We start from the raw sequence: 112,029 nt of genomic DNA on the forward strand, positions 1-112,029 counted from the left end.
CCGCGGTGGACGGATTTGGGGCGGCTTCGCCACCCAGCGCGGGGCAAGCCCGCTCACTACAGAGGCGGTGCTGCTCCTGTCATCTCTTAACTGACTGGCATTAGGGCAAGCCCCCTCCCACATTTAGATTTGTGTTGGTTTTAGAAGGTGTACTCGGCGCCAGCACCGGCGTACCACGAGCGGCCGGGGGCGGCTTCGTAGTAGCGGTTGTTGCTGTCGCCGACGATCACCGAACCTACGTACTGGCGGTCCAGCAGGTTATCCAGGCGCAGGGTCTGGTGGAAGGTCCAGTGCTCGACTTTTTGCTCAAAGCGCGCGCGCCAGTTGAACACGCTGTAGGCCGGGGCAGCACGCTCGTTGTTGGTGTCTTCGACGTAGACCTTGCTGCGGTACATGCCTTCCAGGGCGGTGCTGACCCAGTCGCGGGGTTTCCAGTTGAGTTCGGCGAAGAGCGTGGTTTGCGGGACGCCGGGGAGGTAGTTGCCCTTCTCGATAGCCTTTCCGCTGTTGTTGAAGTCACTGTCGTAAGTGGCTTGCAGACGGGTGTAGGCGAGGTTGGTGCTCCACTGCTCGCTGAGTTGGCTTTCGATGCCCAGTTCGAAACCGCGACGCAGGGTGCGGCCGGCGTTTTGATAGCTGGTACGGCCTTGAAGCGATTGGCTAACCACCAGCTCATCTTCGGTGGTGATCTGGAACACCGCCGCGTTGATTCGCGTGTTGTTCACCTGCGCCTTCAAGCCCATTTCATATTGAGTGCTTTCAGACGGTTTCAGGCTGAAGTTGAAACCTTCGACACTCCCAGGCGCGTAGGCCAGCTCGGCTTGGGTGGGTGTCTCAAAGCCTTTTCCTGCGCTGACGTAACCGTGTAGTTGGGGCGTGAAGGCGTACATCACACTCATTGACGGGGTGTTTTTCTGATAGGTCTTGCTGCCGCTGGAGTCGCCGTTGCTCAAATATTGATCGTCAACGTCCAGCTCCATGGTGCTATGTCGCACACCTGCTTGGAGGGTCCAATTGCCTAAGGCCCAGTTGGCCTGGATATATGGGTCAAGGCTACGAGCGGTGTCGATCTCATCGCGGCGCAGCTCACCCTTCACGCCCAGGGTGGTGCCGCTGTAGTTCTGATAACCATGGCGGCTGTCTTCGCTTTGGTCGAAGTCCAGGCCTGTGATGATCATCAGCTCGCCCGGCGCGCTCTCGACAGGTTGCATCCAGTGCACGCTACCGCCGTAGAACTTTCGGTCGAATTGCACAACACCGCCGCCGCGCTCGTTGGATGGTGTTCCTTTGGGAATCGACAAATACTGAATCACACTCCGCCGCCCCGTATACGCATTCACCTGCAACGTCGCATCGCCGAAATACCGCTCGTAATTGGTCCCCAATTGCTGATGATCGATGCTTTTGCGCGTGTTGTACGTCAGCGCGCCGGGAGCCACCGAGCGTGGGTCGGCTTTATAGGCTTCCCACGTTTGCCCCAGCGGATCCTGCGTGCCGTTCTGCTCCAGGCTGCTGTAGATCAGCGCCAGTTTGCTGTCGTCATCCGGCTGGAAGTTGAGCTTGGCGAAGGTCTGGTCGCGGCGCGCGCTGCTGTGGTCGCGGTAGCCGTCGGTGTCCATGCGTGAGGCGTCGAGCACAAAACCCGCGCCATTGGCCGCGCCTTCGGCGGTCAGGTGGTTCTTGCTCATGCCATCGCTGCCCACCAGGGTTTCGGCGCCGATGCGCGGTGGGCCTTCGCCGTCGCGGGAGAACATCTGGATCACCCCGCCGGCGTTGCTGCCGTACAGGGTGGCCGCCGGGCCGCGCAGCACTTCAATGCGCTCGGCGGTGTCGAGGTTGAACGTGGCCGCCTGGCCCTGGCCGTCAGGGGTGCTGGCGGGGATGCCGTCGGCGATCAGCTTGAGGCCGCGCACGCCAAACGCCGAGCGGGCGCCAAAGCCACGGGAGGAAATTTGCAAATCCTGAGCGTAGTTCTGGCGGTTCTGCACCACCAGGCCGGGCACGCGGGACAAGGCTTCGGAGGCATTGATACCCAGTTGGCCGTCGCTGATCTGCTCGCGGCTGATGCTGTCGACCGAGTAGGGCAGGTCGAACGTTGGGCTGGCGCTGCGCGAGCCGGTGACCACACTCGGGTCGAGCACCAGTGCAGTGTCGTCAGCCAGCGCCGAGTTGCCCAGCGTGAGCAGGCCGGGCAGCAACAAGGTGAAGCGGGAGAGGGTATTCATCAGTCAGCCGAAATCCGTGGCGCGCCTAAGAGGTAAACGCGCAAATGAGCGCGAGTTTAGTGGCTCGGGCGATTTTTATCATTTCGGAATCGTCCTACGCGACGAGTCGGTGTTGTCACGAAGGGGCGCCAACCCTTGCGATGGTAGCGTGGACAGCCCCGACAATAACAATGGCCGATGGGTCATGGAGAGTGATTCATGAAGACTACGTCGAAAGTCATGTGGGGCGTGGCAATGACTTGTTGTCTCGCCGGTTGCGGAACCATTACGACGGTCTTCCGTCCGGACGCGGTAGCCAGCCAAAACCTCAAGGACTCGCGCAGTCACTGTGAAAACGTCCCGCGAATCTACAGTGGCGTGGTCTACGGCTTCTGTGCACTGAATGGCGAGCCCGCACCCGATAAAAGCCTGGAGAGCAATAGCCTGATCAGCCATGGCGGCGGCGCGCTGCCCATCGTGGCTGTCGAATTCGTGGCCTCAGGCGTGCTGGACACCCTGTTATTGCCCTATACCATTTACCTTCAGCACCAGGACGGCAGCATCGAAATCTTCCGCTGATGCCTCTTGCCGCTTGCGGCTAACAGCTCCCCACCGCTTTTACGCTATAATCCCGCCCTTTAGCTGTTTCCGGCCCAGGCGGGAAGCACACTTTTTTCAGGCGCACCCCGCCTGCATGCAGACTAAAAGAGGCTAGACCCCAGTGGCATTGACGATTCTTGGCCTGTCCGGCGCCCTTAGCCATGATCCTTCCGCAGCCTTGTACATCGACGGCAAGCTGATCGCGGCCGCCGAAGAAGAGCGCTTCGTCCGCGACAAACATGCAAAGAACCGCATGCCCTACGAATCGGCGAAGTTCTGCCTGGAGCAGGCCGGCATCAAGCCTTCCGACGTTGACGTAGTGGCGATCCCCTTCGCCCCGATCAGCTTGTTCGGCGAGGCGCGCTGGCACTACGCCAAGCGTTACTGGTACGCCCCGGACCGCGCCCTTGATGCGATCCTGATGGGCAACCGTCGTTACAAGCGCTATCGCAACAAGATCGTCTGGTGCCTGGAACAACTGGGCTTCGATCCGAAGAAAATCAAGATCGAACCGGTTGAACACCACCTGGCCCACGCTTCCAGCGCCTACCACTGCTCCGGCTTCCAGGAGAAAACCGCGATCCTCGGCATCGACGGTAAAGGTGAGTACGCCACCACGTTCTTCGGCTACGGCGAGAACGGCAAGATCCACAAGATCAAGGAATTCTACGACCCGGACTCCCTCGGCGGCCTGTATGGCGCGATCACCGAGTTCCTCGGTTTCGAGATGCTCGACGGTGAGTTCAAGGTCATGGGCATGGCGCCGTACGGCGACGCCAGCAAATACGACTTCTCGCGCCTGGCCTCGTTTGAGAACGGCGAGTTGGTGATCAACACCGACTACGCCAACGTCATCGGCCTGCGTCGTTATAAAGAGAAGGGCAAGGGTTTCTACTTCTCTCCAAAACTGATCGAGTGGCTGGGTCCGAAGCGCGAAGGCGACATTGCCGACGAGCCGTACATCCACTACGCCGCCAGCATGCAGGCGCTGTTCGAGAAGCTGGCCCTGCAGATGATCGACCATTACCTGGGCGACATCCTCAAGGACACCGGCAAGCTGGCCTTCGCCGGCGGCTGTGCGCTGAACGTCAAGTTGAACCAGAAGATCATTGCCCGCAGCGATGTGAAAGAGCTGTTCGTGCAGCCAGCGTCCGGCGATGCCGGCACCGCGGTGGGTGCGGCGGCCTACGTGTCCCACGCCCGTGGTGTACCGGTGGAGAAGATGGAACACGTCTACCTCGGCCCGTCCTACAGCAACGAAGACGTGATTGCCGCGTGCGCCAAGCACGAGAGCAAGCCGAACTGGCGCAAGATCGAAAACATGCCCCAGCGCATCGCCAAGATCATGGTCGACGGCAACCCGGTGGCCTGGTTCCAGGGCCGCATGGAGTTTGGCCCGCGTGCCTTGGGCGGTCGTTCGATCATCGGTTGCCCAAGCGCTACCGGCGTGGCTGACCGTATCAACCACCAGATCAAGTTCCGCGAGCGCTGGAGGCCTTTCTGCCCGTCGATGCTCGACACCGTGGCGCCGCAGATGATCAAGGTCGACCACCCGGCGCCGTTCATGACCTTCACTTTTGAAGTGGCCGAAGAGTGGAAAACCCGTGTGCCGGAGGTGGTCCATGAAGATGGCACCTCCCGCGCCCAGGTGCTCAAGCGCGAATACAACCCGCGCTACTACGACATGATGAAAGAGCTGGAAGTGTTGACCGGCAACGGCGTGTCGCTGAATACCTCGCTCAACCGTCGTGGCGAAGCGATGATCTGTTCGCCGACCGACGCGCTGAACATGTTCTTCGGCTCCGACCTGCAATACCTGATCATGGAAGACATCCTGGTCGTCAAAGACGGCGTGGACCCTTATGACGCGCTCGGCTGACCGACACGTCCTGCAGTTCTGCCACGGCTATGACGGGCCGTTCCTCGACTGCGCGCGGCAGTACGCCAGCCTGTTCGCAGGCTCGGGCTACAAGGTGACCACGGTGTTTCTCACCGGGGTCGCCGACCCCGAGGTGGCCGCCGGGTGTGCCAGCGATGAAGTGTTGTTCATGGAATTCAGCTCCAAGGCCATTCGTGGCCTGAAGCTGGGTGCGATCCGTGAGCTGCGCAAGGTTGCGGCGTCACGCAATTTCAGTTTCTGCATTGCCCACCGCTTCAAGCCGATTTATATCGCCTTGTTGGGCACGCGTTTGCCGGTGATCGGCGTACATCACGCCTTTGGCGACTATCAGCGCCGCAGCCGCAAGCTGTTTGCCGGGATTTTCCGCAAGCGCTTGAGCTTGCTGGGCGTGTCCGACGCGGTGCGCGATGACATGCGCCGTTGCTTGCCGAGTTGGCCGGCGCAGCGTATCCAGACCCTGTACAACCGCATCGACGTCGACGCCTTGCGCGCGACCCAAGTGCCGTTCGACGAAGCGCGGGATGCCCTGGGCCTGTCGCCGGACGAATGGGTGGTCGGCAACGTCGGCCGCCTGCACCCGGACAAGGACCAGGCCACGTTGCTAAAGGGCTTCGCCCTGGCGCTGCCCCATCTGCCGGAGCAAAGTCGCCTGGCGATTCTCGGCACTGGGCGTCTGGAGCAGAACCTCAAGAACCAGGCCCGTGAGCTGGGGATTGCCGACAAGGTGCTGTTCCTCGGCCAGGTGCCGGATGCGCGCCGGTACTTCCGGGCGTTCGATGTGTTTGCGCTGAGCTCCGACCACGAGCCCTTCGGCATGGTGCTGCTGGAAGCCATGGCCGCCGGCGTGCCGTTGCTGGCCACGGCCTGTGGCGGTGCGAAGGAAGTGGTTGAAGGTGTGGGGATCCTGTTCCCGTTCGGCGACGCCGAGCACCTTGGCCAGGGTTTGCAGCACTTGGCCGGGATGGATCAGCAGCAGCGGCGCCAGTGTGCCGAGCTGATGCTCGAGCGCCTGCACGCACGTTTCTCGGATCAGGCGGTACGCACGACCTTCTGGCAACTGCCGCACGTTATTGAACTGACCGCGGGGGCTTGATGCTCAATCGATTCCAAGGCTGGCGCGAGCGTGGCTGGTCCGTCGTCGACGCCCCCGTCTACAGCGATGCCTGGCAGCGTTATGGCGGCAGCGTCGCCACCCATCCCCAGATTATTCAACGCTTGGCCGGGCTGGCCGACATCCCGGTGCGTTACCTTGCCTGGGAGAAAGAGGGTGAGGTGCAAGCGTGCATTGCGACCTGGGGCCGGGATTTGGCGTTGTCCAAGGACGTGCTCAAACAGCGCGGCAAGAAGGGCCTGTTCGATCTGGGCAATGCCGAACTGATCCTGCCGGCCGCTGCGGATGTGCAGGCGCCTTTGCGCCATCGCGCGCGTTACCTGTCGACCTTGAACGAAGGCCGTTTCAGCGGCCTCAAGCCCCAGGCCGAGCAATTGGCCATGGCGCGCACCCCGGAAGAACTGTCGAAGAAGTTTCGCTACAACCAGCGCCGTGAGTTGCGTTTGCTGGAAGAGGCGGGCGGCGTGGTACGGCCGGTGAGCGACTTTACCAGCCAGGAACTGGCCGCGATCTACTGCGACCTGTTCCTGCGCCGCTGGGGGTTTGTCGCCACGGGCGCCGAGCGCATGGCCGAGGTGATCGAGTTGCTGCGTGGATGGCTGATCGGCTCGGTGATCTTCCTCAATGACGCGCCGATTGCCATCCAGCTGGTATACCGGGTCGAATCCCCCGAGTGGATCAGCGTGGAATACGTCAACGGCGGCGTCGACCCGGAAACCCGCGCGTTCAGTCCCGGCAGTGTGTTGAGTTTCCTGAATACGCAAAGTGCCTGGGAACAGGCGCGTGAAGTCGGCAAGCCGCTGCGCTTTTCCTTTGGGCGAGCGGACCGCGAGTACAAGGAGCGTTGGTGTAACCCTGTGCAGGTGTTGACGGTATGAGTGAGTCCACGAACCGCAAGCAAGCGCTGCTCAAGCGCCATCGCCGCAACAAGCGTATTGGCCTGCTGGTCAGTCTGCTGGTGTTGGTTGGCGTGGGTATGCTGGTGGCGTGGTGGCTGCCGCTGGTGCTGGCGGTGCTGGCATGGGTAGCCCATGAGGCCTGGTTTGCTGATCACCTGTTTTACTCGCCCAAGGATGACTACCAGTATCAGTTTCCTGCGGATACCGAACAGCCCAAGGTGGTCTTGGACAAGGCGCGGATCGTCTTGGGCCAACCCCTTGAGCTGTCCGGCGATGAGACGTTGATTCTCGCCGTGCGCATAAAAAGCAGCGTGTTAGGGCGTTTTATCGACCCCTATATCCCATTGCCGAATGGTGATCGCCAAGTGTTCGAGCGCGGCGTCAACGGCTTGCGTTACTTGAATCTCACGGGGCACGGCCAGGCACTGGTCGATGGGCAGTTGCAGTTACAGGGCCGGTTTTGCCAGCTTCACGGAGCGCCGGTGCTGTCGGTCTTCCGCCAGCCCGATGTGCGCCAGCAGCGGGTGATGGTCATTGCGCCCCATGCCGACGATGCCGAGTTGGCCGCCTTCGGGCTTTACAGCCAAGCGGCGCAACCCTGGATCGTGACGCTGACGGCGGGCGAGATTGAAGCCGAGCACTATCAACAAATGGGCTTGGGCAAGCCGGAAGCCGCCCGACTCAAGGGGCGCCTGCGTGCCTGGGACAGCATTGCCGTGCCGAGATGGGCGGGGGTGCCGCCAGAGCACTCGGTTCAACTGGGGTATTTCTGCTTGCAGTTGGCGGCGATGAAGGCCGAGCCTGAGCGCGCCGTGGCGTCCCGCGAGGCCGAGCTGAGCGATATCCGCGTGTTTCGCCAGTTCAACACCTTCCCGTTGCCTGCCGACACCGATGGGCAGCCGACCTGGAACAACCTGCTGGCTGACCTGCGGGCCGTGCTGTTGAAGGCGCGCCCGGAGGTGATCGTATTGCCTCATCCGGTCCTCGACCCGCATCCCGATCACGTCTGCGCACAGCAGGCGGTGTTGGAAGCCTTGCAGGGCCTGGAATGGCAACCGACCACACTGCTCGGCTACGCCAACCACCTGCATGACAATGACCGCTGGCCGATGGGGGATTCGGGCAATGGTATCTCTTTGCCACCATCGTTTGATTCCACGTACACTTTGCGACCTTATTGCCTGCCGCTATCCGAAGAACGGCAGTGTGACAAGGCGATGTCGCTTGGCATGATGCATGACCTGCAACCGCGGATGCCGTTCAAACGGCGGGTGCGGCGTGTCATACAGCGCCTGTTGGCTGGACGGCGCGTTTCGCCCTGGGGTGAGAACGAGTTCTTCCGCAAGGCCGTGCGGCGTCATGAACTCTTTTGGTTCATCAAGCACAAGTGATGCAACGCAACGTGGTGGAGCGTAGCGCGCTCCAGTAAAAATGACAGTGAGTCTCCCTTGAACAGCCAGTGCCCCCGTATTCTTTTCCTCATCCCTTACTTTGGCTGCTGGCCGTTCTGGATGCCGTTTTTTCTCGAAAGTTGCCGACACAATGCGGATATCGACTGGTTGCTGTTCAGCGACTGCCCGATACCGGACAACGTACCGGGTAACGTCAGGATTGAACCTATTTCGTTTACCGATTACTGCGCACTGGTTTCACAGCGGTTGAATCTCAAGTTTGCGCCTCAGGCTGCGTATAAGTTGTGCGACATCAAGCCTGCACTCGGTTATATCCATGCTGACCGCCTCACTGGCTATGACTTCTGGGCGTTCGGTGACCTGGACCTGATCTACGGCAACCTGCGCCGGTATTTCACTGCCGAACGGTTGGCGGGCTATGACTTGTTTTCGACCCATGAGCGACGGGTTGCCGGGCATCTGTGCCTGATGCGCAATACCGCAAAAAAGCGCCAAGTGTTTATGCAGATCAAAGATTGGGAGGCGCGCTTCACTGATCAAGCGCATCATGCGCTGGATGAAGGTGCTTTCAGCCGAATCTTTTTGTGGCGTAAGAACTTTCCCAAGCCATTGTTCGACCTGGTGGGCAAGTTCAACCCATGGCGCCGTCGCAGTGAATTCACCGAGGCGTTCAGCACGCCGGGTGGCGTGATCAAATGGCATGACGGCACTGATCGTTTTCCGCACCAGTGGTTCTGGAATGACGGTCACCTGACCAACGACAGGGATGGCGACCGGGAATTTCCGTATTTTCATTTTGTCTGCTGGAAACGTAATCAGTGGCCGTTGATGCCGCAACCCAGTGTGGAGTACATCGAGACATTGGCCGCCGAGTCGTCCTGGGTTGTTGATGCCACCGGTTTCCATCGAGGAGAGTTATGAGTCGGCGCTTCAAGGTCCTGCAATTGCAGCCGGACTACAATGTTAAATCCCATGATTTCGCCGACTTGGCCGAACAGATCGTTAAGGCATTGCCTGCGGACCGCTATGAAGTCACCGCCGCGTTTTTGCGCGGGCGGCCAGGGCCTGGCGAGCCGGTCAGTCGTGCGTCCAAGTCGGTCTACTTCGAGTTCTCTGACAAGTCACTCAAGGGCTTGCGCCTGCGTGCCATGTGGCAGCTGTATCAGTTCTGCCGCAAGAACCAGTTTGATGTGGTGGTGTGCAACCGCTTCAAGCCGGTCAATATGATGTTGCAACTGAACCGCTGGTTGAAGATTCCGCTCTGCATCGGAATCTCCCACGGCTTCGGCGAGTATGACCGCCTCTACCGCCGCAAGCAGGCGCAGCGTTGGATCGATGAACACTGGCGTTTTGTCGGCGTCTCCCCGGCGGTCAAGCAGTACCTGCTGGACTGCCAGTGCGGGTTTACCGATCACAACACCTACGCGATTACCAACGCCATCGACATCGAGCAGGCCGAAGCCTTGCAGCACCCGCGTGAGCGCGCGCGGGAATTGCTGGGCATCGACCCTTCGGTTCGTTTGATTGGCGCCTTGGGGCGGCTGGTGCCGGTCAAAGGCCACACCTATTTATTGCAGGCATTTGCCGCACTCAAGGACAAATACCCCACGGCCCAGCTTGCCATCATTGGCGCGGGGCGCGAGGAGTCCAACCTGGCGGCGCAAATCCACAGCCTTGGCCTGGAAGGACGCGTGCATTTGTTGGGCTTCAAGGAAAATGCACTGCAATACGTACGGGCCTTTGATATCTGGGCGATGCCTTCGTTGGCCGAAGGCCTGGGATTGGCGTTGCTGGAAGGCATGAGCGGTCGCTTGCCGGTGATTGCCTCCAGCGTGCCAGCCATGCTGCCGCTGATTCAAGGCGCGGGCGGCCTGGCCGTGGAGCCGGCCAACGTTGCCGAGCTGACCCAGGCACTCGACACCTACCTGGCCCTCTCCGATGAGGCGCTTGCACAGAAGGGCGAGCAGGCCTACCAGTATCTTCAGGCAGAACACGATATTGAGGTGTTCCGCCAGGAATACCTGGAATTGATTGAATCAGGGCTGGCCCAGGCATGCAGGAACAACGTATGAATCAGAATCAGCCCTTGGTCACCGTGATCATTGCGTCTTATAACCATGCTCCGTACATCGAACAGAGCATCCTCAGCGTATTGAACCAGACGTATCCCAATATCGAGCTGTTGGTGATTGACGACGGGTCGACGGATGACAGTGTCGAACGCATTCGTCAGTTGCAGGAAAGCCATGGCTTCGACTTTCGTGTCCAGCAGAACCAAGGCCTGACCAATACGCTCAATGGCGCGGTTGCACGGTCGCAAGGCCCGTTGATCGTGCCGTTCGGCTCGGATGACATCATGCTGCCGGAGCGCATTGCGACCCAGGTGGAATACATGGATGGCAAGCCGGAAGTCGGGATCTGCGCGGGGAATATCGAGCTGATCGACGCGCAGGGTGAGCTGTTCCCTGAAAAGTACCAGCGCCGCGACGTCCCTTTCCGTCGCCTGGACTTCGACGATATGTTCATGGAGCGCAAGCCTTATCCGCCGGCGCCCACCCTGATGATCCGGCGCGAGGCGCTGGAAAAGGTCGGCGGGTTCGATCCCGAGATCCGTCTTGAAGACTTGTTGATCGAGTTGAAGATCACCCGCGCCGGGTACTTCATCGATGGCCTGAACGTGCTGATGGCCCGCTACCGCAAGCACGCCACCAACTCGTACAAGAATCATCGATTCATGATCGACAATATTCTGCGGTCCTACGCGTTGTTCAGTGACCACCCGCAGTATGACGCGGTGCGCTACAAGTTCCTCAGCTCCATGTTCCTCAAGACGTCCAACCGCAACCGTGCGTTGGCGCGGGAGCTGCTGGCGCAGATCCCGTTCAAGGCGTGGAACAAGAAAACCTGGCGTGGTCTGGCGAGGTTGTATCTTTCGCCGCTGGAACGCGACTGAGACTGCGCGGGTGCGCCCTGGTTGAGGGCGCACCCAATTGGCCCGTCAGTTGGCGGGACGGGGAAGGGCCTGGACGTGTTCCTGGATCTTCGTCGTGGCTTGCGCTGATGCAACCGACGCATACCCCTTGAGCAGCTGTTCGAAGTGAGCTTCGAACAGCCAGTTGCGATCCTGCGGGTAGCGTTGCATGTGCTTCAAGTTGCGCTGGCGCAACGTGCTGCGCAGTGCCGATGGGTAAATACGCATGTCGGCCACGTCGATCAGGCCGAACTGGCCGTCGTCCAGGATCAACACATTGCCCAGGTGCAGGGAGCGGAAGTAAACGCCGTTCTCGTGCAGTTGGGCGATAAATCGGCCAAACCGCTCGATCAACGACTCACGCAGGCTGCTGTCCAGGCCTTGCAGGGCCTGGCGCAAGGTCCGGCCCGGGAGCGGCTGATAGCGCACGGCGCTGCTGCCATCCTGCAAGCTATACAGGTCAAGGATGTGCGGCGCGGGAATATCCAGCTGTCGCAGTTGTTCACAGTTGCTGGCGAAGCGTTCCGAGTAAGGGGTGAACGCGCCGGAGGTGTACCAGCGACGAGCCCGGAACAGCTTCAGGAACGTGCCGTCTTCAAGGCGCAGGACTTTCGGTCCAAGACCATCTTCCTCAATCACCTCGGCACCGTTGCTCAAGGCTTCGAAAGCCTGCGGCTTGGGTGTCTGCACCGGCATGCGCAGCAGGCTGCGACGGCGTTGGGCGATGCTCAGCCCGGCGAGCAGTGCCAGGGGAATCCACAGCAGGAACCAGTGCTCCTTGGGACGCGACAGAATGCCACCGCCTTCGGTCAGGCCGGCGCCGATGCCGTAGGCCAGCAAGGCGGAGGCCAGGATAAACAGGGGCTGTGCACGTTGCTTGAAGCCCTTGTACAGCCCGAAGCCCAGCATGAAGACCCATGGGATAAAGCCGATGATGCCCACGTAATAGAGCACACCGAGGGCGAAGCTATGGGGTTCGCTTAATGTCCATTCTGTAGGGTTCAAGGCCAGTGTGGAGTTAAAGCTGTGGCCAATCAGGGGGTGGTCGGCAATCAGATGCAGCGTCATGCTCCACAACTGCAGGCGGTACGAACTGCCGCGTTCGGTGATCGCTTCGGGATAGAACAGAAGCAGCGCAGCGGCGCTGATCACCAGGGTGGCGATCATCAGTGCGCTACGGCGATTGCGGCTGACAAACGCTATCCACACGGCGGCCAGTACCAGCGCAACCAGCGGTGTGCGAGAGCCGGTGGCCAGGACGGCGAGTGTCATGATCGCCAGCGCAGGAACGCTGAACCACAGCACCTGCAGGCGCTGGGTCGTGGTGCACACATAGAGCCAGTAGATACAAAAGAAGCCAAAGAGATGGGAGCTGAGCAGCGGGTTATCCAGCGCGCCAAGGCCACCGATCATGCGCATACCCGGCTCAAAGCCTTTGGCGAATGCCACCAGGTTGCACGCGCACACCACGAGGGCAATCACCGCAGCACTGAAGAAGATCGGTTTGATCAGCTCGTTGCGGTAGTGCAGCAACAGCCCGCAGCCGGCGAACAGCATGAAGGTGTGCAGCGGCCGTTTGAACAGGTCGGAATCGGTGGTGGATTCCGGGCTCCACAACAGGCTGAGCAGCGCCCAGGCGCAGAACGCCAAGAGTCCCAGTATCAGGGGTTCACGCAGCAGGTTCTTGAGTTCCCGCGGGCGCAGGCACAGCAGCACCAGGGTGGGTGCGCTGAACAGGACGTAATAGAACTTGTGCAGCACGTTGCGGTTGCCGGCGAAGAACAGCGCACTCAGGAGCAACAGCAAGCCAATGGGCAAAACCCAAAGGACCAGAAAGTCAAAAACGCGATTCGAGCCATAGGTAAGGCGCTTGGAGTGCATACAGTAAAGCCATTCCGGTATAGAGAAAGCCGACCATCTTAAAGTAGTGGCTTTATAATGTCGTTGGTTGGATCCACATGGGCGCGGGTCACGCCGGGTGCAAGTACAACAGAGAAGCTGTGCTAAAGTCAGCCTCCTTTTTTAAAACGCCGCGTGATATGACCGACTCCAGTCCGAGCGCAAGCCCTTCGAGCTTGAAAATATACTTCCGCCTGCTCAGCTACGTTAAGCCCTACGCCGGCTTGTTCATGCTGAGTATCGTCGGATTTCTGATTTTCGCGTCGACCCAGCCAATGCTGGGGTACATCCTCAAGTACTTCGTCGATGGCCTATCCAACCCCGAAGCAGTGCTGTTCCCCAGCGTACCGTTCCTGCGTGACCTGCAATTGCTGCAAGCCGTGCCCCTGCTGATCATTCTGATCGCGGCCTGGCAAGGCCTGGGCTCGTTCCTGGGTAACTACCTGTTGGCCAAGGTGTCCCTGGGCCTGGTCCACGACCTGCGCGTGCAACTGTTCAACAACCTGCTGACGCTGCCCAACCGCTACTTCGACAACCACAACTCCGGGCACCTGATCTCGCGCATCACCTTCAACGTGACCATGGTGACGGGCGCGGCGACCGATGCGATCAAGGTGGTGATCCGCGAAGGCATGACGGTGATTTTCCTGTTTGCCTCGCTGTTGTTCATGAACTGGCGCCTGACGCTGGTGATGATCGCCATCCTGCCGCTGATTGCAGTGATGGTCAGCACGGCCAGCAAGAAATTCCGCAAGCAGAGCAAGAAGATCCAGGTGGCCATGGGGGATGTGACCCACGTCGCCTCCGAAACCATTCAGGGCTATCGCGTGGTGCGCAGCTTCGGGGGTGAAGTCTATGAAGAAAAACGCTTCCTCAAGGCCAGTCTGAGCAACACCGACAAACAACTGCGCATGACCCGCACCGGGGCGATCTACACCCCGGCGCTGCAACTGGTGATCTACACCGCCATGGCCGTGCTGATGTTCCTGGTGCTTTACCTTCGTGGTGATGCCTCGGCGGGCGACATGGTGGCCTACATCACCCTGGCCGGCCTGTTGCCCAAGCCGATCCGCCAACTGTCGGAAGTCAGCTCGACCATCCAGAAGGGTGTGGCCGGTGCGGAAAGCATTTTCGAGCAGTTGGATGAAGAAAAAGAAATCGACCGTGGCACTGTCGAGCGCGACAAGGTCAGTGGCCGCCTGGAAGTGCGCAACCTGAACTTCACCTATCCGGGCACCGAGCGCAAAGTGCTCAAGGACATCAACTTTACCGCCGAACCCGGCCAGATGATCGCCCTGGTGGGCCGCTCCGGCAGCGGCAAGTCGACCCTGGCCAGCCTGATTCCACGTTTCTACCACCATGAAAGCGGTGAGATCCTGCTCGATGGTGTCGAAATCGAAGACTACAAACTGCTCAACCTGCGCAAGCACATCGCCCAGGTGACCCAGCATGTCACGCTGTTCAGCGACACCGTGACCAACAACATCGCCTACGGCGACCTGGCCGGTGCACCACGGGCTGATGTCGAGGCGGCGGCGGCAGACGCCTATGCCAAGGACTTTATCGACCAGTTGCCAAAAGGCTTCGATACCCCGGTCGGTGAAAACGGTGTGCTGTTGTCCGGCGGTCAACGCCAACGCCTGGCCATTGCCCGAGCCCTGCTGAAGAACGCGCCATTGCTGATCCTCGACGAGGCCACCTCGGCCCTCGACACCGAGTCCGAGCGGCATATTCAAGGGGCCCTGGACAAAGTCATGCAGGGCCGCACCACCCTGGTGATCGCGCACCGCTTGTCCACCATCGAGAAAGCCGACCTGATTCTGGTGATGGACGACGGACGGATTGTCGAGCGTGGTACACACGCCGAGCTGCTGGCACAGAACGGCTATTACGCCCGCCTGCACGCCATGGGCCTGGACGAACCCGTAGCGGCCAGCATCACCTGATGAGCCTGGGGCGTGCAATGCGCCCCGGTTTTTGTGTCGAGAACCCTACAGTCTTGACCAACGTTAAATAGTTCGCTGCCTATCGTTTGTTATGTTGGCCCCCTCGATTCGAATGACGAACGAGAGGGCTAACCTTCTTGCGTAGGGAATGAAATGTTTCAACGTCTGTTCTGGAAACTCCTTCCCAAACCCCAGAGGGAATTTCTGCTGGGACGTTTGTCGGTGGTGGACCGACAGGCGGTAAACAAATCCCTGTCTTCGGTGATCACGCTGCCTGCCTCCTTCGAGCGGCACCAGTGTGTGTTTATCCATGTGCCCAAGTGCGCCGGCAGCAGTGTGTGTGCCGCGTTGCTCGACGGGCGCAGGCCGGGGCATTTGCCGTACTACTGGTATCAGCAACAATTCCCCGAGCACTGCGCGCGCAGTTTCAAGTTTGCCTTCGTGCGTGACCCCCTGGAGCGCGCCTACTCGGCCTATACCTTCCTGCGCGGCAACGGGGTGGGCGGCCGCGACGTTCAAGCCCGGCAACTGGTCTCGAGCTTTCGCGGTTTCGATAGCTTCGTTGCTGGCTGGCTGCATTCGGATAACGTGCGCCGCCAAATACACTTCGCCCCCCAGACCGATTTCCTGGTCGACCACATGGGCCGCATGGCCATGGATTTCCTCGGGCGCCAGGAATCGTTGCAACACGACTTCCAGCACTTGTGCGAACGCCTTGGCGTGGACGCCTCCCTGCCCCATTTAAATGTCTCCCTTGAACGGCGCAGTGAGCCGGTGAGGGATTTTTGCACCGCCCGCACCCGCCGCCTGATCAGACGAGCCTACCAACGTGACTACGAGGTCCTGGGTTATGAATAGCCAGTCGCTTTCCAGTGGTACTACGTCCATCCGCCCTTTTGCCTTGTCGTTGCCCGTGGCGGCGAGGGCGGCGCTCAAGCACCAGCAACCTTGCTGCCTGTGGCTGACGGGGTTGTCGGGGTCCGGCAAGTCGACCCTGGCCAATGCGTTGGAAATCCAGCTCAACGAGCAAGGCCGCCACACCTACGTGCTCGACGGCGATAACCTGCGCACCGGTTTGTGCAATGACCTGGGCATGACCGATGCGGCGCGCAAGGAAAATATCCGGCGCATCGGCGAAGTGGCGCGGTTGATGGTGGATGCGGGATTGATTGTGATTGTTTCGGCGATCTCGCCGTTCAGTGTTGATCGGGCGACCGCCAAGGCGCTGTTCGGGCCGGGGCAGTTCTTCGAGGTCTACATCAGCACACCGTTCGACGTGTGCGCACGGCGCGACCCCAAAGGCTTGTATCGCCTGGCGTTGGAAGGGCGCATCAAAGCGTTCACAGGCCTGGACAGTCCCTATGAAGCGCCGCTCAGCGCGGACTGCGAGATCAACACCGACGAGGTCGAGTTGGCGGATGCCGTGGACCATATCCTGGCGGCCTTGTTTAAAAATTGATCAGTTATGCAACCCGATGTCTTACAGATAAAGCTCTCGAACTAGGCAGCGCTCACCCTGTGCTAATATCGCGCCCCTGTTCATTTTGTATGTGGGTTGCTCCATGAAGTTGTCCATGCCGCGATTCGATCAAGCCCCTGTCTTGGTGGTCGGCGATGTCATGCTCGACCGTTACTGGCATGGCGGAACCTCACGGATTTCCCCTGAGGCGCCGGTACCGGTAGTCAAGGTCGAGCAAATCGAAGACCGTCCAGGTGGCGCTGCCAACGTTGCCCTAAACATTGCCGCCCTCGGCGCCCCGGCCTCCCTGGTCGGTGTGACCGGCGACGACGAAGCCGCCGAGAGCCTGGCCAACAGCCTGCGCGGTGCCGGTGTGCGTGCGCTGTTCCAGCGCATCCCCCATCAGCCGACCATCGTCAAGCTGCGGGTGATGAGCCGTCACCAGCAATTGCTGCGTATTGATTTCGAAGAACCCTTCGCCACCGACGCCCTGGCCCTCAGCGGTCAGGTCGACGAATTGCTCGAAGGCATCAAGGTGCTGGTGCTGTCCGATTACGGCAAAGGCGCCTTGAAGAACCATCAGGAATTGATCCAGGCCGCCAAGGCCAAGGGCATTCCGGTGCTGGCCGATCCCAAGGGCCGTGACTTCTCGATTTATCGCGGAGCCAGCCTGATCACGCCAAACCTCAGCGAGTTCGAAGCCATCGTCGGCGGTTGCGCCGATGAGCACGATCTGGTGACCAAGGGCGCGGCGCTGATGGCCGATCTCGACCTGGGCGCCTTGCTGGTGACCCGTGGCGAGCACGGCATGACTTTGCTGCGTCCGGGCCACCCGGCGATGCACTTGCCGGCACGTGCCCGTGAAGTGTTCGACGTCACCGGCGCCGGCGACACCGTGATCTCGACCCTGGCCGCCTCGATTGCAGCCGGTGAGGAACTGCCCCACGCCGTGGCCCTGGCCAACCTGGCGGCGGGCATCGTGGTCGGCAAGTTGGGCACCGCTGCCATCAGCGCGCCTGAATTGCGCCGTGCGATCCAGCGCTCCGAAGGCTCCGAGCGCGGCGTGCTGAGCATCGAGCAATTGCTGCTGGCGATTGACGACGCGCGTGCCCATAACGAAAGCATTGTGTTCACCAACGGCTGTTTCGACATCCTGCACGCCGGTCACGTGACTTATCTGGAGCAGGCACGCGCCCAAGGTGATCGCCTGATCGTAGCGGTAAATGACGACGCGTCAGTCAGTCGCCTCAAAGGCCCGGGCCGTCCGATCAACAGTGTTGATCGTCGCATGGCGGTGCTGGCAGGTCTCGGCGCGGTGGATTGGGTGATCAGCTTCCCGGAAGCGACCCCGGAAAACCTGCTGGCCCAGGTCAAGCCAGATGTGCTGGTCAAGGGCGGCGACTACTCGGTCGACCAGGTGGTCGGTGCCGATATCGTCAACGCCTATGGCGGCAAGGTCAAAGTGCTGGGGCTGGTTGAAAACAGCTCGACCACAGCGATTGTCGAGAAAATCCGCAGCAATGACTAAGCGAGTCTTGATCACCGGTGGTGCGGGCTTTATCGGCTCGCACCTCGTGGATGCGTTGCTCGCCACGGGTTATGACGTGCGGGTGTTGGATAACCTGTCCACCGGCAAGCGCAGCAACCTGCCGCTGGACAACCCTCGTGTCGAACTGCTTGAAGGTGATGTGGCCGATGCCGAGCTGGTTGGCAGGGCTGCGGTCGGTGTTTCGGCGGTGGTGCACTTGGCCGCAGTGGCCTCGGTGCAGGCGTCGGTGGACGATCCGGTCAGCACGCATCAAAGCAACTTCATCGGCACCTTGAACCTCTGTGAAGCGATGCGCAAAGCCGGGGTCAAGCGGGTGGTGTATGCCTCCAGCGCGGCGGTGTATGGCAACAACGGCGAAGGGGCGTCGATTGACGAAGAGACCGCCAAGGCGCCGTTGACGCCCTATGCGTCCGACAAGTTGGCGGGCGAGCATTACTTCGATTTCTACCGCCGCCAGCATGGCCTGGAGCCGGTGATTTTCCGCTTCTTCAATATCTTCGGCCCGCGCCAGGACCCGTCATCGCCGTATTCCGGCGTGATCAGTATCTTCAGCGAGCGTGCCCAGCAAGGCCTGCCGATCAGCGTATTCGGTGACGGCGAGCAGACGCGTGACTTCATGTACGTGGAAGACTTGGTGAAGGTGTTGGTGCAGTCCATCGAAGTGGCCGATGCACCCTTGGGTGCGATTAACGTGGGCTGGAACCGCACGACCACCCTCAAGCAGGTGTTGCAGGCGTTGGAAGAAGCGGTCGGCAGCTTGCCCGCCGTGACTTACGGGCCGGCGCGTTCGGGGGATATCAAGCATTCTCGGGCGAATAACCAGCGGTTGCTGGCGAGCTTTACATTGCCCGAGCCGACACCGCTAAAGGTCGGACTGGAGCGCTTGCTCAAGGGCTGATTGTTCGTCTTTAGGTGCGGTTCTCATGTGGCGAGGGAGCTTGCTCCCGCTGGAGTGCGCAGCGCTCCCAAGCCATTCACCGAGATACAACGGATGTATTTCGGTTGTCCAAATTGGGGCCGCTTCGCAGCCCAGCGGGAGCAAGCTCCCTCGCCACAGAAGTCCGCTCAGGTGACTCGCTTCTTCTTCGGCACAATCTTGCGCAGCACCCGCTGCGCCAGGCGCTTCAATTTCGATTCTTTCTCCGGCTCCGCCAACCCTTGCTGGCGCAGCCAATCCTTCCAGCGAATCCGCTCATCACGCACCAGCCAGCCTTCCTGCTGGGCGAAGCTTTCCGCCAGGTACAAGCCCCGCGTGCTGGCCGGGTACAGTTGGTCTTTCTTGACGGTGTACAACTCGGCCAGGGGCTGGCCGTCTTTCAAGGGCATCAGGTACAGGTCAGGGCGTTTGCGGTCCAAACGCGCGACCAACTGGTCGCCTTCCAAGCGCTCATCCACATGGAACAGGCTCAAAGACTTGGCTTCCTTGGGCACTTCCAGGCGCAGGTCGTAGATCAATTGCAGCGACGCGGTGGGCAGGTGCACATAGGCCCGTGGGCGTTCGATCAGTTGCGTGGTGGCGCAGCGCACCGGGCGTGCGGCGCCGGACAGCGGGCTCAGGCGAAACGGCAGGGCTTCGCGGTAATGCAGCGCGGCGGAGTAGGGCGCGGGTAGCCAGGTGTCGTTGAAGCGCCCGCCGAGCCAACCTTCTGGCGTTTCCAGCAGGCATTCTTCGGCGATTTCCTGGATGGCGGTGTGCAGCGGCAGGTTCAATTCATGGGCGGGGACGTAGCCGGAGATCAGCTTGAGCACCACGTCGCCACGGTCCTGGCGGCGTTGGCGCACCAGCACCCAGTAATCCTTGTTTTGCCAATGCAGGGTCAGGCGCACCGACACGCCGAGGTTCGCCAGCTCCAGGGCGAAACGCTCGGCGTCTGGCACTTCGACCGGCTTGCGCCGTTGCAGGGTCTGCGCGAAGTTGAGCGGCATGCCGACGCTCTGGTAGCTCAGGCCTTCGGGGGTGGCTTCGACGTGCAGCGGCAGTGTCTTGAAGTTGCTGGGGTTCTTTCTTATAAGCGTTCGCGGCATGTCGGCTCCTTCTTGCGACGGGGTCGGCCGCGTCGGCGGCATCAGAGTTGACGAATGACCTTGGCAGCAGTCGCCACGTTATGGGCCAGGTGCAGCGGATTAATGGTCCCGACAATAGCACTGGCAACGCCCGTTTGCGCAAACAACAACATGAAACTGGCGTGAATTGGATCCATTCCAGGCTCCAGGCAAACGTGGCCGCTGGCCAGGGCTTTTTTCACCAGGATGCCCTTGCCATGGGCCGTCGCATAATCAATGACGGCTTTCTCCGCCTGTTCGTTCAGATTGTAGGTGACCATGGCGCAATCACCCTGTTCCAGAGCCTTCACGCCGCCTTCGACGGTTTTTCCGGAAAAGCCGAAACCCCGAATCTTGCCTTCCTGTTTCAGCGCCGCCAGGGTCTGGTAGACCTCGCAGTCGCTGAGGATGTGCAAGTCGTTGCCGTCGGAATGCACCAGCACCAGGTCGATAAAATCAGTTTCAAGTCGTTTCAAGCTGCGCTCAATCGACAGTCGAGTGTGGGCCGCGCTGAAATCGTGGCGGGACACGCCATTTTCAAACTCTTCGCCCACCTTGCTGACAATCACCCAATCCTTGCGCTGGCCGCGCAGCAGTGGTCCCAAGCGTTCTTCGCTCATGCCATAGGCGGGCGCGGTGTCGATCAGGTTGATACCCAGTTCGCGTGCCTGGCGCAACAGCATGCGTGCGGCGTCATCATCCGGTATCTGGAAACCGTTGGGGTATTTCACCCCCTGGTCACGGCCCAGCTTGACGGTGCCCAGGCCCAGTGGCGACACCAGCAGGCCGGTGCTGCCCAGAGGGCGATGCAAGTCGTGCAGGGTCGGCAGGCTCATGGCAACAGTTGCTCCCAGGCGGGTACGCCGAGCGCCGGTTTTGGCAATTCGGGCAATGGTTCGGTCGCGATTGGACGGATGCCGTCACGTTCCAGGCTGTTGATCACACGATCGGCGAAATCCGGCGCCAAGGCCAATTTGGTCGGCCAGCCCACCATCAGGCGGCCTTCTTCGAAGACGAAGGCGTTGTCGGGGCGGGTCAGCCCCGATTGCAACGGCTCGGCGCGGTCGACGCGCAGGGTGGCCCATTGGGTCTGGCTCATGTCGATCCACGGCAGCAGCTGTGCCAACTCTTTTTGCGCAGTCGCGATCTGTTCATCTGGCGTGCGTGCCACGCCATCCGCCTCGGCAATGTCGCCGCCCATGTACCACACCCAGTTGCCATCGGCGGCCGGGTGAGTGGTGACGGTGATGCGCGGCTTGGTGCCGCCGCCCAGGCAGTGGGCGTACAACGGCTTGAGGCTCGGGCCCTTGGCGATGATCATGTGCAGCGGGCGCTTTTGCATGGCCGGCTTGCTCAGGCCCAGGTCGGTCAACAGGGCGGCAGTGCCGCCACCGGCGCTCAGCACAATGCGCTGGGCGCGGATCTCGCGGCCATCCACTCTCAAGCCCACCAGCTTGTTGCCTTCCAGCAGGGGCTCGATGTGTTGACCGGCGAGCAAGCCGTCGCCGCCCAGTTCAGCGAGGCGTTCGATCACGCTGGGTACGTCCACCACCAGTTCGGCCAGGCGATAGACCTTGCCCTTGAAACGACGGTCTTGCAGGGCCGGGGGCAGGTCGTCGCCCTTGACCTGATCCACACGGCCACGCACAGCCTTGCTCGCAAAAAAACTGGTGAGGTTGCCGGCGAGGGTGCCGGGGGACCACAAGTAATGGGCTTCGGACAATACGCGAACGCCGCTCAGGTCCAGCTCGCCGCTGCCTGCCAGGGCTTCACGCCAGCGGCGCGGCATATCGGCGATGGCTTCCGAGGCGCCGGTCAGGGCGCCGTGCAGGGCGTATTTCGCACCGCCGTGAATGATCCCCTGGGACTTCACGCTTTGCCCGCCGCCCAAGGTGGCGTTTTCCACCAGCACCGTGGAAAACCCCTGGCGACGCAAGCGTGCGTTCAGCCAGAGGCCGGCAACTCCGGCGCCGACAATCAGGACGTCGGTGGAAATAACGGATGGCATGGGCGACCTCAGTGTTCAAGACAAGAGGCGCAGTATACAGGCTGTTGCGTGACGGTCAGTGCCCGGCGGTTTTCGAGAACAGTTGGATTACCACCACGCCCAGCACGATCAGGCCCATGCCCAGCATCGCCGGCAGGTCGAGTTTCTGTCCGTAGATAAACAACGCTGCGATGCTCACCATCACGATGCCCATCCCGGCCCATACCGCATAGGCCACGCCCACTGGCACCGTGCGCACCACCAGGGTGAGCATCCAGAACGCCACGCCATAGCCGACGATCACCAGCAGCAACGGGATGGGCGTGCTCCACCCCTTGATGGCTTTCATGGAAACGGTGGCGATCACTTCCGAGCAGATGGCGATGGCCAGGTAGTAGTAGGCGGGGTTCATGGGGTCATCCTCGGTGCGGAGCGCGTTTGATAAGGTCGGCATTTTAGAGCTTCACCAGATGGGGTAAAGTCATTACCTATCTGATTTGAAGATGGGTTGAGCCATGAGCGTGCAATGGAACCTGGAACAGATGCGCCTGTTTGTCAGCGTCGCCGAGCAATGCTCGTTTTCGGCGGTGGCGCGTGAGCAGCGCAAGGCGCAGTCGGCGGTCAGCAGTGGCATTGCCCTGCTGGAAGCTGATCTGGGTGTCAGCCTGTTCGAGCGTAGCAGCGGTCGCCAACCGCGCCTGACCGAAGCCGGCGCGGTGTTGCTGGAGGAAGCCAGAGAAGTGTTGCGCCAATGCGAACGCCTCAACGGCCGGGCGATGTCATTGATGCGCGGCGAAGAGGCCTGCCTACGATTGGCCCAGGATGAGGCCATGCTCTATCAGCCGGTACTCGATAGCCTCGATGCCTTGGCCGGGCAGTTTCCCAACCTGGAGGTGCAGATTTCCAGCGCTGCCCAGGGCGATGTCGCACGCAAGCTGGTGGAGCGCCGGGCTGACCTGGGCATGTTGTTCTATCACGATCAGATCCCCGAAGCCCTGGAACGCCGGGTGGTCGGCAGTGTGGAAATGGTCACGGTGTGTGGACGCAATCATCCGCTGGCTCGGCAAAAAAGCGTCGACTGCCAGGGCTTGGCGCAGTATCGGCAATTGCTGATGTCGACCCAGACCAGCGTCTACCCCGGCAGCGAGGCCGCCAGCCCCCAAGTGTGGCGGGCCGACAGTTTCTACGTGCTGGCCGAATGGCTGACCCGTGGCCTGGGCTGGGCCTGGTTGCCCCGGCATGTGGTGCAATATCCCACCTACCAGGGCCAGATGGTCGAATTGGACAGCGAATGGACCCCGCCGGCGCTGGTGGTGGAGCTGGTCTGGCGCCGTGACGAGCCCCTCGGCCCGGCCGCGCGCTTTCTGGCGGAACGTTTTGCTGAGTGCCTGCGGGCGATTGACTGAAAAAGCCGATAAACTCCGCCGCCATGAATAGAACTCTCTACAGCTGTCTGTTTTACCTGGCGCTGCCGTTGGTGGCTTTACGTCTATGGCTGCGGGCGCGCAAGGCCCCGGCCTACGCCCAGCGCGTCGGCGAGCGGTTCTCCTACGGCTTGCCGGTATTGCAGCCGGGCGGGATCTGGGTACACGCCGTGTCGGTGGGCGAAAGCATCGCCGCCGCGCCGATGGTGCGGGCATTGCTGGAGCGTTATCCACAGCTGCCGATCACCGTCACCTGCATGACGCCTACCGGGTCCGAGCGCATCCAGGCGTTGTTCGCCAATGAACCGCGCATTCAGCACTGCTACTTGCCGTATGACTTGCCGTGCGCCGCCAAGCGCTTTCTTGATCGTGTGCAGCCGAAACTGGCGGTGATCATGGAGACCGAGCTGTGGCCCAACCATATCCACGCCTGCGCCCAGCGTGGGATTCCCGTGGCCTTGGCCAATGGGCGATTGTCGGCACGTTCGGCCAAGGGCTACGGGCGTTTCGCCAAGCTCACCGCGCCGATGCTGGCCGAGATGAACTTGTTGGCCGTGCAGACGCACACCGAAGCCCAGCGCTTCCTCAGCCTGGGCGCGCGCCCGCAAGCCGTGGACGTGACCGGCTCGATCAAGTTCGACCTGACCATCGACCCTCAATTGTCCGTGCGTGCTGCTGCGTTGCGCGAGCAGTGGGGCGCCAGCCAGCGCCCGGTGTGGATCGCGGCCAGTACCCATGAGGGCGAAGATGAAGTGGTATTGGCCGCTCATCGCCGTTTGCTCGAGAACTATCCCAACGCCTTGCTGATTTTGGTGCCGCGTCATCAGGAGCGTTTCGGCCCGATGTTCGAGCTGAGTGAGCGCGAAGGTTTTGCCACCGTACGCCGTTCCACGGGTGACCCGGTGACCGCGCAAACCTCGGTATTGCTTGGCGATACCATGGGCGAATTGCTGTTTCTCTATGCCTTGGCCGACAGCGCTTTTGTCGGCGGCAGCCTGGTGCCGACCGGGGGGCATAACCCGCTGGAACCGGCAGCATTGGCCTTGCCGGTGATCATGGGTCCCCACGTGTTCAACTTCCTCGAAATCACCGCGATGATGCGTGATGCCGGGGCGTTGCGTGAGGTGGATGATGCCGAGGGGTTGGCGGAGGCCGTGCGCCAATTGTTCGAATTGCCGCAGGATGCACGCAGGATGGGGCAGGCGGGGCTTGGGGTGATGCAGGCTAATCAGGGCGCATTGAAGCGCTTGCTGGATGGCTTGGACAGACTCCTGGCCCACTGACAACACAAGTCAAATGTGGGAGGGGGCTTGCCCCCGATAGCGGTGGATCAGCCAGCCTATGCAGTGCCTGACATTCTGCTATCGGGGGCAAGCCCCCTCCCACATTGGTTTTGCGGTGGTTTCAATATCCAGGGCGGGCCTTGAGTTGCTCAGCAGCAGCCTTGGCCAAATCCGGCGGCAAGAAATCCCTATCCGGGTTGTAGTCCGCCTTCAGATACCGCGCCAGATCCTGCAAGTCCCCCGGGTTCAGCGTCCCCGCTGCCTGCTTCAAGCGCAGGTTGTCCAGGATGTAGTCATAGCGGCTGTTGTTGTAGTTGCGCACCGACGCGTACAGCTGGCGCTGTGAATCCAGCACGTCGACGATATTGCGCGTGCCCACCTGGTAACCGATTTCCGTGGCTTCCACGGCGCTCTGGTTGGAGATGATCGACTGGCGGCGCGCTTGCACCTGTTCCACATCGGTGTTCACCGCACGGTGCAGGTTGCGCGTGTTCTCCACCACTTGGCGGCGCAGGCCTTCGCGCTGCTGCTCGGTCTGGCCCAGGCGCGAGTAGGATTCACGCACCTGCGAGCTGGTCAGGCCGCCGCTGTAGATCGGGATATTCAAGCGCAGGCCGATGGTGCGTTGCTCCACATCACCGCGATATGGCGTGCCAAAGGCATTCGGGTTGCTGAAACCGAGGGCGTCGTTGTCACCTTTTTCATACTGCGCCACGGCGTCGAGGGTCGGCGCGTGGCCGGCCTTGCGTTGCTTGAGGGTTTCTTCGGCGGCGGTGACCGCGTAATTGCTGGCCAGCAAGTTGAGGTTCTGGCGGCCGGCGGTTTCGACCCAGGATTTGGCGTCGTTGGGCAGCGGCGGTAGCACCGGCAGGGTATGGACGACGCCCTGGATCGAGTTGTACTGACGGTTGGTCAGGGTGATCAGCGCTTCGAAGGCGTCGTCCACCTGGCGTTGCGCGACGATGCGATTGGCGCGGGCGGTGTCGTAGCTGGCCTGGGATTGCAGGACGTCGGTCTTGTCCGACAGGCCCACGTCGAAGCGTTCATTGGACTGGTCCAGCTGGCGCTTGAACGCATTCTCTTCGGCCTTGGTGGAGGCCAGGTTGTCCTGGGCGCGCAGCACGGCGAAGTAATTTTCCGCGCTTTGCAGGATCAGGTTCTGTTCGGTGGCCGACAGTTGCAGCGCCGCCTGTTCGTTGGTGGCTTCGGCGGCTTGCAGTTGGAACCAGCGATCGGCGCGGAACAGTGGCTGGCTCAAGGTGGCGCGCCAGGAATGGGCATCGCGGTTGGCGGTAGCGGCCGGCGTGTCGATCTGGGTACGCACATTGTTGATATCGGCGCCGCCCGACAGGTTGGGCAGCAACCCGGCGCGAGCCTGGGGCACCACTTCTTTTTGTGCGCCGTATTGGGCGCGGGCGGCCGCCAGGTCGGCGTTGTTGTTCACCGCCTCCTGGTAGACGCTGACCAAATCAGTATTGGCGGACAAGGGCGCTTCTGCTGCCCAGACCAGTCCGTTGGTCGCACAAGACACGGCGAGAGCCAGTGAAAGTTTGCGCAGCATGAGGCGATCCCTAGTGTGAATATTACGGCTGTAATTTAGCGCCCAAGGCTACGGCTGGCCAATCCTGGCGTCAAGCCTTGAGGCAGTCCCCGAGTGTAGTGGCGCGATCACGGCACAACAATCCCGCAATCACGCCATTCATCACGCTGAATGCACCGCCATTGGCAATTTGCCCACGGCATGGTCTAGACTGGCCGCGTTCTTGTCGGGGTGCCTTGTTGGAAGGCTGAGATCGGTAAATACCGGATCCCGTTGAACCTGATCAGGTTAGCGCCTGCGTAGGGAACAAGATTTCTCGTCCACCCGGCGAGTCCTCTTGTGCTTCGTCCGGGTTGTTGTTCGTTTATTGAACAGCTCTCGTGCGCCAAGCACAGCACTGGTTTCAGTGCGTCCATCCGTCACAGGTTCGCTCCGACAAAAATCCACCGCCTGGATAAGTTGGAGAGCCCGTGATGAGTACAAAACCAAAAAATACCGTGCACCTGAGTGAATCGGCCAAAGTTGATTCCGGCTCCGTGCAGCCGTTTACCCGCTCGCAAAAAGTCTACGTGCAAGGCACTCGCCCGGACATTCGCGTGCCGATGCGTGAAATCAGCCTGGACGTGACCCCCACCGATTTTGGCGGTGAAATCAACGCGCCGGTCACCGTGTACGACACCTCCGGCCCGTACACCGACCCCAATGTGATCATCGACGTGCGCAAAGGCCTGGCCGACGTGCGCTCGCCGTGGATCGAAGTGCGCAACGACACCGAGCGCCTGCCGGGTCTCAGCTCGCACTTCGGTCAACAACGCTTGAGCGATGCCGAGCTGACCGCGCTGCGCTTCGCCCACGTGAAGAACCCGCGCCGTGCCAAGGCCGGCGCCAACGTCACGCAGATGCACTACGCACGCAAGGGCATCATCACCGCCGAGATGGAATACGTCGCCATCCGCGAAAACATGAAGCTCGAAGAAGCCCGCGCCACCGGCCTGCTGGACCAGCAACACGCCGGCCACAGCTTCGGCGCCAGCGTGCCGAAGATCATCACGCCGGAATTCGTGCGCGAAGAAATCGCCCGTGGCCGTGCGATCATCCCGGCCAACATCAACCACACCGAACTGGAACCGATGATCATCGGCCGTAACTTCCTGGTGAAGATCAACGGCAATATCGGCAACAGTGCGCTGGGTTCGTCCATCGAAGAAGAAGTGGCGAAACTGACCTGGGGCATTCGCTGGGGCTCGGACACCGTGATGGACCTGTCCACCGGCAAGCACATCCACGAAACCCGCGAGTGGATCATCCGCAACTCGCCGGTGCCGATTGGTACGGTGCCGATCTACCAGGCCCTGGAAAAAGTCGGTGGCGCCGCCGAAGACCTGACCTGGGAGCTGTTCCGCGACACCCTGATCGAACAGGCCGAGCAGGGCGTCGACTACTTCACCATCCACGCCGGCGTGCTGCTGCGCTACGTGCCGCTGACCGCCAAGCGCGTGACCGGGATCGTGTCCCGTGGCGGCTCGATCATGGCCAAGTGGTGCCTGGCGCACCACAAAGAGAACTTCACCTACACGCATTTCGACGAAATCTGCGAAATCATGAAGGCCTACGATGTCAGCTTCTCCCTCGGCGACGGCCTGCGCCCAGGCTCGATTGCCGACGCCAACGACGCAGCGCAATTCGGCGAGCTGGAAACCCTTGGCGAGTTGACCAAGACCGCGTGGAAACACGACGTACAAACCATGATCGAAGGCCCCGGCCATGTGCCGATGCAGCTGATCAAGGAGAACATGGACAAGCAGTTGGAGTGCTGCGACGAAGCACCGTTCTACACCCTCGGCCCGCTGACTACAGACATTGCGCCGGGCTACGACCACATCACCTCCGGTATCGGTGCGGCGATGATCGGCTGGTTTGGCTGCGCCATGCTCTGCTACGTCACGCCCAAGGAACACCTGGGCTTGCCGAACAAGGATGACGTGAAGACCGGGATCATCACCTACAAGATCGCGGCGCATGCGGCGGATTTGGCCAAGGGGCATCCCGGCGCGCAGATTCGCGATAACGCCTTGAGCAAGGCGCGTTTCGAGTTCCGCTGGGAAGACCAGTTCAACCTAGGCCTGGACCCGGACACCGCGCGTTCGTACCACGATGAAACCTTGCCGAAAGACTCGGCCAAGGTCGCGCATTTTTGTTCGATGTGCGGGCCGAAATTCTGCTCGATGAAGATCACCCAGGAAGTGCGTGAGTACGCGGCCAACCAGCGCATCGAGGCGGTGGATGTGGATGTGGCCAAGGGCTTGGCGGAGCAGGCTGAGCGGTTCAAGCAGGAAGGTAGCCAGCTGTACAAGAAGGTCTGACTCAGGGGGTGCCTGTACTGGCCTCATCGGGGGCAAGCCCCCTCCCACACTTGAAAGTGTTCGCAATTCAAATGTGGGAGGGGGCTTGCCCCCGATTGCAATCTCCCAAACAACACATGTTCCTCAGAGATAACCCCCTTGAGCATTCAACCGAGTACCTACTCCCCTGATACAGCGGTGCCGAGTGACAAAAGAGTCTTCGGCACCCGCGACCTGTTCTCCCTGTGGTTCTCCCTCGGCATCGGCCTGATGGTCCTGCAGACCGGCGCCTTGCTCGCGCCGGGCCTGGGCTTGTCCGGCTCGTTGCTGGCCATCTTCCTCGGCACCCTGGTCGGCGTACTGCTACTGGCCGCTGTGGGCGTGATCGGCAGCGACACCGGTCTGTCGGCCATGGCCGCGCTCAAGCTCAGCCTCGGCGCCAAGGGTGCGAGCCTGCCGGCGCTGTTAAACCTGCTGCAACTGATCGGCTGGGGCTCGTTTGAAATCATCGTGATGCGCGACGCCGCCAGTCTGTTGGGCGCGCGGGCGTTCAGCCACGGTAGCCTGTTGGCGAGTCCTTTGTTGTGGACCGTGTTTTTCGGCGGTTTGGCCACACTGCTGGCCGTGAGCGGCCCGCTGACGTTTGTGCGGCAGATCCTGCGCAAATGGGGCATCTGGCTGCTGCTCGCCGCCTGCCTGTGGCTGACCTGGAACCTGTTCGCCAAAGCCGACCTCGCCGCGCTCTGGGCTCAGGCCGGTGACGGCTCGATGCCGTTTGCGGTGGGGTTTGATATCGCCATCGCCATGCCGTTGTCCTGGCTGCCGCTGATCGCCGACTACTCACGCTTTGGCAAGCGCGCCCAAAGCGTGTTCGGCGGCACGGCGCTGGGTTTCTTTATCGGTAATTTCTGGCTGATGAGCCTAGGCGTGGCCTACACCCTGGCATTTGCGCCAAGCGGTGAAGTGAATGCGCTGCTGCTGGCCTTGGCCGGTGCGGGCCTGGGCATTCCGCTGTTGCTGATCCTGCTGGACGAATCGGAAAACGCCTTTGCCGATATCCACTCGGCGGCGGTGTCCAGCGGCATGCTGTTGCGCTTGAAGGTCGAGCACCTGGCCTTGGCCATCGGTGTGGTCTGCACCCTGATTGCCTGCTTTGCGCCGTTGGCCCAGTACCAGAACTTCCTGCTGCTGATCGGCTCGGTGTTTGCGCCGTTGTTTGGCGTGGTGCTGGTGGATCACTTTATCCTGCGCCGTCGTGGCCAGGGCCTGGTCGCGAACCTGCGTTGGCCGGCGCTGTTGGCCTGGCTGGGCGGTATCGCCACCTACCACCTGCTGGCCAATCTGGCGCCGGATGTCGGCGCAACCCTGCCGGCGTTGGCGCTGGCAGGGCTGTTGCAGTTCATCCTTGGGCGGGTTTTCACTGGCGCGCGGGCACCAGTTCAGGCTTGATCACACCGGTCAAGCGCGCATAGGGGATGGTCATTTCGATCAGCCCCAATGCGTACGGTGCAATGGTCGTCACGTTGTACTTGAGCACCACGCCGTTGCTGGTCAGGGCCACGTTTGGGGTTTTCTGGAACGGCCAGGCCTTCACGAACTCGGGGTCGCGGTCCATCTGCGAGTTGATCAGCCAGGTGTTGTGGGCGACCTTCGCGGTATTCCAGAACGCTTGTTCCTGGCCTGGCAGCAACATGTCGGTCAGGCTCAGCTCTTTGTGCAGGATGCGTGAATAGTTGATGAACCCCCGGCCCGGCTCGCCGTGTGCGGTCCCCGTGTCCAGGTAGCTGGACACTTCCACAATCACCAGTCCGTCATGCTGTTCACGTACCTTGGCCTGCAAGTACATGCTGTTGCGGTTGGCCGATTCACGCAGGAACTTGTCCCGGTAGGCATTCAAGGTGGCCGGCACGCTGGCGCCCGGTGTGGTGCGGGTCATTTGCAGCAGGCGCTGCTCCACCACCGCGTCCAGTTGCGGCTCGGTGGGGAAGTGCACGGTATCGATGTTTACCAGCGGGCAGTCCGGGCTGTCGCAGCCGGGCTTGATTTGCTCCGACGCATCCGGCTGGGAATCCAGCGGCTTGAGGTAGCTGGGTTGGAACAGGCTCTGGCAGGCGCCCAGGGTCAAGGCAACACAGGCCATGGAGGCGATTTTTAAAAGCGACATGGATGTCCTTCGTCTAACGATAAGAGCGAAATTGTGCAGCTTCGACTGCCAACAAAGCAGTCAGTTCGCCACTAAACTCATTTGAGCGAGTTTGACGCCCGCCGTCTATCCCGGCAACCGGAAAGGGGCTGCACCAACGGGCAGGAGCGCGTTAGGATGGCGCCCAATGCGCAGGCACAACGAGGAAGGGATATGACGGACTTAGCAAAATCGACGCCGGGCAAGATCGAAATTGTTCAGCGCGACAATGCCTACAAGGGCTTCTACAAGCTGGATCGCGTGCAACTGCGCCACGAGAAATTCGATGGCGGCATGAGCCGGGTGATCAACCGTGAAGTCTTTGTTCGTCATGACGCCGTGTGCGTGTTGCCCTACGACCCGCAACGCGATGAAGTGGTGCTGATCGAGCAGTTCCGCGTGGGCGCCATGGGCCGTATCGACAACCCCTGGCTGGTGGAAATGGTCGCCGGCCTGATCGACAAGGATGAAGAGCCGGAGGAGGTTGCGCACCGCGAAGCCGAAGAGGAAGCTGGGCTGACGTTCTCCGCGTTGTGGCCGATCACCAAGTATTTCCCGTCGCCCGGCGGTAGCACCGAGTTTGTTCACCTGTACCTTGGCCGTTGCGACAGCACCGGGGCAGGGGGCGTCCATGGATTGGAAGAAGAGGCAGAAGATATCCGCGTCACCACCTGGGCCTTTGAAGATGCCCTGCAGGCGGTGCGCGATGGCAAAATTTCCAATGCAGCCAGCATCATCGCCCTGCAATGGCTTGCGCTTAATCGCGCGGAAGTGAGGGGGTTATGGCAGTAAAGGCACGGGAACGTTATCGAGTCGACCTGATCGGGCTGCAAGCGGCCTGCGAGGCCAACTATGCGCGGTTGATGCGCCTGTTGCCCGACATGCGCCACGCCCCCGAAGCGCGGCGGATCGGCGTGACCCACGGCGACCAGATGCTCGGCGTACTGACCCTGGAAGTCATCGTCAACTGCCCCTACACCACCACCCTGCGCGTGCGCCAGGAACACAGCCTGCCGTGGCTGCCGGTGCCGCAACTGGAAGTGCAGGTGTACCACGACGCGCGTATGGCCGAAGTGATCAGCGCCGAACATGCGCGACGCTTTCGCAGCATCTATCCTTACCCGAACGTGTTCATGCACCAGCCCGATGAGAAAGCACAGCTCAATGTGTTCCTCGGTGAATGGTTGAGCCACTGCCTGGCCCTGGGCCATGAGTTCGAAGTCGTTCGGTAGATGTGAACTGTGTCTGCTTCCCCAGGTTTCCTCTTTGTGTCCTGCCCAGCATAATCACGCCAACCGTCCATTCCTGTGATTGCCTTGGGAGAGCGCCTTGTCGAGCGTATCCACCTTGAACCCCGACGCTCCGGCGTTGCTGGTGCAACTGTCCGATAGCCACCTGTTTGCCGAGGCCGACGGCACGTTGCTGGGCATGAACACCCGTGAAAGCCTGCAACGGGTGATCGAGTTGGTGCGCGTGCAGCAGCCTCGCGTCGACTTGATGCTGGCCACGGGCGATTTGTCCCAGGACGGCACGCTTGAGTCCTACCAGCTATTTCGCGACATGACCCGGCAGATTGACGCCCCGGCGCGCTGGATCCCCGGTAATCACGACGAACCACAGATCATGGCCCACGCTGCCGTGCGCAGCGATTTTCTGGAGCCGGTGGTCGATATCGGCAACTGGCGCGTGACCTTGCTGGACTCCGCCGTGCCGGGGTCAGTGCCGGGCTACCTGCAAGACCAGCAACTGCAATTACTCGCCCAAGCCCTCAGCGAAGCGCCGAGCCGTCATCATCTGGTGTGTTTCCACCATCATCCGGTGTCCATCGGCTGTGCATGGATGGAGCCCATTGGGCTGCGCAATCCCGAGGCGCTGTTTGCCGTGCTGGATCGGTTCCCCCAGGTCCGGGCCGTGCTGTGGGGCCATGTGCACCAGGAAATCGACCGCGAGCGCAATGGCGTGCGGTTGCTGGCGTCGCCGTCGACCTGCATCCAGTTTGCGCCGGGCAGCGAGGACTTCAGCGTCAGCGAGCAGGCGCCGGGGTATCGGTGGCTGCGCTTGCACGCCGACGGGCGGTTGGAAACCGGCGTGGAGCGGGTCCAGGGCTTTGAATTTACCGTGGACTACGGCAGCAACGGTTATTAAATGTGGGAGGGGGCTTGCCCCCGATAGCAGAGTGTCAGTCAATACATGTGCTGGCTGATCCACCGCCATCGGGGGCAAGCCCCCTCCCACACTGGTTCTATGGTGTCCTGTGGATTGAGGTCATCACACACTGCCCTGATCCCTGTAAACTCCGCCTCTTTGGCCCACGTCACGGAGAGCCCGGCATGTCCGCTTCGATCCTGTATATCCACGGTTTCAACAGCGCGCCGGCGTCCAACAAGGCCAGCCAGTTGATCAACGTGATGGGCGCCCTTGGCCTGGCCGATCAACTGCGTGTGCCGGCCCTGCATCACCACCCGCGTCAGGCAATTCCGCAGTTGGAAGCGGCCATTGCCGAACTGGGTCGGCCACTGCTGGTCGGCAGCTCGCTCGGCGGCTACTATGCAACCCATCTTGCTGAGCGCCATGGCCTCAAGGCGCTGCTGGTGAACCCGGCGGTCAGCCCCCATCGGATGTTCGACGGTTACCTGGGCACTCAGAAGAACCTCTACACCGATGAAACCTGGGAGCTGACCCACGACCACGTTACAGCCCTGGCTGAGCTGGAAGTACCGGCCCCTCTGGACGCCGCCCGTTATCAGGTGTGGTTGCAGACCGGCGATGAAACACTGGACTATCGCCTCGCCCAGCAGTATTACCGGGCCTGTGCCTTGCGCATCCAGGCCGGCGGCGACCATGGTTACCAGGGGTTCGCCCAGCAATTGCCGGCACTGCTCAGCTTTGCCGGCATTGGCGCAGATCAGTATCAATCCTTTGACTTTGCAGCACTGTAAAGTCCCAGGTCACTTTTTAATCGAACGACTCACGACGAGACCCCATGGCCACTCCCAGCGCTAGCTCTTATAACGCCGACGCCATCGAAGTCCTCTCGGGCCTCGACCCGGTGCGCAAACGCCCCGGCATGTACACCGACACCAGCCGGCCGAACCACCTTGCCCAGGAAGTCATCGACAACAGCGTCGACGAAGCCCTGGCCGGTCACGCCAAGGCGGTGCATGTCATTCTCCACGCTGACCACTCCCTGGAAGTCTCCGACGACGGTCGTGGCATGCCGGTGGACATCCACCCGGAAGAGGGTGTGCCGGGCGTCGAGCTGATCCTCACCAAGCTGCACGCCGGCGGTAAGTTCTCCAACAAGAACTACCAGTTCTCCGGTGGCTTGCACGGTGTGGGTATTTCGGTGGTCAACGCCTTGTCCACATTGGTGCGGGTGAAGGTCAAGCGCGACGGCAACGAGTACCAGATGACCTTCGCCGATGGCTACAAAGCCACCGACCTGGAAGTGATCGGCACCGTTGGCAAGCGCAATACCGGCACCAGCGTGTACTTCGCGCCGGACCCGAAATACTTCGATTCACCGAAATTTTCCATCAGCCGCCTCAAGCACGTGCTCAAGGCCAAGGCCGTATTGTGCCCGGGCCTGTTGGTGACCTTTGAAGACAAAGGCACCGGTGAGAAGGTCGAGTGGCACTACGAAGACGGCCTGCGTTCCTACCTGGAAGACTCCGTCAGCGACTTCGAACGCCTGCCCAACGAGCCGTTCTGCGGCAGCCTGGCGGGTAACAAAGAAGCCGTCGACTGGGCGCTGCTGTGGTTGCCCGAGGGCGGCGACAGCGTGCAGGAAAGCTACGTCAACCTGATCCCCACCGCCCAGGGCGGCACCCACGTCAACGGTTTGCGCCAGGGCCTGCTGGACGCCATGCGCGAATTCTGCGAATACCGCAGCCTGTTGCCACGCGGTGTGAAGCTGGCGCCGGAAGACGTGTGGGAGCGCATTGCGTTCGTGCTGTCGATGAAGATGCAGGAGCCACAATTCTCCGGCCAGACTAAAGAACGTTTGTCGTCCCGCGAGGCGGCAGCGTTTGTTTCCGGTGTGGTCAAGGACGCGTTCAGCCTGTGGCTCAACGAACACCCGGAACTGGGCCTGGCCCTGGCCGAACTGGCGATCAACAACGCCGGCCGTCGCTTGAAGGCCAGCAAGAAGGTCGAGCGCAAGCGCATCACCCAAGGCCCGGCACTGCCCGGCAAGTTGGCGGACTGCGCCGGGCAAGACCCGATGCGTTCCGAACTGTTCCTGGTGGAAGGTGACTCCGCCGGTGGTTCCGCCAAACAAGCGCGGGACAAGGAATTCCAGGCGATCCTGCCGTTGCGCGGCAAGATCCTCAACACCTGGGAAGTCGACGGCAGCGAAGTTCTGGCCAGCCAGGAAGTGCACAACATCGCCGTGGCCATCGGTGTCGATCCGGGTGCCGAAGACATGAGCCAACTGCGCTACGGCAAGATCTGCATCCTCGCCGACGCCGACTCCGACGGCTTGCACATCGCCACGCTGCTGTGCGCGTTGTTCGTCCAGCACTTCCGCCCGTTGGTGGATGCCGGTCACGTCTACGTCGCCATGCCGCCGTTGTACCGTATCGACCTGGGCAAGGAGATTTACTACGCCCTCGACGAAGCCGAGCGCGATGGCATCCTTGACCGCCTGGTGGCCGAGAAGAAGCGCGGCAAGCCACAGGTCACGCGATTCAAAGGCCTGGGTGAAATGAACCCGCCGCAACTGCGCGAAACCACCATGGACCCGAACACTCGGCGTCTGGTGCAGTTGACCTTAGGCGAAGACTTTGCCGAAACCTCGGAAATGATGGACATGCTGCTGGCGAAGAAGCGCGCCGGTGACCGCAAGTCCTGGCTGGAATCCAAAGGCAACCTGGCCGAGGTTCTGGGCTGATGCGCACAGGTTTCGCCCTGGCGATCCTGATGTTGAGCGGGTTGGCGGCCACCCAGGTGGTTGCCGCGCCCGTGGCTGAGCTGAAACTGGTCTCCGAACACCCGGTGGACGGCATGCGCGGCGGCAATCTGTCGGGCCTGGCCTTGTGTGGCAAGGCGCTGTGGACGGTTTCCGACCGCGACGACGACCAGATCTACCGCCTGGATATCAGCGCGCCGACCTGGCAGGCCGAAGCGGTAAACATTGATGTGCCGCCGGTGCCGGAGTCCGGGTTGCCGTGGGGTTTGCGTTCGCGCACCAAAGCCGCCTCGTTCATTCGCGGTGGCGACCTGGATTTTGAAGGCATCACCTGCGATGCCGCCGGCAACCGCTACATTGTCAGCGAAGCCCATGCGGCGGTGCTGCAAGTGCCGGTGAACGGTGCGCCCGAGTGGTTGAGAATCGCCCCTGGCATGGTGCGTGAAGCGCGAGCCAGTGGCATGTTGCTGCATTTCAATGCCTTGTTTGAAGGGCTGGCGATCAACCCCGAAGGCAATCACATATGGCTGGCGGCAGAGCGTGAGCGGCGCGGACTGATCTCGATCAAGCGTGGGCAAAGCCTGTGGGATTGCGACGGTCCGTGTGTGTTGTTGAGCGAAGCCGGCCAGGAAGTGCAGCCGGCCCAATTTACCAATGCCAAAGCCGTTTCGAAGGACTTCGCCGATCTGGCGCTGTTCAACGGCAAGCTGTTTACCCTGGAGCGCAATGCGTTCCAGATTTGCCGGCGCGATACGGTCACGGCCAAGGTTGAGCTGTGCTGGTCGTTTGCCGACGAGACCCTGACGCCCGAGCGGCGTTACGCCCAGCCGTATGGCCTGGCCGAAGCCCTGGTGGTGGACGCAGAGGGGGCCTGGTTGGGCATCGATAATAATTTCGGCCCTCGCGCCGATGGTGAAAAACGCCCGGTGGTCTATCGTTTCGCCGCCCCGGCCGGTGGCTGGAACGCCCAGCCATGAAGCGTGATTTTTTTGAATTGACCCGGCGTCGCGGCATTTCCGCTGCGCCTTACCCAATGATGAGGCCCGCATGAGTGACATCCTCGCAGACAGCTTAGATGGCGTAGAACGCCGGTCGCTGGCTGACTTCACCGAAAATGCCTACCTCAACTACTCCATGTACGTGATCATGGACCGTGCCTTGCCGCATATCGGCGATGGCCTGAAGCCCGTACAACGGCGCATCATCTATGCCATGAGTGAGTTGGGCCTGGACGCTGATTCCAAGCACAAGAAGTCGGCGCGTACCGTCGGTGACGTGCTCGGTAAGTTCCACCCCCACGGCGACTCCGCCTGCTACGAAGCCATGGTGCTGATGGCCCAGCCGTTCAGCTACCGCTACACGCTGGTGGACGGCCAGGGCAACTGGGGTGCGCCGGATGATCCAAAGTCCTTCGCCGCTATGCGATACACCGAGGCGCGCCTGTCGCGCTACTCGGAAGTATTGCTGAGCGAACTGGGGCAGGGCACTGCCGATTGGGGGCCGAACTTCGACGGCACCCTCGACGAGCCACTGGTATTGCCGGCACGTTTGCCGAATATCCTGCTCAATGGCACCACGGGTATCGCCGTGGGCATGGCCACCGATGTGCCGCCGCACAACCTGCGGGAAGTCGCCACCGCCTGCGTACGCTTGCTGGATGAACCGAAAGCCACGGTGGAGCAGCTCTGCGAGCATATCCAGGGCCCGGACTATCCGACCGAGGCGGAAATCATCACCCCGCGCGCCGACCTGTTGAAGATGTACGAAACCGGCAAGGGCTCGGTGCGCATGCGTGCCGTGTACTACGTCGAAGATGGCGACATCATCGTCACCGCGCTGCCGCACCAAGTGTCTGGCGCCAAGGTGCTGGAGCAGATCGCCGCACTGATGCAGGCCAAACCGTCGAAATTGCCGCAAGTCGCCGACCTGCGTGACGAGTCCGACCACGAAAACCCGTGCCGCATCGTGATCATCCCGACCAACAGCCGGGTCGACCACGAAGTGCTGATGCAGCATCTGTTTGCCAGCACCGACCTGGAGTCGAGCTACCGCGTCAACGTCAACATCATTGGCCTGGACGGCAAACCGCAGCTGAAAAACCTGCGCAACTTGCTGGTGGAGTGGCTGGAATTCCGCGTGCAGACCGTGCGTCGCCGCCTGCAATTCCGTCTGGATAAGGTCGAGCGCCGCCTGCACCTGTTGGACGGCTTGTTGATCGCCTACCTCAACCTGGATGAAGTGATCCACATCATCCGTACCGCCGAGCACCCGAAAGCCGAGCTGATCGCACGTTTCGAGCTGAGTGAGATCCAGGCTGACTACATCCTCGACACCCGCTTGCGCCAGTTGGCGCGCCTGGAAGAAATGAAGCTGCGCGACGAACAGGACGCGCTGCTCAAGGAACAAGCCAAGCTGCAAGCCCTGCTGGGTAGCGAAGCCAAGCTCAAGAAGCTGGTACGTAGCGAGCTGATCAAGGATGCCGAAACCTATGGCGATGACCGTCGTTCGCCAATCGTCCAGCGTGCCGAAGCGAAAGCCCTGACAGAAACCGAGTTGCTGCCAAACGAGAAAATTACTGTCGTTCTGTCGGAAAAGGGTTGGGTTCGCTCCGCCAAAGGGCATGATATTGACGCCACCGGCCTGTCCTACAAGGCGGGCGATGGCTTCAAGACCGCTGCGGCTGGCCGTTCCAACCAGTTCGCGGTGTTTATCGACTCCACCGGGCGCAGCTATTCGGTGCCGGCGCACACCTTGCCATCCGCACGAGGGCAGGGCGAGCCGCTGACCGGGCGACTCACGCCGCCACCGGGGGCGAATTTCGAGTGCGTGCTGCTGCCGGACGATGATGCGCTGTACGTGATCGCGTCCGACGCGGGTTATGGCTTCGTGGTGAAAGGTGAAGACCTGCAAGCCAAGAACAAGGCGGGCAAGGCGCTGTTGAGTCTGCCGAACAACGCCAAGGTGATCCTGCCGCGCCCGGTGGACGACCGCGAGAGCAACTGGCTGGCGTCGGTGACCACTGAGGGCCGTTTGCTGGTGTTCAAGATCAGCGACCTGCCGCAACTGGGCAAAGGCAAGGGCAACAAGATTATCGGGATTCCAGGGGAGCGGGTGGCCAGTCGCGAAGAGTACGTGACCGACATCGCGGTGATCCCGGAAGGCGCCACGCTGGTATTGCAGGCCGGTAAGCGTACGCTGTCGCTGCGCCCTGACGACCTTGAACACTACAAGGGCGAGCGCGGTCGGCGTGGTAACAAACTGCCACGTGGCTTCCAGCGAGTGGATGCTTTGTTGGTGGAAACGCCCGTTTAAGGCGTATTAGAGGCCCCGATCTACGATTTAACGCGTAGATCGGCGCTTTGGCGCTGGAGTCATGGCGCATATTCACGGATGATATGGCCTTTCCAGCGCCGGCGTGGCCGAGCGTATTTAAGGTATTTTTAGTATTACATTGTGGTTCGCCTTGTGGCAGCCACCTGGATGGGATGATGACTGCTCCACGCCTTCCTTTAATTTTTGTACTTGCTGGCCTTCTCGGGCTGGCAGGTTGCAGCACACACCAGCCGGTGTCGCTGTACCAGCTGGACAGCGGAAGTCCAGCCCAGCCAGAACAAGCCGCTGGCATGGCCGTCTTGCTTGGCCCGGTAGTCGTCGCTGACTACCTGCAACGCGAAACCCTGCTGCAACGTCAGAACGACGGCAGCCTGCAAGGTTCCACCGATGGTCGTTGGGCGGGTAGTTTGTCCTCCGACATCAACCAGCTGGTGCTACGCCAAGTGGCGGGTCATCTGGACAGCCAGCGTGTGGTATTGGCGCCGGGCCCTGGCGGTTTCACCCCTGATGTTCAAGTGTTGCTGACTATCACCCGCTTGGATTCCGGCGCTTCTCAGCCGGCTATCCTGGATGCGCAGTGGCGCCTGATCGACCGCCGTGGCCAGGTGCGCGATAACCGCATCGTGCACTTGCAGGAAGAACACACCGGCACCACCGCCTCCCAGGTTCAGGCCCAAGGCGTGTTGTTGCAGCACTTGGCGCAGCAGTTGTCGGTGGCTCTCAAGCCACTGGCCAACCAGCCGCCGATTGCCGAGGCGCCTCGCAAGCAGCCTTCGGTCCAGGCCAAGCCGGCTGAACCGCAGAAGCCGAAGATGCCCATGGCTACGCCGATCCGTACGGATATGGAAGTGTTCCGCTTCTAAGCCCTAATCGCAGATACAAAAAGGCCCGCTGACTCAGCGGGCCTTTTTTTGTATCTGCGATGTGTGTCAACTTTGTAGAGATCCAAATGTGGGAGGGGGCTTGCCCCCGATAGCGGTGGGTCAGTGACAGATGTTGAGACTGACACCCTGCAATCGGGGGCAAGCCCCCTCCCACATTTGATCCTCACCCTATTGATTTAGGGCTTGCGACTCTCATGCATCCGCGCCAACTGCCGCTCCAGCATCGACGGATACGGCTCCATCAACCGCTCTACACAGCTCGCGCCCTCAGGGCTGGCAATCGGGCGGATACGGGCGCGTTGGCGGATCAGTGTGTCTTCGCTGATCTTGCGCTCCACCAGTAGCAGGTTGCGGCTGTGTTGCGACAAGGCCAGGGCGTCCTGGGCGCTTTCCGTCAGTAGCAGGTCTATCTGGCTCATGCCGAACAGATCATCGGTCACCGTCAGGCCCAGTTGCAGTTGCAGGGTGATGCCGCTGTCGGCCACTTCAATCTGCAGGGCATGGCCCAGGGCACGCAGCAGTTCGCCGCAGCAGATGGCGTTGGTCAGGTAGTCTTCGCCACTGTCTTCGCTGTGGAACAACATCAGCGTGCTGCCGTCGTTCAGGGTGTGCAGTTCGCTCTGGTAGAGCGACGCCGCCTGGTCGAGGCAGTCGCGATAGCGTTCCAGCAACTCCGTCAGGCGAGCGCGGGGCAGACGACGCAGTTGGTCCTGGGAGCCCAGCTGCACGGCGAGTACCGCACTGAACTGGGGTTCGGTACTCTTCACCGGTGCCGGTTTTGGCGCGACAGTCGGACTGTCCGGTGAGGTATCGCGCAGGTCGGCGAAAGGGTCTTCATCGTCCACTTCGTCTTCATCGGCCTGGATCGCTTTGCGGGTCGCAGGCTTGAGGCCGGCAATCGGGGCGTCCGCGGCGAAGTCGGGTTCGTCCACGTCAAACTCGGGCTCGTCGTCGAATTCAGGCTCCGGCTCCGGTTCCCGCACCACTGGTTCCGGGGCGAAGCTGGCGTGCAGCTGGCGGGCAAGGTCGCCGATTTCATCCTGGCGGTCGGTGGCCGGGGTGTGCTCGTCGATGTCTCGCAGCCAGATGCGCAATTGCATCAACGGCGTGGAGATATGTCGGCCCAGGCGCAGGCTCAAGGCGAGGGCCAGCGCCAGCAGGATCGCGCTGAGAATGCCCATGCTTTGCAGGCTGATGGTCATCGGCTGCTGGAACTGTTGCATATCCAGGCTGATGCGCAGTTGGCCGGCCTTCACGTCCTGGAACGTGATGTTGCTCTGGTACAAGCCTTCCGCTTCACCCAGCAGGCCGTTCTTCGGGCGTTGCCCGGCTTCGGCCATGATGCGGTTGTCCACGCTGTAGATGGCGGCGTGGGCCACCAGCGGGTTCTTGGTCAGGTTATTGAGCAGCACGTTGAGGCTGAGGATGTCGTTGGACACCAACAGCTCGGTCGCCGAGGTGGCGGTTTGCGTGGTCAGGCTCTCGCCCAGGGCGTCGGCTTGTTCGTGCATGGCCTGCTTGAACTGCAAGCCCATCACGCAGGCATAGATCACCAGGGCCAGGGCGACCAGGATCACGTTATGGCTGGCGATGCGTAATGCGATCGGTACACGGCGGTGGCGCAGTGCCCGGAAGATCAGCAGGAAGAAGTTATCGGTTTTTACTGGCGTGGGCCGGTTCACTTGCGCTCGGCTCTCGGTCCGTGAAGTTGACGCGCAGTATAGCGACAGCCCTAGGACCGGCAAAGCGCTGGCTGTGCCCGATGGTCACTGAAAGTGGGTAGAATGCGGTTTTTTTCCAGCCTGGGGGTGCGCCTTGCGCGAAATTGTCCTGATTAACATCACTGGCGAAGACCGTCCGGGTCTGACTGCGGCGATTACCGGTGTTCTGGCCCAGGGTGGTGTGAACATTCTCGACATCGGCCAGGCGGTGATCCACGACACCCTGTCGTTCGGCATTCTGGTGGAGATCCCGAGCACTGAACAGGCGTCCTCGGTCCTCAAGGACATCCTGTTTACGGCATACAAGCTGGATCAACAGGTGCGTTTCACCCCGGTGTCCGAAGAGGATTACCAGCATTGGGTGGCGGGCCAAGGCAAGAAACGCCACATCGTGACGCTGCTGACCCGCAAGGTCACGGCCGAGCAATTGCAGCGCGTCAGCTCGATTACCGCGCAGTACGGCTTGAATATCGACCATATCGACCGTCTGTCGGGTCGTATGCCCTTGGACACACCCGCCGACAAGGGCAAGGGCTGCATCGAGTTCTCCGTGCGCGGCGAGCCGGCAGACCCGCAAGCCCTGCGCGCCGAATTCCTCAGCGTGGCCCAGGCGCTGAATGTCGATATCGCCTTCCAGGAAGATTCGCTGTTCCGCCGCAACCGTCGCCTGGCGGTGTTCGACATGGACTCCACATTGATCGAAGCTGAAGTCATCGACGAGTTGGCCAAGGCTGCTGGTGTCGGTGAACAAGTTTCCGAAATCACTGAGCGGGCCATGGCCGGTGAACTGGACTTCCGCGCGAGCTTCAAGGAGCGCCTGGCGCTGCTCAAGGGCCTGGACGTCAGCGTGCTGGACTCCATCGGTGCCTCTCTGCGCCTGACCGAAGGTGCCGAAACCCTGTTCGCCGAACTCAAGCGCCTGGGCTACAAGACCGCGATCCTGTCGGGCGGTTTCACCTACTTCGCCAAGCAATTGCAGGCCAAACTGGGTATCGACTACGTGTTCGCCAACGAACTGGAAGTGGTGGATGGCAAGGTGACGGGTGTTGCGGTAGAGCCGATTGTCGACGCACAGCGCAAGGCGGATTTGCTCAAGGAGCTGGCCCACAAGGAAGGCTTGCGTCTGGAGCAGACCATTGCGGTCGGTGATGGGGCGAATGACTTGCCGATGCTGGCGATTGCCGGGCTGGGTGTGGCGTTCCGCGCCAAGCCGCTGGTGAAGCAGTCGGCGAAGCAGGCGATTTCGACGCTGGGGTTGGATGGGGTGTTGTATCTGTTGGGCTTCCGCGATCGCGATGGGCAGCTCTAACCCGATCTTGCGGTAGAAATACAGTCAAAAATGTGGGAGGGGGCTTGCCCCCGATAGCAGGGTGTCAGTCAGCACATGTATGAGCTGACTCACCGCTATCGGGGGCAAGCCCCCTCCCACATTTGATCTTCATTTGTTTCTAATCAGGCTTTTGGCAGTGCGATGCCCTGGCCCATCTGCACTGGCGTGCCCGCCGCCAATTCTTCAGCCCACTTCACCTGATCCGGCCCAAACAGCACAATCGCGGTCGAACCCAGCTTGAAGCGACCCATCTCCGCACCTTTTTCCAAATGGATCGGCGCACGCGCAGCTTCGTCATAGCGGAAGGTTTTCAGCTCACGCTTCGGCGGCGTCACCAGGCCAGCCCACACGGTTTCAACCGATGCCACGATCATCGCGCCCACCAATACCACGGCCATCGGGCCGCGCTCGGTGTCGAAGATGCAGGCAACCCGCTCGTTACGTGCGAACAGCTCCGGTACGTTTTCGGCGGTGGTCTGGTTAACCGAGAAGATGCGCCCCGGGATGTAGATCATCTCGCGCAGGGTGCCAGCCAGTGGCATGTGCACGCGGTGGTAGTCCTTCGGCGACAGGTAAATCGTCGCGAAATCACCGCCCATGAACGGCGCAGCCACAGCGGAGTCGCCACCCAGCAATTCCAGTACGCTGAAACTGTGGCCCTTGGCCTGGAACACGCGACCATGCTCAATCGGACCCAACTGGCTCACTGCACCATCGGCCGGGCTCAGCACGGCGCCTGGGGTTTGATCCAGTGGGCGCGCGCCGTCTTTCAGGGCGCGGGTGAAGAACGCGTTGAAATGCTCGTAGGCCGTCAGGTCTTCGACCAGCGCCTGGGACATGTCCACCTGATAGCGCTTGGCGAACCAGGCGGTGAATGCATTCTTGAACCAGCGCACCCGGCACTCGGCAACGCAACCGGCCAGGCGCGACAGCAAGTGGTGCGGCAGCAAGTACTGGCTGAGGATAAACAACTGCTTTTTCATAACTGTCCTTAAACCTTAAATCTCGACGGGGGTGTCGGGGTGGTTGCCCCATTCGCCCCAGGAACCGGCATAACCTTTGACTCGCGGATAACCGAGCGCCTTGGCCACCAGATAGGTGAAGCCAGAGCGGTGGTGAGTCTGGCAGTGGGTGATGATTTCTTTATCTTTGGTCAGCCCGAGGTCTTCGAGGATCTGCGGCATGTCGCGGCGGATGCGCAGGTTGCGCGCCTTGTCCATGCCGGCGGTCCATTCGAAGTTCACCGCGCCGGGGATGTGCCCGCCTTTGGCGGCCAGCACCTTCTCGCCGGAATATTCCAGCGGGCCGCGTGCGTCCCAGATCCCCAGGTCGGCGGCGCCGAGGCGGCTTTGCAGGTATTCGCGGGTAGCGGTTGGGCCGTCGTGCAGCGTAAGGCTCACCGGGCCGCCAACCGGGGCAGGCACTTCGGTGGAAAGCGGGAGTTTCTCCTCAAGCCAGGCCAGCAAGCCGCCGTCGAGGTAGTGATATTTCTGGTGGCCGATCACGTCGAGCATCCAGATGAAGCGGCCAGCCCAACCGCCGCCTTCGTCGTCATAGACCACGTAGGTCGCGTCGGGAGTGTGGCCCAGTTCACCAAACAATTTTTCCAGGTCGGCCTTGTTCGGCAGCAGGCCAGGTGCTGGCGGCTGGCCCAGTTGGGTGCGCTTGGGGTCAACGAAATGCGCGCCGGGGATATGCCCTTCGGCGTAGCGGGCGGCACTGGTGAGGTCCACCAGGATCAGGTGGTCGGCATCGAGGCGACCTTGCAGGTCGCTGGATTCGATCACCAGCGGCAAGCCAGAGAAGTCAGGCATGTGAGGTCTCCTGGGCACAAAGGTTGGTGATAAAGGACCGCGATTGTAGCGCAAGCATCAGGCGCTGCGGTTGGTAAAGCCGTGCAGGGCTTTCTCGATGCATTGGGCGGTTTTGCCGAAGGCCTGCACGGTGGTTTCCGAGAATGGCCCGCCGCCTTGGTCGGCTACCATCAGCATCACCACCTTGCCGTTGCAGCTCAGCGAGCGCAGCAGCAGGTGTTCGCCATTGAACAAGCGCCGCAGGATCGGCGGCAGCAAGGCCGAGAACTGGGCGTGGTTATCAGGGTTGAGGCGCACCTGGGCGGATTTTTCCAGCAGGCGTTGCAGCAATGTGCTGTTGACCACATCCAGGCTCAGGTTGGCGGCGTCCTTGGGCAGGCCGTCGGCCTGGTGCACGCGCAACGTGCTTTGGGCGCGGTCGGTCATCAGCAACATGACGCGCTGCATACCGCTGGCCACCAGGGCTTCCTTGGCGCAGGTGGTCAGGTGCATGGAGTTGGCAAAACGACTCGGCTCTGCCAGCAACTCGGTGCAGCGGTTACGCCACACGGCCAGCGCTTCGGCGGTGGGCGGTGGCGCCGGGAGCAGGCCGTGATGAATCTTCTGTACGTGCCACGGCCAGATCAGCGACAGCGCAGGGTGCCAGAGGTCGGGCATCAGCGTGGTGCGGGCGCTGGTGACGGCTTGCTGGTGAACCTGTTGCTGCACTTCCCCCAGGGGTTGTTGCAGGTACAGTGCGGTGAGGTATTGCCAGCGCTCGGTGTGCGGGCAGGTCCAGGACTCCTGGGCCGACATCGCCAAGCCATTGGCAAGCAGCACGGTATTGGCGGGTTGATTCAGCCAGCGGCGCAGGTTGGGTTCGGCATCGAGCAATTGCTGATGGCGCAACGGGTCATCTTCACGGGCGATGTGCAACGCCTTGACCAGCAGGCGCTGTTCGTTCAACAACAGGGTATAGCCTTGGGAAACCCAGATCGGCAGGTGCCAGGTTTCGGTCAGGCCGACGCACAGGTCCAGCAGGCGCACGCCAAACAATTCCTGCTCGACTTCGCGTGCCGACTGGCCCTTGTGGATAACCCGCAGTTCCCATTCTTCCAGCAGTTTGGGATACGCCACGGCCATTGGCCACAGCGGCGACAGAAACAGCAGGCTGCCCCAGTGAATGTCTTGCCACAGTCGCGCGAGGCGGCTGCCGAACAAGCCGTTGGCCTGCTGCGAGGCGTGCTGGCTTACCAGCAACAGTTGGCGCAACGCCACTGGAATCTCATGGGCAGGCACCGAAGGCAGGCGCGCCAGCAGCTCTTCGGCGCGCTTGAGACCCAGGCGGTTAAGCGCCACTTCGAGGTTTTCCGCAGGCTCCGCGAAACTGCCTTGAGTGTGGCTGTTGGCCTCACGCATCACGCTGAGCACCAGCGCCGGGCTGTTTTGCATCAGCTCGGCGATGTCTCGCAGGGAACTGCGGTTATCGCGGATGGCCTTGCTTACGCGGTCGTGGCTGGCCTGGGGGACGGGCAGGCGCACATCGTCCAGGCGCTTGATCCAAGCGGCGAGAGAATTGGGTTTTGCAGTTGGGACTGTCGTTTCATTAGCCATGGTAGGGGCGCGATCATCACTTATGGTCAACACGCCCGGAGCGGGCCGAACTGGCTTTTCGCCTTAACGGGCTATAGTCTGGCGCAGTTTTGCCGATAAGTAGAACAAGAGTTTTTCAGTTCCTCCAAATATGTCCATGAACCCGACGGCGCAAGTACTCATCTCCTATGGCTAAAATTATCGGCATCATCGTCGTCTTCGCAAGCGTGCTCGGTGGGTACGTCCTGTCCCACGGTAAAATTGCTGCGCTGATCCAGCCTTTCGAGGTGATGATCATTGGGGGGGCGGCACTGGGTGCATTCCTGCAAGCGAACCCCGGCTACATGACCATGCACGTGATCAAGAAATCGCTGGGCATGTTCGGTTCGCGTTTCACCCACACCTTCTATCTTGAGGTGCTGGGGCTGGTCTACGAGATCCTCAACAAGAGCCGCCGCGAAGGCATGATGGCCATCGAGGCCGATATCGAAGACGCCGCCGCCAGCCCGATTTTCGCCAAGTACCCGGCCGTGCTCAAAGATGAGCGCATGACCGCCTACATCTGTGACTACCTGCGCATCATGTCCTCCGGCAACATGGCTCCCCATGAGCTGGAAGGCCTGTTCGACATGGAATTGTTCAGCCTTAAGGAAGAGCTGGAGCACCCGTCCCACGCCGTGACCGGCATCGCCGACGGCATGCCTGGTTTCGGTATCGTCGCGGCGGTACTCGGTATCGTGGTAACCATGGCTTCCCTGGGTGAAGGCGACCAGGCGGCCATCGGCATGCACGTGGGTGCGGCACTGGTAGGTACCTTCTTCGGTATTCTCGCAGCCTACGGCTTCTTCGGCCCGCTGGCCACCTCCCTGGCCCATGACGCCAAGGAAGAAATCAACCTGTACGAATCGATCAAGGCCAGCCTGGTAGCCTCCGCTTCCGGCATGCCGCCATCGCTGGCGGTGGAGTTCGGGCGCAAGGTGCTGTACCCGAAACATCGCCCAAGCTTCGCCGAGCTGGAACAAGCGGTTCGCGGTCGCTAAGCCATGGAAAACAACCAGCCGATAATCATCAAGCGCGTCAAGCGCTTCGCTGCGGGGCACCACGGTGGCGCCTGGAAAATCGCCTTCGCCGACTTTGCGACGGCGATGATGGCGTTCTTCCTGGTGCTGTGGCTGATGTCCACCGCCACGCCGGAACAGAAGATCGCCATCGCCGGTTACTTCAAAGACCCGATTGGCTTCTCGGAAAGCGGCACGCCCTTCGTGATCGACCTGGGCGGCTCGCCGCAGTTGGCGCCTGAACGCACCATCAACCCGGAAATCAAGACCGAAGCGCCGCAGGAAAATATCCCGATCGAGCGTGACACCGTCGAAGCCATGGCCGAACAGGTCGAGCAGGAGCGCCTTGAGTTGCTGCTGCAAGAGCTGCAAACCAAGGTCGAGGAAAACCCGCAACTGCTGAAATTCAAGGACCAGATTTCGTTTGAAATCACCCCTGAAGGCTTGCGCATCCAGATTACCGACGCCGCCAACCGGCCGATGTTCGACTCCGGCAGTGCCCGCTTGAAACCGTACTTCGAAGACATCCTGCTGGCCATGGCCGACACCATCAAGGCGGTGCCGAACAAGATCAGCATCAGTGGTCACACCGACGCCAAGCCGTACGCGGGCCAAGGCGACTTCGGCAACTGGGAACTCTCGGCCAACCGCGCCAACGCCGCACGCCGTGCACTGGTCGCGGGCAGCTATCCCGACCCGCAAGTGGCACGGGTGGTGGGTTTTGCGTCCTCGCAGCTGTTTGATCCACAGGACCCGTTCAACCCGGTCAACCGCCGCATTGATATCGTGGTACTGACCAAAAAGGCCCAACGCGCGATTGAAGGTGATCATCCGCAACCGGAGCCGACCCCAGGAGCGGGTGCGCCAGGCGAAGTGCCGGCTGATCCGAACGCCATTCCGCCGGGGCAGGAGCCATTGCCGGCCCATGAACTGCGGCAGAAGCTGAACCTGTTTGATGATGGTGGGGTGAAAGATCCTACGGCGCCCAAGACGGGCTCGTAAGCTCATACAACAAGGCCGCGATGATCGCGGCTTTTTTGTGTATGTGCGTGAACTTTCTGTGGCGAGGGAGCTTGCTCCCGCTGGACTGCGAAGCAGTCCCCAGCTTTTTAGGGGCGCTGCGCACCCCAGCGGGAGCAAGCTCCCTCGCCACAAGGGTCAGTAAGTGCTTTCAGGAAGACTCGCAATAATCGACCGATAGCTGTTCATTCGCTGTTGCTGCACGCGCCCATCCTCAAGCGCCTTGAGCAACGCACATCCCGGTTCGCGGTCGTGTTTGCAGTCGCGGAAGCGGCAGGTGCCGATCAGGTCGTTGAACTCGATAAAGCCCGCCTCCACATCGCTGCGGCTGACGTGGCCGAGGCCGAATTCACGAATACCGGGGGAGTCGATCAGTTCACCGCCGCCAGGGAAGTGGAACAACCGTGCGGTGGTGGTGGTGTGGGTGCCCTGGCCGGACAGTTCCGACAACGGGCCCACACGGGTCTCGACTTCCGGCAGCAGGCTGTTGACCAGCGAGGACTTGCCCACGCCGGACTGGCCGACAAACACACTGATGCGCCCGTCCAACTGCTGTTGCAGCTGTTCCATGCCATTGCCGTGGTGGGCCGACACTTCCAGCACCGGGTAACCCAAGGTGCGGTACACCGCCAGCAACGCGTTGAGCGCCGGGGCGTTTTGCTCATCGATCAAGTCGAATTTGTTCAGCAGCAACAGCGGGCGAATGCCGGCGTGTTCGGCCGCCACCAGGTAGCGGTCGATCAGGTTGGCATGGGGTTCGGGCAGTGGCGCGAACACGATCACGATCATGTCGACGTTGGCCGCGACAGGCTTGAGCTGGCCGCGGCTGTCGGGGCGACGCAGTTCCGTGGTGCGCGGCAACTGGGCGACGATCACGCCGATGCCCTGGTTACCCGCACGCCAGACCACTTTGTCGCCGGTGACCAGCGCGGGCAGGTTGGCGCGCAAATGGCAGCGGAACACTTGGCCAGCCAGTTCGCCTTCGAGCGCCTCGACTTCGACCTGTACGCCAAAGTGCGCGATCACCAGACCCGTTTGTTCGGGGCCCAGGTCGCCGCCCTCAAGCGCTTCCACGGCGGAGGATTCACGTTTGGCGGCGCGCGCTGCGCGTTCACCTTGAATCTTTTCGATGCGCCAGTTTTGGCGACGATTGAGCTGGCGTTTGGCCATTGGTGTTCCGTGTCGATAATGCAAAGGTTAGGTAAAACGGTCGCGAGTCTAGCACGGCGTCGCCTGCTAAACTGCGCGGCAAAGCCCAGGTGCCTAGAGAATCAAACCATGCAAAACCCACAGAACCTGATTTGGATCGATCTGGAAATGACCGGTCTGAACCCTGACACCGACGTCATCATCGAGATGGCCACCATTGTCACCGACAGCAACCTCAATACCTTGGCCGAAGGTCCGGTGATCGCCATCCACCACAGCGACGCCGTGCTCGCCACCATGGACGAGTGGAACACTCGCACCCACGGCAACTCCGGCCTGACCCAGCGCGTGCGTGACAGCCGTATCAGCATGGCCGAAGCGGAAGCCGAGACCATCGCCTTTTTGGAAAAGTGGGTGCCGAAGGGCAAGTCGCCGATCTGCGGTAACAGCATTTGCCAGGATCGCCGTTTTCTCTATACCCATATGAAAGGGCTGGAGAGCTACTTCCATTACCGCAATCTGGATGTGTCCACTTTGAAAGAGCTGGCCGCGCGTTGGGCGCCGGAAGTCAAAGATAGCTTCCATAAAGGCAGCACGCATTTGGCGTTGGATGATATTCGTGAGTCGATTGCCGAGTTGCAGCATTACCGGAAACATTTCATCAAGGCTTGATTGAGTGGCGCCTGGTCTGACGCCATCGGGGGCAAGCCCCCTCCCACATTTGGAATGCGGTCAAATGTGGGAGCTGGCTTGCCTGCGATGAGGGCCGCACGGTCTTTCGCCAAGCGCCCCCTTTTGGTGCCCCCGCCAAATGATTAGACTGCCGGCCTAATCGCAAGGATCGCCCCCATGCTGCTGATGCTCTATCTCATCGCCATCACCGCCGAAGCCATGACGGGCGCGCTGTCCGCCGGGCGGCGCGGCATGGACTGGTTTGGCGTCGTGCTGATCGCCTGTGTAACGGCGCTGGGCGGCGGTTCGGTACGCGATGTGCTGCTGGGGCATTACCCGCTGACGTGGGTCAAGCACCCGGAATACCTGGTGCTGACCTCGGTCGCGGCGCTGATCACAATCTTTATCGCCCCGTTGATGCGCCGCCTGCGTTCGCTGTTCCTGGCGCTGGACGCGCTGGGCCTGGTGGCCTTCACCCTGATCGGCTGCATGACCGCGCTGGAAATGGGCCACGGCATGTTGGTGGCCTCGGTCAGCGGCGTGATCACCGGCGTATTCGGCGGCATCCTGCGGGATATCTTCTGTAACGACATCCCACTGATCTTCCGCCGCGAGCTGTACGCCAGCGTGTCGTTCCTCGCCGCCTGGTTCTACATGTTGTGCCTTTATCTTGAGCTGCCCAGTGAGCAATCGATCCTGCTGACCTTGTTCAGCGGCTTTCTATTACGCCTGCTGGCGATCCGCTTTCGCTGGGAAATGCCCAAGTTCGTCTACAACGACGACGTGCATTAACGGGTGGCGTGCTGGTTCAGCGCCCATTCCACATGCTCGCGTACCAGCTCCGAAGGATAATCCCGGCGCGCTTTCAAGGCTTCCAGCACTGGAATGCTCGACGGTGCGTTGCCCAGGCCCACCGCCAGGTTGCGCAGCCAACGCTCATAACCGGCACGGCGCAGGGGCGAGCCCTCGGTGCTGCTGAGGAACTTGTCCTCGTCCCACATAAATAATTCGGCCAGCTCGGCGTTATCCAGGTTGTGCCGTGGCTTGAAATCGCTTTCGCCGGTCGAACGGGCGAAACGATTCCACGGGCACACGATCTGACAGTCATCGCAGCCGAACACGCGGTTGCCGATCAACGGGCGCAAGTCCTCGGGAATCGCGTTCTTGAGTTCGATGGTCAGGTAGGAAATACAGCGCCGCGCATCCAGCACATAAGGGCCGACAAAGGCATTGGTGGGGCAGATGTCCAGGCAGGCGGTACAGCGACCGCAGTGTTCGGTGCTGTGAGGGTCATCCACCGGTAGCGGCAGGTCGACAAACAACTCGCTCAAGAAAAAGTAACTGCCGGCCTTGCGATTGAGTACCAGGGTGTTCTTGCCGATCCAGCCCAGGCCGGCCTTTTCGGCGATGGCTTTCTCCAGTACGGGCGCGCTGTCGACAAAGGCGCGGAAGCCAAACGGCCCGATCTGCGCCTGGATGCGGTCGGCCAGTTGCTGTACGCGTTTGCGGATGAGTTTGTGGTAGTCGCGGCCCAGCGCGTAGCGGGAGATATAGGCCTTCTCCGGTTTGGCCAACAATTGAGCCATTTGTGTGTCCCCCGGCAGGTAATCCATGCGCAGCGAGACCACGCGCAAGGTGCCGGGCACCAGTTCATCCGGGTGCGAGCGTTTGCTGCCGTGGGCGCCCATGTACTCCATCTCGCCGTGGTAACCCGCGTCGAGCCAGCGTTGCAGGTGCTGTTCATGCTCGCCCAGGTCCAGGCCGCTGATGCCGACTTGTTGGAAGCCCAGTTCGCGACCCCAGTCTTTGATCGATTGGGCGAGGGCGGGCAGATCGGAGGTGATGGCAGACATGAGACAAGGGAAACCGCAGGTTAGATGCGTATAATTCTGCCAGACATCGGAGCTTGAAGACGCATGCCGCAGACAAAACACGAAATAACCGACGTTCAGCCGCTGGTGCATGGCGATTTGCCGCAACTGGCTGCCCGTTCCCCGGACGCCCACAAAGGCCAGTTTGGCCACCTGCTGGTCATTGGCGGTGATCGCGGCTTTGGCGGCGCCGCGCTGCTGAGCGCCGAAAGCGCCTTGCGCAGTGGCGCCGGCATGGTTTCCCTGGCGACGCGCCTGGAGCATGTCCCCGCTGCGTTGGCGCGCTTGCCGGAGGTCATGACGCTGGGCGTGAGTTCTGCCAACCAATTGATGGCGTTGCTGGAAAAGATCTCGGTGATCGTCATCGGTCCGGGTCTGGGGGAAGCCTCCTGGGGTAAAAGCCTGTTGTCCGTTGCCGCCAACGCGAAACTGCCGCAAGTGTGGGACGCTGACGCGCTGAATCAATTGTCCAAAGGCGGTATCAGCCTGCCTGCCAACTCGGTGATCACCCCTCATCCTGGCGAAGCCGCCCGTTTACTGGGCCTCTCGACAGCCGAGGTTCAGGCCGATCGCCTTAATGTGGCGCGCGCGTTGAGCCAGAAATTCAATGCAGTGGCTATTCTCAAGGGTGCTGGCAGTTTGATCGCCAGCCCGGACGGACGTGTTTCGCGATGCGACCAGGGCCATCCGGCGATGGCAACGGCAGGTTTGGGCGATGTCCTCGCCGGCTTGGTGGGCGCGTTGCTGGCCCAGGGCATGTCGGCCTATGAGGCCAGTTGCCTGGCCGTGTGGTTGCACGCCACGGCGGGGGATCGCCAGGGCAGCTTTGGTCGCGGGCTGGCGGCCAGTGACCTGATACCCGCCATTCGTCAATTATTAGAGGAACAGTCGCCGTGCCTGAAGTAATCCTGTTGTTGGCCGATGAAGAAGCCATGGTTGCATTCGGGCACCGCATCGCCCAGGTCACGGCCGGGGCGGGGCTGATCTTTTTAGAAGGTGACCTGGGGGCGGGCAAGACCACCTTGTCGCGGGGGATTATTCGCGGCCTCGGTCATACCGGGGCGGTAAAAAGCCCGACGTTCACTCTGGTAGAGCCCTACGAGATCGGCGGCGTTCGCGCCTTTCACTTTGACCTCTATCGTCTGGTGGACCCTGAGGAACTCGAGTACATGGGCATCCGGGATTACTTCGAAGACGATGCGTTGTGCCTGATCGAGTGGCCAGATAAAGGCACGGGCTTTTTGCCAAAGCCGGACCTGACCATTACCATTACGCCGCATGACCCTGGACGTCAGCTGAAGTTGTTGCCCCAGAGCGCGCGCGGCCAGTCGTGGTGCGCCGCTTTGGCATTGGAATTCAAATAATTGGTGGGGTTAGGTATGCGCTTTCGCGCGTTGGTTGCTGTCGTAGGGGTGTTGCTTGCGGCAATGACTGTCAATGCACTGGCTGCTTCGCAAGTGAACAGTGTTCGCCTGTGGCGTGCGCCGGATAACACGCGACTGGTGTTCGACCTGTCTGGCCCGGTCCAGCACAGCGTCTTTACCCTGACGGCGCCTGACCGTCTGGTCATCGACATTAATGGTGCGACCCTGGCCGCGCCGTTGAAAGTGTCCACTGCCAACACCCCGATTACGGCCATGCGCTCGGCCCAACGTACGCCGACCGACCTGCGCGTTGTGATCGACCTTAAAAAGGTCGTGACCCCAAAAAGCTTCTCCCTGGCGCCCAACGCCCAGTACGGCAACCGACTGGTGGTCGACCTGTTCGACAACCCCGCCGATGCCAACCCGCCGCCGGTGCCAACGCCGAGCGTCGCGACGGTGCCTGCGGTGCCGGTCAACCCGTCGCAGCCGCAGGTCAAGCTGCCACCGCCGCCACCGGCCCCGGCGGGCAAACGCGACATTATCGTGGTGATCGACGCCGGTCACGGCGGCGAAGACCCGGGCGCCTCCGGCTCCCGTGGCCAGCACGAAAAAGATGTGGTGCTGGCGATTGCCCGCGAGCTGCAACGCCAGGTCAACGCGATGAAAGGCTACCGCGCCGAGCTGACGCGAACCGGCGACTACTTCATCCCGTTGCGTGGGCGTACCGAAATTGCCCGCAAGAAGGGCGCGGACCTGTTCGTATCGATCCACGCCGACGCCGCACCGTCCACCGCCGCATTCGGCGCCTCGGTGTTTGCCCTGTCGGATCGCGGCGCCACGTCCGAGACCGCTCGCTGGCTGGCCGACAGCGAAAACCGTTCCGACTTGATCGGCGGTGCCGGCAACGTGTCCTTGGATGACAAGGACAAGATGCTCGCAGGCGTACTGCTTGACCTGTCGATGACCGCTTCGCTGACCTCCAGCCTCAACGTCGGGCAGAAGGTCTTGAGCAATATCGGTCGCGTGACCTCGCTGCACAAACAGCGCGTGGAACAAGCCGGGTTCATGGTGTTGAAGTCGCCGGACATCCCATCGATCCTGGTGGAAACCGGGTTTATTTCCAACGCCAATGAAGCGTCCAAGCTTGCGAGCGCCAGCCATCAGCAGGCGTTGGCACGTTCCATCAGCGCTGGTGTGCGTCAGTTCTTCCAGCAGAACCCGCCGCCGGGCACCTACATCGCCTGGCTGCGTGACTCCGGCAAGATCGCCCAGGGCCCGCGTGACCATCGCGTACAGCCCGGCGATACGCTGGCCATGCTGGCCGTGCGTTTCCAGGTCTCGGCAGCGACCTTGCGCAACGCCAACAACCTGAAAACCGATGAATTGAAAGTCGGCCAAGTGTTGACCATCCCCGGCACTGAACTGGCGGCACAGTAATGAGCGAATCGAATCTGAACAACGGCTCGCGCATCGAACTGCTCAGCCCGCGCCTTGCCAACCAGATTGCCGCGGGTGAGGTGGTTGAGCGCCCCGCATCGGTGATCAAGGAGTTGCTGGAAAACAGCATCGACTCCGGTGCCAAGCGCATCGATGTGGATGTCGAGCAGGGCGGCGTCAAGCTGCTGCGGGTGCGTGATGACGGCAGCGGTATCTCCTCCGATGACCTGCCGCTGGCCCTGGCCCGTCACGCCACCAGCAAGATTCGCGACCTGGAAGACCTTGAACGGGTGATGAGCCTGGGCTTTCGCGGTGAGGCGCTGGCCTCCATCAGCTCCGTGGCCCGCCTGACCCTGACCTCTCGTACGCGCAGTGCCGAACAGGCCTGGCAGGTGGAAACCGAAGGCCGCGACATGGCACCTCGGGTCCAGCCGGCGGCCCATCCGGTGGGTACTTCGGTGGAAGTGCGCGACCTGTTCTTCAACACCCCGGCGCGGCGCAAATTTCTCAAGGCCGAAAAAACCGAATTCGATCACCTGCAAGAAGTCATCAAGCGTCTGGCGTTGGCGCGTTTTGACGTGGCGTTTCACCTGCGTCACAACGGCAAGACCATCCTTAGTTTGCACGAAGCCCATGACGATGCCGCGCGTGCGCGCCGGGTGTCGGCGATTTGCGGCGGCGGCTTCCTGGAACAGGCGCTGCCGATTGAAATCGAGCGCAATGGCCTGCGTTTGTGGGGCTGGGTCGGTTTGCCGACCTTCTCCCGCAGCCAGGCGGACTTGCAGTACTTCTTTGTGAACGGCCGTGCCGTGCGCGACAAGCTGGTGGCCCACGCGGTGCGCCAGGCCTATCGAGACGTGCTGTTCAACGGTCGCCACCCGACTTTTGTGCTGTTTTTTGAGGTCGACCCGTCGGTGGTGGACGTCAACGTGCACCCGACCAAGCACGAAGTGCGCTTCCGTGACGGACGCATGGTGCATGACTTCCTCTACGGCACCCTGCACCGCGCCTTGGGTGATGTGCGCCCCGACGATCAGCTGTCTGCGCCGATTGTGACGGCGGTCGTGCGGCCCAGTGGTCCGGAGGCTGGCGAGTTCGGCCCTCAGGGTGAAATGAGCCTGGCCGGCAACCTGCTGCAATCGCCGCCGCCACAGCCCGCGTACACGGCGCCGGGCTCCGGCTCGGGCGCGGGTTATCAATACCAATACACGCCGCGCCCGCAATCGGCGGTGCCGGTGGCCGAGGCCCAGGCGGCGTATCGCGAGTTTTTCGCGCCGCTGCCGGGCGCCGAGCCGAATGCCGCTGTCGCCTTGCCGGAGGGTGGTGGGGATATTCCGCCGCTGGGTTACGCACTGGCGCAGCTCAAGGGCATCTACATCCTCGCGGAAAACGCCCACGGCCTGGTGCTGGTGGACATGCATGCCGCCCACGAGCGGATCATGTACGAGCGCCTCAAGATCGCCATGGCCAGCGAAGGCCTCAGCGGCCAGCCGCTGCTGGTGCCGGAGTCCCTGGCGGTGAGCCAGCGCGAAGCCGATTGCGCCGAAGAACACGCCGGCGTATTCCAGAGCCTTGGCTTCGAGCTGCAACGCCTGGGCCCGGAAACCCTGGCCATCCGCCAGATTCCTGCGTTGCTCAAGCAGGCTGAGGCCAACCGCTTGGTCGCCGACGTACTGGCCGACCTCATGGAATACGGCACCAGTGACCGCGTCCAGGCCCATATCAACGAACTGCTCGGCACCATGGCCTGCCACGGTGCGATCCGCGCCAACCGCCGCCTGGCCCTGCCGGAAATGAACGGCTTGCTACGCGACATGGAAAACACCGAGCGCAGCGGCCAATGCAACCATGGCCGACCGACCTGGACCCAGATGGGCCTGGACGATCTGGACAAACTGTTCTTGCGCGGTCGCTGATGAGTGCCTTGCCCCCCGCCATCTTCCTGATGGGCCCCACGGCCGCCGGCAAGACCGACCTGGCCATCGAGCTGACCAAGGTGCTGCCGTGCGAGCTGATCAGTGTCGACTCTGCCCTGGTTTACCGGGACATGAACATCGGCACCGCCAAGCCCTCGAAGGAGCTGCTGGCCCAGTATCCGCACCGTTTGATCGATATCATCGATCCGTCGCAAAGCTATTCGGCGGCGGATTTCCGCACCGATGCCCTGGCCGCCATGGCCGAGATCACCGCGCGCGGCAATATTCCGTTGCTGGTGGGCGGCACGATGCTCTATTACAAGGCTTTGCAGGAAGGTCTCGCCGATATGCCGCCGGCTGACGCGCAGGTGCGCGCCGAGCTTGAGGAAGAGGCTGCACGCCTTGGTTGGCAAGCCTTGCACGACCAGTTGGCAGCCGTGGACCCGGTGTCTGCCGCGCGAATTCACCCCAATGATCCCCAACGCCTCACTCGGGCGTTGGAAGTCTGGCGTGTGAGCGGCCAGACCATGACTGAACATCGGCTGAAACAAACTGCGCAAAGTGCCGACGCAGGCGCATCTGGACAGTCACAATTGCCCTATACTGTGGCGAATCTGGCCATTGCCCCGGCAAATCGCCAGGTGCTGCATGACCGAATTGCACAAAGATTCACAATTATGTTGGAACAGGGGTTTGTGGACGAGGTCGTAGCACTGCGTTCAAGAGGCGACCTGCACTCAGGGTTGCCTTCGATACGTGCTGTAGGTTACCGCCAAGTCTGGGATCACCTGGATGGCAAACTGACGTCAGCCGAGATGCAGGAGCGCGGCATCATCGCCACGCGCCAATTGGCGAAGCGCCAGTTCACCTGGTTGCGCAGCTGGAGCGATTTGCACTGGTTGGACAGCCTGGACAGCGACAATCTGTCACGCGCCTTGAAATACTTGGGATCGGTCTCCATATTGAGCTGAGTCCTTGCAATTGCCGTCTATCCTTGGGGGTGTGACGGCCATAAGCTATCTATTTTTCCGATTTTTTATTATTGATCCTTAAAGGAGTGCGACACATGTCAAAAGGGCATTCGCTACAAGACCCTTACTTGAATACTTTACGTAAAGAGAAAGTGGGGGTTTCCATCTACCTGGTCAACGGTATCAAGCTGCAAGGCACGATCGAGTCGTTCGACCAGTTCGTGATCCTGCTGAAAAACACCGTCAGCCAGATGGTTTACAAGCACGCTATCTCGACAGTGGTTCCAGTGCGTCCTATCCGCCTGCCAAGCGCAGCCGGTGATGAAGCAGCTGACGCTGAGCCAGGTAACGCCTGATAGGAGTCTCCTTTGTTCTTTGAGCGCCACGGTGGTGGTGAGCGAGTCATCCTCGTTCACTTGGATGGACAGGACCCTGAGGCGCGCGAAGATCCGCAGGAGTTTCAGGAGTTGGCAAATTCGGCCGGCGCCGAGACCGTTGCGTTTTTTAACGTACCGCGTCATCGGCCAACCGCCAAATTCCTGATCGGCAGCGGCAAGGTCGAGGAACTGCGCGACCTGGTCCACGCCGAAGAAGCCGATCTGGTGATCTTCAATCACGTCCTCACGCCCAGTCAGGAACGCAACCTCGAACGTGTCTTCGAGTGTCGCGTGATCGACCGTACCGGTCTGATTCTCGATATTTTCGCCCAACGCGCCCGTACCCATGAAGGCAAGCTCCAGGTTGAACTGGCCCAGCTTGACCACATGAGCACCCGGCTGGTTCGTGGCTGGACTCACCTTGAGCGTCAAGGTGGCGGTATCGGTATGCGTGGTCCGGGTGAAACCCAGCTGGAAACCGACCGACGCCTGCTGCGGGTTCGCCTGCGTCAGATCAAGGGCCGCCTGGAAAAAGTTCGCAGCCAGCGCGAGCAATCGCGACGTGGCCGCTCCCGTGCGGATATCCCGACCGTGTCCCTGGTGGGCTATACCAACGCCGGCAAATCCACACTCTTCAACAACGTGACGAAATCGGACGTGTACGCGGCCGACCAACTGTTCGCGACCCTCGACCCGACCCTGCGCCGCCTGGACCTGGCGGACCTGGGGCCGATTGTCCTGGCCGATACCGTGGGTTTCATTCGTCACTTGCCCCACAAGCTGGTCGAGGCATTTCGGTCTACGCTCGAAGAGTCGAGCAATTCTGACTTGCTGTTGCACGTGATCGATGCGGCCGAACCGGATCGCATGCTGCAGATTGAACAGGTGATGCTGGTGCTGGGCGAGATTGGTGCTCAGGACTTGCCGATCCTCGAGGTCTATAACAAACTCGATTTGCTTGAAGGCGTTGAGCCACAAATCCAGCGCGACGAGAACGGCAAGCCCCAGCGGGTATGGCTGTCAGCGCGTGATGGCAGTGGTTTGGAGCTGCTTGAACAGGCCATTGCCGAGTTGCTTGGCAGCGATTTGTTCGTCGGCACCTTGCGCTTGCCCCAGCGTTTTGCTCGACTGCGTGCACAGTTTTTCGAGTTGGGCGCGGTACAGAAAGAAGAACATGACGAAGAAGGTGTCAGCTTGCTGGCCGTTCGATTGCCGCGCTCGGAGCTGAATCGGCTGGTCAGCCGTGAAGGCGTTGTACCGACAGAGTTCATCGAACAACACACTTTGCAATAAAAGCCTCCGAAAGCGGTTGTGCCGCAGTAGCAGGCATTCTGTAGCATTGGTCGGCGCGCCGTGGGTGCGTCTTTGCTTTATCAGATGGAGAGCGCTATGGCTTGGAATGAGCCGGGTGGCAACTCGAATAATCAGGATCCTTGGGGTGGTAAACGCCGCAATAATGGCGACCGCAAGGGGCCACCAGATCTCGACGAGGCCTTCCGAAAGCTGCAGGAAAGCCTGAATGGGTTGTTCGGTGGTGGAAAAAAACGTGGTGGTGACGACGGCGGTCGCACAAGCAAGGGTGGCGGCTATGGCCTGCTGGGCCTGGGGCTTGTCGTGCTCGCGGCCGTTTGGCTGTACAGCGCCGTCTACGTCGTGGACGAGCAGGAGCAAGCCGTGGTGCTGCGCTTCGGCAAGTACTACGAGACTGTCGGCCCGGGCCTGAATATCTACTTCCCGCCGATCGACAAGAAGTACATGGAAAACGTCACGCGTGAGCGTGCCTACACCAAGCAAGGCCAGATGCTGACCGAAGACGAGAACATCGTCGAAGTGCCGCTGACCGTGCAGTACAAGATCAGCAACCTGCAGGACTTCGTGCTGAACGTTGATCAGCCGGAAATCAGCCTGCAACACGCAACCGAAAGCGCCCTGCGCCACGTGGTGGGTTCCACCGCCATGGACCAGGTGCTGACCGAAGGTCGTGAATTGATGGCCAGCGAAATCAAGGAGCGCCTGCAACGGTTCCTGGATACCTATCGCACTGGTATCACCGTGACCCAGGTGAACGTACAGAGCGCCGCTGCACCGCGCGAAGTACAGGAAGCCTTCGATGACGTGATCCGCGCCCGTGAAGACGAGCAGCGTTCGCGCAACCAGGCCGAAACCTACGCCAACGGCGTTGTGCCGGAAGCCCGTGGTCAGGCCCAGCGTATCCTCGAGGATGCCAACGGTTACCGCGACGAAGTGGTCTCCCGCGCCAAGGGTGAGGCGGATCGCTTTACCAAACTGGTCGCTGAATACCGCAAGGCTCCAGAAGTGACCCGCGAGCGTCTGTATCTGGACACCATGCAGGAAGTCTTCAGCAACACCAGCAAGGTACTCGTGACCGGCAACAAAGGTGGGCAGAACAACCTGCTGTACCTGCCGCTGGACAAGATGATCGAAGGGGGGCGTACGGGTAACAGTGCACCGTCCACCAGCTCGAATGCCGCTGCCAACGAAGCGAGCGCCCGTGCGGCCGCTGACTTGCTGCAACAGCAAACACGTACCAGGGAGAGTCGTTGATGAGCAATAAATCGCTGACAGCCCTGATTGTGGGCGTCGTCGTGGTCATCGCTGCCTGGAACTGCTTCTACATCGTGTCTCAGACCGAGCGCGCGGTGTTGCTGCAATTTGGTCGTGTGGTCCAGGCCGATGTTCAGCCGGGTTTGCATGTGAAAGTCCCCTACGTCAACCAGGTGCGCAAGTTCGACGGCCGCCTGATGACCCTGGATGCACCGACACAGCGCTTCTTGACCCTGGAAAAGAAAGCCGTGATGGTTGACGCCTACGCCAAGTGGCGCGTCAAGGATGCCGAGCGCTTCTACACTGCGACTTCCGGCCTCAAGCAGATTGCCGACGAGCGTTTGTCGCGCCGTCTGGAGTCGGGCCTGCGTGACCAGTTTGGTAAGCGCACCCTGCACGAGGTGGTCTCCGGTGAGCGTGACGCGTTGATGGCTGACATCACCCGTTCGCTGAACACCATGGCGGAAAAAGAGCTGGGCATCGAAGTGATCGATGTTCGGGTCAAGGCTATCGACCTGCCAAAAGAAGTGAACCGCAGCGTGTTCGAACGGATGAGCACCGAGCGTGAGCGTGAAGCCCGCGAGCACCGCGCCAAGGGTAACGAACTGGCCGAAGGTATTCGTGCGGATGCCGACCGTCAGCGCCGTGTACTGCTGGCAGAAGCCTATCGTGAGTCGGAAGAGGCGCGTGGTGATGGTGATGCCCAAGCTGCGGCGATCTACGCCAAGGCCTACGGCCAGGACCAGGAGTTCTACGCGTTCTACCGCAGCCTGCGTGCCTACCGTGAAAGCTTCGCGAACAAAACCGACGTCATGGTGCTGGACCCAAGTAGCGATTTCTTCCGCTACCTGGAAAAAGCCAAGTAATCAGCCCGTCACTGGGTAGGACACACTCCGTCGGGCGGCTAAAACGCCTGGCGGGGTGATCCTTTCAGAAAACGGGTGTATGATGCGGCAGCCGGGAAATTCCCGGCTTTTTTGCGTCTGCATGTTTGATTCGGCAGGCGTGACAGGTTTTTCGAGGAAAGTGCCCGACGAGGCCGGTTACAGGTCGTTCGTCACGTCGCTCTTGCGCGTGGTTTATGCAAGGGGCGGGCATTTTCTGCTTCACTCAAGGCTCGGCCGAGGGCTGGCCGCCCGGATCAAAGGGGATTGGCGTAATGGCAACGGTAGACCGCTGGCTTCTGCCAGATGGCATCGAAGAAGTACTGCCACCAGAAGCTGCGCGCATTGAAGTAGCGCGTCGTCAGGTGTTGGATCTGTTCCAGAGCTGGGGTTACGAGTTTGTCGTGACTCCCCATATCGAGTACCTGGAATCCCTGCTGACCGGCGCGGGCCAGGACCTGGATCTGCGCACCTTCAAGGTCATCGACCCGCAGTCGGGTCGGCAAATGGGTTTCCGTGCCGACATCACGCCGCAAGTGGCGCGAATCGATGCGCACACCCTGCGTCGCGAAGGCCCGAGCCGTTTGTGCTACGCCGGCAGCGTCCTGCATGCACAGCCGCGTGCCTTGTCGTCGTCCCGTAGCCCGATTCAGTTGGGCGCCGAGCTGTACGGCGATGCCAGCCCGAGCAGCGACGTTGAAGTGATCAGCTTGATGCTGGCCATGCTGCAACTGGCTGACGTGCCGGATGTCCACATGGACCTGGGTCACGTCGGCATTTACCGAGGCCTGGCCCGCGCGGCCGGTTTGTCTGGTGAAGTGGAGCAACAGTTGTTCGATGCCCTGCAACGCAAGGCCATCGATGAAGTGATCGCGCTGACTGAAGGCGTGCCTGCGGATCTGGCCGGCATGCTGCGTGCACTGGTGAACCTGTGCGGTGGCCGTGAAGTGCTGGTGGCTGCCCGTGAGCGCCTGGCCAATGCGCCGGCCCCGGTATTGGCGGCGCTGGACGACGTGCTGGCGATTGCCGAGCAGTTGTCGGCACGGTTCCCGGAGTTGCCGCTGTATTTCGACCTGGGTGAGTTGCGCGGTTACCACTACCACACCGGTGTGGTGTTCGCCGTATTTGTACCGGGTGTTGGCCAAGCCATCGCCCAAGGTGGTCGTTACGACGACATCGGCGCCGACTTCGGTCGTGCGCGTCCGGCCACTGGCTTTTCCACCGATTTGAAAACCCTGGTGACCCTGGGGCGTGCTGAGGTCGAGCTGCCGTCTGGTGGCATCTGGATGCCCGACAGTACGGACGCAGCACTCTGGCAGCAGGTTTGCCAGTTGCGCAGTGAGGGTCAGCGTGTCGTCCAGGCTTTGCCTGGGCAGCCATTGGCCGCCGCCCGTGAAGCGGACTGCGACCAGCAATTGATTCTGCAGAACGGGCTTTGGCAAGTATCGCCACTGGCTTCTTGAGTTTTCCTGCCGGCCATCGCCGGCACCAAGTTTGCGCGAATGAGGACAAGTGTTATGGGTAAGAATGTCGTAGTCCTGGGCACCCAATGGGGTGATGAGGGCAAAGGCAAGATCGTTGATCTGCTGACCGAACATGCCGCCGCCGTAGTGCGCTACCAAGGTGGCCACAACGCTGGCCACACCCTGGTCATCGATGGCGAAAAAACCGTCTTGCACCTGATCCCGTCGGGCGTACTGCGCGAAGGCGTGCAGTGCCTGATCGGCAACGGCGTGGTGGTTGCACCTGACGCCCTGCTGCGCGAGATCGTCAAGCTGGAAGAGAAAGGCGTCCCCGTGCGTGAGCGCCTGCGTATCAGCCCATCCTGCCCGCTGATCCTGTCCTTCCACGTCGCGCTGGATCAGGCCCGTGAAAAGGCCCGTGGCGAGCTGAAGATCGGCACCACCGGTCGCGGCATCGGCCCGGCCTACGAAGACAAGGTTGCGCGTCGTGGCCTGCGTGTGGGCGACCTGCTCAACATGCCGCGCTTTGAAGACAAGCTGCGTGAGCTGGTGGACTACCACAACTTCATGCTGGTGGGTTACTACAAAGAGCCCGCCATCGAGTTCGAAAAGACCCTGGCCGAGTGCAAGGAATATGCGGAGCTGCTCAAGCCGCTGATGCTGGACGTGACCGCCGAGCTGCACGACCTGCGTCGCGCTGGCAAGGACATCATGTTCGAAGGCGCCCAAGGCTCCCTGCTGGACATCGACCACGGCACCTACCCGTACGTGACCAGCTCCAACACCACCGCTGGCGGCGTTGCCACCGGTTCCGGCGTTGGCCCGATGTTCCTGGATTACATCCTGGGCATCACCAAGGCTTACACCACCCGTGTAGGTTCGGGTCCGTTCCCGACTGAACTGTTCGACGAGGTCGGCGCTCACTTGGCCAAGCAAGGTCACGAGTTCGGTGCCACCACTGGCCGTGCCCGTCGTTGCGGCTGGTTCGACGCCGTTATCCTGCGTCGCGCTATCGATGTGAACAGCATCTCGGGCATCTGCCTGACCAAGCTGGACGTACTCGACGGCCTGGAAACCATCAACATCTGCGTCGGCTACAAAGACGCCAACGGTAATGATGTTGCCCCGACCGACGCTGACAGCTACGTAGGCCTGCAGCCTGTGTACGAAGAAGTGCCGGGCTGGACCGAATCGACCGTGGGTGCCAAGACCCTGGAAGAGCTGCCAGCTAACGCCCGTGCCTACATCAAGCGTGTTGAAGCGCTGATCGGTGCACCGATCGACATTATTTCGACGGGCCCGGACCGCAACGAAACCATCGTTCTGCGTCACCCGTTCGCGTAATAAGCTGTTGATGTAAAAAGCAAAGGGCTCCTTCGGGAGCCCTTTGTCGTTTCTGTCTGCCGAGCGGCACGGCCCTTGCTTGGGTTCTCTTTTTCGCGGTGCTATCAAATTAATGGCACCCGTGGTGGAGGGATTCCCGATGTCTGCCGTTCTCTCATTGTTACAAAGCCGTCTGTTGCGGCCGGTGTTCGTTACCCTAGGTATCGCCCTTTTGGTGCAAGTGCTGGTGGCCGTCGCCCTGACGCGAAGCACGGTGACTGCGTTGGAAGCTGATTTGGGCAATCGCCTGGGCATTGATAGCCAGAAACTGTCTGCCGAACTGTCCCAGGCCGGCAAGGAAGTCACGTCCGGTCTAGATAGCTTGTCGACCAGCACCCGTCAGCGTTTGACTGCCGGGCTTTCGACTCGCTTGCAGGAAGAGCAGAAGCAACTGCGTGCGACCCTGGAAAAAGACCTGAAAGACTCTGCCAACGACATGGCGCAACTGTTGGCCTCGGTGGCGCCGCGAGCCATGTGGGACAGCGACGTGCCGACGTTGTCGGAATTTGCCCGGCGCGCACAGCGCAATCCCAATGTGTTGTTCGTCGTTTATGACGATGCAGCGGGCGAACACTTGACCCGTTACCTGAACCGGGAAAACCCGATCAACCAGGCGTTGCTTGCGAAAGGCCAGGGCGAACGTGCGCTGGACAAAGTCCTGAACGCAGCCAAAAGCGATCCGTCGGTGTATTACGTCGAGGCCTCCATCAGCCCTAATGGCGTAGAGATCGGCAAAGTGCTTATGGGGGTCTCGACTGCATCAGTGGAAACCGATCTGCAAGCACTGGATAAGCGCTTTGCCGCGCTGATTGCCAGCGGTGATCAGTTGGTCGGCGACAGCCTCAAAGGCGCCGCAGCCGACAGCGCTGCCGCCATGGGCGCACGCCTGCAATCGGCGCAAGCCACCGCTACCCAGATGACCGCCAATACCACCAGTGCCGTGCAGGAAGCGGCCGGCACCCTGCGCTGGCGCATCGGCATGGGGCTCGCGGTGGTGGGGTTCGGTGTGCTGATGCTGATCGCCATTGTGTTGGGGCGCCGCGTGGTCAATCGTCTGAAACTGCTGATTGCGGCCATGGACGATCTGGCGGCGGGCGAGGGCGACCTCACCAAGCGCGTGCAAATCAGCAGCAAGGACGAAATCGGCGACATGGCCTCGGCGGTCAATCGCTTTGTGGATAAGTTGCAACCCATCGTGCGTGAAGCGGGCGATGTGGCCCAGCGTACCGGCGTGGAAATCGGCGCAATGACCTTGCGCAATGCTGGCGCCGATGCAGCGGCCGGCTTACAGCGTGATGAGGTCGCCGAGAGCTTGCGTGCGCTGTCGCAAATGGCGGATGAGGCCCAGGCCGAAAGCCATGCGATGCAGGCGGCTTTGCAGCAAGTGGTGGATATTCGCCAGGCTACGGATGAGAACTCGCGCACCTCGGAGGAGGTCGGCGGGTTGATTGAGGCGTTGGCCGGGCAGGTGCAGGCGGGGTCCAAGGTGATCGAGCGGTTGGCCCAGCAAAGTGAGCAAATCGAAGTGGTGCTGACGGTGATTCATGGTATCGCTGAGCAAACCAACCTGCTCGCCCTCAACGCCGCAATCGAGGCGGCACGCGCAGGTGAAACCGGGCGTGGTTTTGCGGTGGTAGCGGACGAAGTGCGCGCGCTGGCCAGCAAGACTCAAAGCTCGACCGGTGATATCCAGGCGCATATCGTGGCATTGCAGCAAGGTGCGCGTGAGGCTGTCGAGACCATTGGCAAGGCGGGGCGCCAGGCCAATGAAGGTTTGCTGGTACTGCGCGACAGCGTGCGCTTGCAGCAGACGGTGCAGGCATCAGTGGAGCAGGTGCATGCGGCGATTGGTCTGGCGACGCGTGCAGCCGAGCACCAGGCGCAGGGCGCGCATGCGGTACGCGGGCGGGTCGAGGTGATTCATGCTCAGGCTGAGCGTGCGGCGCAGGCGGTGGTGGAGACGACCGCCAGTGGCAAGGTGCTGGATGGGTTGGCGGCGCAGTTGAAGGCCAGTCTGGGGCAGTTCAGGGCCTGAGGTTGTCTGTGCCGGCCTCATCGGGGGCAAGCCCCCTCCCACACTTGAATGTGTTCACAAATCAAAATGTGGGAGGGGGCTTGCCCCCGATAGCGGTCTCAGCGACTCAAATACATCCGAGTCGTTAACAGATAAACCGGCAACCCCGACACCAAAATCAACAACGCCGCATAAGGTGCCGCCGCCGCAAACTCCACATTCGAGGTATGCGCCCACACCGCCGTCGCCAGCGTATTCAACCCGGTCGGGCTGAGCAGCAACGTCGCGGTCAATTCTTTCATCGCATCCAGGAACACCAGCGCAAACGCCGCCCCCAATGCCGGGAAGATTATCGGCAAGGTCACCCGGCAAAACGCACTGAACGACGAAGCGCCCAGTGTGCGCGCAGCCTCTTCCAGTTGCGGTGCAGCCTTGTTCAGTGCCGTGCGGATCGGCGCCTGGGCCAGCGGCAAAAACAACAGCGCATACGCGATCAACAAAAGTGCCGAGGTCTGATACAGCGTCGGCACGTAATGCAGGGCGAAATACACCAGCGTCAGCGCAATCACCAGGCCGGGCAGGGCGTGCAGCAGGTAAGGCAGGCGTTCGGCCCAGATCGCCAGTTGGCCTTTGTAGCGCACCACCAGCAATCCCACCGGCACCGCCAACACCAGGCACAGCGCCGCGCCGCCGAGGGACAGGGCCAGGGAGGAGAGCAGCGCCTCGCCAATCTCGGCCACCGGAAACGCCGCCGACGAACCGACCGCCAACCAATAACCGAGCATGCCCAGCGGAATGCCGCTGCCGATGATCGCCAGTGCCAGGCAATAGAGTTGCCCCAGCGGTGCCCACTTGCCCAAGCGAACCTGTTCGGCATGCCGGGCCGCGCCCTGGCCGATTCGCACGTGTCGGCCTTTGCCGCGCACGCGCAGTTCCAGCCACAGCAAGGTCAGGCACATCACCAGCAGCACCGCCGACAGCATGGCGGCATTGGCGTTGCTGAATTCCAGCTCGAATTGCTGATAGATCGCGGTGGTAAAGGTTTGCAAGCCGATGATCGACAGCGCACCGAACTCCACCAGCATATGCAAGGCGATCAGCAGCGCCCCGGCCAGCAGTGACGGCCACAACAGCGGCAACGTAACGCGGAAAAACACACCCCAGCGATTCAGGCCCAATGTCCTGGCGGATTCCTCAAGCGAGGGATCCAGATTGCGCAGGGTGGCCGCTACCGGCAAAAACACCAGCGGATATTTGGACAGGCTCATCACCAGGATCGCCCCGCCAAGCCCTTCGAAACTGGCACTCAGCGAAACCCAGGTAAAACTGCTGACAAATGCCGGCACCGCAAACGGCAGGCACAAAATCACCCCCCATATACGGCGTCCCGGCAAGTTGCTGCGCTCCAGTAGCCAGGCCAGTGAAAGGCCAACCACGCCGCATGTCACCGTCACCCCAACCATCAGCGCCAAGGTGTTGCGCAGCAGCCCGAACACATAAGGCCGCCACAGCAGATGCACCGCTTCCGCCCAGCCAGCCTGCCAGGCCTTGAGCCCAACGTACGCCAGGGGCAACAGGCTCAGCCCAACCAGGAGCAAGACAGGCAGCAGCAGCCAGATCGAAGGTCGCTTGCGCCTCGGGCTGAAACCCCCGCGCAGGGCGGGGGCGGGGAGCGATGGGTTCATCAGTTCAGGCCAACGTCACGTTCCAGGTCCAGGGCTTCTTCGGCATTGCCAAGGTCGGCTGGGGTGACTTTCGGCGGTTGCAGCTCGCTGAAAGGCTTGAGGCCGCGATTGGACTCCATGCCTTTGCGCAGCGGGTATTCAGCGGAGGTGTTGGTGATGACGCGCTGGCCTTCTTCACTGGCCATGAACGCCAGCAGTTGTTGGGCCTCCTTGGGGTGCTTGCTGGATTTCAGCGCAGCAGCCGAAGACACGGTGATCAAGCCGCCCACATCACCGTCGGTGAAGTAATGCAGTTGGGAGTCCAGGTTGGTTTTCTCTTTCTTCAAGGCAAACCAGTAGTAGTTGTTCACCAGCACCGTGGCGACTTCGCCGTTCTCGACGGCTTTAAGGGCAACCATGTTGTTGCTGTACACCTTGCCGAAAGCGCGCAGGCCGGTGAGCCATTCTTCGGCGGCGTCGCGACCGTGCAGCTTGATGATCGCCACGGCCTGTTCCTGGAACGCGCCGCTGGTGGGGACGAAGCCGACTTTGCCTTGCCACTCGGGGTTGGCGAAGTCCATGACCGACTTGGGCAGGTCTTTTTCGGCGATCAGTTTCGGGTTGAACGCCACGACGCGGGTGCGCGCGGTCACGCCCATCCAGTCGCCGTTGGCACCCACGTAATCCTTGGGCAGTACGTCGAGGGTGCTGGCGTCGATCTTGGCCAGCATGCCTTGCTCGCCGAGTTTGTTCAGTGGCGGCGATTCTTCGGTGTAGATCACATCGGCAGGCGAACGGTCGCCTTCTTCCACGACCTGGCTGGCGAGCTGGTTGCTGCTGCCTTTACGTACATTGACGTGGATGCCGGTCTTGGCTTCGAAGGCCTTGGCGAGTTCGTCGCCGACTTCTTTGTGCTGGCCGTTGTACAGGGTCAGGGAGACCTTGTCGGCGGAATAGGCGGTGGGCGAGAGCAGGGTCAGGCCCAGCAGAGTGATGGTCAGGCCACGCAGAAGGGATGTCTTGAGACGGGTATCGCGGATCATCATCCGGGGTGTTCCTCACTTGAGTGCAACAAATCCTTACAAGGATAAACGATAAAGTTTCTCAGGTGCGGACAAGGAGGAGGTTGGCGGGAAAGTTTTCGAACGTCAGAAACGAAAAAACCCGCTTTCGCGGGTTTGATCTGAATTTGGTGCCCAGGAGAAGACTCGAACTTCCACGACCGTAAGGTCACCAGCACCTGAAGCTGGCGTGTCTACCAATTTCACCACCTGGGCATTATCTAACAACGTTGCCGCTGTTGATGGAGCGAACTATACGGAGGGCTTTTTGATCTGTAAACCCCTGATTCAAAAAAATAAATCGAGATTTACGTTAAAAATCAAAGGCCTGAAACGAAAAAACCCGCTTTCGCGGGTTTGATCTGAATTTGGTGCCCAGGAGAAGACTCGAACTTCCACGACCTTGCGATCACCAGCACCTGAAGCTGGCGTGTCTACCAATTTCACCACCTGGGCATTATCCAACAACGTTGCCGTTGTCGATGGCGCGCACTATACGGAGGGCATATTGAGCTGTAAACCCCCGCCATGAAAAAAGCCTGGAAAATTTCGCCAGTGGTCGTGCAAGGTGCCCGTCGGGGGCCGCAAAGCGCTTTTAAAGGCTTGTTGGCGTCTGAAATTTCCCGTTTCAATACGCGTATGCCAAACTAACCCGCATATAGACAAGGTGAAAACTCTCTAATGGCCGATTGGCAGTCCCTCGATCCCGAGGCCGCTCGTGAAGCGGAAAAATATGAAAACCCTATTCCTAGCCGCGAACTGATCCTGGCGCACCTCGCCGATCGTGGTTCGCCTGCTAGCCGCGAGCAGTTGGTTGAAGAGTTCGGTCTGACCACCGAAGACCAACTCGAAGCCCTGCGCCGCCGTTTGCGTGCCATGGAGCGCGACGCTCAACTGATCTACACCCGCCGTGGCACTTACGCGCCTGTGGATAAACTTGACCTGATCCTGGGCCGCATCGCCGGCCACCGTGACGGTTTCGGTTTCCTGATCCCGGACGACGGTAGCGATGACCTGTTCATGAGCCCTGCGCAAATGCGCCTGGTGTTCGATGGCGACCGTGCCCTGGCGCGTGTGTCTGGCCTCGACCGCCGTGGCCGTCGTGAAGGCGTGATCGTCGAAGTGGTATCCCGTGCCCACGAGTCCATCGTGGGTCGTTACTTCGAAGAAGGCGGCATCGGCTTTGTGGTGCCGGATAACCCGAAGGTCCAGCAGGAAGTGCTGATCACCCCAGGCCGCAATGGCGCCGCCAAGGTCGGTCAGTTCGTCGAGGTGAAGATCACCCACTGGCCCACCGCGCGTTTCCAGCCACAGGGCGATATCGTCGAAGTGGTCGGCAACTACATGGCGCCGGGCATGGAAATCGACGTTGCGCTGCGCACCTACGATATTCCTCACGTCTGGCCTGAGGCTGTGCTGAAAGAAGCCGGTAAGCTCAAGCCAGAAGTGGAAGAGAAAGACAAAGAGAAACGCATCGACCTGCGTCACCTGCCGTTCGTCACCATCGACGGCGAAGACGCTCGCGACTTCGACGATGCGGTCTATTGCGAAGCCAAGCCCGGCAAGCTGCGCCTGTTCTCCGGCGGCTGGAAGTTGTTCGTCGCGATTGCCGACGTCTCCAGCTACGTGAAGATCGGTTCGGCCCTGGATGCCGAAGCCCAGGTGCGCGGCAACTCGGTGTACTTCCCCGAGCGCGTGATCCCGATGCTGCCTGAGCAGCTGTCCAACGGCCTGTGCTCCCTGAACCCGAAAGTCGACCGTTTGGCCATGGTGTGCGAGATGACCATCTCGAAAACCGGCGAAATGACCGACTACCAGTTCTACGAAGCGGTGATCCACTCCCAGGCGCGCCTGACCTACAACAAGGTCAGCACCATCCTGGAAACGCCGAAGACCAGCGAAGCCAAGGCGCTGCGTACCGAATACGCTGGCGTGGTGCCGCACCTCAAGCAGCTTTATTCGCTGTACAAAGTGCTGCTGGGCGCCCGTCACACCCGTGGCGCGATCGATTTTGAAACCCAGGAAACCCGGATTGTCTTCGGTTCCGAGCGCAAGATCGCCGCAATCACCCCGACCACGCGTAACGATGCCCACAAGCTGATCGAGGAATGCATGCTGGCGGCCAACGTGGCCACTGCTGAATTCCTGCAAAAGCACGAAATTCCTGCGTTGTACCGGGTGCACGACGGCCCGCCGCCGGAGCGCCTGGAGAAACTGCGCGCGTTCCTCGGCGAACTCGGCCTGTCCCTGCACAAAGGCAAGGATGGCCCGACGCCGAAGGATTACCAGGCATTGTTGGCCAGCATCAAGGACCGTCCGGATTACCACGTGATCCAGACCGTGATGCTGCGCTCCCTGAGCCAGGCGGTGTACAGCGCCGACAACCAGGGCCACTTCGGCCTGAATTACGAGGCGTACACCCACTTCACCTCGCCGATTCGTCGTTATCCGGACCTGCTCACGCACCGCGCCATCCGCAGCGTGATCCACTCCAAGCAGAACACCCCGCACGTCAAGCGCGCCGGTGCCATGACCATTCCGAAGGCGCGGATCTATCCGTACGACGAAGCGGCCCTGGAACAGTTGGGCGAGCAGTGCTCCATGAGCGAGCGCCGTGCCGACGAAGCCACCCGCGACGTGGTGAACTGGCTCAAATGCGAGTTCATGAAGGATCGCGTGGGCGAGTCGTTCCCTGGCGTGATCACGGCGGTGACCGGTTTTGGTTTGTTCGTCGAGCTGACCGACATCTACGTCGAAGGCCTGGTGCACGTTACCGCCTTGCCGGGTGACTACTACCACTTCGACCCCGTGCATCACCGCCTGGCGGGCGAGCGCACTGGCCGCAGCTTCCGCTTGGGCGACACCGTGGAAGTGCAGGTCATGCGCGTCGACCTCGACGAGCGCAAGATTGATTTTGGTATGTCCGACAAGCCCGCCGAGGCACCGACCGGTCGCAAGCGAGCGGCGCCGGCTGGCAAAGGCAAAGGTGCTCCTGTCAAGACGGCTGCAGAACCTGCGCCGGCCAAGACTGGCCGCCGTTCGTCGGCCAAGGAAAAGGCGCCTGAAGCCTACCGCCCAAGCGATGCCGCCGCGAAAAACGCCGAATTGCGCAAGAGTCGAGAGTTGAAGCAGCAGTTGCTCAATGAAGCCAAAAGCGGCGGTAAAGCGGCGTCTGGGGGAAAGTCCCGCAGCGCGGAAAATCCGTCGAGCAAGCCAAGTAAACACCGTAAAGGCCCGCCTAAAGCGGGTTCGGCCCCCGCGAAAAGCGGCGGGTCGCGCAAACCTAAGGCCAAGTCATGAGTCTGGAGAAAATCTACGGCGTCCACGCCGTAGAAGCACTGCTGCGTCACCACCCCAAGCGCGTCAAGCAAGTGTGGTTGGCAGAAGGTCGCAGCGAGCCGCGCGTACAGGCGCTGGTTGAGCTGGCCACCCAAAACAAGGTTGCCATCGGCCAGGCCGAGCGTCGCGAGATGGACGCGTGGGTTGAAGGCGTCCATCAGGGCGTGGTCGCGGACGTAAGCCCGAGCCAGGTCTGGGGCGAAGCGATGCTCGACGAGCTGCTCGACCGCACCGAAGGCGCGCCCCTGTTGCTGGTACTGGACGGCGTGACCGACCCGCACAACCTCGGTGCCTGCCTGCGTTCGGCGGATGCTGCTGGTGCGCTGGCGGTGATCGTGCCTAAAGACAAGTCGGCTACCTTGACGCCTGTTGTGCGTAAAGTCGCCTGCGGCGCGGCGGAAGTGATTCCGCTGGTGGCCGTGACCAACCTGGCGCGCACCCTGGAGAAGCTCCAGCAGCGTGGCCTGTGGGTGGTGGGCACGGCGGGGGAGGCCGAGGTCAGCATTTATGACCAGGACCTCACCGGCCCGACCATCTTGATCATGGGGGCGGAAGGCAAGGGCATGCGTCGCCTGACCCGTGAGCATTGCGACTACCTGGTGCATCTGCCGATGGCCGGTAGTGTCAGCAGCCTGAACGTGTCGGTTGCGACTGGTGTGTGCTTGTTTGAAGCCCAGCGTCAGCGTGGTGCCAAGGCCAAGTCGAAGAAGTAATTGATTCAAAATGTGGGAGGGGGCTTGCCCCCGATGGCGGTGTATCAGTCCCCGATGTGGTGACTGAGGCTCTGCTATCGGGGGCAAGCCCCCTCCCACAGTTGTTTTGTGTTTAACCTAAGAGCGTGATTGTTCAAATAATCACCAATCACCTTGCACGCTTCCTCCCCCTTCTCTACAATTGCGCCCCTTGCCTTCCTGGCAGGCACCGATGTGCCTCCCTTCGGCAAGATCCATAAGTGTCATTCACTCCTTGTCTGACCGTTTTTGAGCGGCAGGCTACAACCCGTAAGGAGCATTCATGCGTCATTACGAAATCATCTTTTTGGTCCACCCGGATCAAAGCGAGCAAGTCGGCGGCATGGTTGAGCGTTACACCAAGCTGATCGAAGAAGACGGCGGCAAAATCCACCGTCTGGAAGATTGGGGCCGTCGTCAACTGGCCTACGCAATCAACAATGTTCACAAGGCTCACTACGTGATGCTGAACGTTGAGTGCACTGGCAAGGCCCTGGCCGAGCTGGAAGACAACTTCCGCTACAACGATGCAGTGATCCGTAACCTGGTCATCCGTCGCGAAGAAGCCGTTACCGGCCAATCCGAGATGCTCAAGGCTGAAGAAAACCGCAGTGAGCGCCGTGAGCGTCGCGACCGTCCTGAGCACTCCGACGCCGATGGCGTTGACAGTGATGACAGCGACAACAGCGATAACGCTGACGAGTAATCCACGGACCTTTTAAGGAGCCTATCAAATGGCACGTTTCTTCCGTCGTCGTAAATTCTGCCGCTTCACCGCTGAAGACGTGAAAGAGATCGATTACAAAGATCTCAACACTCTGAAAGCCTACGTATCCGAGACCGGCAAAATCGTTCCAAGCCGTATCACCGGTACCAAAGCACGTTATCAGCGTCAGCTGGCCACCGCTATCAAGCGCGCCCGCTTCCTGGCCCTGCTGGCCTACACCGACAGCCACGGCCGCTGAGACCGGGCAGTCGACAAGTAGTAAGGGATTGAATGCATGCGCGCCTTAGCTGAGTTCATCATGCGCGGTCGTGTGCAGGCCACTCTGGTAGTGGCTGGATGTGCAGCATTGCCGTTGTTGTATTGGTTGGGTGCTGCCGCAGGTTGCCTTGTGCTGCTGCGGCGCGGTTTGCAGGACGCCGTGGGTGTCCTGGCCCTGGGAGTGCTGGCCGCCTTGATCTGGTGGCTGCAACTGGGCGAGCCCAAGGTACTTTTGGTACTGCTGGGATCGTCGAGCCTTGCGTTGGTTTTGCGCGCAAGTGAATCCTGGGCCCGCACGCTGCTGGTCAGCGTGGCATTGGGGTTGGTGTTTTCGTTGTTGATTGACGCGGCTTTCCGCCCGCAAATCGAGGTGCTTGCGCAAGAGATCGCGAAGATCCTGCCGCAGGCCCTCGGGGAACTCTACCAGCAGCTTTCGGTAGATGAGCGAGCGCGTCTTGCAACACTGATCGCACCGGCCCTGATCGGCCTGATGGCGGTAATGATGCAGATCGTCAGCGTGCTGAGCCTGATGCTTGGGCGTTATTGGCAAGCGTTGTTGTACAACCCGGGTGGTTTTGGTCGCGAGTTTCGCAGTATCAGAATCCCCGTGGGCCCGGCGATGTTGCTGCTGGCACTGATGGTTGTCGGACCGTACTTCGGTTCACAGGCAACTTTGTTGGTGCTGTTTTGCAGCGTACCGCTGGTGTTTTCCGGACTGGCCCTGATTCATGGGCTGGTTGCGCGCAAGCGCCTGGCCAAGTTCTGGCTGGTGGGGATGTACGTCACAATGGTGTTGTTCATGCAGCTGATCTATCCGTTACTCGTGGTCTTGGCCATTGTCGACGGCCTGATTGATTTTCGCGGTCGTCTGGCGCCGAAAGACGCCGATAGCGCGAACGGTGAAGGTTAAAAGTTAGAGGATTTTCACATGCAACTGATCCTTCTGGAAAAAGTCGCCAACCTGGGCAACCTGGGCGACAAAGTGAACGTTAAGGCCGGATACGGTCGTAACTACCTGCTGCCATACGGCAAAGCCACCGCTGCAACCGCTGCCAACCTGGCTGCGTTTGAAGAGCGTCGTGCTGAGCTGGAAAAAGCCGCAGCAGACAAAAAAGCTTCGGCCGAAACTCGCGCTGCCCAACTGGCTGAGCTGGAAGTGACTATCACTGCCACCGCCGGTGACGAAGGCAAGCTGTTCGGTTCGATCGGCACCCACGACATCGCTGATGCACTGACCGCCTCCGGCGTTGAAGTGCAGAAGAGCGAAGTTCGTCTGCCGAACGGCACCATCCGCAACGTAGGCGAATTCGACGTAGCCGTGCACCTGCACGCTGAAGTTGAAGCCACCGTACGCGTTGTCGTGGTAGCAGCTTAAGTCGCACCTAACTGACTGGCACCTCGCGTGCCAGGCGGTTAACATCGGGCACGATCCTGTTTACAGGTCGTGCCTTTTGTTTTTCTACACACCCCTAATTCCAAGTGGCCATGAACGATATTTCAGCTCCTGAGCAATACGATCTGCAAACCGCTGCCCTGAAGGTGCCGCCGCATTCCATCGAGGCCGAACAGGCCGTGCTCGGTGGCTTGATGCTGGACAACAACGCCTGGGAGCGCGTGTTGGATCAAGTCTCGGACGGTGATTTCTATCGTCATGACCACCGCCTGATCTTCCGTGCCATCGCCAAGCTGGCCGACCAGAACTCGCCCATCGACGTGGTGACCCTGGCCGAGCAGTTGGACAAGGAAGGCCAGACCTCCCAAGTCGGCGGCCTGGGTTACCTGGGTGAACTGGCGAAAAACACGCCGTCCGTCGCCAACATCAAGGCCTATGCCCAGATCGTTCGCCAGCGCGCTACGCTGCGCCAGTTGATCGGCATCAGCACCGAGATCGCCGACAGCGCCTTCAACCCCGAAGGGCGTACGGCCGAAGAGATTCTCGATGAGGCCGAGCGCCAGATCTTCCAGATCGCCGAAGCCCGCCCGAAAACCGGTGGCCCGGTCGGCGTCAACGAACTGTTGACCAAGGCCATCGACCGCATCGATACCCTGTTCAACACCGATGCGGCCATCACCGGTATTTCCACCGGTTACACCGACCTCGACGAGAAGACCAGCGGCCTGCAGCCGGCTGACTTGATCATCGTCGCCGGCCGTCCCTCCATGGGTAAGACCACCTTCGCGATGAACCTGGTGGAAAACGCCGTGTTGCGCAGCGACAAGACCGTGTTGGTGTACTCCCTGGAGATGCCAGGCGAATCGCTGATCATGCGGATGCTCTCGTCCCTGGGGCGTATCGACCAGACCAAGGTGCGTTCAGGCCAACTGGAAGACGACGATTGGCCACGTCTGACCTCGGCGGTCAACCTGCTCAACGACCGCAAGTTGTTTATCGATGACACCGCGGGCATCAGCCCCTCGGAAATGCGCGCGCGTACCCGCCGTCTGGTGCGTGAGCATGGCGACATCGCCCTGATCATGATCGACTACCTGCAATTGATGCAGATCCCGGGTTCCAGCGGCGACAACCGGACCAACGAGATTTCCGAGATTTCCCGGTCCCTCAAGGCCCTGGCCAAGGAATTCAACTGCCCGGTGGTGGCGTTGTCCCAGCTCAACCGTTCCCTGGAACAACGTCCCAACAAGCGCCCGGTGAACTCCGACTTGCGGGAATCCGGAGCAATCGAGCAGGACGCCGACGTGATTATGTTCGTGTACCGCGACGAGGTGTATCACCCTGAGACCGAGCACAAGGGCATTGCCGAAATCATTATCGGCAAGCAGCGGAACGGGCCGATTGGCTTTATCCGGTTGGCGTTCATTGGTAAGTACACACGCTTTGAGAACCTGGCGCCGGGTAGTTATAACTTCGACGACGACGAGTAGGTCTTCAGGGCCTCATCGGGGGCAAGCCCCCTCCCACATTTGAAGGTATTCGCAATTCAAGTGTGGGAGGGGGCTTGCCCCCGATAGCCTCTCCACAATTCCGACTGCTGCCGTCGGAATTGGTCAAAATTTGTGCTATATTCCGCGCCCGCGATTTTTCATCTCCACACCGGTCACCGTCATGCAAACAGCCAAGCCGTTATTTGACTATCCCAAGTACTGGGCCGAATGTTTCGGTCCAGCGCCATTCCTGCCGATGAGCAGGGAGGAGATGGATCAGCTTGGCTGGGATTCCTGCGACATCATCATCGTCACCGGTGATGCCTACGTTGACCATCCGTCGTTCGGCATGGCGATCATTGGCCGGCTGCTGGAGTCCCAGGGCTTCCGCGTCGGGATCATTGCCCAGCCGAACTGGCAGTCCAAAGACGACTTCATGAAGCTCGGCGAGCCGAACCTGTTCTTCGGCGTCGCGGCCGGCAACATGGACTCCATGATCAACCGCTACACCGCCGACAAAAAGATCCGCTCCGACGACGCCTACACCCCCGGCGGCATGGCCGGCAAACGCCCGGACCGCGCCAGCCTGGTGTACAGCCAGCGCTGCAAGGAAGCCTACAAGCACGTGCCGATCGTACTCGGTGGCATTGAAGCGTCCCTGCGCCGTATCGCCCACTACGACTACTGGCAGGACCGCGTGCGCAACTCGATTCTGATCGACGCCTGCGCCGATATCCTGTTGTACGGCAACGCCGAGCGGGCCATCGTTGAAGTGGCGCAGCGCCTGTCGTGGGGCCACAAGATCGAAGACATCACCGACGTACGCGGCACTGCGTTCATTCGCCGTGACACCCCGGCGGGCTGGTACGAAGTGGACTCCACGCGAATCGACCGTCCGGGCAAGATCGACAAGATCATCAACCCGTACGTGAATACCCAGGACACCCAGGCCTGTGCCATCGAGCAAGAGAAAGGCCCGGTGGATGATCCTGAAGAAGCCAAGGTCGTCCAGATTTTGGCCAGCCCGCGCATGACCCGCGACAAGACCGTGATCCGTCTGCCCTCGGTAGAAAAGGTACGTAATGACGCGGTGCTCTACGCCCACGCCAACCGCGTGTTGCACCTGGAAACCAACCCCGGCAACGCCCGCGCCCTGGTGCAAAAGCACGGTGAAGTGGACGTGTGGTTCAACCCGCCGCCCATTCCCATGACCACCGAAGAAATGGACTACGTGTTCGGCATGCCGTACGCACGTATCCCGCACCCGGCGTACGGCAAGGAAAAGATCCCGGCCTACGACATGATCCGTTTCTCGGTGAACATCATGCGTGGCTGCTTCGGTGGCTGCACCTTCTGTTCGATCACCGAGCACGAAGGCCGCATCATTCAGAACCGTTCCGAAGAGTCGATCATTCGCGAGATCGAAGAGATTCGCGACAAAGTCCCCGGTTTTACTGGTGTGATCTCCGACCTCGGCGGCCCGACCGCGAACATGTACCGTATCGCCTGCAAGAGCCCGGAGATTGAATCCGCGTGCCGCAAGCCGTCGTGTGTGTTCCCCGGCATCTGCCCGAACCTGAACACCGACCATTCGTCGTTGATCCAGTTGTACCGCAGCGCCCGTGCGTTGCCGGGTGTGAAGAAGATCCTGATCGCTTCCGGCCTGCGCTACGACCTCGCCGTGGAATCGCCGGAGTACGTCAAAGAGCTGGTCACCCACCACGTCGGTGGCTACCTCAAGATCGCCCCGGAACACACCGAGGAAGGTCCGCTCAACCAGATGATGAAGCCGGGCATTGGCAGCTATGACAAGTTCAAGCGCATGTTCGAGAAGTACACCAAGGAAGCGGGCAAGGAGCAGTACCTGATTCCTTACTTCATCGCCGCCCACCCGGGCACCACCGATGAAGACATGATGAACCTGGCCCTGTGGCTCAAGGGCAACGGCTTCCGTGCCGACCAGGTGCAGGCGTTCTACCCGTCGCCAATGGCCACCGCCACCGCGATGTACCACTCGGGCAAGAACCCGCTGCGCAAGGTCACCTACAAGAGTGACGCGGTGACCATCGTCAAGAGCGAAGACCAGCGCCGTCTGCACAAGGCGTTCCTGCGCTACCACGACCCGAAAGGCTGGCCGATGCTGCGTGAGGCGCTGACCCGCATGGGCCGTGCCGACCTGATCGGGCCAGGCAAGGATCAACTGATCCCGTTGCACCAGCCGAGCACCGACAGCTACCAGAGCGCCCGTCGCAAGAACTCGACGCCGGCTGGCAGCCATAAGGTCGCCAAGGACACCACCACCAGGATCCTCACCCAGCACACCGGCTTGCCGCCGCGTGGCAGTGACGGCAGCAATCCGTGGGACAAGCGCGAGCAGGCCAAGGCTGCGGCTCAGGCGCGTAACAAGCAGGCGGCCAAGGAGCGTACTGATGCGGCGAAGGGCAAGGGCAAGAAGCCCGCGCGCAAGCCGGTAGTGCCGCGTTGATCGTAGTCTGAATATGCAAAACGCCAGCCTTGTGCTGGCGTTTTGCTTTCTAGGCGGTGGGTGGTCTGTTTGTTAAGGTGGCGGCCATTAGGCCGCCATCGGGGGCAAGTCGAATCGTCGCACCGCCCCTCCCACACTTGACCGAGTTCCAACATGAGAATGCGGTCCACTGTGGGAGGGGGCTTGCCCCCGATAGCGCCAGTCCAGTCACCACCTGATTCAAGGAAGAAGACCCCCATGGGCAACCCCCTGGCCAACATCGGCATGGACTCCAACCGCTCCCAGTTCATGGCGCGCCAGCGCATCGAAAGTGAAATCAACCTGCCGCGGCTGTTCGCCGCCATCGACGCCGACCCCGCAATCGTCGGCGCGGGTGTGGTGTATATCGATGCCAATTTCAACGTGGTCACCCTGCGCGAATTCCAGCCCATCTGCAGCATCGCGCCCAAGCGGGTGATCCTGCGGGAGGCGCAGAAGTACATCGCCCCCACGCAATTCGCCCAACAGGTGCAAGACAACCCGCGTGAGTCGCGATTAGTGGGTGAAGCGGTCAATACCACCTTGTCGTGTGCAGGAGCGGTGATCGGTTGGATTGTCGTGCTCAGTGGTTCCGTCGCGGTCCCGTTTTCGGCGGGGGCCAGTTCGGTGGTCGTGGCGCTCGGCTACACCGCGGCGACAGCCAGCTCGTTGCAGTGTTTTGCCAGCGGCTATCGCACGGTCAATGAAATCCGCAACCCCGCCAAGAACGATCAACTCGACAGCGAGGAGTGGTACCAATACACCATGATTGCGCTGGATGCCGCGTCGTTGGTCGGCGTCGGTGCATCCTCATTGGCGACGCTCAAGTTGGTTCGGCTGAACAAGGCGACCACTGGGAAAAGTGTGCGGGAGGTACTCCGGGGCTTGAATCGCCAGGAGCGCGCCAAGCTGACCAAGGAGCTGTTGAGCATTAGCGACCCGCGCCTGAGTTCGAAAATGATCAAGCTCAAGCAGCTGTCAGGCGAGTTGCCCAAGCGGTTTACGCCCACCGAGGTCAAACATGCGACGGTGACACAGATCAAGGATGCCTTGGGCGCTGTCATCGGTTTTACCGGCAGTGCAGTGTCGGGCAACGTGCGCACGATTGCCGTAGGGTTGTATGAGGAAGCCGAGTGATGAATGAGCTGCCGAGTGTTCGCAGTTTTCTATCGACGTATTTCCCGGTCTTCATGGGGACGATATTCGCGTGCATTTTTACCCTGGTGCTTGCGGTCCCCGTGTTCTTTGATAGCTATATGCCAAACCTGTCCATGGCGGATAACGCCAAGTATTCGTTCCTGGCGGGTATCGCGCTCACGCTGGTCGTTGTGCACTGCAATTTCATGATCGCGCGCGGGCGTCCCCATTGGGCGCGAGTGTTGGTGGGGCTTTTAGGGCTGTGCTTTCTGAGCATGTTGCCCACCCTCAGTGAGCAGCCGAACAAGGTGATGTACGCCTTGAGCTTGTTGCTCCCGTTGCTTGGGTTGTTGCTGCTCAACAGCAAGCGCCACCGTGAAATGCGCCAGAAACTGCTCGAAGTGCGCCATCTGCGTGAAGCCATGCTTGCCCGGCACAAACACCGTTGATAGGTAGGTTCACCGCCTTCCGCCACAAATATGTGCAGCACCTGCACCACGACACCACCGTCAGCGCCGTTTTGGTGCTGTACTGCACCGGGTCCTACGACAAAGCGCAATGACTGCCGCTGTGGCATAAGTCTTGCGCGCGTCGTGTCCATGCCCTGGCTCGCAGGAGGCCGCCGTGTCGATTCATGTCGCGTTGCACCACGTTACGCATTACCGCTACGACCGTGCGGTCGAACTCGGCCCGCAGATCGTGCGGCTGCGCCCGGCGGCCCATAGCCGTACGCGGATTTTGTCCTACGCGCTGAAGGTGCTGCCCGAGCAACATTTCATCAATTGGCAGCAAGACCCCCAAGGCAATTACCTGGCGCGGTTGGTGTTCCCGGAAAAGACCGATGAGCTGCGCATTGAAGTCGACCTGGTTGCGGAGATGGCGGTATTTAATCCGTTCGACTTTTTCCTCGAGCCCTACGCCGAAAAAATCCCGTTCAGCTACGCCGCCGATGAGCAGCGCGAGCTGGCGCCGTACCTGGAAACCTTGCCGCTGACGCCCAGGCTTGCGACTTATCTGGCGGGTATCGACCGCACGCCCTTGCCGGCGGTGGATTTTCTGGTGGGCCTCAACCAGCGATTGGCGGCTGATATCGGCTACCTGATTCGTATGGAACCGGGCGTACAAACCCCTGAACTCACCTTGGAAAACGCCTCGGGCTCGTGCCGCGACTCGGCGTGGTTGTTGGTGCAGATTCTGCGCAACCTGGGCTTGGCGGCACGATTTGTGTCCGGCTACCTGATCCAGCTCACCGCCGACATCAAGGCCCTCGACGGTCCGTCCGGCACCGAAGTGGACTTCACCGACCTGCACGCCTGGTGCGAAGTGTATTTGCCCGGCGCCGGTTGGATCGGCCTGGACGCCACCTCCGGCCTGTTCGCCGGTGAAGGCCATATCCCCTTGGCGTGTAGTCCCGATCCCTCGTCTGCCGCGCCCATCAGTGGGTTGGTGGAACCCTGCGAGTGCGAATTCGCCCACGAAATGTCGGTAGAGCGGATTTGGGAAGCGCCCCGCGTCACCAAGCCCTACACCGAAGAGCAATGGCAGGCGATCCAGGCCCTGGGCCGACAGATTGACGGCGACCTGCTCAAGCACGACGTCCGCCTGACCATGGGCGGTGAGCCCACCTTCGTCTCCATCGACGATCCCGATGGCGCCGAATGGAACACCGCCGCCTTGGGCCCGGACAAGCGCCGGCTGTCTGCCGAACTGTTCCAGCGTCTGCGCCAGCACTACGCGCCCAAGGGCCTGGTGCACTTCGGCCAGGGCAAGTGGTATCCCGGTGAACAATTGCCGCGTTGGTCGCTCAATTGCTACTGGCGGCGTGACGGTGTGCCGATCTGGCACAACAGCGCGCTGATCGCTGATGAGCAAGAGGACTACGGCGCCGATGGCGTGATGGCCGGGCGCTTCCTTGGCAGCGTTGCCGAACGGCTGAAGCTGGCGACACGCTTCGTGTTCCCGGCCTTCGAAGACAACTTCTACTACCTGTGGCGCGAAGGTGCGCTGCCGCAAAACGTCACCGCCCAGGACTCGCGCCTGAGCGATGAGCTGGAACGTGAACGCCTGCGCAAAGTGTTCAGCCAGGGCCTGGATAAAGTCATCGGCCACGTGCTGCCGCTGGCGCGCACTGCCGCCAATGATCGTTGGCAGAGCGGCCGCTGGTACCTGCGCGACAACCACTGCCGCCTGGTGCCAGGGGATTCACCGCTGGGCTATCGCCTGCCATTGGCATCGCAGCCATGGGTGACGGCGGCCGAGTATCCGTTTGTGCATCCAACCGATCCGAACCAGGATCAGCCGGAGCTGCCCGCCACTGCACAATTGCGCAGCCATGACGATGCTGCGCCCGTTGATGAGCGTGTCCCCGAGGTGGACCAGTCCGCCGACTGGCTCACCCGCACCGCGCTGTGCGCCGAAGCGCGGGGAGGGCGGCTCTACCTGTTCATGCCGCCGCTGGAGCGCGTCGAGGATTACCTGGCACTGGTCGCAGCCATCGAAGCCACCGCCGAAGAGCTGCATTGCCCAGTGCTGCTGGAAGGCTACGAGCCCCCGGCCGATACGCGGTTGAGCAACTTCCGCGTTACACCGGACCCGGGTGTGATCGAGGTGAACGTGCAGCCGTCCGCCAGTTGGGACGAGTTGGTGGAACGCACCGAATTCCTCTACGAAGAAGCGCGGCAAACCCGCCTCACCACCGAAAAATTCATGATCGACGGGCGCCACACCGGCACCGGCGGCGGTAACCATTTTGTGCTTGGTGGCGCTACGCCCAAGGATTCACCGTTCCTGCGTCGCCCGGACTTGCTGCGCAGCCTGATCAGCTATTGGCATAACCATCCCTCGCTGTCGTACCTGTTTTCCGGCCTGTTTATCGGCCCGACGTCACAAGCGCCGCGAGTGGACGAGGCGCGTAACGATGCGCTGTACGAACTGGAAATCGCCTTCGCGCAAATGCCCGAACCGGGCGAGGAATGCCCGCCGTGGTTGGTGGACCGTTTGCTGCGCAATCTGCTGATCGACGTGACGGGCAACACCCACCGCGCCGAGTTCTGCATCGATAAGCTCTACTCACCGGACGGCGCCACCGGCCGCCTGGGCCTGCTGGAACTGCGCGCCTTCGAAATGCCGCCCCATGCGCGCATGAGTCTCACCCAACAACTGCTGTTGCGCGCGCTGGTTGCGCGCTTCTGGCGTGAACCCTATGCGCCGCCCAAGCTGGCGCGTTGGGGCACCGAGCTGCATGATCGTTTCCTGTTGCCGCACTTTATCGAGCAGGACTTTGCCGACGTGATCGTCGAACTCAACGCCGCCGGCTATCCGCTGCGCGCCGAATGGTTTGCCGCGCACCTGGAGTTCCGTTTTCCCAAGGTCGGCGACTACGCCGTCAGCGGGATCGAACTGGAATTGCGCCAGGCGCTGGAGCCCTGGCATGTACTGGGCGAGGAGGGCGCGGCGGGCGGCACGGTGCGCTATGTGGATTCATCCCTGGAACGCCTGCAAGTCAAATTGACTGGCCTGCCACCGCAACGCTACCTACTGACTTGCAACGGTGTTCCGGTGCCGCTGCAAGCGACCGGTCGGGTGGGAGAGTTTGTCGCCGGCGTACGTTACCGCGCCTGGCAACCGGCTAACTGCCTGCAACCGACTATTCCTGTGCATGCGCCGTTGGTGTTTGATTTGCTGGATACGTGGATGCAACGTTCGTTGGGCGGTTGCCAGTACCACGTTGCCCATCCGGGAGGGCGTAACTACGACAGTCTGCCGGTGAATGCCAATGAGGCGGAGAGTCGACGGATGGCGCGGTTTTTCCGATTGGGGCATACGCCTGGCAAGCAATCTGTGCCACAGGTGGTCATCAGCGATGAGTTGCCGATGACATTAGACCTACGGCGTTTCGCCCATAAAAATGACTGAATACGGTTCAAATGTGGGAGGGGGCTTGCCCCCGATTGCGGCGGGTCAGATGTACAGCTGTTGACTGACACACCGCCATCGGGGGCAAGCCCCCTCCCACATTAGATTGCAGTGAATTTGAGTTAATCTGAGCCCCCTTGCCCCTGCCGAGCGTTCCATGTCCGACTTGCTCGACCGTTACCCGCTGACTGCGGGCACTTATCACGAACTGCTGGACGACAGCGGCGCGGTGCGTGCCCATTGGCGGCGCTTGCTCGACCACCTGCAACGCAGCACGCCCGCGCAACTGGCCCAGCGCCAGGCGTTGTTGACCCGGCAGATCCAGGAAAACGGCGTGACCTACAACGTCTACGCCGACCCCAAGGGCGCCGACCGCCCCTGGGAACTGGACCTGTTGCCCCACGTGCTGGCGGCCGAAGAATGGCAGCAGCTGTCGGCGGGGATCGCCCAGCGGGCGCGCTTGCTCAATGCTGTTTTGGCGGATCTTTACGGCCCGCAGCGTTTGATCAAGGAAGGCCTGCTGCCGGCTGAGCTGGTATTTGGTCACAACAATTTCCTGTGGCCGTGCCAGGGTATCCAGCCGCCGGACGGTGCCTTTCTGCACCTGTACGCCGTGGACCTGGCGCGCACGCCGGATGGTCGTTGGTGGGTCACTGCCGACCGAACTCAAGCGCCCTCTGGCGCCGGTTACGCGCTGGAAAACCGCACCATCGTGTCCCGCGCCTTCCCGGACCTGTACCGCGACCTGCAAGTGCAGCATCTCGGCGGATTCTTCCGCACGTTGCAGGAAACCCTGGCCCGCCAGGCCCCCGGCGATGACCAGACGCCGCTGATCGTGCTGCTCACCCCGGGCCGGTTCAACGAAAGCTATTTCGAACACCTCTACCTCGCCCGCCAACTCGGCTATCCGTTGGTGGAAGGCGGCGACCTCACGGTGCGCGACAGCTGCGTGTTCCTCAAGACCCTCAGCGGCCTGCGCCGGGTGCACGCGATCATGCGCCGCCTCGACGATGATTTTTGCGACCCGTTGGAGCTGCGCACGGACTCGGCCCTTGGCGTGCCCGGCCTTCTGGATGCGGTGCGCCAGGGCAATGTGCTGGTGGCCAATGCCCTGGGCAGCGGCGTGCTGGAGTCTCCCGGTCTGTTGGGGTTTCTGCCGAAGATCAATCAGTTTCTGTTTGGTGAAGAACTGATCCTGCCGTCCATCGCCACCTGGTGGTGCGGCGAAGCGCCGGTACTGGCCGAAGCCTTGGAAAAACTGCCGGAGCTGCTGATCAAACCCGCGTTCCCGTCACAGAGCTTTACGCCGGTATTCGGCCGTGATCTGGACGAAAAACAACGCCGCGCCCTGGCCGAACGCATGCGCGCACGGCCCTATGCCTACGTCGCCCAAGAGTTGGCGCAGCTGTCCCAGGCGCCGGTGTGGCACACCGTGGAGGATCATCTGCAACACCGCGCCATCGGCATGCGCGTGTACGCCGTGGCCAGCGATGAAGGTTATCGCGTGCTGCCCGGCGGCCTGACCCGTGTGGCCGCCGAGGCCGACGCCGAAGTGGTGTCGATGCAACGCGGCGGTGCCAGCAAAGACACCTGGGTACTCGGCGAACGCTCCGCCGGTGGCGAGCATTGGCGTGCGCAACGGCCGATTGGCGCCCATGATCTGGTGCGCCGCGATCCGTACCTGCCGTCCCGCGTGGTGGAAAATCTGTTCTGGTTTGGCCGGTACTGCGAGCGCTGCGATGATAGTGCGCGCTGGCTGCGTATCGTGCTGGCGCGCTATGTCGATGGCGACGACCCGTTGGCGTTGCAAGCGGCAGTCGAACTGGGCGAAACCCTGCGCCTGTTGCCGGAGGAAGGCGAGTTGCCCGAGCGCTTGCTGGCAGCGTTGCTCGGCGATGACTGGCCATCGAGCCTGCGCGCCAACCTGCAACGCTTGCAGTGGGCTGCGTCCCAAGTGCGCGGCAAGCTGTCCCGAGAGAACTGGCAGGCCTTGGTCGAGTTGCAGCGCGAAGCCGTGGAACTGGAAAACGACGCGCCGGATTTTGGTGAGTTGCTGGACTTCCTCAACCGCCTGGTGATGTCGCTCGCGGCACTGTCCGGCTTCGCCCTGGATGATATGACCCGCGACGAGGGCTGGCGCTTTTTGATGATGGGCCGGCGTATCGAGCGTCTGCAATTTCTGAGCAGCAGCCTCGCGGCATTCTTGCGTGGGGTGGCGGTGTTCGACCAGGCGGGGCTGGAGTGGTTGTTGGAACTGGGTAACAGCAGCATCACTTATCGCTCGCGTTACCTGGCGGTGCCACAGTTGATCCCGGTGCTCGACCTGTTGTTGCTGGACGAGCAGAACCCCCATGCGGTGCTGTTCCAGCTCAAGTTGGTGAGCCGTACCTTGCGCCGTCTCAACGATGACTTTGGCGTGCCCCGCGAAACCGGTCTTGGCCCGTTGGTCGAGCGGCTGTCCCGTTTTGATCTGGGTTGCCTGGAGAACCCGCTGTTTGGCGAGTCCAGCGTACGGGCCGCGTTGGACGGGCTGGCCGACTTGCTGCAAGCCGTGGCCGATGAGAGCGGGCAAGTGTCGGATCGCCTGGCGTTGCGTCACTTTGCCCATGTGGATGATGTCAGCCAACAAACGGTGTCGTTGTGATGAGTGCGCGCTATCAGATTTTCCACGACACCCATTACCACTACGACAGCCCGGTGTCCCTGGCCCAGCAACTGGCGCACCTGTGGCCACGCCCCTGTGCGTGGCAGCGCTGCACGGCGCAGCAACTGGATATCAGCCCGCAGCCGTCTTCGCGGCGTGATGAGTTGGACGTGTTTGGCAACCCGATCACGCGGCTGGCGTTTGAACGGCCCCATGATGAACTGCTGGTGAACGCCGGACTGACTGTGGAAGTGCTGGCGCGGCCCGCGCTGGATTTCCAACAATCCCCGGCGTGGGACCACACCCGCGACAGCCTGACCTACGGCAGCCAGCCCATGTCCGATGAGCTGATCGAAGCGTGCCGCTACCGTTTCGAATCGCCCTATGTGCATTTGAAAAGAACCTTCGTCGAGTTCTCCGAAAGTTGCTTCCCGCCGGCTCGCCCGTTATTGCAGGGCGCTCAGGCATTGATGGAAAAGATCTTCGGCGAATTCACCTTCGACGCCGAAGCCACCCAGGTCGCCACACCGTTGGTGGAAGTGCTGGAGCGCCGTCGCGGCGTGTGCCAGGACTTCGCCCACCTGATGCTTGCCTGCCTGCGCTCACGAGGCCTGGCGGCGCGCTATATCAGCGGCTACCTGCTCACCCAACCGCCGCCCGGCCAGCCACGCCTGATCGGCGCCGATGCGTCCCATGCATGGGTCTCGGTGTATTGCCCGGTGTCGGGCTGGGTGGATTTTGACCCGACCAACAATGTGCAGCCGGCACTGGAGCACATCACCCTGGCCTGGGGCCGGGACTTCTCGGATGTGTCGCCGTTGCGGGGGGTGATTCTGGGGGGCGGGAGCCATGACCCGGAGGTGCGGGTGACGGTGATGCCGCTGCAATAATGATCGTTCCCACGCTCTGCGTGGGAATGCCTACCGTGACGCTCTGCGTCACCTTGCACGTTGGGTACACCGGGACGCGGAGCGTCCTAGGCGGCATTCCCACGCGGAGCGTGGGAACGATCAGTTATTCAGCCGGATCTTTTGGTGTTTCAGCTTCGTCGTTCGTTTCTTCAGCATCAACGTCTGCGCCGACTTCTGCAGCGGCTTTCTTGCGTTGCAGTTTTTCCTCTTTCTTCTGCTCCTTGGCCAAGTCTCTCTGACGTTTGGCGAAGGAGTAATTAGGTTTGGCCATGGGCGATCCTCTAGGGTCGAAGGTGAGGGTGGCGGCGCGCGGCTGCCTTGGGCAGCCATGGTATCAGCTTAGCAGCGCGCTTGGCCTTCACTTACCGCAGGCGTATGCGGCCAGCAGGCCGTTGAACAGTTGGTTTAAGTGCATGGCTCGGGCTCCAGTGAGGGATGGGCCGATCATAGGAAGGTCGTACGACTTTGGCTGTTAGATTGTGTTGATCAGTCTGATAGCCTAAAGTTGTATACAATCTGTTGATTCAGATCATAAGAATTTCTGCCTGCTTCAGGCACCCTTGTCGCAATACGCGTTTTCTAAACCCTGCCTTGGAGATTCACATGTTTGCAAAAATCGTTGCTGTTTCCCTGCTGACGCTGGCTAGCGGCCAGTTGCTTGCTGCAGAGTGCGCGGTCACCGTCGACTCCACCGACCAGATGTCGTTCAACACCAAAGAAATCACCATCGACAAGAGCTGCAAGACCTTCACCGTGAACCTGGAACACTCGGGCAGCTTGCCGAAAAACGTGATGGGCCATAACTGGGTGCTGACCACCAAGGCCGACATGGCTGGCGTTGCCACCGACGGCATGGCGGCCGGTATCGACAAGAACTACCTGAAAGAAGGCGACACCCGTGTGATCGCGCACACCAAGATCATTGGTGCTGGCGAGAAGGATTCGGTGACGTTTGATGTGTCCAAGTTGGCGGCGGGGACTGAGTACGAGTTCTTCTGCTCGTTCCCGGGGCATAACTCGATGATGAAGGGTGCGGTGGTCTTGAAGTAAGACCGCGTTATCGTTCATCGGGGGTAAGCCCCCTCCCACATTTGACCGAGTTCCAACATGAGAATGCGGTCAAAATGTGGGAGGGGGCTTGCCCCCGATAGCGGTCTACCTCACGGCGCGAAAGGCATGACCCGCTTATGCTCCGTCTTGCGGTAAGTGTCACAGATAATCCTGAACGCCTCCTCGCGCACCGGCTCACCGTGCAAAAACGCATCGATCTCCGCATACGTCACGCCATGTGACGCCTCGTCCGGCTTGCCCGGCGACAAGTCTTCCAAATCCGCCGTCGGCACCTTCTCCACCAGCGATTCCGGTGCACCGAAGTATCGTGCAATCGAGCGCACCTGGTTTTTCACCAGCCCGCTCAACGGCGCCAAATCACACGCGCCATCGCCAAACTTGGTGAAAAAGCCCATCACCGCTTCCGCCGCGTGGTCGGTGCCGATCACCAGTCCCCCCGCTGCGCCAGCGATGGTGTACTGCGCCACCATGCGCATGCGTGCCTTGGTGTTGCCCAGCACGAAATCACGGGACACCGCCGCCTTGCCTTCAAACGCCGCCACTTCATTGGCCAGGGCCTTGACGGCTGGGCCGATGTTCACGGTGTGGCGTTCGTCTGGGTCGATAAAGTCCACCGAGGCCGTGGCGTCGATCTCGTCGAACTGGGTTTCATACGGCAGGCGCACCGCGATAAAACGGTAGGCCTGATCCCCGGTGCTTTCGCGCAGCTCTTTCATGGCACGCTGGGCCAACAGGCCGGCGGTCAGGGAGTCGACGCCGCCGCTGATGCCCAGCACCAGGCTCTTGAGCCCGGAATTGCGCAGGCAATCCTGGATAAAGGTAATGCGACGGGCAACCTCGGCCTCCAGGGCCGCCGGGTCCTGGAACGGTGCTTGAACCTTGAGCTGCTGCGCAATCTCACGCTGTACGGCTTGCATGATTCACTCCTTGCTGGAAAGGGCAGGTACTTTGAAAACGTGCCGCAAATAGGCGGCGAAATTCGGGTCGCTACAGTGTGTCTTGCCCGCTTCATCGGAGATCTTCGCGACGGGCTGGCCATTGCAGGCGGTCATTTTAAGCACGATGCTCATCGGTTCCACCCCTGGAATGTCGCAGGTCAGGTTGGTGCCGATGCCGAAGCTCACATTGATGCGACCGCGCAGCGCGCGGAAGATCTCCAGCGCCTTGGGCAGCGACAGGCTGTCGGAGAACACCAGCGTCTTGCTCATCGGCTCGATGCCGAGCTTATGGTAGTGGGCGATGGCTTTTTCGGCCCACTGCACCGGGTCGCCGGAGTCGTGGCGCAGGCCGTCGAACAGCTTGGCGAAGTACAAGTCGAAGTCGCCGAGGAAGGCGTCGGTGGTGATGCAATCGGTCAGGGCGATGCCCAGCAGGCCACGGTATTCGCGGACCCAGCAATCGAGGGCGGCGATCTGGCTGTCGATCAGGCGCGGGCCCAGTTGCTGGTGGGCCATGATCCATTCGTGGGCCATGGTGCCCAACGGCTTCATATCGAATTCGCGGGCCAGGTGCACGTTGCTGGTGCCGACGAAACGGCCGGGGAAGTCGTGCTTGAGTACGCTGACCACTTCTTCCTGCACCCGGTACGAGAAGCGTCGGCGGGTGCCGAAGTCGGCCACTTGCAGCTCGGACAACTCTTCGCTGCTGGCGTTGGCCGTGAGCCAATCGAACTTGCGGTACAGCTGTTCGCGGGCCTGCTCCAGGATCACGGTCTGGTAGCGGTAGCGGTTGCGCACTTCGCTGACGATGGCCAGCATCGGTACTTCAAACAGGATCACATGCAGCCACGGGCCGCGCAGGCGGATAAACAATTCGCCGTTCTCGATGCCGGTCTGCACATAGCGCAAGTTAAAGCGAAACAGCCCGAGGAAGCGCAAGAAGTCCGGCTTCATAAAGCTGATGCGTTCGAGGAAACCCAGTTGGTCGGGGCTCAGGCTCAACTCGGCGAGGCGCTCGATCTGGTAGCGGATTTCCGCCAGGTACGGGCGCAGGTCTTCACTGTTACGGCAACGAAACTCCCATTCAACTTCCACGTTGGGGTAGTTGTGCAGCACCGCCTGCATCATGGTCAGCTTGTAGAAGTCGGTGTCGAGCAGGTTCTGCACGATGCGATCGGCAAACACACTCTCGCTCATAGCGGGAATCTCCAGACGGGTCGACGATGGGCGCCGGCCTTTACGCACAATTAAGGAAGGGGGCTAGTGGCGCATAGACTTGTGGGGTTTTGCCAGTGATTTTTTCAGTGAGGCCACTGGCCTCATCGGGGGCAAGCCCCCTCCCACACTGACTGTATTCACCTATTTTGAGTTGTGAACACAGTAAATGTGGGAGGGGCGGTGCGACGATTCGACTTGCCCCCGATGGCGGTATCACAGGCACTAAATAACCTGCTCCATCATCCACTTCACAAACGCACGCACCTTGGGCACCTCCGCCGAATGCTCGGGGTACGCCAGGTAATACGCATCCTGGCTAGGCATCGCATGCTGCCAGGGAATGACCAGCTTGCCGTCCGCCAGTTCCTCCTCCACCAAAAAACGCGGCAACAGCGCCACGCCACAGCCCACCTGCGCCGCACGAATGCACATGTAAAACGTGTCGAAGCGCGGCCCGTGGTAGCTGTGCTCCGTCTGGTAACCCTGATCGGCAAACCAATCGTGCCAGCCTTGCGGACGTGAGGCATTTTGCAGCAGTACCAGTTCGCTCAGTTGCGTTGGGTCAGTGAAGGATTGTTCGGGCAGGCTGTCCGGCGCACACACCGGCACCAGTTCTTCGCTGAACAGTTTCAGGCTCTCGGTGCCGGGGCGTGCGCCCTGGCCGAAGTAGAAGGCCATGTCGGCCTTGCCTTGCAGCAATTCGTCCGGCGCTTGCTCGTTGCACAGGTCCAGGTGGATCTGCGGATGACGCAGCCGCCAGCCCTTGAGGCGCGGCACTAGCCAGCGGGCGCCGAAGGTGTAGGGCATGGACACCCGCAGCACTTCGGTCTCGCCGCCGTAGGAGCGCAGGTAATGGGTGGACATCTCCACTTGCGTAAGGATCTTGCGCACTTCCACCAGGTACAGCTCACCCGCCGGGGTCATCTGCAAGCGTCGACGCACGCGGCGAAACAATAGGTGTTGCAGCAACTCTTCCAACTGCGCCACTTGCTTGCTCACCGCGCTCTGGGTGAGGTTCAGCTCTTCGGCGGCGCGGGTGAAGCTGAGGTGGCGGGTGGCGGCTTCGAAACACTGCAAGGCGGTGATCGAGGGCAAATGTCTTTTGTTCAGCACGGTGTGCCTCTTTTTATGCTTTGCATGAATAAACGGAATGATATCTCGCCTAATCGTCGTTTGTTGGCAAGTCTTGGGCCAGCTACAAATAAGGTCTGGATCGCCGTGTGCTTCGCGGCGCGAATTTTGAAGTGTGCAGATTGAAGGAGTGACCCATGGTTGCCGCATTGCTTGATCGTCTCGGGGTAAACCCGGCGCTGTACCAGTCGGGCAAACAACCCGTGCATTCGCCGATTGATGGCAGCGTTATCGGCAAGGTGCAGTGGGAAGGTGCCGCCGAGGTGGAGCAACAGGTCAGTCGCGCCGAGCATGCATTCGACGCCTGGCGCAACGTGCCGGCGCCGCGTCGTGGCGAGTTGGTGCGCCAATTCGGCGACGTATTGCGCGAATACAAGGCTGACCTGGGCGAGTTGGTGTCCTGGGAAGCCGGCAAGATCACCCAGGAAGGCCTGGGTGAAGTGCAGGAAATGATCGACATCTGCGACTTCGCCGTCGGCCTGTCCCGCCAGCTGTACGGCTTGACCATCGCCTCCGAGCGCCCCGGCCACCATATGCGTGAAACCTGGCACCCGCTGGGCGTGGTCGGTGTGATCAGCGCGTTCAACTTCCCGGTGGCGGTGTGGGCGTGGAACACCACCCTGGCGCTGGTGTGCGGCAACGCCGTCATCTGGAAACCCTCGGAAAAAACCCCGCTCACTGCCCTGGCCTGCCAGGCGCTGTTCGAGCGGGTGCTGAAAAATTTCAATGATGCCCCGCAGTACCTCAGCCAAGTGATCATCGGCGGCCGCGATGCTGGCGCCGCGCTGGTGGATGATCCTCGCGTGGCGCTGATCAGCGCCACCGGCAGCACCCGCATGGGCCGTGAAGTGGCGCCGAAAGTTGCCGCGCGTTTCGCCCGCAGCATCCTTGAACTGGGCGGCAACAACGCGATGATCCTCGGCCCAAGCGCCGATCTGGACATGGCCGTGCGCGCCATCCTGTTCAGTGCGGTCGGCACCGCTGGCCAGCGCTGCACCACCCTGCGTCGCCTGATCGCCCACGAGTCGGTGAAAGAAGAGATCGTCACCCGCCTCAAGGCCGCTTACTCCAAAGTGCGCATCGGCCACCCGCTGGAAGGCAACCTGATCGGCCCGCTGATCGACAAGCACGGCTTCGAGAATATGCAGGATGCGCTGGAACAAGCCTTGAGCGAAGGCGGCAAGGTGTTTGGCGGCAAGCGCCAACTGGAAGATAAATTCCCGAATGCCTACTACGTATCCCCGGCGATTGTGGAAATGCCCGAGCAAAGCGACGTGGTGTGCACCGAAACCTTTGCGCCGATCCTATACGTGGTCGGCTACACCGATTTCGCCGAAGCGCTGCGCCTGAACAACGCCGTGCCGCAAGGCTTGTCGTCGTGCATCTTCACCACCGATGTGCGGGAGGCCGAGCAATTCATGTCGGCAGTGGGCAGCGACTGCGGCATCGCCAACGTCAACATCGGCCCGAGCGGCGCGGAAATCGGCGGCGCGTTTGGCGGTGAGAAAGAGACCGGCGGCGGGCGTGAGTCGGGATCGGATGCGTGGCGCGGGTATATGCGTCGGCAGACCAATACCGTGAATTACTCGCTGGAATTGCCGTTGGCACAGGGCATTACCTTCGACTGAACCTCAGGGTGGAATGAGGCCAAGTGTGGGAGGGGGCTTGCCCCCGATGGCGGGGGGTCAGCTGGATCTCTGTTAACTGACACACTGCAATCGGGGGCAAGCCCCCTCCCACAGTTGATTGGGTTTGCAATTCAGAATTTGTTTGTTAGGTCCCATCCCGGAGTCTGGCAATGCCTCTACGCGAAACATGTTTATGGGAACACCTCACCCCCAGCCGTCCAGAACGCGCCGCACTCAATGGCGAACTCAAGGTGGATGTCTGCGTCATCGGCGCGGGCATCACCGGTTTGTCGGCGGCCATTCACTTGTTGGAACAAGGCAAAAGCGTCGCCGTGCTGGAGGCCCATCGCACCGGCCACGGCGGTTCGGGGCGCAACGTCGGGCTGGTCAATGCAGGCCTGTGGATTCCGCCGGATGACATCGAAGCCGGTTTCGGCACGGAAGTGGGCAGCCAGCTCAACCGCATGCTGGGTGCGGCACCGTCGCTGGTGTTCAGCCTGATCGACAAATACAACATCGACTGCCAACTGCGCCGCGAAGGCACCTTGCACATGGCGCACAACGCCCGTGGCGAGGCGGATTTGCGCAGTCGTGAAGAGCAATGGAAACGCCGCGGCGCGCCGGTGGAATTGCTCACCGGCCAGGCCTGCGAGCAAGCCACGGGCACCAAGAAGATCGCCGCCGCATTGCTGGACCGGCGCGCCGGAACATTAAACCCAATGGCCTACACCAGCGGTTTGGCCAACGCCGCTGTCGGTCTCGGTGGGCAGTTGTTCGACCATTCCCCCGTCACTCAACTGGAGCGCCAAGGCACGCAATGGTCGGTACAAACCGCCCAGGGGTCGGTGCAGGCGGAACAAGTGGTGATCGCCTCCAATGCCTACACCGAAGGCGAGTGGACCGAGCTGCGGCGCAATTTCTTCCCCGGTTATTACTACCAGGTCGCATCCGCTCCGCTGACGGACGAAGCAGCTCAGCAAATCCTGCCAGGCGGCCAGGGCTCCTGGGACACACGCCAGGTCTTGAGCAGCATCCGCCGCGATGCCGATGGGCGTTTGTTGCTCGGTAGCCTGGGCAATGGCAACCAGAAACCGGCGTGGTTCCTCAAGGCGTGGGCCGATCGGGTGCAGCAGCACTACTTCCCGTATCTCAAATCGGTGCAATGGGAGTTCACCTGGACCGGCTGCATCGCCTTCACCCCTGACCACCTGATGCGCCTGTTCGAACCGGCACCGGGCCTGGTGGCGGTAACGGGCTACAACGGGCGTGGCGTGACCACCGGCAGTGTGGTCGGCAAGGCGTTTGCCGACTACCTCTGTCACCAGAACCCCCAGGCCTTGCCGATCCCTTTCGCGCCGATGCAGCCACTGTCCGGTGTCGGCCTGCGCAGCTGTCTGTATGAAGCAGGATTCTCGCTGTATCACGCCGGGCAATGCCTGAGGATCGTGATCTGATCAGCGAAATACCCCTCAGAAGCCTGCATTTTCTTAGCAGGCTACTCATCTGTATTGGTGCAAGTTGTAGCAGTCGCGCACTGTAAATGTGCAGTTCCGTTACGCCGTCTGTTACAGCTGTAGGAACTGTCGTTTATCGGCTTGGTTGCAGGTGCGACCTGCTGAGGTTGTACTTTTTTGGCCGCTTGGTTGCACCTCTTGAGGTTAGAGGGTTGCACGTCCTGACGAACGGCGTCGAAACGCGCGTGATATCAATGACACCGTGTCTTTTTGAAGAATAAAAACGTAATGGCACGCGCCTTGCTCAGGCCTTTCAGTGGAAAGTTTGAACGCAAGTTGTCGTGCCAAAAATCAAAAATATCGGAGCACCACTCATGTCCCAGACGTTTTACAAGAAAGGTTTTCTGGCCCTCGCCGTTGCAGCGGCGCTGGGTGTTTCTACGTTTGTTCAAGCTGATGTGAAAATTGGTGTAGCGGGGCCCATGACGGGTGCCAACGCCGCTTTCGGTGAGCAGTACATGAAGGGTGCCCAGGCGGCAGCCGACGTCATCAACAAGGCCGGTGGCATCAACGGCGAGCAGATCAAGCTGGTGGCCGGCGATGACGCCTGCGAACCCAAGCAGGCCGTGGCCGTGGCCAACCGCCTGGCCGACCAGGACAAAGTGATCGGCGTGGTCGGGCACTTCTGTTCGTCCAACACCATCCCGGCGTCCGAGGTGTATGACGAAGCGGGCATCATCATGATCACCCCGGGTTCCACCAACCCACAGGTGACCGAGCGTGGTTTGGGCGCCGTGTTCCGCATGTGCGGGCGTGACGACCAGCAAGGCATCGTTGCCGGCGACTACATCGTCGATGTGCTCAAGGGCAAGAAAGTCGCGGTTATCAACGACAAGGACACCTACGGCAAAGGCCTGGCTGACGCCACCGCCGCCCAGTTGACCAAGCGCGACGTCAAGCCGGTGCTGGAAGAAGGCTTGACCCGTGGCGAGAAAGACTTCAGCGCCCTGGTCACCAAGATCCGTTCCACCGGTGCGGATGTCGTGTACTTCGGCGGCCTGCACCCGGAAGCCGGTCCACTGGTTCGCCAGATCCGTGAAGCGGGTTTGAAAGACGTCAAGTTCATGTCCGATGACGGCGTGGTCACCGACGAACTGGTGGCCACCGCTGGCGGCGCGCAATACGTCGACGGCGTCTACATGACCTTCGGCGCCGACCCGCGCCTGCTGCCGGACAGCAAGGCCGTGGTGGAAGAGTTCCGCAAAAACGGCACCGAGCCTGAAGGCTACACCCTGTACGCCTACGCTTCGATCCAGGCCCTGGCTGCCGGCTTCAACGGTGCCAAGTCCAACAAGGGCGAAGATGCGGCCAAGTGGCTCAAGGCCAACCCTGTCCAGACCGTAATGGGCAAGAAGGAATGGGACGGCAAGGGCGACCTGAAAATCTCCGACTACGTGGTTTACCAGTGGGACAAAGACGGTAAATACCACCAACTCGATAAACAGAAGTAATCCTTGTGGGAGGGGGCTTGCCCCCGATAGCGGTGTGTCAGTCAACAGATATACAGCTGACCTACCGCAATCGGGGGCAAGCCCCCTCCCACATTGGGCACTGCTGTTATTGAGATTGAGATCTGTCTTTTCCTCCAGAAGCGCCGCACACCCACCGGTGTGCAGGTGCTCACCGCGTGAGATTGCGTTATGGATGGTATTTTCCTGCAGCAACTGGTCAACGGCCTGACCCTCGGGTCGGTCTATGGCCTGATCGCCATCGGCTACACAATGGTCTACGGCATCATCGGCATGATCAACTTCGCCCACGGCGAGGTTTATATGATTTCCGCTTACCTCGCGGCGATCAGTCTGGCACTGCTGGCTTACTTCGGCATCGAATCCTTCCCGCTGCTCATTCTCGGCACCTTGATCTTCACCGTGGTCGTCACGGGCGTTTACGGTTGGGTCATCGAACGTGTCGCCTATAAACCGCTGCGCAACTCAACCCGCCTGGCACCGCTGATCAGCGCCATCGGCATCTCCCTGATCCTGCAGAACTACGCGCAAATCGCCCAGGGCGCCAAGCAACAAGGGATTCCCACCCTGCTGGCCGGGGCCTGGCGTATCGACTTCGGCACAGGGTTCGTGCAGCTCACCTACACCAAGATCTTCATCCTGGTCGCCGCCTTCGCGGGCATGGCATTGCTGACCTACGTGATCAAGTACACCAAGCTCGGCCGCATGTGCCGCGCCACCCAGCAAGACCGCAAGATGGCGTCGATCCTCGGCATCAACACCGACCGGGTGATCTCCTACGTATTCGTCATCGGTGCAGCCATGGCGGCATTGGCCGGCGTGCTCATCACCCTCAACTACGGCACCTTCGATTTCTATGCCGGCTTCATCATCGGCATCAAGGCGTTTACCGCAGCGGTGCTCGGCGGCATCGGCTCCCTGCCTGGGGCGATGCTCGGCGGGATCATCCTCGGTATCTCCGAGTCGCTGTTCTCGGGGTTGATCAACTCTGACTACAAAGACGTGTTCAGTTTCTCCCTGCTGGTGGTGATTCTGATTTTCCGTCCCCAGGGCCTGCTCGGTCGCCCACTCGTGGCGAAGGTGTAAACATGTCTGCTGCCAAATCTATCGATATCAAGAAAAGTGTGGTCGATACGGTCCTTGCCGGGCTGATTTCGTTGATCGTGTTCGGTCCGATCGTCGGTGTGGTCCTCGACGGCTACAGCTTCAACCTGGAACCGGCTCGCGTGGGCCTGTTGGTGGCCATCGTGATGGTCGGCCGCTTTGCCATGAGCCTGTTCCTGCAAACCCCCAAGGGCTTGAAGATCCTGCAAGGCTTCGAGAGCAGTGGCTCAGGCGTGCACGTGCTGGCGCCGGACTACAAGTCGCGGCTGCGCTGGATCATCCCGGCGCTGATCGTGATCGCCATCGTGTTCCCGATCTTTGCCAACAAGTACCTGCTGACCGTGGTGATCCTTGGGCTGATCTACGTGTTGTTGGGCCTGGGCCTCAACATCGTGGTCGGCCTGGCGGGGCTGCTCGACCTGGGTTACGTGGCGTTCTACGCCATCGGCGCCTACGGCCTGGCGCTGGGTTATCAATACCTCGGCCTGGGCTTCTGGACGGTGCTGCCGTTGGCGGCCATCGCGGCGGCCTTGGCGGGGTGCATACTCGGCTTCCCGGTGTTGCGAATGCACGGTGACTACCTGGCCATCGTGACCCTGGGCTTCGGTGAAATCATCCGGCTGGTGCTCAATAACTGGCTGTCGTTTACCGGTGGGCCGAACGGCATGCCAGTGCCCTCGCCGACCTTCCTCGGCCTGGAGTTCGGCAAGCGTGCGAAGGACGGTGGGATTCCGTTCCACGAGTTCTTCGGCATCGATTACAACCCCAACATCAAGTTCATGTTCATCTACATCGTGCTGTTCCTGGTGGTGCTGGCCGTGCTGTACATCAAGCACCGCCTGACCCGCATGCCGGTGGGCCGCGCCTGGGAAGCCTTGCGCGAAGATGAAATCGCCTGCCGCTCCATGGGCCTGAACCACGTGCTGGTCAAGCTCTCGGCGTTCACCATCGGTGCCTCCACCGCCGGTCTGGCCGGGGTGTTTTTCGCCAGCTACCAGGGCTTCGTCAACCCGTCGTCGTTCACCTTCTTTGAGTCGGCGCTGATCCTGGCCATCGTGGTGTTGGGCGGCATGGGCTCGACGGTGGGCGTGGTGATCGCGGCGTTCGTGCTCACTGTTGCGCCTGAACTGCTGCGCAGCTTCTCCGAATACCGCGTGCTGCTGTTTGGCGTGCTGATGGTGGTGATGATGATCTGGCGACCACGCGGGCTGATTCGGATCAGCCGTACCGGTGTAGTACCACGCAAGGGGGTGGCGCCATGAGCAAGGAAGTCGTTCTGTCCGTGGAACACCTGATGATGCACTTCGGTGGCATCAAGGCCTTGAGCGATGTGAGCCTCAACGTCGAACGCAACTCGATCTTCGCCCTGATCGGCCCCAACGGCGCCGGCAAGACCACGGTGTTCAACTGCCTCACCGGCTTCTACAAGGCCAGCGGCGGCAAGATCAGTCTCAACGTGCGCGGCAAGCAAACCAACGTGATCCAGTTGCTCGGCGAGCGCTTCCAGCCCACCGACTTCGTTTCGCCGAAAAGCTTCCTCAGCCGCGTGTACTACAAGATGTTCGGCGGCACCCACCTGGTGAACCGCGCCGGCCTGGCGCGGACGTTCCAGAACATTCGCCTGTTCAAGGAAATGTCAGTGGTGGAAAACCTGCTGGTGGCCCAGCACATGTGGGTCAACCGCAACATGCTGGCGGGCATCCTCAACACCAAGGGCTACCGCAAGGCCGAGAGCGATGCCCTCGACCACGCGTTCTATTGGCTCGAAGTGGTGGACCTGGTGGACTGCGCCAACCGCTTGGCCGGTGAACTCTCCTACGGCCAACAACGCCGCCTGGAAATCGCCCGTGCCATGTGCACCCGTCCACAGATCATCTGCCTGGACGAACCGGCCGCCGGCCTCAACCCCCAGGAAACCGAAGCCCTCAGCGCGATGATTCGCCTGTTGCGCGACGAACACGACCTCACGGTGGTGCTGATCGAACACGACATGGGCATGGTGATGAGTATTTCCGACCACATCGTGGTGCTGGACCACGGCAACGTGATTGCCGAGGGCGGGCCGGACGCGATCCGCAACGACCCGAAAGTGATTGCGGCCTACCTGGGCGCCGATGAAGAGGAGCTTGTATGAACGGGCCTATCCTCGAAATGAAGGACCTGGACGTGTACTACGGCCCGATCCAGGCCCTGAAAAAAGTCTCGCTGCACATCAATGAAGGCGAAACCGTCAGCCTGATCGGCTCCAACGGCGCGGGGAAATCCACGCTGCTGATGTCGATCTTCGGCCAGCCACGGGCCGAGTCGGGGCAGATTCTGTACAACGGCGTCGACATTACCCACAAGTCGTCCCACTACATTGCCTCCAACGGCATCGCGCAGTCGCCGGAAGGGCGGCGGGTGTTCCCCGACATGACCGTCGAGGAAAACCTGCTGATGGGCACCATCCCCATCGGTGACAAGCACGCCAGCGAAGACATGCAGCGCATGTTCGAGCTGTTCCCACGGCTCAAGGAGCGGCGTAACCAGCGGGCCATGACCATGTCCGGTGGCGAACAGCAAATGCTCGCCATCGCCCGTGCGCTGATGAGCCGGCCCAAGCTGTTGCTGCTGGACGAACCAAGCCTGGGCCTGGCGCCGATTGTGGTGAAGCAGATCTTCTCCACCCTACGTGAGCTGGCGTCTACCGGGATGACCATCTTCCTGGTGGAGCAGAATGCCAACCATGCGCTGCGCCTGTCGGACCGGGCGTATGTGATGGTCAACGGGGAGATTCGCCTGACGGGCACCGGTAAAGAGCTGTTGGTGAACGAGGAAGTGCGCAACGCCTATCTCGGTGGGCACTGATCTAACTCACACTGCAAAACCCCTGTGGGAGGGGGCTTGCCCCCGATAGGGTGTGTCAGCACCACAAGTGCTGACTGACCCGCCGTCATCGGGGGCAAGTCGAATCGTCGCACCGCCCCTCCCACATTTGATTAAGGGCAGCTTTTGAAATTGTGGAAAACAAATCCACCTCACCTCCAAAGCGCGACATATAGCCGCCGCAAATCCCTGTTTTGTCACAGTTTTGACTTGTCCCCATCCACTGTGGAACCGGCTGTGGGTAACGTGGGTGTACTTAGCTGAAAGCCTTTAAAACCGTGGCTTGCAGCGTGGCGATCATTTTTTGATCAGTGGCTTTTTCGGGACCGGCCAAGGGGTTTGTCAACCTGTTTAAAGACACAGGTATATGACCGATTTATGTCCCTTCTGCCTGTGGATAAGTCTGTGACTAAACTCTGGAAAGACGTCCGCAGGGGCCGGAATGACTGGCCTGGAGCCATCGTTCGGATTTTCCCCAGGGTGACGGGTCTACATACGCTCCCGTCGAGGTCAAGCAAAAAACTTTCTAAAATCGTCTACAAGCCCCGCCTACAAAGGCTTGAGGCGTTTTGCACTTGCCCCCAAAGACTGTGGGCGCAGTTGTGGATAACCTGCGCGCATATGGCTGCAGGCCACGGTTTATAGGGTGTTGCGCGTTATGGTCAAAAAGTGATCAGGCGCACATGAAGTTATGCGCATAGCGGTTGCCGCAACCGCGGTGTACGGGCATTCTGCTGGCTGATTTTTTTCCCGATGCCCGCAAGGAGAACACCATGTCCAACACGCTGTTTATTACTGGCGCAACCTCAGGTTTCGGCGAAGCCTGCGCCCGTCGTTTTGCCGAAGCCGGCTGGAAACTGGTGCTCACTGGCCGTCGTGCCGACCGCTTGAATGCCTTGGTCGAAGAACTCTCCAAGCAGACCGAAGTACACGGCCTGGTGGTGGACGTGCGTGATCGCAAGGGCATGGAAGACGCCATCGCCAGCCTGCCGCCATCGTTCGCCACACTGCGCGGGCTGATCAACAACGCAGGCCTGGCCGTGGGCACCGACCCGGCACCGAAGTGCAACCTCGACGATTGGGAAACCATGGTCGACACCAACATCAAGGGCCTGCTGACCACCACCAACCTGCTGCTGCCACGTCTGATCGCACACGGTCGTGGCGCGGGCATCATCAACCTGGGGTCCATCGCCGGTAACTACCCGTACCCGGGCAGTCACGTGTATGGCGGCTCCAAAGCGTTCGTGAAGCAGTTCTCGCTGAACCTGCGTTGCGACCTGCAAGGCACGGGTGTACGCGTCACCAACATCGAGCCAGGCCTGTGTGAAAGCGAGTTCTCGCTGGTGCGCTTTGGCGGTGACCAGGCGCGTTATGACGCGACCTATGCCGGCGCCGAGCCGATCCAGCCGCAGGATATTGCCGACACGATCTTCTGGGTGATGAACACCCCGGCGCACGTGAATATCAACCGGTTGGAACTGATGCCGGTGAGCCAGACCTGGGCTGGGTTTGCGATTGAGCGTGGGGCCAAGTAAGGCTTTAGACCGAGTTGCTGCCATCGGGGGCAAGTCGAATCGTCGCACCGCCCCTCCCACATTTGAATGTATTCACAAATCAAAATCTGTGAACCCAATCCAGTGTGGGAGGGGCGGTGCGACGATTCGACTTGCCCCCGATGGCGTCAAATCGGCCAAAACAGGCCATAAGGTACACTCCACTCCTGAAAACCCCACCGCACCCAGCGGTTCAAGGGTTTTGACAGGAGGACATGTGAGTAACCGAGGTGAGCAAGCACTGCTCAAACAATCGACCATCCTGATGTTCGCGGTCGCGATCGCCGGGATTGTCACGGGTGTGGTATCTGGCGCCCAATCCATTTTGTTCGACGGCTTTTTCTCGCTGATCGCCACCGCCATCAAGGTGTTGATGCTGATCACGGCCAAGCTGATCGCCAAGAAAAGCAACGAGCGTTTCCAGTTCGGCTATTGGCACCTGGAGCCCATGGTGCTGCTGATCGAAGGTAGCTTCCTGTTGCTGATCGCCATCTATGCGTTCCTCAATGGTGTGTTCGGCATTCTCAATGGCGGGCGCGAGATCGAGTTGGGGCTGGTGATCATTTATGCGGCGGTGTTTACCGTCGTGGAATTCGCCTACTTCTTCTATGTGCGTTATCGCAACCGCACGCTCAAATCGTCGCTGATCCAGTTCGACAACATCAGTTGGCTGGTGGACGCGATGCTCTCGGTGGGCTTGCTGATCAGCTTCCTGGCGGCGCTGTTGCTCAAGTCCCAGGGTTATGGCGAATGGGCGGTGTACGTCGACCCGTTGATCCTGATCCTGTTGGCCCTGAGCATGCTGGCGCCGGCGTTCAAGATCCTGCGCCCGGCGTTGCGCGAGGTACTGGGGATTGCGCCGGACCAACTGGACGACAAAGTGCGCGAAGTGATGGACGCGGCGCAGGCCAAGCATGGGTTCGACGACTACGTGTCCTACGTGCAAAAGCACGGGCGGGCGCGGTTTATCGAGATTCATGTGGTGCTGCCGAAGGATTACCCGGTGCACAGCGTTGCCACCCTGGATGGGTTGCGTGAAGAGATATCCACAGGGCTGGGCAAGCCGGATGCGGCGCGGTGGTTGACCATCAGTTTTACGGGGGATCGCAAGTGGATTGCGTGATTGGTAGTTAGACCGAGTCGCCTGCATCGGGGGCAAGTCGAATCGTCGCACCGCCCCTCCCACATTCGACCGCGTTCCAAAGGTAGAACGCGGTCAACTGTGGGAGGGGGCTTGCCCCCGATGAGGCCCTGAAAATCACCCGAGATACTGGATCAAACCCTGATAGCAAGTCGCCAAATGATAAGGCGTGGTCGACGGCATATCCCTTCGGCTCACCTTGCCCTGGGCATCCAGACACTCATGCCAACCCTTCTCATGCAAAAAGTGCTGTTGCAGCGCCAGCAACTGACGCTGCAACACCGCCTCACTGCCAGGCCGCAAGGTCAACGCCCGCAGGTATTCGGCCTGGGCCCAGATCCGTTGTGTAGCATCGCGGATGCTGCCATCCAGCGCCAACATGCCACTGACCGCACCGCTCAACTTATCCACACCCGTTTGCTCAGCGTAGGCAAATGCCCGCGTCAACGAGGCATGCAGCGGTGTGCCACGCAACACATCCGAAGATTCCAGCAAGAAGAACCACTCAAACTGGTGCCCCGGCTCAAACCAGTTATCCACAGCGCCCAACGGTTTCTCCATCATCACGCCGTGCTGGCGGTCGATAAAGCGCTGCTGCATGGCCGTCGCCAAACCCAGCAGGGCGGCCTGTACGTCGGCGTCGTCACGCACCGCGAGGGTGGCCAGGAAGGCTTCGGCCAGGTGCATCAACGGGTTCTGCAACGGGCCGGACTTGAGGGATGACCAGTTGCGCTCCAGCACTGCCTCGTACAGGCCGTCGCCTGTGGAAAAGCGTTGGGCGACCACTTCAAGGGCGGCGTTGAGCACCGACTCCACCAACGGTTCGCGCACTTTGGCCCAGTAATGGGCGCAGGCGAAGATGATGAACGCGTGGGTGTAGAGGTCTTTGCGCTTGTCCAGCGGCTGCCCGGTCGGGTCGATGCTGTAGAACCAGCCGCCGTGCTCGGCGTCGTGGAAATGCCGTTGCAGGGAGCGGAACAACGCCGCTGCCCGCTCTTCGGCGAAGGCCGCACCGGGTTCGCCGATCAGGCTGGCAAACAGGTACAGCTGCCTGGCGCAGGCCATGGCGCGATAGCGTTGCGGGGGCAGTGGCCGGTGATCGGCGTCCAGCGCCTCATAAGGCAGCGCCAACTCGGCATTCCAGCCCGGGCCTTGCCAGAGCGGCACGATCAGGCTGTGGAAGTGCGTGAGCACGGCATTCAGGGCGGAGTGTGGAGCGGTGGGCATTGGCTGGCGTCGTCACGGCAGGGGTGTAGGCGCGCATGGTAGCAGGCTTGAGTTATATGGTGTCTGGTCTACCGCTATCGGGGGCAAGCCCCCTCCCACATTTTTGACCTGCGAACCCGATCAAATGTGGGAGCTGGCTTGCCTGCGATGAGGCCCTCACAGGCGCTGCAATACTCAGCCGGCCAACAACCAGACCCCAGTCGCCGCCGAAGCTGCGCCCGCAACCCGCACCAGCGGCGCCGCCGCAGCCGGCAGGAAACGCACTACGGCATAACCGGCCGCGTGCAACACAGCCGTTGCACCGACAAACCCCGCCGCATACGCCCACGGGCTCGACATATCCGGCAGCTCCAGACCATGGGCCACGCCGTGGAACAGCGCAAACAACGCCGTCGCACCCACCGCCACAAACAACGGCGGCCGCACCGCCAGCGCCACCGCCAGGCCCAAGGCCAATACCGACGCGGCAATCCCGCTTTCCATCGCCGGCAAGTGCATGCCTTCGAAGCCAAGCACACCGCCGATCAGCATGGTGCCCACGAACGTACACGGCAGGGCCCAGCGTGCAGCGCCTTTCTGTTGCGCGGCCCACAAACCCACGGCAACCATTGCCAACAAATGATCGAGGCCGCCCAACGGGTGGCTGATACCGGCCACCAGGCCGTTGTCGCCATGGCCCGGATGGGCAAAGGCCAGGGCCGGGGCGAGCAGCAGGGTGGCGGCGGCAAAGAGTTTCTTGAGGCTCATGGACAGGTTCCTTATGGGTTGATCAGGCGGCGGTCAGCAGGCCCTGGCGTTCGATAAAGGCGACGATCTCATCCAGGCCGACGCCGGTTTTCTGGTTGCTGAACACAAAGGGCTTGCCGTTGCGCATGCGCGTGGTGTCGCTGTTCATCAACTCCAGCGAGGCGCCCACCAGCGGCGCGAGGTCGATCTTGTTGATCACCAGCAGGTCGGATTTGCAAATGCCGGGCCCACCCTTGCGTGGCAGCTTGTCGCCGGCGGACACATCGATCACATAGATGGTCAGGTCGGAGAGTTCCGGGCTGAACGTCGCCGATAGGTTGTCGCCACCAGACTCCACCAGGATCAGGTCCAGGCCGGGGAAGCGGCGGTTAAGTTGGTCCACCGCTTCGAGGTTGATCGAAGCGTCTTCGCGGATCGCTGTGTGCGGGCAGCCGCCGGTTTCCACGCCGATGATGCGTTCTGGCGCCAGGGCCTGGTTGCGCACCAGGAAGTCAGCGTCTTCGCGGGTGTAGATGTCGTTGGTGACCACCGCCAGGTTGTAGCGGTCGCGCAGCGCGAGGCACAGGGCCAGGGTCAGGGCGGTCTTGCCGGAGCCCACCGGGCCGCCGATGCCGACGCGCAAGGGTTGTGTGTTCATATGTTGGGTCTCCTAGGAACGGAACAGGCGGCTGTACTGGCGCTCATGGGCCATGCACGCCAGGGACAGGCCGAACGCGGCACTGCCGAAATGGGAAGGGTCGATACGGGCGGCTTCCTGCTGGGCCTGTTGCAGCAGCGGCAGCAGTTCACTGGTCAGGCGCTGGGCCGCTTGTTGGCCCAGGGGCAGGGTTTTCATCAGCACGGCCAATTGGTTTTCCAGCCAGCTCCATAGCCACGCTGCGAGGGCGTCGTCCGGGCTGATGCCCCAGGCGCGGGCGGCGAGGGCCCAGCCGAGGGCGAGATGGGGTTCGCTGCATCGCTCAAGAAACGAGCGGGCGGCGTTATCCAATTCCGGCAAGCCATTGAGCAGTTGTTGCAGCGAATAGCCCATCTGCCGACTTTCTTGATACAGCTCACGGGTCTCACGGCTGGCGCGGTGCTCTTCGCACAGTTGTGCGAGACGTGGCCAGTCCTCATCGGCGGCAGCACGGCAATGGGCGAGTAACAGCGGTGCTTCGAAGCGGGCGAGGTTGAGCAACAGTTGGTCGCTGATCCAGCGTCGAGCGCTGGCGGCATCATTGACGCGCCCGTTCTCCACGGCCATCTCCAGGCCTTGGGAATAGCTGTAGCCGCCAATCGGCAGCTGTGGACTGGCCAGGCGCAGCAAGGCCCAGGCTGGGTTCATGGATGTACGCCGAACTGATGCAGCTTGGGCGGGTAGTTGAAGTCTTCATCGCCATGCCGCGAATGATGATGGCCGCCGCCGTAAGCCCCATGTTCCGGTTGGAACGGTGCCTCGATGGTTTCGGTGTGAGCGCCCAACTGTTCAAGCATGGCCTTGAGCACGTAGTCATCCAGCAAACGCAGCCAGCCATCCCCGACCTGTAGGGCAACGTGCCGATTGCCTAGGTGATAGGCAGCGCGGGTCAGTTCAAAGGCACTGCTGCAGGTGACGTGCAGCAGTTGTTCAGGTCGGGCGCAGACGCGTACGACACGTCCGTCTTCGGCTTGTAGGAATTCGCCATCGTGCAGCGGCGGCTGGCCGCGCTCCAGGAAAAGGCCAACGTCTTCACCCTCGGCACTGAAACAGCGCAGGCGGCTTTTGCTGCGTGCTTCGAAATTCAGCAGCAACTCGGCGGCCCAGAGGGCTTGGGGGGCGATTCTGCGGTGGATCACCAGCATCAGGAAGCTTCCAGCTATGAGCGATGCAAGTGCTAGAGCAAGGGGCTTGCCAACCCTGCGACGGTGTAGGAATTGCCTGTCGGTTAGCGCGGGAGCGCCACTAAATAGGGCGTAGAAAGATTGTCTGCACGCTTCAAAATGGTGCGCTGCTCCGTCTCTCGCACTGGCTGTGGGCGTTTTCGGATTTGTCCTACGAGATCGAAGGATTATCCGTTCATGATGTTACGTACAGGATCAGTAGGCTTTGCGCCGTGTTTACTTCACTGCGACGTTCATCATGTTCAAGTCATTTTATTGGTTAGTCATTCTCAGCTTATCGTTGGTCATCTCGTCGGCATCGGCCACTCTGCAGTCTCGTGTCACCTTCAGCGCGGCGCTGAAAGAAACCTCGATCGACAATGTGATCGACCGCGCCCATGAATTGCTCGGCACGCCTTACAAATGGGGTGGCAACTCAGTGGAACAGGGCTTCGATTGCAGCAGCTTCCTGGTCTACCTGTTCAAGACCGAAGCCAATATCCAGATTCCGCGCACCACGGCGGCGATGCACCGTTCCACGGCGACGACGATCAAGCGAAACGCCTTGAAACCGGGTGACGCGGTATTCTTCAAAGGCAATGGGCGTGGCCAGGTCAGCCACGTGGGCCTTTATATAGGCGAGGGCAAATTTATCCATTCGCCACGTACCGGCAAAAACGTGCGCATCGACTCGTTGAGCAACAGCTACTGGAACAAGAACTACACCACGGCCAAGCGCTTTCACTCGGCGGGCTGATCGGCCTACTCGGTGCTGCCCAGGCCTTGCCAGTGCTTGAGGCCAATAAAGATAAAGCGCAATTGCTGGGTGATTTTCGCTTGAGGCGTCAAGTGATCAGGCAGCGCATGGGCTGGCGGGTCGATGATGTCGGGCAGGGTGGCAAACACACTCTTGACGATCAGGTCGGCCATCACGTGTAAGCCTTCGGCGTCCAGGTGTTGCAGCTTGGGCATCAGCGTAAGGTCAGCCGCCAGGTCGCGGGTGATGTCTTCGCGCAGGGCGCCGATGGCTTGGCGGACGGCAAGGCAACCGCCGTATTGCTCGCGAGCCAGGAACAGGAATTGGGAACGGTTGGCCGACACCACGTCGAGAAAGATCCGCACCGAGGCATCGATAATGCCGCCCATCACGAATTCATTGTGGCGCACCAGGCGAATGGTGGCGCGGAAGGTCTGGCCGACTTCACTCACCAACACAAGCCCAAGCTGGTCCATATCGGCAAAGTGGCGATAGAACCCGGTGGGAACGATACCGGCCGTCTTGGCCACTTCCCGCAAACTCAGGCTACCGAACCCACGGCCACACTCCATCAGATGGCGGGCTGCGTCCATCAGGGCGAGGCGGGTCTGTTGTTTCTGTTCGGCGCGGGGCAGCATCGGCGGGCAGGCTTAGTCGGCAAGTACAGCGACGCACTCTAGCAAAACACTTTGATCGGCGTCGAACTTGGCGGGGCAGGGCGTGATGCGTTCTACAGGAAAGCAAAAGCCCGATCGGCGGATCGGGCTTTTTTATCGGCCTCCACAGGCTTAGCTCTGTGCTTCGTGGAGTTCTTTCAGGCGGTCTGCACCACCTTCGGCAACACCTTCGGCGTAGGCGCGTTTGTTGGCTTGTTCAGCACCGCCTTCAACCAGACCTTTCTGTTCCAGGCGATCACGGCCGCCTTCGGTCAGGCCTTCGGTGTAAGCACGTTTGTTGGCTTGCTCCGAACCGTTTTCAGCCACGCCGCCTTTGGCGTAGTCACGGTTCTCTTCTTCTTGCGAACCGCTGCGAGCCAGGGTTTGGCTGGATTGCACGGCTTGGTCTTGGTTCTGTGGGGTCACTTGTTCAGCGGCTGGCAGGGCAAAAGCACTGGAAGCCAGGACAGACAAGAGGACGGTAGCGAGTAATTGGCGTTTCATGGTCGTTGCTCCTTGGGAGGGCGATAAAGTGGGTACAGGGCTAATGCTACTCTCGATAAGTCGATATAAAAGTTCATAAACACAATGGTAATAATCAACAGAATTGATTGTTCTCGGCGGAGGCTCTAACTCGCGCCTCTCAAGCCCGCGGTTTTGCACCGTGGTGGGTATTTTCGACACGAACCTGGGTAACAATGGTGCGCCGTCGATGGATCGAATCTGTCTATGTGGTCAGGAATGTGGGTTTTTACGCTTAAATCGGTGATGGGGTTAAACCCCTGGGCGGTTTGCCAGTCGTAGCCTTATGAGCTGTAGTTCAGCTAGCAGTCGTATTCAGGAGTCCTGTGCAATGACGCGCACTCGTAAAATCATCGCTTGGAGCTGCGCCAGCTTCGTTCTGTTAATCGCCGTGGTGGTGTTGGTGTTGGTGTTCTTTGACTGGAACCGCATCAAGCCCCCCCTCAATGCCAAGGTCTCCGAAGAACTGCATCGCCCGTTTGCCATCAACGGCAACCTTGCCGTGGTGTGGGCGCGCGAGCCCGACGAAGGCGGCTGGCGCGCCTGGGTGCCGTGGCCCCACGTGATTGCCGAAGACCTGAGCCTGGGCAACCCCGACTGGTCGAAAGACCCGCAGATGGTCACGCTCAAGAAGGTCGAGCTACGTATCTCGCCGCTGGCTCTGCTGGTACAGCGCGTGGTGATCCCGCGGATTGACCTCACCGAGCCGAGCGCGCAATTGCAGCGCCTGGCCGATGGCCGCGCCAACTGGACCTTCAAGTTCGACCCCAAGGACCCGAATGCCGAACCGTCCAATTGGGTGGTGGACATCGGCGCCATCGGCTTCGACAAAGGCCACGTGACCCTTGACGACCAGACCCTCAAGACGCAGTTGGACGTGATCATCGACCCGCTGGGCAAGCCGATCCCCTTTGGTGAAATCGTCGGTGACGCGGATGCCAAGAAGGCCCTGGAAAAAGGCTCGGCGCCGCAGGACTACGCGTTTGGCCTCAAGGTCAAAGGCCAGTACCACGGCCAGAAACTCGACGGCACCGGCAAGATCGGCGGCCTGCTGGCCTTGCAGGACGCGGCCAAGCCGTTCCCGCTGCAAGCCCAGGTCAAGGTCGCCGACACCCGCATCGCCCTGGCCGGGACCCTGACTGATCCGCTCAACCTAGGTGCGCTGGACCTGCGCTTGAAACTCTCCGGCGCCAGTCTCGGCAACCTGTACCCGCTCACCGGTGTGACGCTGCCGGACTCCCCGGCTTATTCCACCGACGGCCACCTGATTGCCAAGCTGCACGAACCGACGGGCGCGTCGTTCACCTATGAAAACTTCAACGGCAAGATTGGCAACAGCGATATCCACGGCAACCTGGGCTACGTCGCCAGCCAACCTCGGCCCAAGTTGACCGGTGCGCTGGTGTCCAACCAACTGCTGATGACCGACCTCGCACCGTTGATCGGCGCCGACTCGAATGCCAAGCAAAAAGCCCGCGGCGGTGAAAGCAAGCAGCCGGCCACCAAGGTACTGCCAGTGGAAGAGTTCCGCACCGAGCGCTGGCGCGACATGGATGCCGATGTGGAATTCACTGGCAAACGTATCGTGCACAGTGCCGAGTTGCCGTTCACCGATCTCTACACCCACCTGGTCCTCAATGACGGCGAGCTGAGCCTGGAACCCCTGCGCTTCGGTGTGGCCGGCGGCAAGCTGGATGCGCAGATTCGCCTGAACGGCCGCATCACGCCGATGGAAGGCCGCGCCAAACTCACCGCGCGCAACTTCAAGCTCAAACAGCTGTTCCCGACCTTCGAACCGATGAAAACCAGCTTCGGTGAACTCAACGGCGATGCCGATATTTCCGGTCGCGGTAACTCCGTGGCGGCACTGTTAGGCACCTCCAACGGTGACTTGAAGATGCTGATCAACGACGGCGCCATCAGCCGTGGCCTGATGGAAATCGCCGGGCTCAACGTGGGCAACTACGTGGTCGGCCGCCTGTTTGGCGACAAGGAAGTGAAGATCAACTGCGCGGCCGCCGACTTCGGCATCAAGACCGGCCTGGCGACCAGCCGGTTGTTTGTGTTCGATACCGAGAACGCGATCATCTACATCGATGGCACGGCGAATATGGCGACGGAACAGTTGGACCTGACCATCACGCCCGAGTCGAAAGGCTTCCGCCTGTTCTCCTTGCGTTCACCGTTGTACGTCAACGGGCCGTTTATCAAGCCCAATGCCGGGGTGAAGGCGATTCCCCTGGCGTTGCGCGGTGCGGGCATGGTGGCGCTGGGTGTGATTGCCGGCCCGGCCGCCGGGCTGCTCGCGTTGGTCGCGCCAAGTGGCGGTGAACCCAACGAATGTGCGCCATTGCTGCAACAGATGAAGGAAGGCAAGGCCCCAAAAACTGTGAAATAAATGTGGGAGGGGGCTTG

93 protein-coding genes, 2 tRNA genes, 2 pseudogenes and 1 riboswitch are annotated in these 112,029 nt (G+C 61.0%); of the genes and pseudogenes, 68 read left to right on the forward strand and 29 right to left on the reverse strand.

The features are described from left to right. Positions 1-140: 140 nt before the first annotated feature. Positions 141-2,225, reverse strand: coding sequence for a TonB-dependent receptor family protein (locus tag DYL61_RS09270; RefSeq protein ID WP_135308089.1), 2,085 nt, complete (start codon positions 2,223-2,225; stop codon positions 141-143). 198 nt (positions 2,226-2,423) lie between these two features. Between DYL61_RS09270 and DYL61_RS09275 the strand changes: the two genes are divergently transcribed. From DYL61_RS09275 to DYL61_RS09310, 8 genes are all read left to right on the forward strand, one after another. Next, positions 2,424-2,783, forward strand: coding sequence for a YceK/YidQ family lipoprotein (locus tag DYL61_RS09275; RefSeq protein WP_135308090.1), 360 nt, complete (start codon positions 2,424-2,426; stop codon positions 2,781-2,783). A 142-nt stretch (positions 2,784-2,925) separates the two neighbouring features. Further along, positions 2,926-4,683 (forward strand): carbamoyltransferase family protein, encoded by a 1,758-nt coding sequence (locus DYL61_RS09280; RefSeq protein WP_105695122.1) that lies wholly within the window; start codon positions 2,926-2,928, stop codon positions 4,681-4,683. Beyond that, the gene (locus DYL61_RS09285) at positions 4,667-5,797 is read left to right on the forward strand and encodes a glycosyltransferase (RefSeq protein WP_135308091.1); all 1,131 of its coding nucleotides are present in this window, start codon (positions 4,667-4,669) and stop codon (positions 5,795-5,797) included. Before DYL61_RS09280 ends, DYL61_RS09285 begins: the two co-directional genes overlap by 17 nt. Beyond that, a complete protein-coding gene (locus tag DYL61_RS09290; protein ID WP_135308092.1) occupies positions 5,797-6,693 on the forward strand; it encodes a GNAT family N-acetyltransferase in 897 nt (298 codons plus the stop codon). The genes DYL61_RS09285 and DYL61_RS09290 overlap by 1 nt, the downstream gene beginning before the upstream one ends. Further along, the gene (locus DYL61_RS09295; RefSeq protein WP_135308093.1) at positions 6,690-8,105 is read left to right on the forward strand and encodes a PIG-L deacetylase family protein; all 1,416 of its coding nucleotides are present in this window, start codon (positions 6,690-6,692) and stop codon (positions 8,103-8,105) included. Before DYL61_RS09290 ends, DYL61_RS09295 begins: the two co-directional genes overlap by 4 nt. Before the next feature lie 57 nt (positions 8,106-8,162). Further along, positions 8,163-9,047: a DUF6625 family protein gene (locus DYL61_RS09300; RefSeq protein ID WP_135308094.1), complete on the forward strand. Its 885-nt coding sequence runs from the start codon at positions 8,163-8,165 to the stop codon at positions 9,045-9,047. Next, complete coding sequence (locus DYL61_RS09305) at positions 9,044-10,198, forward strand: glycosyltransferase family 4 protein (protein WP_135308095.1); 1,155 nt, start codon at positions 9,044-9,046, stop codon at positions 10,196-10,198. Before DYL61_RS09300 ends, DYL61_RS09305 begins: the two co-directional genes overlap by 4 nt. Further along, positions 10,195-11,079, forward strand: a complete 885-nt coding sequence (locus tag DYL61_RS09310; protein WP_135308096.1) for a glycosyltransferase — start codon at positions 10,195-10,197, stop codon at positions 11,077-11,079. The genes DYL61_RS09305 and DYL61_RS09310 overlap by 4 nt, the downstream gene beginning before the upstream one ends. A 45-nt stretch (positions 11,080-11,124) precedes the next feature. Here DYL61_RS09310 and DYL61_RS09315 read toward each other — a convergent pair whose 3' ends face one another. Then, positions 11,125-12,978, reverse strand: coding sequence for a bifunctional O-antigen ligase/aminoglycoside phosphotransferase family protein (locus tag DYL61_RS09315; RefSeq protein ID WP_135308097.1), 1,854 nt, complete (start codon positions 12,976-12,978; stop codon positions 11,125-11,127). Positions 12,979-13,136: 158 nt separating this feature from the next. Here DYL61_RS09315 and msbA point away from each other — a divergent pair, with 158 nt between their 5' ends. The 5 genes from msbA (at position 13,137) to DYL61_RS09340 (ending at position 18,848) form a co-directional block, all read left to right on the forward strand. Then, a complete protein-coding gene (gene msbA / locus DYL61_RS09320; RefSeq protein WP_135308098.1) occupies positions 13,137-14,942 on the forward strand; it encodes a lipid A export permease/ATP-binding protein MsbA in 1,806 nt (601 codons plus the stop codon). Between the two features lie 153 nt (positions 14,943-15,095). Further along, on the forward strand, positions 15,096-15,800 hold the full coding sequence (locus DYL61_RS09325; RefSeq protein ID WP_135308099.1) for a sulfotransferase family 2 domain-containing protein: 705 nt from the start codon (positions 15,096-15,098) through the stop codon (positions 15,798-15,800). Next, entirely contained in the window at positions 15,793-16,401 is a 609-nt protein-coding gene (cysC, locus tag DYL61_RS09330) for an adenylyl-sulfate kinase (protein ID WP_135308100.1), read from the forward strand. Before DYL61_RS09325 ends, cysC begins: the two co-directional genes overlap by 8 nt. A gap of 103 nt (positions 16,402-16,504) precedes the next feature. Next, on the forward strand, positions 16,505-17,929 hold the full coding sequence (hldE, locus tag DYL61_RS09335) for a bifunctional D-glycero-beta-D-manno-heptose-7-phosphate kinase/D-glycero-beta-D-manno-heptose 1-phosphate adenylyltransferase HldE (protein WP_135308101.1): 1,425 nt from the start codon (positions 16,505-16,507) through the stop codon (positions 17,927-17,929). Beyond that, positions 17,922-18,848, forward strand: coding sequence for an NAD-dependent epimerase/dehydratase family protein (locus tag DYL61_RS09340; RefSeq protein ID WP_135308102.1), 927 nt, complete (start codon positions 17,922-17,924; stop codon positions 18,846-18,848). The genes hldE and DYL61_RS09340 overlap by 8 nt, the downstream gene beginning before the upstream one ends. A gap of 167 nt (positions 18,849-19,015) precedes the next feature. Here DYL61_RS09340 and DYL61_RS09350 read toward each other — a convergent pair whose 3' ends face one another. Genes DYL61_RS09350 through DYL61_RS09365 form a run of 4 tightly spaced genes read right to left on the reverse strand, consistent with a single transcriptional unit; the run spans position 19,016 to position 22,392 of the window. Continuing rightward, positions 19,016-19,975 carry a metal ABC transporter ATPase gene (locus tag DYL61_RS09350; RefSeq protein ID WP_135308103.1) on the reverse strand — a complete coding sequence of 320 codons (960 nt, stop codon included), beginning with the start codon at positions 19,973-19,975 and terminating at the stop codon, positions 19,016-19,018. 41 nt (positions 19,976-20,016) lie between these two features. Next, positions 20,017-20,829, reverse strand: coding sequence for an aldo/keto reductase (locus DYL61_RS09355; protein WP_135308104.1), 813 nt, complete (start codon positions 20,827-20,829; stop codon positions 20,017-20,019). Continuing rightward, complete coding sequence (locus DYL61_RS09360) at positions 20,826-22,001, reverse strand: NAD(P)/FAD-dependent oxidoreductase (RefSeq protein ID WP_135308105.1); 1,176 nt, start codon at positions 21,999-22,001, stop codon at positions 20,826-20,828. The genes DYL61_RS09355 and DYL61_RS09360 overlap by 4 nt, the downstream gene beginning before the upstream one ends. 55 nt (positions 22,002-22,056) lie before the next feature. Continuing rightward, positions 22,057-22,392 (reverse strand): DMT family transporter, encoded by a 336-nt coding sequence (locus tag DYL61_RS09365; RefSeq protein WP_024073051.1) that lies wholly within the window; start codon positions 22,390-22,392, stop codon positions 22,057-22,059. A 103-nt stretch (positions 22,393-22,495) separates the two neighbouring features. Between DYL61_RS09365 and DYL61_RS09370 the strand changes: the two genes are divergently transcribed. Both DYL61_RS09370 and waaA read left to right on the forward strand, forming a co-directional pair. Further along, positions 22,496-23,386 (forward strand): LysR family transcriptional regulator, encoded by an 891-nt coding sequence (locus DYL61_RS09370; RefSeq protein WP_135308106.1) that lies wholly within the window; start codon positions 22,496-22,498, stop codon positions 23,384-23,386. Between the two features lie 23 nt (positions 23,387-23,409). Next, the gene (waaA, locus tag DYL61_RS09375; protein ID WP_135308107.1) at positions 23,410-24,687 is read left to right on the forward strand and encodes a lipid IV(A) 3-deoxy-D-manno-octulosonic acid transferase; all 1,278 of its coding nucleotides are present in this window, start codon (positions 23,410-23,412) and stop codon (positions 24,685-24,687) included. Between the two features lie 121 nt (positions 24,688-24,808). Here waaA and DYL61_RS09380 read toward each other — a convergent pair whose 3' ends face one another. Next, positions 24,809-26,248 carry a TolC family outer membrane protein gene (locus DYL61_RS09380; RefSeq protein WP_135308108.1) on the reverse strand — a complete coding sequence of 480 codons (1,440 nt, stop codon included), beginning with the start codon at positions 26,246-26,248 and terminating at the stop codon, positions 24,809-24,811. 196 nt (positions 26,249-26,444) lie between these two features. After that, a riboswitch (TPP riboswitch) is annotated at positions 26,445-26,550 on the forward strand. A 150-nt stretch (positions 26,551-26,700) separates the two neighbouring features. On the opposite strand from DYL61_RS09380, the gene thiC reads away from it, so the two are divergent. Next, positions 26,701-28,590 carry a phosphomethylpyrimidine synthase ThiC gene (gene thiC / locus DYL61_RS09385; protein ID WP_135308109.1) on the forward strand — a complete coding sequence of 630 codons (1,890 nt, stop codon included), beginning with the start codon at positions 26,701-26,703 and terminating at the stop codon, positions 28,588-28,590. Positions 28,591-28,728: 138 nt separating this feature from the next. Next, positions 28,729-30,018, forward strand: coding sequence for a putative hydroxymethylpyrimidine transporter CytX (gene cytX / locus DYL61_RS09390; protein ID WP_135308110.1), 1,290 nt, complete (start codon positions 28,729-28,731; stop codon positions 30,016-30,018). Here cytX and DYL61_RS09395 read toward each other — a convergent pair. Next, positions 29,987-30,733: an RsiV family protein gene (locus DYL61_RS09395; RefSeq protein ID WP_135308111.1), complete on the reverse strand. Its 747-nt coding sequence runs from the start codon at positions 30,731-30,733 to the stop codon at positions 29,987-29,989. The genes cytX and DYL61_RS09395 overlap by 32 nt on opposite strands. A gap of 192 nt (positions 30,734-30,925) precedes the next feature. Here DYL61_RS09395 and DYL61_RS09400 point away from each other — a divergent pair, with 192 nt between their 5' ends. From DYL61_RS09400 to DYL61_RS09435, 8 genes are all read left to right on the forward strand, one after another. Further along, a complete protein-coding gene (locus tag DYL61_RS09400; RefSeq protein WP_135308112.1) occupies positions 30,926-31,543 on the forward strand; it encodes an NUDIX domain-containing protein in 618 nt (205 codons plus the stop codon). Then, on the forward strand, positions 31,534-31,983 hold the full coding sequence (locus DYL61_RS09405) for a DUF1249 domain-containing protein (protein WP_105522019.1): 450 nt from the start codon (positions 31,534-31,536) through the stop codon (positions 31,981-31,983). Before DYL61_RS09400 ends, DYL61_RS09405 begins: the two co-directional genes overlap by 10 nt. A gap of 97 nt (positions 31,984-32,080) precedes the next feature. Further along, complete coding sequence (cpdA, locus tag DYL61_RS09410) at positions 32,081-32,896, forward strand: 3',5'-cyclic-AMP phosphodiesterase (RefSeq protein ID WP_135308113.1); 816 nt, start codon at positions 32,081-32,083, stop codon at positions 32,894-32,896. 185 nt (positions 32,897-33,081) lie between these two features. Continuing rightward, positions 33,082-33,690 carry a YqiA/YcfP family alpha/beta fold hydrolase gene (locus tag DYL61_RS09415; RefSeq protein WP_135308114.1) on the forward strand — a complete coding sequence of 203 codons (609 nt, stop codon included), beginning with the start codon at positions 33,082-33,084 and terminating at the stop codon, positions 33,688-33,690. 44 nt (positions 33,691-33,734) lie between these two features. Further along, a complete protein-coding gene (gene parE, locus DYL61_RS09420) occupies positions 33,735-35,642 on the forward strand; it encodes a DNA topoisomerase IV subunit B (protein WP_135308115.1) in 1,908 nt (635 codons plus the stop codon). Next, complete coding sequence (locus DYL61_RS09425) at positions 35,642-36,637, forward strand: esterase-like activity of phytase family protein (protein WP_135308116.1); 996 nt, start codon at positions 35,642-35,644, stop codon at positions 36,635-36,637. Before parE ends, DYL61_RS09425 begins: the two co-directional genes overlap by 1 nt. Before the next feature lie 70 nt (positions 36,638-36,707). Then, on the forward strand, positions 36,708-38,972 hold the full coding sequence (parC, locus tag DYL61_RS09430) for a DNA topoisomerase IV subunit A (protein WP_135308117.1): 2,265 nt from the start codon (positions 36,708-36,710) through the stop codon (positions 38,970-38,972). A gap of 176 nt (positions 38,973-39,148) precedes the next feature. Then, positions 39,149-39,856: a PqiC family protein gene (locus DYL61_RS09435; protein ID WP_167497949.1), complete on the forward strand. Its 708-nt coding sequence runs from the start codon at positions 39,149-39,151 to the stop codon at positions 39,854-39,856. A 197-nt stretch (positions 39,857-40,053) separates the two neighbouring features. On the opposite strand, the gene DYL61_RS09440 is transcribed toward DYL61_RS09435, so the two are convergent. Next, the gene (locus DYL61_RS09440; RefSeq protein WP_135308119.1) at positions 40,054-41,559 is read right to left on the reverse strand and encodes an AhpA/YtjB family protein; all 1,506 of its coding nucleotides are present in this window, start codon (positions 41,557-41,559) and stop codon (positions 40,054-40,056) included. Positions 41,560-41,692: 133 nt separating this feature from the next. Here DYL61_RS09440 and serB point away from each other — a divergent pair, with 133 nt between their 5' ends. Then, positions 41,693-42,907: a phosphoserine phosphatase SerB gene (gene serB, locus DYL61_RS09445; RefSeq protein WP_135308120.1), complete on the forward strand. Its 1,215-nt coding sequence runs from the start codon at positions 41,693-41,695 to the stop codon at positions 42,905-42,907. 143 nt (positions 42,908-43,050) lie between these two features. Here the strand turns inward: serB and asd are convergent, their stop codons facing one another. From asd to DYL61_RS09460, 3 genes are read right to left on the reverse strand one after another with little or no spacing between them, the layout of a single operon-like run. Further along, complete coding sequence (asd, locus tag DYL61_RS09450; protein WP_135308121.1) at positions 43,051-43,911, reverse strand: archaetidylserine decarboxylase; 861 nt, start codon at positions 43,909-43,911, stop codon at positions 43,051-43,053. A gap of 15 nt (positions 43,912-43,926) precedes the next feature. Then, positions 43,927-44,742, reverse strand: coding sequence for a thiosulfate sulfurtransferase (rhdA, locus tag DYL61_RS09455; protein WP_135308122.1), 816 nt, complete (start codon positions 44,740-44,742; stop codon positions 43,927-43,929). A 57-nt stretch (positions 44,743-44,799) separates the two neighbouring features. Continuing rightward, entirely contained in the window at positions 44,800-46,335 is a 1,536-nt protein-coding gene (locus DYL61_RS09460) for an HDOD domain-containing protein (protein WP_135308123.1), read from the reverse strand. A 167-nt stretch (positions 46,336-46,502) separates the two neighbouring features. Between DYL61_RS09460 and motA the strand changes: the two genes are divergently transcribed. Both motA and motB read left to right on the forward strand, forming a co-directional pair. Further along, positions 46,503-47,354, forward strand: a complete 852-nt coding sequence (motA, locus tag DYL61_RS09465; RefSeq protein ID WP_010213623.1) for a flagellar motor stator protein MotA — start codon at positions 46,503-46,505, stop codon at positions 47,352-47,354. Positions 47,355-47,357: 3 nt separating this feature from the next. After that, a complete protein-coding gene (gene motB / locus DYL61_RS09470; protein ID WP_135308124.1) occupies positions 47,358-48,374 on the forward strand; it encodes a flagellar motor protein MotB in 1,017 nt (338 codons plus the stop codon). 156 nt (positions 48,375-48,530) lie between these two features. Here motB and rsgA read toward each other — a convergent pair whose 3' ends face one another. Then, the gene (gene rsgA, locus DYL61_RS09475; protein WP_122485460.1) at positions 48,531-49,562 is read right to left on the reverse strand and encodes a small ribosomal subunit biogenesis GTPase RsgA; all 1,032 of its coding nucleotides are present in this window, start codon (positions 49,560-49,562) and stop codon (positions 48,531-48,533) included. A 108-nt stretch (positions 49,563-49,670) separates the two neighbouring features. Between rsgA and orn the strand changes: the two genes are divergently transcribed. Further along, a complete protein-coding gene (orn, locus tag DYL61_RS09480) occupies positions 49,671-50,213 on the forward strand; it encodes an oligoribonuclease (RefSeq protein ID WP_003171343.1) in 543 nt (180 codons plus the stop codon). Positions 50,214-50,390: 177 nt separating this feature from the next. Then, positions 50,391-51,005 (forward strand): trimeric intracellular cation channel family protein, encoded by a 615-nt coding sequence (locus tag DYL61_RS09485; protein WP_105695158.1) that lies wholly within the window; start codon positions 50,391-50,393, stop codon positions 51,003-51,005. On the opposite strand, the gene queG is transcribed toward DYL61_RS09485, so the two are convergent. After that, on the reverse strand, positions 51,002-52,066 hold the full coding sequence (gene queG, locus DYL61_RS09490) for a tRNA epoxyqueuosine(34) reductase QueG (protein WP_135308125.1): 1,065 nt from the start codon (positions 52,064-52,066) through the stop codon (positions 51,002-51,004). The genes DYL61_RS09485 and queG overlap by 4 nt on opposite strands. A gap of 63 nt (positions 52,067-52,129) precedes the next feature. Between queG and DYL61_RS09495 the strand changes: the two genes are divergently transcribed. The 13 genes and pseudogenes from DYL61_RS09495 to DYL61_RS31875 all read left to right on the forward strand — a co-directional run. After that, on the forward strand, positions 52,130-52,990 hold the full coding sequence (locus DYL61_RS09495) for an NAD(P)H-hydrate dehydratase (protein WP_135308126.1): 861 nt from the start codon (positions 52,130-52,132) through the stop codon (positions 52,988-52,990). Then, positions 52,978-53,448: a tRNA (adenosine(37)-N6)-threonylcarbamoyltransferase complex ATPase subunit type 1 TsaE gene (tsaE, locus tag DYL61_RS09500; protein WP_135308127.1), complete on the forward strand. Its 471-nt coding sequence runs from the start codon at positions 52,978-52,980 to the stop codon at positions 53,446-53,448. The genes DYL61_RS09495 and tsaE overlap by 13 nt, the downstream gene beginning before the upstream one ends. Positions 53,449-53,463: 15 nt before the next feature. Next, entirely contained in the window at positions 53,464-54,885 is a 1,422-nt protein-coding gene (locus DYL61_RS09505) for an N-acetylmuramoyl-L-alanine amidase (protein ID WP_135308128.1), read from the forward strand. Then, the gene (gene mutL, locus DYL61_RS09510) at positions 54,885-56,801 is read left to right on the forward strand and encodes a DNA mismatch repair endonuclease MutL (protein WP_135308129.1); all 1,917 of its coding nucleotides are present in this window, start codon (positions 54,885-54,887) and stop codon (positions 56,799-56,801) included. Before DYL61_RS09505 ends, mutL begins: the two co-directional genes overlap by 1 nt. Next, on the forward strand, positions 56,801-57,772 hold the full coding sequence (miaA, locus tag DYL61_RS09515) for a tRNA (adenosine(37)-N6)-dimethylallyltransferase MiaA (RefSeq protein WP_135308130.1): 972 nt from the start codon (positions 56,801-56,803) through the stop codon (positions 57,770-57,772). The genes mutL and miaA overlap by 1 nt, the downstream gene beginning before the upstream one ends. Positions 57,773-57,867: 95 nt before the next feature. Continuing rightward, a complete protein-coding gene (gene hfq / locus DYL61_RS09520) occupies positions 57,868-58,128 on the forward strand; it encodes an RNA chaperone Hfq (RefSeq protein ID WP_016976904.1) in 261 nt (86 codons plus the stop codon). Positions 58,129-58,140: 12 nt separating this feature from the next. Then, on the forward strand, positions 58,141-59,442 hold the full coding sequence (hflX, locus tag DYL61_RS09525; RefSeq protein WP_105695165.1) for a ribosome rescue GTPase HflX: 1,302 nt from the start codon (positions 58,141-58,143) through the stop codon (positions 59,440-59,442). 96 nt (positions 59,443-59,538) lie between these two features. Then, a complete protein-coding gene (gene hflK / locus DYL61_RS09530; RefSeq protein WP_105695166.1) occupies positions 59,539-60,714 on the forward strand; it encodes an FtsH protease activity modulator HflK in 1,176 nt (391 codons plus the stop codon). Then, positions 60,714-61,580, forward strand: coding sequence for a protease modulator HflC (hflC, locus tag DYL61_RS09535; RefSeq protein ID WP_105695167.1), 867 nt, complete (start codon positions 60,714-60,716; stop codon positions 61,578-61,580). Before hflK ends, hflC begins: the two co-directional genes overlap by 1 nt. Before the next feature lie 293 nt (positions 61,581-61,873). After that, entirely contained in the window at positions 61,874-63,061 is a 1,188-nt protein-coding gene (locus tag DYL61_RS09540; RefSeq protein ID WP_135308131.1) for an ATP phosphoribosyltransferase regulatory subunit, read from the forward strand. A gap of 54 nt (positions 63,062-63,115) precedes the next feature. Continuing rightward, the gene (locus tag DYL61_RS09545) at positions 63,116-64,405 is read left to right on the forward strand and encodes an adenylosuccinate synthase (protein WP_135308132.1); all 1,290 of its coding nucleotides are present in this window, start codon (positions 63,116-63,118) and stop codon (positions 64,403-64,405) included. Positions 64,406-65,519: 1,114 nt separating this feature from the next. Further along, positions 65,520-65,573 (forward strand): annotated as a pseudogene (locus tag DYL61_RS31870) (hypothetical protein); the annotation flags it as partial. A 390-nt stretch (positions 65,574-65,963) separates the two neighbouring features. Further along, positions 65,964-66,479: pseudogene (locus tag DYL61_RS31875) on the forward strand (methyl-accepting chemotaxis protein); the annotation flags it as partial. A 98-nt stretch (positions 66,480-66,577) separates the two neighbouring features. Here DYL61_RS31875 and DYL61_RS09555 read toward each other — a convergent pair. The 4 genes from DYL61_RS09555 to DYL61_RS09570 form a co-directional block, all read right to left on the reverse strand. Next, positions 66,578-68,143, reverse strand: a complete 1,566-nt coding sequence (locus DYL61_RS09555; RefSeq protein WP_135308134.1) for an ABC transporter permease — start codon at positions 68,141-68,143, stop codon at positions 66,578-66,580. Further along, positions 68,143-69,168, reverse strand: a complete 1,026-nt coding sequence (locus tag DYL61_RS09560) for an extracellular solute-binding protein (RefSeq protein ID WP_135308135.1) — start codon at positions 69,166-69,168, stop codon at positions 68,143-68,145. The genes DYL61_RS09555 and DYL61_RS09560 overlap by 1 nt, the downstream gene beginning before the upstream one ends. 144 nt (positions 69,169-69,312) lie before the next feature. Then, positions 69,313-69,399, reverse strand: a tRNA-Leu gene (locus DYL61_RS09565). A 153-nt stretch (positions 69,400-69,552) separates the two neighbouring features. Further along, positions 69,553-69,639: transfer RNA gene (locus DYL61_RS09570), tRNA-Leu, on the reverse strand. A 225-nt stretch (positions 69,640-69,864) separates the two neighbouring features. Here DYL61_RS09570 and rnr point away from each other — a divergent pair. The 13 genes from rnr (at position 69,865) to DYL61_RS09635 (ending at position 88,210) form a co-directional block, all read left to right on the forward strand. Continuing rightward, a complete protein-coding gene (gene rnr / locus DYL61_RS09575; protein ID WP_135308136.1) occupies positions 69,865-72,483 on the forward strand; it encodes a ribonuclease R in 2,619 nt (872 codons plus the stop codon). Beyond that, entirely contained in the window at positions 72,480-73,235 is a 756-nt protein-coding gene (gene rlmB, locus DYL61_RS09580; protein WP_135308137.1) for a 23S rRNA (guanosine(2251)-2'-O)-methyltransferase RlmB, read from the forward strand. Before rnr ends, rlmB begins: the two co-directional genes overlap by 4 nt. Positions 73,236-73,536: 301 nt before the next feature. Beyond that, positions 73,537-73,959, forward strand: a complete 423-nt coding sequence (rpsF, locus tag DYL61_RS09585) for a 30S ribosomal protein S6 (RefSeq protein ID WP_105695175.1) — start codon at positions 73,537-73,539, stop codon at positions 73,957-73,959. Between the two features lie 28 nt (positions 73,960-73,987). After that, entirely contained in the window at positions 73,988-74,218 is a 231-nt protein-coding gene (gene rpsR / locus DYL61_RS09590) for a 30S ribosomal protein S18 (RefSeq protein ID WP_002551829.1), read from the forward strand. A gap of 36 nt (positions 74,219-74,254) precedes the next feature. Then, positions 74,255-75,148: a YybS family protein gene (locus DYL61_RS09595; RefSeq protein ID WP_135308138.1), complete on the forward strand. Its 894-nt coding sequence runs from the start codon at positions 74,255-74,257 to the stop codon at positions 75,146-75,148. Positions 75,149-75,166: 18 nt separating this feature from the next. Then, the gene (gene rplI / locus DYL61_RS09600; protein ID WP_003171376.1) at positions 75,167-75,613 is read left to right on the forward strand and encodes a 50S ribosomal protein L9; all 447 of its coding nucleotides are present in this window, start codon (positions 75,167-75,169) and stop codon (positions 75,611-75,613) included. Positions 75,614-75,723: 110 nt separating this feature from the next. Continuing rightward, entirely contained in the window at positions 75,724-77,121 is a 1,398-nt protein-coding gene (gene dnaB / locus DYL61_RS09605) for a replicative DNA helicase (protein WP_034095616.1), read from the forward strand. A 181-nt stretch (positions 77,122-77,302) separates the two neighbouring features. Beyond that, complete coding sequence (locus DYL61_RS09610; RefSeq protein WP_135308139.1) at positions 77,303-79,606, forward strand: YgiQ family radical SAM protein; 2,304 nt, start codon at positions 77,303-77,305, stop codon at positions 79,604-79,606. 237 nt (positions 79,607-79,843) lie between these two features. After that, complete coding sequence (locus tag DYL61_RS09615; RefSeq protein WP_135308140.1) at positions 79,844-80,761, forward strand: Ssp4 family T6SS effector; 918 nt, start codon at positions 79,844-79,846, stop codon at positions 80,759-80,761. Then, complete coding sequence (locus DYL61_RS09620) at positions 80,761-81,210, forward strand: hypothetical protein (RefSeq protein ID WP_135308141.1); 450 nt, start codon at positions 80,761-80,763, stop codon at positions 81,208-81,210. The genes DYL61_RS09615 and DYL61_RS09620 overlap by 1 nt, the downstream gene beginning before the upstream one ends. Before the next feature lie 175 nt (positions 81,211-81,385). Beyond that, positions 81,386-84,676 (forward strand): transglutaminase family protein, encoded by a 3,291-nt coding sequence (locus DYL61_RS09625; protein ID WP_135308142.1) that lies wholly within the window; start codon positions 81,386-81,388, stop codon positions 84,674-84,676. 157 nt (positions 84,677-84,833) lie between these two features. Then, complete coding sequence (locus DYL61_RS09630) at positions 84,834-87,320, forward strand: circularly permuted type 2 ATP-grasp protein (RefSeq protein ID WP_135308143.1); 2,487 nt, start codon at positions 84,834-84,836, stop codon at positions 87,318-87,320. Then, a complete protein-coding gene (locus DYL61_RS09635; RefSeq protein ID WP_135308144.1) occupies positions 87,320-88,210 on the forward strand; it encodes a transglutaminase family protein in 891 nt (296 codons plus the stop codon). The genes DYL61_RS09630 and DYL61_RS09635 overlap by 1 nt, the downstream gene beginning before the upstream one ends. Before the next feature lie 124 nt (positions 88,211-88,334). Here the strand turns inward: DYL61_RS09635 and DYL61_RS31265 are convergent, their stop codons facing one another. Continuing rightward, a complete protein-coding gene (locus tag DYL61_RS31265) occupies positions 88,335-88,502 on the reverse strand; it encodes a hypothetical protein (RefSeq protein WP_167497950.1) in 168 nt (55 codons plus the stop codon). Between the two features lie 332 nt (positions 88,503-88,834). Between DYL61_RS31265 and azu the strand changes: the two genes are divergently transcribed. Continuing rightward, complete coding sequence (gene azu, locus DYL61_RS09640) at positions 88,835-89,281, forward strand: azurin (protein ID WP_135308145.1); 447 nt, start codon at positions 88,835-88,837, stop codon at positions 89,279-89,281. A gap of 110 nt (positions 89,282-89,391) precedes the next feature. Here the strand turns inward: azu and nadE are convergent, their stop codons facing one another. From nadE to DYL61_RS09655, 3 genes are all read right to left on the reverse strand, one after another. After that, positions 89,392-90,219, reverse strand: coding sequence for an ammonia-dependent NAD(+) synthetase (gene nadE / locus DYL61_RS09645; protein ID WP_135308146.1), 828 nt, complete (start codon positions 90,217-90,219; stop codon positions 89,392-89,394). 3 nt (positions 90,220-90,222) lie between these two features. Further along, on the reverse strand, positions 90,223-91,437 hold the full coding sequence (pncB, locus tag DYL61_RS09650; RefSeq protein ID WP_105695185.1) for a nicotinate phosphoribosyltransferase: 1,215 nt from the start codon (positions 91,435-91,437) through the stop codon (positions 90,223-90,225). 243 nt (positions 91,438-91,680) lie between these two features. Beyond that, a complete protein-coding gene (locus DYL61_RS09655) occupies positions 91,681-92,571 on the reverse strand; it encodes a LysR family transcriptional regulator (protein ID WP_135308147.1) in 891 nt (296 codons plus the stop codon). Positions 92,572-92,726: 155 nt separating this feature from the next. Here DYL61_RS09655 and amaB point away from each other — a divergent pair, with 155 nt between their 5' ends. The 9 genes from amaB to DYL61_RS09700 all read left to right on the forward strand — a co-directional run bounded on the left by amaB (position 92,727) and on the right by DYL61_RS09700 (position 103,848). After that, on the forward strand, positions 92,727-94,217 hold the full coding sequence (gene amaB / locus DYL61_RS09660; RefSeq protein ID WP_135308148.1) for an L-piperidine-6-carboxylate dehydrogenase: 1,491 nt from the start codon (positions 92,727-92,729) through the stop codon (positions 94,215-94,217). A 170-nt stretch (positions 94,218-94,387) separates the two neighbouring features. Continuing rightward, complete coding sequence (gene amaA / locus DYL61_RS09665) at positions 94,388-95,671, forward strand: L-pipecolate oxidase (RefSeq protein WP_135308149.1); 1,284 nt, start codon at positions 94,388-94,390, stop codon at positions 95,669-95,671. Between the two features lie 374 nt (positions 95,672-96,045). Beyond that, the gene (locus tag DYL61_RS09670) at positions 96,046-97,182 is read left to right on the forward strand and encodes a branched-chain amino acid ABC transporter substrate-binding protein (protein ID WP_135308150.1); all 1,137 of its coding nucleotides are present in this window, start codon (positions 96,046-96,048) and stop codon (positions 97,180-97,182) included. A 189-nt stretch (positions 97,183-97,371) separates the two neighbouring features. Beyond that, positions 97,372-98,286, forward strand: a complete 915-nt coding sequence (locus DYL61_RS09675) for an ABC transporter permease subunit (RefSeq protein WP_105695190.1) — start codon at positions 97,372-97,374, stop codon at positions 98,284-98,286. 2 nt (positions 98,287-98,288) lie between these two features. Then, positions 98,289-99,566 (forward strand): high-affinity branched-chain amino acid ABC transporter permease LivM, encoded by a 1,278-nt coding sequence (gene livM, locus DYL61_RS09680; RefSeq protein ID WP_135308151.1) that lies wholly within the window; start codon positions 98,289-98,291, stop codon positions 99,564-99,566. Continuing rightward, a complete protein-coding gene (locus DYL61_RS09685) occupies positions 99,563-100,438 on the forward strand; it encodes an ABC transporter ATP-binding protein (RefSeq protein ID WP_135308152.1) in 876 nt (291 codons plus the stop codon). The genes livM and DYL61_RS09685 overlap by 4 nt, the downstream gene beginning before the upstream one ends. Then, the gene (locus tag DYL61_RS09690) at positions 100,435-101,151 is read left to right on the forward strand and encodes an ABC transporter ATP-binding protein (RefSeq protein ID WP_135308153.1); all 717 of its coding nucleotides are present in this window, start codon (positions 100,435-100,437) and stop codon (positions 101,149-101,151) included. Before DYL61_RS09685 ends, DYL61_RS09690 begins: the two co-directional genes overlap by 4 nt. 791 nt (positions 101,152-101,942) lie before the next feature. Next, positions 101,943-102,707, forward strand: a complete 765-nt coding sequence (locus tag DYL61_RS09695; RefSeq protein WP_135308154.1) for an SDR family oxidoreductase — start codon at positions 101,943-101,945, stop codon at positions 102,705-102,707. Positions 102,708-102,942: 235 nt separating this feature from the next. Continuing rightward, positions 102,943-103,848, forward strand: coding sequence for a cation diffusion facilitator family transporter (locus DYL61_RS09700; RefSeq protein WP_135308155.1), 906 nt, complete (start codon positions 102,943-102,945; stop codon positions 103,846-103,848). A 135-nt stretch (positions 103,849-103,983) separates the two neighbouring features. Here the strand turns inward: DYL61_RS09700 and DYL61_RS09705 are convergent, their stop codons facing one another. The 5 genes from DYL61_RS09705 to ureE form a co-directional block, all read right to left on the reverse strand. After that, a complete protein-coding gene (locus tag DYL61_RS09705; protein ID WP_135308156.1) occupies positions 103,984-105,093 on the reverse strand; it encodes an AGE family epimerase/isomerase in 1,110 nt (369 codons plus the stop codon). A gap of 174 nt (positions 105,094-105,267) precedes the next feature. After that, complete coding sequence (locus DYL61_RS09710) at positions 105,268-105,840, reverse strand: HupE/UreJ family protein (protein ID WP_135308157.1); 573 nt, start codon at positions 105,838-105,840, stop codon at positions 105,268-105,270. Between the two features lie 22 nt (positions 105,841-105,862). Then, positions 105,863-106,477 carry an urease accessory protein UreG gene (ureG, locus tag DYL61_RS09715; RefSeq protein ID WP_028615537.1) on the reverse strand — a complete coding sequence of 205 codons (615 nt, stop codon included), beginning with the start codon at positions 106,475-106,477 and terminating at the stop codon, positions 105,863-105,865. Between the two features lie 12 nt (positions 106,478-106,489). Then, the gene (locus tag DYL61_RS09720; protein WP_135308158.1) at positions 106,490-107,164 is read right to left on the reverse strand and encodes an urease accessory protein UreF; all 675 of its coding nucleotides are present in this window, start codon (positions 107,162-107,164) and stop codon (positions 106,490-106,492) included. Next, on the reverse strand, positions 107,161-107,661 hold the full coding sequence (gene ureE, locus DYL61_RS09725; RefSeq protein WP_135308159.1) for an urease accessory protein UreE: 501 nt from the start codon (positions 107,659-107,661) through the stop codon (positions 107,161-107,163). The genes DYL61_RS09720 and ureE overlap by 4 nt, the downstream gene beginning before the upstream one ends. A gap of 277 nt (positions 107,662-107,938) precedes the next feature. Here ureE and DYL61_RS09730 point away from each other — a divergent pair, with 277 nt between their 5' ends. Then, complete coding sequence (locus DYL61_RS09730; RefSeq protein WP_135308160.1) at positions 107,939-108,436, forward strand: C40 family peptidase; 498 nt, start codon at positions 107,939-107,941, stop codon at positions 108,434-108,436. A 5-nt stretch (positions 108,437-108,441) separates the two neighbouring features. Here the strand turns inward: DYL61_RS09730 and DYL61_RS09735 are convergent, their stop codons facing one another. Together DYL61_RS09735 and DYL61_RS09740 are read right to left on the reverse strand one after the other, a co-directional pair. Next, a complete protein-coding gene (locus tag DYL61_RS09735; RefSeq protein ID WP_105695200.1) occupies positions 108,442-109,074 on the reverse strand; it encodes a TetR family transcriptional regulator in 633 nt (210 codons plus the stop codon). 150 nt (positions 109,075-109,224) lie between these two features. Then, complete coding sequence (locus DYL61_RS09740) at positions 109,225-109,596, reverse strand: hypothetical protein (RefSeq protein WP_135308161.1); 372 nt, start codon at positions 109,594-109,596, stop codon at positions 109,225-109,227. A gap of 349 nt (positions 109,597-109,945) precedes the next feature. On the opposite strand from DYL61_RS09740, the gene DYL61_RS09745 reads away from it, so the two are divergent. After that, positions 109,946-112,012, forward strand: coding sequence for an AsmA family protein (locus DYL61_RS09745; protein ID WP_135308162.1), 2,067 nt, complete (start codon positions 109,946-109,948; stop codon positions 112,010-112,012). Positions 112,013-112,029: the final 17 nt, after the last annotated feature.

It is taken from the genome of Pseudomonas nabeulensis, from assembly GCF_004682045.1.
Lineage (GTDB): Bacteria > Pseudomonadota > Gammaproteobacteria > Pseudomonadales > Pseudomonadaceae > Aquipseudomonas > Aquipseudomonas nabeulensis.

Bases quoted from the DNA above. Each gene is read 5' to 3' on its own strand.
- DYL61_RS09270 (WP_135308089.1), bottom strand. From the start codon at position 2,225: ATGAATACCCTCTCCCGCTTCACCTTGTTGCTGCCCGGCCTGCTCACG.
- DYL61_RS09275 (WP_135308090.1), top strand. From the start codon at position 2,424: ATGAAGACTACGTCGAAAGTCATGTGGGGCGTGGCAATGACTTGTTGT.
- DYL61_RS09285 (WP_135308091.1), top strand. From the start codon at position 4,667: ATGACGCGCTCGGCTGACCGACACGTCCTGCAGTTCTGCCACGGCTAT.
- DYL61_RS09290 (WP_135308092.1), top strand. From the start codon at position 5,797: ATGCTCAATCGATTCCAAGGCTGGCGCGAGCGTGGCTGGTCCGTCGTC.
- DYL61_RS09295 (WP_135308093.1), top strand. From the start codon at position 6,690: ATGAGTGAGTCCACGAACCGCAAGCAAGCGCTGCTCAAGCGCCATCGC.
- DYL61_RS09305 (WP_135308095.1), top strand. From the start codon at position 9,044: ATGAGTCGGCGCTTCAAGGTCCTGCAATTGCAGCCGGACTACAATGTT.
- DYL61_RS09310 (WP_135308096.1), top strand. From the start codon at position 10,195: ATGAATCAGAATCAGCCCTTGGTCACCGTGATCATTGCGTCTTATAAC.
- DYL61_RS09315 (WP_135308097.1), bottom strand. From the start codon at position 12,978: ATGCACTCCAAGCGCCTTACCTATGGCTCGAATCGCGTTTTTGACTTT.
- msbA (WP_135308098.1), top strand. From the start codon at position 13,137: ATGACCGACTCCAGTCCGAGCGCAAGCCCTTCGAGCTTGAAAATATAC.
- DYL61_RS09325 (WP_135308099.1), top strand. From the start codon at position 15,096: ATGTTTCAACGTCTGTTCTGGAAACTCCTTCCCAAACCCCAGAGGGAA.
- cysC (WP_135308100.1), top strand. From the start codon at position 15,793: ATGAATAGCCAGTCGCTTTCCAGTGGTACTACGTCCATCCGCCCTTTT.
- hldE (WP_135308101.1), top strand. From the start codon at position 16,505: ATGAAGTTGTCCATGCCGCGATTCGATCAAGCCCCTGTCTTGGTGGTC.
- DYL61_RS09340 (WP_135308102.1), top strand. From the start codon at position 17,922: ATGACTAAGCGAGTCTTGATCACCGGTGGTGCGGGCTTTATCGGCTCG.
- DYL61_RS09350 (WP_135308103.1), bottom strand. From the start codon at position 19,975: ATGCCGCGAACGCTTATAAGAAAGAACCCCAGCAACTTCAAGACACTG.
- DYL61_RS09355 (WP_135308104.1), bottom strand. From the start codon at position 20,829: ATGAGCCTGCCGACCCTGCACGACTTGCATCGCCCTCTGGGCAGCACC.
- DYL61_RS09360 (WP_135308105.1), bottom strand. From the start codon at position 22,001: ATGCCATCCGTTATTTCCACCGACGTCCTGATTGTCGGCGCCGGAGTT.
- DYL61_RS09365 (WP_024073051.1), bottom strand. From the start codon at position 22,392: ATGAACCCCGCCTACTACTACCTGGCCATCGCCATCTGCTCGGAAGTG.
- DYL61_RS09370 (WP_135308106.1), top strand. From the start codon at position 22,496: ATGAGCGTGCAATGGAACCTGGAACAGATGCGCCTGTTTGTCAGCGTC.
- waaA (WP_135308107.1), top strand. From the start codon at position 23,410: ATGAATAGAACTCTCTACAGCTGTCTGTTTTACCTGGCGCTGCCGTTG.
- DYL61_RS09380 (WP_135308108.1), bottom strand. From the start codon at position 26,248: ATGCTGCGCAAACTTTCACTGGCTCTCGCCGTGTCTTGTGCGACCAAC.
- thiC (WP_135308109.1), top strand. From the start codon at position 26,701: ATGAGTACAAAACCAAAAAATACCGTGCACCTGAGTGAATCGGCCAAA.
- DYL61_RS09395 (WP_135308111.1), bottom strand. From the start codon at position 30,733: ATGTCGCTTTTAAAAATCGCCTCCATGGCCTGTGTTGCCTTGACCCTG.
- DYL61_RS09400 (WP_135308112.1), top strand. From the start codon at position 30,926: ATGACGGACTTAGCAAAATCGACGCCGGGCAAGATCGAAATTGTTCAG.
- DYL61_RS09405 (WP_105522019.1), top strand. From the start codon at position 31,534: ATGGCAGTAAAGGCACGGGAACGTTATCGAGTCGACCTGATCGGGCTG.
- DYL61_RS09415 (WP_135308114.1), top strand. From the start codon at position 33,082: ATGTCCGCTTCGATCCTGTATATCCACGGTTTCAACAGCGCGCCGGCG.
- parE (WP_135308115.1), top strand. From the start codon at position 33,735: ATGGCCACTCCCAGCGCTAGCTCTTATAACGCCGACGCCATCGAAGTC.
- DYL61_RS09425 (WP_135308116.1), top strand. From the start codon at position 35,642: ATGCGCACAGGTTTCGCCCTGGCGATCCTGATGTTGAGCGGGTTGGCG.
- parC (WP_135308117.1), top strand. From the start codon at position 36,708: ATGAGTGACATCCTCGCAGACAGCTTAGATGGCGTAGAACGCCGGTCG.
- DYL61_RS09435 (WP_167497949.1), top strand. From the start codon at position 39,149: ATGACTGCTCCACGCCTTCCTTTAATTTTTGTACTTGCTGGCCTTCTC.
- asd (WP_135308121.1), bottom strand. From the start codon at position 43,911: ATGAAAAAGCAGTTGTTTATCCTCAGCCAGTACTTGCTGCCGCACCAC.
- rhdA (WP_135308122.1), bottom strand. From the start codon at position 44,742: ATGCCTGACTTCTCTGGCTTGCCGCTGGTGATCGAATCCAGCGACCTG.
- DYL61_RS09460 (WP_135308123.1), bottom strand. From the start codon at position 46,335: ATGGCTAATGAAACGACAGTCCCAACTGCAAAACCCAATTCTCTCGCC.
- motA (WP_010213623.1), top strand. From the start codon at position 46,503: ATGGCTAAAATTATCGGCATCATCGTCGTCTTCGCAAGCGTGCTCGGT.
- motB (WP_135308124.1), top strand. From the start codon at position 47,358: ATGGAAAACAACCAGCCGATAATCATCAAGCGCGTCAAGCGCTTCGCT.
- rsgA (WP_122485460.1), bottom strand. From the start codon at position 49,562: ATGGCCAAACGCCAGCTCAATCGTCGCCAAAACTGGCGCATCGAAAAG.
- orn (WP_003171343.1), top strand. From the start codon at position 49,671: ATGCAAAACCCACAGAACCTGATTTGGATCGATCTGGAAATGACCGGT.
- DYL61_RS09485 (WP_105695158.1), top strand. From the start codon at position 50,391: ATGCTGCTGATGCTCTATCTCATCGCCATCACCGCCGAAGCCATGACG.
- queG (WP_135308125.1), bottom strand. From the start codon at position 52,066: ATGTCTGCCATCACCTCCGATCTGCCCGCCCTCGCCCAATCGATCAAA.
- DYL61_RS09495 (WP_135308126.1), top strand. From the start codon at position 52,130: ATGCCGCAGACAAAACACGAAATAACCGACGTTCAGCCGCTGGTGCAT.
- DYL61_RS09505 (WP_135308128.1), top strand. From the start codon at position 53,464: ATGCGCTTTCGCGCGTTGGTTGCTGTCGTAGGGGTGTTGCTTGCGGCA.
- mutL (WP_135308129.1), top strand. From the start codon at position 54,885: ATGAGCGAATCGAATCTGAACAACGGCTCGCGCATCGAACTGCTCAGC.
- miaA (WP_135308130.1), top strand. From the start codon at position 56,801: ATGAGTGCCTTGCCCCCCGCCATCTTCCTGATGGGCCCCACGGCCGCC.
- hfq (WP_016976904.1), top strand. From the start codon at position 57,868: ATGTCAAAAGGGCATTCGCTACAAGACCCTTACTTGAATACTTTACGT.
- hflK (WP_105695166.1), top strand. From the start codon at position 59,539: ATGGCTTGGAATGAGCCGGGTGGCAACTCGAATAATCAGGATCCTTGG.
- hflC (WP_105695167.1), top strand. From the start codon at position 60,714: ATGAGCAATAAATCGCTGACAGCCCTGATTGTGGGCGTCGTCGTGGTC.
- DYL61_RS09540 (WP_135308131.1), top strand. From the start codon at position 61,874: ATGGCAACGGTAGACCGCTGGCTTCTGCCAGATGGCATCGAAGAAGTA.
- DYL61_RS09545 (WP_135308132.1), top strand. From the start codon at position 63,116: ATGGGTAAGAATGTCGTAGTCCTGGGCACCCAATGGGGTGATGAGGGC.
- DYL61_RS09555 (WP_135308134.1), bottom strand. From the start codon at position 68,143: ATGAACCCATCGCTCCCCGCCCCCGCCCTGCGCGGGGGTTTCAGCCCG.
- DYL61_RS09560 (WP_135308135.1), bottom strand. From the start codon at position 69,168: ATGATGATCCGCGATACCCGTCTCAAGACATCCCTTCTGCGTGGCCTG.
- rnr (WP_135308136.1), top strand. From the start codon at position 69,865: ATGGCCGATTGGCAGTCCCTCGATCCCGAGGCCGCTCGTGAAGCGGAA.
- rlmB (WP_135308137.1), top strand. From the start codon at position 72,480: ATGAGTCTGGAGAAAATCTACGGCGTCCACGCCGTAGAAGCACTGCTG.
- rpsF (WP_105695175.1), top strand. From the start codon at position 73,537: ATGCGTCATTACGAAATCATCTTTTTGGTCCACCCGGATCAAAGCGAG.
- rpsR (WP_002551829.1), top strand. From the start codon at position 73,988: ATGGCACGTTTCTTCCGTCGTCGTAAATTCTGCCGCTTCACCGCTGAA.
- DYL61_RS09595 (WP_135308138.1), top strand. From the start codon at position 74,255: ATGCGCGCCTTAGCTGAGTTCATCATGCGCGGTCGTGTGCAGGCCACT.
- rplI (WP_003171376.1), top strand. From the start codon at position 75,167: ATGCAACTGATCCTTCTGGAAAAAGTCGCCAACCTGGGCAACCTGGGC.
- dnaB (WP_034095616.1), top strand. From the start codon at position 75,724: ATGAACGATATTTCAGCTCCTGAGCAATACGATCTGCAAACCGCTGCC.
- DYL61_RS09610 (WP_135308139.1), top strand. From the start codon at position 77,303: ATGCAAACAGCCAAGCCGTTATTTGACTATCCCAAGTACTGGGCCGAA.
- DYL61_RS09615 (WP_135308140.1), top strand. From the start codon at position 79,844: ATGGGCAACCCCCTGGCCAACATCGGCATGGACTCCAACCGCTCCCAG.
- DYL61_RS09620 (WP_135308141.1), top strand. From the start codon at position 80,761: ATGAATGAGCTGCCGAGTGTTCGCAGTTTTCTATCGACGTATTTCCCG.
- DYL61_RS09630 (WP_135308143.1), top strand. From the start codon at position 84,834: ATGTCCGACTTGCTCGACCGTTACCCGCTGACTGCGGGCACTTATCAC.
- DYL61_RS09635 (WP_135308144.1), top strand. From the start codon at position 87,320: ATGAGTGCGCGCTATCAGATTTTCCACGACACCCATTACCACTACGAC.
- DYL61_RS31265 (WP_167497950.1), bottom strand. From the start codon at position 88,502: ATGGCCAAACCTAATTACTCCTTCGCCAAACGTCAGAGAGACTTGGCC.
- azu (WP_135308145.1), top strand. From the start codon at position 88,835: ATGTTTGCAAAAATCGTTGCTGTTTCCCTGCTGACGCTGGCTAGCGGC.
- nadE (WP_135308146.1), bottom strand. From the start codon at position 90,219: ATGCAAGCCGTACAGCGTGAGATTGCGCAGCAGCTCAAGGTTCAAGCA.
- pncB (WP_105695185.1), bottom strand. From the start codon at position 91,437: ATGAGCGAGAGTGTGTTTGCCGATCGCATCGTGCAGAACCTGCTCGAC.
- amaB (WP_135308148.1), top strand. From the start codon at position 92,727: ATGGTTGCCGCATTGCTTGATCGTCTCGGGGTAAACCCGGCGCTGTAC.
- amaA (WP_135308149.1), top strand. From the start codon at position 94,388: ATGCCTCTACGCGAAACATGTTTATGGGAACACCTCACCCCCAGCCGT.
- DYL61_RS09670 (WP_135308150.1), top strand. From the start codon at position 96,046: ATGTCCCAGACGTTTTACAAGAAAGGTTTTCTGGCCCTCGCCGTTGCA.
- DYL61_RS09675 (WP_105695190.1), top strand. From the start codon at position 97,372: ATGGATGGTATTTTCCTGCAGCAACTGGTCAACGGCCTGACCCTCGGG.
- livM (WP_135308151.1), top strand. From the start codon at position 98,289: ATGTCTGCTGCCAAATCTATCGATATCAAGAAAAGTGTGGTCGATACG.
- DYL61_RS09685 (WP_135308152.1), top strand. From the start codon at position 99,563: ATGAGCAAGGAAGTCGTTCTGTCCGTGGAACACCTGATGATGCACTTC.
- DYL61_RS09690 (WP_135308153.1), top strand. From the start codon at position 100,435: ATGAACGGGCCTATCCTCGAAATGAAGGACCTGGACGTGTACTACGGC.
- DYL61_RS09695 (WP_135308154.1), top strand. From the start codon at position 101,943: ATGTCCAACACGCTGTTTATTACTGGCGCAACCTCAGGTTTCGGCGAA.
- DYL61_RS09705 (WP_135308156.1), bottom strand. From the start codon at position 105,093: ATGCCCACCGCTCCACACTCCGCCCTGAATGCCGTGCTCACGCACTTC.
- DYL61_RS09710 (WP_135308157.1), bottom strand. From the start codon at position 105,840: ATGAGCCTCAAGAAACTCTTTGCCGCCGCCACCCTGCTGCTCGCCCCG.
- ureG (WP_028615537.1), bottom strand. From the start codon at position 106,477: ATGAACACACAACCCTTGCGCGTCGGCATCGGCGGCCCGGTGGGCTCC.
- DYL61_RS09720 (WP_135308158.1), bottom strand. From the start codon at position 107,164: ATGAACCCAGCCTGGGCCTTGCTGCGCCTGGCCAGTCCACAGCTGCCG.
- ureE (WP_135308159.1), bottom strand. From the start codon at position 107,661: ATGCTGGTGATCCACCGCAGAATCGCCCCCCAAGCCCTCTGGGCCGCC.
- DYL61_RS09730 (WP_135308160.1), top strand. From the start codon at position 107,939: ATGTTCAAGTCATTTTATTGGTTAGTCATTCTCAGCTTATCGTTGGTC.
- DYL61_RS09735 (WP_105695200.1), bottom strand. From the start codon at position 109,074: ATGCTGCCCCGCGCCGAACAGAAACAACAGACCCGCCTCGCCCTGATG.
- DYL61_RS09740 (WP_135308161.1), bottom strand. From the start codon at position 109,596: ATGAAACGCCAATTACTCGCTACCGTCCTCTTGTCTGTCCTGGCTTCC.
- DYL61_RS09745 (WP_135308162.1), top strand. From the start codon at position 109,946: ATGACGCGCACTCGTAAAATCATCGCTTGGAGCTGCGCCAGCTTCGTT.